This is a genomic window from Pararhodospirillum photometricum DSM 122 (assembly GCF_000284415.1).
Lineage (GTDB): Bacteria > Pseudomonadota > Alphaproteobacteria > Rhodospirillales > Rhodospirillaceae > Pararhodospirillum > Pararhodospirillum photometricum.
In genome coordinates this window covers 3,663,270-3,776,126 of record NC_017059.1, presented here as the reverse complement: position 1 = coordinate 3,776,126, position 112,857 = coordinate 3,663,270, and the positions used below count along the sequence as shown (strand labels likewise).

Below are 112,857 nucleotides of genomic sequence, written 5' to 3'. Positions count from 1 at the left end.
TCTCGGCTTCTTCAAAGCGATCCAAGGTTTCCAGCAGGCGGCCTTGATGATTGAGAAGGGCGGTGCGAGCTTCGACGGGTTGCAGCGCCTGCTCCCAGACGGCGAGTGCGGCGGCGTGCTTGCCTTGACTTTCCAAGACAAGGCCTAGGTTGACCGCCGCCACATGCAAGTCGGGCTTTTCGGCGACGGCATTTTGGTAGGCAAGGGCCGCTTCGTCCAGCGCGCCCCGGGCCGAGAGTTCCACTCCCAGATTGAACCACGCGGCGTAGCGCGGGCCGCGGTCGGGGCTGCTGACCTCCAGCCAAAGGCGGTAAAGGTCGGCGGGGGTCAGGGCACGGGCCTCGTCCCGGCTTACACCCCCCACTTCCATCACGGTGACCAGGGGGGCGTCGGCCAGCAAGGCGCGCAAGGCCTTTTCATCCAGCGCATCCTCCAAGCGCCAATCTCGCCGGTCCAGATACGCGACAAGCGCTTGACCCTCGGAGGAGAGGGTGGCCCGGGGGGGGGTCTCGGACATCGTTGGTTCCTTCTCACGGCAAAGGAGAGGGCTGGGAAAGAGAGGAAATAAAATATGAGGTCCTAGCATCTTTTGTTTTAACGAATCCACAACGCCTTCAGGCGATTGTGAAGAAAGCCTCCGTCAGGGTCTTGGAGCTCTCTCCTGTCTTGTCACCTTCTTGACCACAATGGCGGGCGCTCAAGAGCTGGATCGAGAGAGGTTTCCGCTCAAGTGCGGGAAGGGGGCTATGGGAGCTGCGCCGTTTCGGCTTTCCTTGCCTCCTCTCCTCGTGTTGCTCCCTTTGTGGTGTGTGTCGCTTTTTCCCTGCCGTCGGTTTAGTCTTTTTTTAAACCGGATCCGTAGTCCTAAGAAGTCATTCCTTTGGCCTCCCCCGGAAAGAGGTAGTGTCTGATGAAACAGACCCCGGCCCATGCCGTCGCCAATGCCGAGATCTTGTCCCTGGTTCCCTCGACGGCGCGGTGTGTCGTCGAGGTCGGGTGTATGCTGGGGGCCATGGCGCGCGAGGTGCGCAAGGCCGCGCCGAAGACGCGTTTCGTGGGAATCGACATCGATCCCGACTATGCCGCCCAGGCGGCCGCCTTTTGTACCGAGACCCACGCGGGGGATATCGAGACCTTTACCCCGGCCCAATGGGAGGCGTTGTTTCCCAGCGATTGCTGGATCTTTGGCGACTGCCTGGAGCATTTGCGCGATCCCTGGCGTGTCTTGCGCCGCGTTCGCCGACGCATTGACCCGGACGGGTGTTTGCTGGTGTGCGTGCCCAATGCCCAGCACTGGAGCGTTCAGTGGCGTTTGGCGTCCGGTCAGTTCCGCTACGAAGACCAGGGCTTGATGGATCGTACCCATCTGCGCTGGTTTACGCGCATCACGATGCTGGAGATGTTCGCGGCCACCGGCTGGCAGGTCGAGCAGGGGCTGACCCGGCTGTTGCCGGCGATTGCGCAGCAAGACGCCATCTTGCAGGCGTTGCGGGGCCTTGCGGTCGCCGGGGGCTTTGATCCCGAGGGGGCCGTGAGCGATGCCTTGCCGTTTCAGTATGTCTTCAAGTGTGTCCCGGGGCCGGTGCCCGAGGGGAGGGAGGACGGCGAGAATCCCGCCGCAGAGACGATGAGCCGGCCGGCTTCGACGCCCGTGCCGCGGTCGTCGGCCAAAGCGGAGCGGGTGGCTTTGTATCAGATCGCCTATGCCAAGGAAACGGTGATCGAGCCGGGATACGCTCGCCTCGACAACACGGATAACCCTCGGCCCGACTGGCGTGAATACTGGCCGATCCGGCGTTTTTTGTTGGAGGAAACGCTCGATGAGATGACGTTCTATGGGTTCTTCAGCCCCAAGTTCGGCACCAAGACCCTGCTGTCCCATGATCAGGTCGTGGCTTTCATTGATGCCCAGGCCGCCCAGGCTGATGTGATCTTGTTTTCTCCCCAGCCCGATATGGGGGCCATGTTTCTTAACGTTTTCGAGCAGGCCGAGGTGTTCGATCCCGGGCTGATGGAGGCGTACCAAAGCTTCCTGAATCAACGAGGGGTGGATGTCCCCTTGAGCAGCTTGGTGATGGATGCGCGCCACGTGGTCTTTTCCAATTTCTTTGTGGCACGGCCCGCGTTTTGGCGGGAATGGCTGGCGTTTAATGAGGCCTTGTTTGCGGTGTGTGAAGGGCCTGAGACCCCCTTGCGCACCGCGCTTTGCCAGCCGACCACCTATCCAGGCGAGGTGGAGCGCAAGGTTTTCCTGCAAGAGCGAACCGCTTCCTTGCTTCTCACCATGGATCCGTCCTGGCGGGTCGCTGTTCACGATCCCTTTGGCAAAGCGTGGTCGATGTCGCGGTTTCGCGAACACCCCATGGACGCGGCGATCAGTGACAGCCTCAAGAGGGCCTACCGAGATACCGCTTTCCCGCAGTATCTGGAGGCTTTCTCGACGGTGCGTGAACGCTTTCGCCAAGCCGGTCCGCAGGAGGACGCAGGGGAGGAGAGGGGGCGGCGCTACCGCCATGTTCTGGTCGCCTGCGCTCGGTGGGAGGCTCCTTACATCCGGGAGTGGTTGTCCTATCACCGAGCCCTTGGCTTCGATCACGTCTATCTGTGCTGCAATGATGATGATCCGAGCGCGCTTGTGACCGAAATTAGTCTGAGCCCAACCTTGGTCGATTTTGTGACGGTCCGGCACTTCCCCGAGCGGGGACAGCAACGGGCGATGTATTTGTCCATGATGGACCTAGTCTCCCAGCGGGCGGACTGGGTGATGTTCCTCGATATCGACGAATTTTTGGTTTTACGGGGCGTTAATAACCTGGGAGATTTCTTGGCCCGTTTCCCGGAGACGGTGGATACGGTGTATTTTAACTGGCTCATGTTCGGCAATAGTGGTTTCGTCAGCCGGCCGGCTGGGAGCGTTCTGGAGCAATACACGTGGCGTGCTCAGGGGGTTGATCCTCACACCAAACATATCAGTCGCGTGTCCAGGCTGGATGTTGAGGCCCTGCGGCAAACCCAGAGCGCTTTTTGGCATGGCCTGCCCAACCCGGATTTTGCTCTTCTTTCCAGGGTCAATGTGCTGGGGACCGACTGGGGCGGGTATTGGGACCGTTTTCCCGAGCACGCCCAATCGGAGGTTGATGACAGCGCGCTAGCAGAGTCGTTGATCGCCACCGCCACGGTCCATCATTACGTAATGAAGTCTGAAGAGGACTTTTTGATCAGGGTGCGCCGGAGTGTCGAGGGGCAGTTTGGGGGGCAACTCAAATGGCTGGAGACCTTCCAGCAAGGGGGGCACACAGCGTACCTCGCCAGTCTTCGGCAGGTCGAGGACCCGTATTTGCAGGACTTTGCCCGCTCCCACCCCCTGGAGGTGTCCCAGAAGGGGCCTACAACGGCGGTGATGGCCGAGACCTCGTCGTGGCAGGCCCCCCTGCACCTGGAGTCAAGCTCCGGTCGGGTCACCCATGGCACGCATGGGTCCGGCGGCCGTTATGTGGAACGGGGCGAGCATCTGCTGATTGAGTGGGATGACTGGCCAGCAGAAGTCTTTCAGCGGGACGGCGAGGTGTATCGCAAGCTGGAAACGCTTGGCGCCGGCCCGAATACCCTGAGCCTTGAGCAGCCTGCCTTTGCCCGTCTGGAAGCCTCCCGCGCTCCGCTGGCTTCCGTGTGCTGGGAGGTGAGCGAGGGGACATGGGTGCATGTTCGGCCCGGGACGTCGGATCTGCCCGTGGTCACCTCGGTTTTCTGGGCTCACAGCTATGATCTAGGGCATGATCTGGGCGAGGTGCGGACCGTGGTCGATTTGGGGGCCAACATCGGCGCCTCGGCTCTCTATTTCGCCCAGCGTTATCCCAAGGCGACCCTCGTGGCCGTCGAGCCGGAAGAGAGCAACTTCCTGCTGCTGCAAAAAAACCTGCTGGGCTTGCCTCGGGTCTTCCCGCTGCGCGCCGCCATCTGGTCGCACGATACCGAGTGCGAGGTCGATGTGGAGGAGCAAGGACAGGCGCGGGCCCCGTGGGCTTTTCGCAGCCGCGCGGTGGGGGAAGGCGGGGCGCGGGTTGCCGCGTGGTCGATGCCCACCTTGTTGCGGCACTATGAGATGACCACGGTCGATCTGCTGAAAATCGATGTCGAGGGCGCCGAGGTCGAGTTGTTCTGCGGGTCCCTGGCGTGGTTGGAACAGGTGCGCTGGGTGGTGATTGAAACCCATGAGCGCTTCCGCCCCGGTGCCGAGGAGGCCGTCACTCGGGCCCTCGCGCCAACCCACCAGGAACACGCAAGCGTTGCCGGGAACCGTGTGTTCTCACGACGAGACACCTACCAAGATCTCTGATTCCCAGAGGGGTCTGGGGAGGCAAGCCTCCCCAGCCTTCCTTTTTTCTCTCCCCTTGGCTTACAGTCCCCGAGGACCCTGCACCGCTGGCGGCAGGTCGGCCATCAACGCCCGATAGAGGTCGTCGTAGTCCGGTCGCGCGCCGATCTCCTCCCGGTCGGGATCCAGCGTGACCCCCAGGGCCAACACGGTGTCGAGCCCGGTAAGGTCGGGCACGGGGAGCGGGGCACCGGGCAAGGCCTCGTACAAGGCTTCCAGCCGGCGCACCAAGGCCGTCATGTCAAACAAAACACAGGTCTCGTGGGCGGCGGCCAAGCGTGCGCGCAGGGTCTGTCGGGCCTCGGCGTCCTGCCCCAGCATGATGGCCCGCGCCGTGTAGTCTTCCGGGCTCTTACAAACCAGATCGGGCAGGCCGGCGGCGCGCACGAGGCTGCCGCAAACCCGGGAGGCAAAGGCCCGGCCCGACCACGTCAGCACCGGCACCCCACGCCACAAGGCATCCGAGGCCGTGGTGTGCGCCCCGTAGGGGGCCGTATCGAGGAACAGGTCGGCCAGGGCATAGCGGGCGAGGTGGACCGGGTTGGGGACCCGGGGGGCAAACACCAAGCGGGCGGGATCGATGCCCCGGGCCTGCGCTTCCGCCTGGAGGCGCTCCCGGGTGGTGCGGCCGGGATCAAGCAGCCACAGCACCCCATCGGGCACCGCCGCGAGCACGCTTATCCAGCGCTCGAAGGTAAAGCGGGTGATTTTGTAGGCGGCATTGAAGCAGCAATAGACCACGGCCTCCTCGGGCAGGCCGGCTTCGGCGCGGCTGGGCACGGGGCCGATCTCGCGATGAAGGTCGTTGGGCTGGTAGCAGGGCAGGCGAAGCACCTTCTCCGAGTAGTACTTTTCATGCGACGGCGGAATAATCCAGTCATCGGCGATGATGTAATGGTGAAAGGGGCTGCCGGTGGTGCCCGGATAGCCCAGCCAGTTGATCAGGATCGGCGCGGGCCGGCGGGCGATGATGCCCGGGCGCGCCCCATCGGTATGGCCGTTGAGATCAACCAGGAGGTCGAGGTCGGCGGCGGCAATCTGCCGCGCCGCACTGTCGTCGTCGAGGCCGGTCAGCTCCTGCCAATGCTCGACCGATTGTTGCAGGCGCAGGCGGTGGCCGTCGAGCCCGGCCGGACCGGTGTAAAAAGCGAAAATCTCGAACCGGGTCCGGTCGTGGCCGACAAACACCTCGGGCACCAGCGAGCCCACCGCATGGCCGCGCAGGTCCGCGGACACATAGCCCACCCGTACCCGGCGTGTGCCGTCGTCCGTCGGTCGCGCCGGGCAGGGCAGGGGCGCGATCTCCGGGCGCCAAGGCGTATAGGCGGCGCCGGCCGCCAGCAGCAGCCAGGGGTCGTCCGTGTGGGCGGCCAGGGCCAGGGGGGGCATGCGCCGGCGCAGGGTCGCCGGGGTGTGGGTTTCGACCGGTTCCAGCAAGGGCCAGCAGCATTGGGCTTGTCGGGTGCTGATCCAGTGCTGGCTGATCTCGGGGTCGTGGGACTCCAGGGCCAGGAGGGCGCGCAGGACGGGCTCGGCCTCATCCTCGCGCTGGGCGCGCTCCAGGCTATGGGCGAGATGGCGCAAGGCCAGGGTTTTGAGGTGGAGCGCCTCGGGCGTCAAGGCTCCCAGGCGCTCTAGGACATCATGCCAGCTTGCCATGGCTCCTTCGCTGTCGCCTGTGCGCGACAGGAAAATGCCTCGGTTGACCCGCGCGGCATGAAAGGCCGGGTCGCGCTCCAGAGCCTCGTCGAGGGAGGCAACCGCAGCCCCTAGATCGCCACTGGCAGCCAGGGCGATGGAGAGGTTGAACAACACAGGCCCGCGCTCCGGGGCATCGGGGTGGCTGTCGAGCCAGAGGCGGTAGAGCTGGGCCGCGCGCTGAGGCTGGCCCTGGGCACTCAGGGCGTCGGTGACCTGCAACAAGCCCAGGGCATCAAGCCGCCGGTTGGCCAGGGCATCGATGCCCTCAAGGAAAAGGTCTGTGCTCACGCCGCCTCCGCGTCCTGGTTGGAATGCCGCAAAAGACTCTGGTGTCTTTTGGTCAGTTGGGCAACCATCAGCGTGGCACACGGCGGGGCCCGCAGGGGCGGCCCAAGCGTGGGACCGTTATGGGAATAAGGACTCCTTTGCCATGACCGATGTTTCTGGGGCCGCCACGGGTTCGTTTCAGGCTTTCACGGGGATCTCTGTGCCGGTGGGGCTTGTGGATGTCGGGGCCAACTTTCTCGATGACCCGCCGCCTTATACCCCTGTCCTTGCGGCGGGGGCGGCCTCTTTGGTGGGGTTCGAGCCCAACCCTCGCGCCCTGGCCGATCTCATCGCCCGCCAAGGGCCCGGCGAAACCTACCTGCCGCACGCCATCGGCGATGGTCGGGAGCACACCTTGCGGGTTTGTCGGGCCGAGGGCATGACCTCCTTGCTGGAGCCCGATCCCCGGGTGCTCGGCCTGTTTCATGGCTTTTCGCAGTGGGGCGAGGTCCTGGAGCACCGCCTTGTCCCCACCGTGCGCCTTGACGATGTGCCCGAAATTCGGGTCATGGACTATTTGTCCATGGACATCCAAGGGGCCGAACTGATGGCTCTGCGTCACGCCGAAAAGCGCTTGGCGGAAGCCGTGATGTTGCGCATCGAAGTTGAGTTTCTTCCCTTGTATAAGGGGCAGCCACTCTTTGCGGATATCGACCTTTTCTTGCGCGATCGGGGCTTTGTCCTGCATTGCTTCTCCCCCCTCGTCAAGAGGACCGTGCAGCCCTTGATTGTCAATAACAGTGTGTATGAGGGGCTCAATCAGCTCTTGTGGGCCGACGCCGTGTTTGTGCGTGACTTCACCCGCCCCGAGATCATGACCGACCATCAACTGCTGGCCCTCGCGCGTCTCGCGCATGAAATCCAGGGGTCGTTTGATCTCAGCTTGCACCTGTTGCAGCACTACGATCAGCGGACCACCGCCGATCTGGCCGGGCGGTATCGGGATCGTTTGCTGGGAGAGGAGCAGGCGTGACAACGGTAGGGGGGCGCTTGCCTCGGTGACGCGGAGCTGCCGTCCCGGACCCCGTCCTGGGGCCAACGGCTCGATTATGTCCAGCCGCCAGTCGCTCGGCATGGCCGGAGACGCGGGTCAGCCTTGTGTCGGCTATCAGGCCCGAGCGGTTCTCCATCAGCCCGTGGCCGATAAAACACAGTTTAGCCTCCATGCCCGGTCCCTTGCGGTAGAGCATGGTGGTCGGGATCGGATGCTCTCTGGGTGTCGTTGGAGCGCTTCTCGCCTCGGAAATCAGCCGAGGCGTTGCGACCACCGCCACCATCCTTCGTCTTTCTCAGCCTAGGGCATCAGCTTGGTCCTCCCAAGCCGACGCTATGAACTGTTACCCAGGTCCCTGGTCAGGAGTGTTACCAACCTAGCCGGTCAGCGCCGGGCATCGCCCCGGGCGGGGCCCGGGGGTAGCAGCCTCGCGTCCCGTCCAGACAGCCCTAAGGCAACAACCTTTCTGGAATCAGCCGACGCAAGGCTTGGCGTCCGATCGCCCGAAAGCGGGGGCTGTGGAGGCAATAGCCGCCGACCAAACCGACGAGGCAGCCCAGCACGGTATCGAACAACCGGGCTTCAATCAGCAGCGCAGGCGAGCCGCCCCGCCCCAACTGGGCGGCCTCGACCAGGAGAATGGTCAAGGGGGTAATGAACACCACGGCAAAGGCATAATGGCGCACCACCAGGGTCTCGATGATCAAGGTCAGGCCCATCATGATCAGCGACAGGCTCCAGGGGTCGAGCGGCAGCATCAACAGTCCCCAGGCCAGCGCGAGGCCCAAGGCGGTTCCTACCAGTCGATGGACCTGCCGGTTCCACACGGCCCGCAGGCTGACGCCTTGAATGACCGCCAAGCAACTGACCGGCACCCAGTAGGCGTTGTGGAGTTGGAAAAGCTGGGCGAGGGCCAGTGACACCCCAACAAAGAGGCCGATCACCACCGGATCGAAAACCAGGAAGTCAAAACTTGGCGAGGGGCGCTCCGGGACCGGGCCGGGAGGACGGGTGCGCAGGTCGTAAAGGCTGTAGAAGAAGGCGATGAGGCAGGCGAGCAGGCCGCCCATGCTGACCAAGCCCACAAAGAGGGGGACATCGAGAATCCCCAGGGGCGAATAGGCGCCAATCGACGCGGCCATGATGAAAAACAGCCCCCCCGGCATGCCCAGGCCATAGAAACGGCTGATCATCAACACCAAAATCGCCATGCCGGCCAGCACCGGCATCATCAGCACCGGCACGAAGTGACTGATCACCCCCAGGGTGTAGCAGGCGGTCATGCCGAAAGCGCACACCATCAGCGTGACCATGCGCGAGGCCAGAGGCGTGTTGCTCAAATACAGAAAGATTAAGCCGCCCAGCGAGGACGCCTGCCCATAGTCCATATGCCCGAAATAGGCGCCGGTCAGGAGGGGAAAGCCGGTGGCGGCGGCGGCGGCAATCGGCATGTGCCAGGGCCGGTCGCTGCGAGCCAGCGTGAAGAAATGCTGGGCTTCCCGACGCAGCAGGGCGAGAAGGCCGGAAGGAGGGGCTTGGGGTTCCATGGCGCGGTCCACCACCAACAAGAAAAACCGCCCGGGGCCGAAGCCACCGGGCGGCGATCAAGGTGTCCGAGGCCACATCGCCTTCAAGAAGGCGGGGCGCAACAGACCACCGGAAGGAAGCCTTAGAGGCCCTTCTCGATGAAGCCCTTGAACAGGTACTGGGACAGCGGGCCGCCCAGAACGAACAGGTGAATGATGGTGACGACGGTCACCAGAATGGCGGCAGAGGCGAACAGGGCCTGAGCGGGGTTAACCAGCAGCCAAACTCTCCACATGGCTTTTCTCTCCGAAAAGGTTTATGAACCGACAGAACTGGACCAGAACTTGTGAGCCCCGGAGACTTCCAGGGATCAAGCGAAAGCTCTTAGAACCAGGGCAGGTAGTGGTAGGTGAACACGTGAGCGAACGCGGACAGAACGATCCACGCGCCCAGGCCCTGGGTGTACCAGGAGTGGAACTCCTGAGCTTCCTTCTCGGTCAGACCCGACGGGTAAACCTTCGTGTTGTCAGCCATAATAATCCCTCCAAATAAATCGTGCATGAGCCCGAAATTGGCGCCTTCTCCCCACCAGAGGAGAGAACACCTACCCCTGGACCGCGTCGCTTCTGCACAGAAGACTTCGCTTTGCCTGGGGGCCCGGAGAGAGCTTGTGGCCTCCTCCCCGTCTGCGGCCACACAGTAGCAGTCCTGAGCCGCCTGTCAACGGCCACAATGTGGTTGAATTGTGTTTCCGCTCAAAAAATCTGCTGGACGGGGGCTCGGCCCCGCCGAGAGCGGATCCGGGTAGGAGATGGCGACCCCAGCCCCGGCCTCCAGCCCCTTCTCCCAGACCTGTCCTGCCGCGCTGCGGGGCCCTTTTGTCCGCCCTTGGGACCGAATCGGCGCCCTCCCCTCCTCCCTTGGACCCAGTTTCCCTCGGGTCGCCTCTTCGGCCTGTGACGGCGCGACCTCAACCATCAATAATTCTAACAGTTAGTCGCGTGTCGCGCGCTTTCCCTTCAAGGAAGCTAAATCCACCCGACAAAAATCCTCAATTGACCTGGGATCCCCTGAATAGTTTGATCAGTCCATGGACTAACCGGCTTTTTATCCATCACTCCCGAAAGCCGGTCCCCATGACCTGATCACATAAGGACCCGGCGCATGCCCGCGACGTTTGCCCGTCCCGACCTTTCCGAGCGCCACCCGTGCTTTGCCCCGCCTCGTCATGCCGGGCCGGCGCGGGCCGGCCGCTTGCATCTGCCGGTCAGTCCGGCGTGCAACATCACCTGCACCTTCTGTGCTCGGGGCGTTGACCCAACGGCGGCCCGGCCCGGGGTGGCGCGCCGCCTGCTCCGTCCCCAGGAGGCCCTGACGATCACCGAGCGGGCCCTGCGCCTGTGCCCGGAAATCTCGGTGGTGGGCATCGCTGGTCCGGGGGACACGCTGGCCACCGACCACGCCCTGGACACCTTCCGCCTGATTCACGCGGCGTTTCCGTCGCTGATCCTCTGCCTTTCGACCAATGGCCTGCGCCTGCCCGAGCGGCTCGACGCCCTGGTGGCTACAGGGGTGCAAACCCTCACGGTCACGGTCAACGCAGTGGACCCGGTGCTTCAGGCACGGATCTCCCCGGTGATTGCCTGGCAGGGGCGGCGCGTTGAGGGGCTGGCGGCGGCGGAGATCCTGATTGCCAGCCAACTGGAGGGCATCCGGCGCGCCCATGACCAGGGGGTGAGCGTCAAGGTCAACACGGTGCTCATCCCCGGGCTCAACGACCGGCACGTCGAGGCGATCGCCCAGGCGGTCGCAGCGGCCGGGGCCTCGTTGTTCAACATTATCCCCCTGATCCCCCAGCACGGGTTGGCCGATGTCCCGGCGCCCACCCCGGCCCAGGTGGCTCGGGCCCGCCTGGAGGCCGGCACGCATCTCAGCGTGTTTTCCCACTGCCAACGCTGCCGCGCCGATGCGGCGGGCATTCCCGGCGTCACCGACATCGCCGAGCGCCTCTATGACCGGCGCCTTGACGCCGAGACCTTCTCTCACGGCTAAAAGTCCAAGGAATTGTAAGACCATGGCCAAGGAACTCAAGCAGATCGCCATTTATGGCAAGGGTGGCATCGGCAAGTCCACCACCACCTCCAACATCAGCGCGGCACTAGCCGAGGCGGGCTACCGGGTGATGCAGTTTGGCTGCGATCCCAAGAGCGATTCCACCAACACCTTGCGCGGCGGCACCTACATTCCCTCGGTACTTGATCTGCTGCGGGCCAATGCTCGGGTCGATGCCCACGAGGCGATTTTCGAGGGTTTTGGCGGCATTTACTGCGTCGAGGCCGGTGGCCCAGCCCCGGGGGTGGGCTGCGCCGGGCGGGGGATCATCACCGCCGTCGAGCTGTTGAACCAGCAGAACGTCTTCGAGGAACTGGATCTGGACTACGTGGTCTTCGACGTGCTGGGCGACGTGGTGTGCGGCGGCTTTGCCGTGCCGATCCGCGAGGGCATTGCCCAGCATGTGTTCACCGTGTCGTCCTCGGACTTCATGGCGATCTATGCGGCCAACAACCTGTTCAAGGGCATTCAGAAGTACTCGAACGCGGGCGGCGCGCTGCTGGGCGGGGTGATCGCCAACTCGATCAATACCGACTTCCAGCGCCAGATCATCGACGACTTCGTGGCTCGCACCGAAACCCAGATCGTGCAGTACGTGCCGCGTTCGCTGACCGTCACCCAGTCCGAATTGCAGGGCAAAACCACCATCGAGGCGGCGCCGACCTCGGAGCAGGCCGACATCTACCGCACCTTGGCCCAACGCATTGTCGCCCACACGGAATCGAAGGTCCCCACGCCGCTCGATCCGCAAGAGCTGCGCGACTGGTCGGCCTCGTGGGCCGATACCCTGATTGCCCAGGAAAAGGTCGCCTACCATCCCCACGCCCTGGTCTCCTGAGGACGCCATGAGCATCAATCTGAAAACCCCCGTCGTCGAAAGTCGCGAGCAGCGGCTCGGCACCATCATCGGCTGGGACGGCAAAGCCTCGGACCTGTCGCGGGAATCGGCCTATGCCCGGGGCGACGGCTGCGGCGGCTGCGGCGGCGGTAAGGGCAAAGCCCGGCGGGTATGCGAGCAGCGCAGTCCCTTCAGCCAGGGCTCGGTGTGCTCGGAGCAGATGGTAGAGTGCCAAGCCGGCAACGTGCGGGGCGCGGTGCTGGTCCAGCATTCGCCGCTGGGCTGCGGCGCTGGGCAGGTGATCTACAACTCGATCTTCCGCAACGGCCTCGCGATCCGGGGCTTGCCGGTCGAGAATCTGCACCTCATCACCACCAACCTGCAAGAGCGGGACATGGTCTATGGCGGGGTGGAGAAGCTGGAGCGCACGATCCGCGACGCCTTTGAGCGCCATGCCCCCAAGGCCATTTTCATCGCCACCTCCTGCGCCACGGCGATCATTGGCGACGACATCGAAAGCGTGGCCAGCGCGCTGGAGGACGAGTTTAAGATCCCGGTGATCCCCCTGCACTGCGAGGGCTTCAAGTCCAAACACTGGAGCACCGGCTTCGACGCGACCCAGCACGGCATTGTCCGCCAAATCGTGCGCAAGAACCCGACGCGCAAACAGGAAGATCTGGTCAACGTGATCAACCTGTGGGGCTCGGACATCTTTTCGCCCATGCTGGCCGAGCTGGGCCTGCGGGTGAATTACGTGGTGGACCTCGCCACCGTCGAGGATCTGGCCCAGATGTCGGAAGCGGCGGCCACCGTGGGCTTTTGCTACACGCTCTCCACCTACATGGCGGCGGCGCTGGAGCAGGAGTTCGGGGTTCCCGAGGTCAAGGCGCCCATGCCCTATGGCTTTGCCGGCACCGATGCTTGGCTGCGCGAGATCGCCCGGGTGACGGGACGCGAGGACAAGGCCGAGGCCTACATTGCCCGCGAGCATGCCCGCGTGAAACCCGAACTGGAGCGCTTGCGCGAAAAGTTGAAGGGGGTCAAGGGCTTTGTCTCCACGGGCTCGGCCTATGCCCATGGCTTGATCCAGGTCCTGCGCGAGCTGGGGGTCGAGGTTGATGGCTCGCTGGTCTTCCATCACGACCCGGTCTACGACAGCCAGGATCCGCGCCAGGACTCGCTTGCCCACCTGATCGACAACTACGGCGACGTGACCCACTTCAGCGTCGGCAATCGGCAGCAGTACCAGTTCTATGGTCTCCTCAAGCGGGTGGACCCGGATTTCATCATCATCCGCCACAACGGCTTGGCCCCCTTGGCTTCACGGCTGGGTATTCCCGCCATCCCGTTGGGAGACGAACACATTGCCGTGGGCTACCAGGGCATGATCAACCTGGGCGAGAGCATCCTCGACGTCCTGGCCCACCGCAAATTCCATCACGACATCGCCCGCCACGTCCGCCTGCCCTACAAGGACAGTTGGCTGGCCCGCGATCCCTTTGATCTCGCCCGGGGAGCCTGAGCATGCCTGACTCCGATACCCTGACCCCGGGAGCCCAGCCGGCCCCGGCCGCTGTTTCCCTCGCACCTCCCGTGCCGACCAACTCCATCGAGCAGGTGCGCTCGGTGTGTTCCATTGGGGCGATGCACACGGCCTCGGCCATTCCTCGGGTGATCCCGATCACCCACTGCGGGCCGGGCTGCGCCGACAAGCAGTTCATGAACGTGGCCTTTTACAATGGCTTCCAAGGCGGCGGTTATGGCGGTGGCGCGGTGGCGCCCAGCACCAACATCACCGAGCGCGAGGTGGTGTTTGGCGGCGCCGAGCGGCTGGAAGAGCTGATCGCGGCCAGCCTGGAGGTGCTCGACGCCGATCTGTTCGTGGTGCTGACCGGCTGCATTCCCGATCTGGTGGGCGACGACATCGGCGCCGTGGTCAGCCCCTTCCAAAAGCGCGGCGTGCCCATCGTCTATGCCGAGACCGGAGGTTTTCGCGGCAACAACTTCCTCGGGCACGAGCGCGTCACCAAGGCAATCATCGACCAGTTCGTCGGCGACTATGACCCGGCCCGCGACGGCCCACGCGACCCGCACACCGTTAATGTCTGGTCCCTACTCCCTTATCACAATACCTTCTGGCGCGGCGACCTCACCGAGATCAAGCGGGTGCTCGAAGGGATCGGGCTTCGCGTCAACATCCTGTTTGGCCCCGAATCGGCTGGGGTCGCCGAATGGAAGGCCATCCCCCGGGCCGGCTTCAACTTGGTTTTGTCGCCCTGGCTGGGCCTCGACACGGCCCGCCACCTGGAAGCCCGCTACGACCAGCCCTTTTTGCACCACCCGGTCCTGCCGATCGGCGCGGGCGAGACCGGTACCTTCCTGCGTGCGGTCGCGGCCTTTGCCGGCCTCGACAGCGCGCGGGTTGAAGCGTTCATTGCCGCCGAGGAAAAGACCTACTACCGCTACCTTGAGGATTTCACCGACTTTTATGCCGAATACTGGTGGGGGCTGCCGGCCAAGTTCGCGGTCATCGGCGACAGCACCTATGCGCTCGGTCTGTCCAAGTTCCTGGTCAATCAACTGGGCTTGATCCCGGCCTTGCAGATCGTGACCGAGAACCCGCCCGAGGAGGCGCGAGACACCATCAAGGCCGAGTTCGCCCGCTTGGCCGATGATGTCAGCGCCGAGGTCTTGTTCGAGGAAGATAGCTACATCATCCACCACCACCTCAAGAACACGTCGTTCGGTCACAAGGCGCCCATCATTTTCGGCACGACGTGGGAACGCGACGTCGCCAAACAACTCAAGGGCGCCTTGGTCGAGGTGGGCTTCCCCGCCTCGTATGAAGTGGTGCTCGCCCGCAGCTACGTGGGCTATCGCGGCGCTCTCACCTTGCTCGAAAAAATCTACACAACTACTGTTGGTGCTAGCGCTTGACGGGTAGTTCGGGGTTGCTGCCTCGCGCCACCGAGGCAGATCCCTCCCTTGCGGTCAGCTCATCCAGTTTCCGCCATCGACGTTGAGGGTTTGGGCGACGATGTACTCGGCGTCGTCGGAGGCCAGGAAGACGGCGGCGCCGGGGTAGTCCTCGGGGCGGCCCATGCGGCCATAGGGGACGGCCTCGCCGACGAGGCGTTTCTTTTCGCCGACCGGGCGGTTTTCGTAGCGGGCGAACAGGGCATCGACATGGTCCCACATGGGGGTATCGACCACGCCCGGGGCGATGCCATTCACGCGGATGCCGTAGCGGATCAGGTCGAGGCCAGCGGATTGAGTGAGGCTGAGGACGGCGGCCTTGCTGGCGCAATAGATGCCGACCAAGGCTTCGCCTCGGCGGCCGGCTTGCGAGCTGAAGTTGATGATCCGTCCACCGGTCCCCTGGCGCACCATTTGCTGTGCCGCCGCTTGGAGGGTGAACAGCAGGCCCTCGACGTTGACCGCGAACACCTTGTGATAGCTCTCGCGGGTGATGTCGAGGATGGGGGCGAGGTCGAACACCCCGGCATTGTTCACTAGGATGTCGAGGCGCCCGAAGGTTGCTACGGTTTGGGCGATGGCGGCGTCGATCGAGGCCTGTTGGGTGACGTCGAGGGCCACGCCGATGGCGCCGTGGCCGACGCGGGCGGCGGCGTCGCGCACCGCTTCGGCGTTGATGTCGGCCAACACGACCTTGGCCCCTTCCTCGGTATAGCGCTGGGCGATGGCGAAGCCAATGCCGCGCGCGGATCCCGTGACTAGGGCAACCTTGTCTTTCAGCTTCATGATCTGTCCTCGGAAAAGGGGGCTCACGCCAGGGCGTTGAATCGGTACTCGCAGCGGTGGGTATACCGTTCACCCGGCCGCAGGATCACCGAGGGGAAGTGCGGCTGGTGGATGGAATCGGTAAAGCGATAGGTTTCCAGACAAAAGCCCGCGCCCGGACCGTGCTTTTGTCCCTCAAGGCCGGGGCCTGCTTGAAACAGGGCCGAGCCGGTATAAAGCAGGAGGCCGGGCTGGTCGGTGTGGACCTCCAGTTCCAGGTCCTGCTGGGGAGAGCGGGCCCGGGCCACGGGGCGAACGGTGCCGTCGGCGCCGTCCAAAACAAAATTGATGTCGTAGGGCACCTTGGCGTCGCCGATACGCCGCAGGCGACGAAAGTCATACGGTGTGCCCTCGACAAAGCGGATCTCGCCGGTGGGGATCAGGGTGTCCCGGGCCGGGGTATGGAAGCGGGCCGCGATTTCCAGAAAATGGTCATCGGCGCTGGCGTCGTCGGCCAGAGTGAAATAGGTATGGTTGGTCAGGTTGAGAAGGGTTGGCGCGTCGGCTTCGCCGGTCATTTCAAGGCGCAAGCACGTGCTGTCGCTTAGGTGATAGCGACACGTGACCTCGACCCGCCCGGGGTAGCCCTGGTCGCCGTCTTCGGAGGTCAGGGCCAGCAGCACCGAGCTTTGGTCGGCCTCCACCACCCGCCAGGGGCGGCGGGAAAAGCCCTGGGGGCCGCCGTGCAGGTGGATGCCGCCCGCGCTGTTGGCGGGCAGGGGGGAGGTCTGTCCGTCCAGCACGAAGTGATCGTCTGCGATGCGGTTGGCGCAACGGCCAATGGTCGCGCCGAGGTAGCACGGGTTGTGGCGGTAGGCCTCGATGCTCTGATAGCCCAACACCACGCGCCGCGTCCGGCCGTCGCCCAGCGGTACCACCAGATCGCGCAAGGTGGCGCCGTAGCTGAGAACCAGCGCCTGGGCGCCGGCCGGAGTGGAAAGGCGGATTTCCTGGACTGGATCTCCGCCCAGCACGCCGATCTCGCGACTCTCCATCTTTCATCCCTATTTTATTATGGTTGAGTGTGGGGCGAGCTTTGGTCGGCGGTGTCCCCAACGTCCCTTGTTTCTTCCCCAAGCCCCCCACAGGCGGCGGCGCGCAAAGCCGCGATCTCGCCCAAACTGGACGTGCCTTCCATGGGCCCTTTGCGCGTTACGGCCAAGGCGCCCGCGGCACAGGCCAACCCCAGGGCCTCTTCCGGCGGTAAACCGCGCAACCACGCTGTGACGAAGGTCGCGCCAAAACAATCGCCGGCTCCGGTGGGATCGGTCTCCTGCACGGCAAAGGCCGGATGGTGAAAGCGCTGGCTGGGGGCAAAATACCAAGCCCCTCCGGCGCCTTTTTTTGAGGACGATGGCCTGGCAGCCCCCGGCCAGCACCTCGGCAATGGCCTCGTCTTCGTCGGGGGTCCCGGCCAGCAGGAACAACTCGGCCCCGCTGGGTAGGAAGAGGTCGGTGTGGCGCAAGACTTCTTCCAAGGCCTCACGCATGCCGGGGCTGCCCAGCATCTCCTTGCGCACGTTGGGATCGAAGGAGACGCTGCCGCCTCGGCTCTTGATCCGCTCCAGGGCGTGGCGCACCAGGGCGATCATCTCGGGGGAAAACAGCGAGGAGCCCATCACGTGCAGATGGTCGGCGCTGTCGAGAAGATGGTCCCCGGCCGGGCTGTGGCCGATGTGAGCACAGGCGCTGTGACGGATATTGAAAATGAAATCGCGTTCCCCGTCTGGGCGATAGCGCACGAAGGCGCTGCCGGTGACCGCATCGGGGATGATGGCCACCGCCGAGACATCGGCGCCGTCGCGGGCGAGGCGCTCGCGGTTGAGCAAGCCGAAATCGTCGTCGCCCACCGAACTCAAGATGCCGCAGGGCTGCCCCAAACGGGCGACTTGATCGATGAAGATGGCCGGAGCCCCGGACGCGTAGGGGCCGAGCAGAGATAAAGGCTCGCGAAAGCCGTGCCCCGCTTCGGTGGCCATGATCTCGACGACGATTTCGCCGATCGTGACAATTTTTTTCATGGGGCGCTCTTTCGCTTGCCGCAGGCGCTGCGTCCGGGACTGAGGTCAAGGGCCGGGGAACGCGCTGGTTTTCGCTGCCGACCATGCGCTTTGAGGTATCGAGTGTCAATTAAAAACTTTTCGAGCGAAAAATTGTGGTGAGAGAAAAAACTTCGCCCACGGCGTGCCGACGGCCTTCGCCCGAAGAGCGTGTGGGCGCTATTGCTCATCTCGTGGGCAGAGAGTGCCTCTGGGGCGGGCAGGGGAGCGCCGGTCGCGGCAAGGGGCGGCGGCGGGGGTGGGGGCAGGGAAGGGGCGGTCAGGGTGGGGAAGGTGTGTCGAGAGTGGCGTGTTTATAGTGCGTTGCGGCATTTTTTGAGGCGCCTCTAGCGCTAGGCTCCCCTCCCTTTCAAGGGGAGGGCGAGCCGCTGGCGGGCAAGGACCGCCCTTCTTCCACAGGCAAAAAATAAATTGGTGCGAGTTAAGTTTCTCGTTGACTCGTGACGACGGTCTGACACACTGGACCCACTTGAGGAAACGTCCCATCGACGAAAAAGGTCGCTGCCCGCTCTTTTTAGGAGTGGCTTAAGGCGGTCGATCCGAGGTCGGGGGCGGGGAAGGCGCGCCGGGTGCCGCCTTCCAGCGATCGGCGGCGCGGGTCGGGCCGGTGCCGTCAGGGTCACTCGCAAACGGGGCTGTCCCCCGGGAGGAACGGATGTTTCGTGGATTCTTGACGACGGTACTCAAGGGAGGCGCGGCGCTGGCGGCCTCCACGCTGTTGGTGTGTCAGGTGGCGAACGCGCAGGAGTTCACGGTCGGCTTCTCGAACCGGACCTTGAACGGCCCCTATTTCAGCGCCCTGACCGAGCACGTCAAAACCTTCGCCGAGGCCGAGGGCTGGAAGGTGATCAGCACCGATGCCCGGGCCGACCTCAACAAGCAGATCGCCGACGTCGAGGACATGGTGGCCCGGGGCATCAACGCCCTGATCCTCAACCCCCAAGACCCGGCCGCTGGCATGCGCATTGTCGAGCAGGTGCGGCGCAAGAACATCCCCGTGGTCATCATCGACAGCGATCTGGCCATCGGCGCCGACGTTGTGACCCGCGTCGCCTCCGACAACGCCAAGACCAACCAACTCATCGGGGAATACGCCGCCACCCAGTTTGCCGACACCCCCCTCAAGGTGGCGCTGATCAGTGGCAACCAAGGCAATCTGGTCGGCCACACCCGCTCCAGCAATTTCTTCCTCGGCATCATGGACGGGCAACTGCGGCGCTCGGCCAAGACCAACTTCCAGATCGTGACCCAGGTGTGGGGTGGCTGGGACCAGCAAGGCGGCCTCAAGGCCATGGAAGACGTGCTGGCCGCCCATCCCGAGATCAACGCCGTCTATACCGAAAACGATGACATGGCCTTGGGTGCCGTCCATGCCCTGCGCGCCGCCGGTCGCCTCAAAGACGTTCGGCTGTACAGCTACGACGGCAACAAGAACGCCTACAAGGCCATCATTGATGGTCAGATGCAAGCAACCGGGGAGAATAATCCCAAGTTGATGGCGCAAATGGCGGTCAATCTTCTGAAGGAAGTCAAGGCGGGCAAGACCCAGTTCCCCGACTACTCCTACACCCCACCGCTCATGGTCAACGGCGACAACGCCAAGACGGTCTACGACGAGAAATCTCTGTTCTGATCCGTCCTTGCCGCCGGACCGGCCCCCGTCCGGCGGCTTTTCCTTTCCCTCCCGCCTGGGATGCTCTCGAGGATCGTGCCATGAAAGCCCTGGTTTTTTCCCGTCCGGGCAGCCTCTCGATCGAGGAACTGCCGTGTCCCGAGCCCCACGGGGACGAGCTTTTGATCAAGGTGGCGGCCAGCGGCATCTGTGGCACCGATGTTCATATTTTCCACGGGGGCTTTCCCTGCGCCTTTCCCCTAGTTCCCGGTCACGAATTTGCCGGCGAGGTGGTGGCGGTGGGCCCCGAGTGCGTGCGCTTCCAGCCCGGGGCGCGGGTGGCCGTTGAGCCCAACATTCCGTGCAACAACTGCCCCGAATGCCTGCGCGGCGAGCACCATTATTGTCGGGCGATGCGGGTGCCGGGGGTTAATCTCCCAGGCGGCATGGCCGAATACGTTCTGGTCAACGAGCGCGCCGCGTTTGACATTGGCGCCTTGCCCTGGGAACACGGGGCCCTCGTCGAACCCTTGTCGTGCGTTGTCCACGCCACCGAGCGTCTGGCCCCCCAGTTGGGCGAGCAGGTGCTGGTCATGGGGGCTGGGCCGATCGGCGTGTTGATGGCCCGTCTGATGCGTGCGCGTGGCGTTCGGGCTGTGGATATCCTGGAGCGCGAGCCCGAACGCCGCCGCGCCGCTGCCGCCCTCGGCCTGGGGCGGGTGTTTGGCGATCCGGTCGAGATCAGCGCCAAGACCTATGACGCCTGCGCCGATGCCACCGGCGCCTCGGTCCTGGTGGCCGAGGCCGCGAACCGGCTGGTGCGCCCCGGGGCGGGTGTTGGTGTTTGGGGTGCCGGGGCCGACGGCGACGATCGCTCTCGATCATTTCCGCTTCTATCGCGACGAAATCCAGCTCCTGGCCAGCTTCACCTCGCTCAAGAACAGCCAGCAGGCCATTGACCTGATGGCCTCGGGTGTCGTGGAGGTCGCCGACATCGTCTCGCATCGCATCGCGCTTTCCGAGTGCCCGACCTTCTTGGAGCGGATGAAGGCCGGCGATGGCCGCTTGCGCAAGGTCTGTGTGACCAACTTTGCCGCGTAAGGAGGGCGGACCATGAAAGAGGTGATTGCGGCGCAAGGCCGGGGCGAGGCACAGGGGATTTGCTCCTTGTGCACGGCCCATCCCCTGGTGATCCGGGCCGCCCTGGAGGCCGCGCGCGACGACGACGCCCCAGTCCTGATTGAGGCGACCGCCAATCAGGTGAATCAGTTCGGTGGCTACACCGGCATGACCCCGGCGGCTTTTCGCACGTTTGTCGAAGGTCTGGCCGACGCGGTTGGTTTCCCCCGCCGCCGCGTGCGCCTGGGCGGTGATCACCTGGGGCCCACGGTCTGGCGGTCCCGCCCCGCCGAGGAGGCCCTGGCCCTGTCGCGCGCCCTGGTGGCCGAGGCGGTGGCCGCTGGCTTTACCAAGATCCATCTCGATGCCTCCATGGCCTTGGCCGGGGAATGCGATCCCCTGGATCCGGCTCTGGTCGCCGAGCGCGCCGCCGATCTCGCCGCCGCCGCCGAGGCCGCCACCCGGCCGGGCCAAGAGGTGCTCTATGTCATCGGCACCGAGGTGCCGGTCCCGGGCGGCGAAACCGAGGGCTTGAGCGCGGTGCGCGTCAGTGCCGCCGCTGATGTTGCCGAAACCCTGGATCTGCATCGCTTGGCCTTCGCTCGACGCGGCCTGCACAACGCCTTCGAGCGGGTGGGGGCGGTGGTGGTCCAGCCCGGGGTCGATTTCGATCATACCGGTCTTCTGCCCTACGATCCCGGCAAGACCCGCGATTTGGTGGCCCTGATCCAGGGGCGACCCGGTCTCGTCTACGAGGCCCATTCCACCGATTTTCAGAGCCGCGAGGCCCTGCGGGCCCTGGTTGAGGACCGCTTCGCCATCCTCAAGGTGGGCCCGGCCCTGACCTACGCCCTGCGCGAGGGCCTGTTCGCCCTGGCGGCGATGGAGGACGAGCTTATCCCCATCGAACGCCGCTCCTGCCTGCGCGCCGTCGTGGAGCGCATCATGCTGGAGGAACCCGAGGCCTGGGCCCGCTATTATGCCGGGGCGCCGGGACAGCGTCGCTTGTTGCGGGCCTACAGTCAGTCGGATCGCATCCGCTATTACTGGACCCATCCCGAGGTGGCGGCCGCCGTCGAGCGCTTGCTGGCCAATCTGGCCCAGGTGTCGCCGAGCGAGGGGCTTATCCGGCAATTTGCTGGTTTGGAGCGGGCCCGCCTGGGTCGGACTCCCTTCAGCCCCCAAGCCCTGCTGGCCGACAAAGTGCGCCAAGTCCTGGAAGACTACCGCTTCGCCTGTACCGGCGTGGCGGAAGGCGAGGGAGGATGGCGCCGTGCCGGATGATGGATCGAGCCTGCGCGCGCTGACCAGGACAAGCGAGGGCCAAAGCATGACCTATGCGGTGGAGGTCGAGGGCGTCACCAAGGCTTTTGGCGGGGTACGCGCCCTTCAAAACGCGACACTGCGCGTCGCCCCCGGCACCATTCATGCCCTGGTTGGCGAAAACGGTGCCGGCAAATCGACCTTGATGAACATCCTGGCCGGCATCTTGCGCCGGGATGGAGGGCAGATGCGCCTCTTTGGCAAAACCGTCGATTTTGCCAGCCCCGCCGAGAGCCAGCGCCACGGAATCGCGATCATTCACCAGGAGCTGGCCCTGGCTCCCGACCTCAGCGTGGCCGAAAACATGTTCCTGGGCCAGTTGGGGCGGCTGTTCGTCAACCACCGGACGCTCAACCGCCGCGCTGCCGAGGCCCTGGCCCAGTTCGGGTTCGCCATTGATCCGACCACGCCGGTCGGGGCCTTGAGCGTGGCCTATCAGCAGATCGTCGAGATCACCTCGGCCCTGGTGCTGCACGACTGCAAGATCCTGATCATGGACGAGCCCAGCGCCGTATTGGCCGATCCCGAGATCGAGATCCTTTTTGCCAACCTGCGCCGCCTGCGTCAGCAGGGCGTGACGATTTTGTATATTTCCCATCGGCTGGAAGAGATCTTCCGCATCGCCGATGCCATCACGGTGTTCAAGGACGGCCAAACCGTCACCGACCTCGACCCCCGGACCTGCACCGAGGAAGACATCATCACCACCATGGTCGGCCGCCGCCTGGGCAGCTTGTTTCCGCCCAAACCGGCGCCCCAGGGCGAGGCCGAGGTGATCTTGCGGGTGCGCAACCTGACCCGGGCCCGGGTGCTGCACGATGTCTCCTTGCACCTGCGGCGGGGCGAGATCCTGGGGCTGGCCGGGCTGGTGGGCTCGGGGCGTTCCGAGGTGGCGCGGTGCCTCTTCGGGATTGATCGCTACGACAGCGGCATCATCGAGATCGACGGCACGGCGCGGCGTATTACCCGGCCGGCCGAGGCCATGCGCCAGGGGATCGGCCTCGTGCCCGAGGACCGCAAGCGCCAGGGCGGTATTTTGCCGATGAGCATCAGCGAAAACCTGACGTTGACCAATCTGGGGCAGATCAGCCGCCTTGGTGTTTGTAGCCGGGCCCGGGAAGCCGGGGTGGCCGAGCGCTCGCGCGAGAGTCTGCGCATCCGCCTGGGCTCGCCCCATGACGCCTTGTCGTCCCTGAGCGGCGGCAACCAACAAAAAGTCGTGCTGGCCAAGTGGCTCAATGCCGAGCCCCGGGTGCTGATCCTCGACGAACCGACGCGCGGTGTGGACGTGGGCGCCAAGGCCGAGCTTTACCTGCTCATCAACGATTTGGCCCGGCGGGGCTTCGGAATCCTGGTCATTTCCTCGGAAATGGTCGAGCTGGTCGGCTTGTGCCAGCGGGTCTATGTCATGGCTGAGGGCGAAATTACTGGCGAACTCGCAGGCGACGAAATCCGCGAGGAAGCCATCATGCGTCTCGCCATCCCCAAGCGCAGGAAAACCCCATGACGGCTGTTCAAAAAAATCCTCGGTCCTGCTGCACCGGGTGCTGGGGCAATCGACGCTGTTGTTTTTCATCGTCATGCTCGTGGCCGCCCACTTCCTCTCGGACCGCTTCTTCACCCCGGACAACATCACCAACATTTTGCGCCAGAGCGTGCCACTGGGCATCGTTTCGATTGGCCTGCTGTTCGTGATCCTGACCGCCGGCATTGATTTGGCCGTGGGCTCCCTCATGGCCCTGGTCTCGGTGGTGGTCGCCTTGTGTCTGCCCGGCCTCGGCCTTGTCGGCGCGGTGGTGGTGGCCCTGGCTGTTGGGGTCGGCGCCGGGTTGGTCAGTGGCTCGCTGGTCGCCCTGTTCGGGATCGCACCGTTTATCGCGACCCTGGCCATCATGACCATCGCGCGTGGTCTGGCCCTGATCTTGTCGCGCGGTCAGCCCGTGTTCATCGACAACGAGACCTTCATGGCCGTGGGCAGTTCGGCGCTGCTCGGTATCCCCACCTTGTTTTATGTCCTGGTCGGGGTCACGGTCCTGGCCGCCTTGCTGGCCCGCAAGACCGTTTTTGGCCGGTTGGTGGTCGCCGTTGGCTCCAACGAAGTGGCCACCCGCTTTGCTGGCATCAGCATTGCCCGCATCAAGATCGCGGTCTATGGCCTGTCGGGCTTGACGTGTGCCATCGCCGGCATTTTGTCGGCCACCCGCACCGGGGTCGGCTCGCCCATCCTCGCGCTGGGCTTTGAGCTTGATGCGATCGCCGCTGTCGTGGTTGGGGGCGCTAGTTTGGCCGGGGGGCGGGGCACGGTTCTTAACACCCTGATTGGGGCCCTTATCCTGTCCATCATCTCCAACCTCATGAATTTGATGGATATTCCGGGGTACCACCAACAGGTGGTCAAGGGGGTGATCATTGTTCTGGCCGTGGTGCTGGAAAGTGCCAAGCGGCGGTTGAGTGCGGCTTGAGAGAAGAAGGCTGGGGAGGCGGGGCCTCCCCAGACCCCGCCTTTCCTCAGTCGCCAGAGCGACGTTTCCAAACTGGTTGGAGGGTTTCATGTCTCGTGTTTCCCTGGCCCACCTGTTGCAGGACGCCCGGCGTCGGGACTACGCCGTGCCGGCCTTCAACGCCTGGACCTATCAAGATGCCCTCGCTCTGGTCCGCGCCGCCGAACAGGCCCGCTCGCCCCTGATCATCCAGACCTCGGGCACCTGCATTCGCCATAACGGCCTGAGCTTCTCCTATCAGATGGTGGAAAACGCCACCCGCCAAGCCAGTATTCCGGTTGCCATTCACCTGGATCACGGCCAGGAGCGCCGGCTGATCTTTGATGCCATCCGCCTGGGCTATGATTCCGTGATGTACGATGGCTCCATGCTGCCCATGGACGAAAACATCGAAAACACCCGCCTCGTTAAGGCTGTGGCCGACGAATACGGCGTTTCGGTCGAGGCCGAGATCGGCCATGTGGAAAAGGGCCGGGGGGATCACGAGGTCTTGACCACCCCGGAAGAAGCCCAGCGCTTCCTGGCCGCCACCGGGGTTGATGCCCTGGCCGTCGCCGTGGGCACTCGCCATGGCATGCAAAGCCACGACGCGCCCTTGCACTTCGAGACCCTGGACGCCCTGGGCAGCGCGTTGGACACGCCCTTGGTGCTGCACGGCTCCAGCGGCGTGGCCGACCAGGACCTGCCCCGAGTAGCGCGTTCCTTGGTGTGCAAGATCAACATCGCGACCCGCCTGCGCGATGTTTTCATCCAGGCCTTGGGCGAGGAAGCCGAGGCCTATACCGGCAGTGACCACATCGCCCTGATGATGCGGGCCCACGAAGCCACCATCCGCGAGGCCATGGTGTTGATGGGCCTGATGGGCAGTGCGGGGCGGTGTTAGAGGGGGGAGAAGAAGACTGGGGAGGCGAGGCCTCCCCAGACCCCTCGTTCCCTTTGAGCCTTCTCGGATAGGCAAGGTCCCTCGGTTCGTTCCGCGCACGCCTTGACGCTCCGCTGGGCTGTTGTTTACCTTTCAGGTCCTTGGGGACGCGCCCCGCAACCCCGTGCGGATGCTTCTCTCCAACAGGCGGTAGGGGGAGTGCATGATGCGACGTCGTATTTTGGCCGGATGGTTTGTTCTGGGGGCCTTGGTGGCCGGGTGCGTGCCCCCGCCCGAGCCCCCCGCTTCTGCTGTGGCGACACCAACGGCCGTTGCTCCGCCGCCACCTGTGCCGGCCGTGAGCCCCAAGGCGGTCTGGCATCCCGATCCTCTGCCGTGCCAAACGCCCAGCGGTCCCGTCGAGGCGTGTTTGCGAACCGCCATGGCCGCCGCGCCCCCGGAAGCCCAGACCTTCGCCGCCTCCCAGGGCTGGAAAGGTATGCTCACCTATCTGGGTAACGAGGGCAAGGTGGTGAGCGGTACCCTGACCACCTTCCCCTTGTCCCCCACCTCGGACGTGCCCGTCCTGCTCAATGGCACGCCGTCCCTGATCTCGGTTCCCGAACTTTGGGAAAAGCACATGGTGCCGAGCCTCGCCAAGAAATATCCCAATGGGAACAGCACCTACGTTGCCCCCTTCCTGGTCAAGGCCGAGAAAACCGCCAATGGCGGGCAGCGCTTCATCTATGAAGGCGAGGTCCGCGAGTGCAAGGAGTGCATGGCCAAGGCCCGCCCGCGCCTGCGTCTCGTCTTCGACAAGACCGGCCGTCTCCTTGGTCCCGAGCGCTGAACCCAAACGGGGGTCTGGGGAGGTGCGCCTCCCCAGCCTTCTCTTTTCGATCACCGCCCCGCTTGACGGATCGCCGCCAACGCCTCAGGTGGCGGCGCCTGCTCGATCCGGCGATAGTCCCGGCCATCGGGCGTGCGCCGCATCAGCCGCCAATCCACCAGCCAGCGGCGCAGCAGGGCTGGGTCGCTAAAGGTGTGATGATCCGCCAGCCAGAGGGTCATCTCTTTCTCGGTGAACGAGTGCCCGCGCGGCAGGCGGCTCCACAAGATCCACAGGCACAACACCCGCTGATGTTCCTTGGGGGGCCAGCGCACCAGACGCCCCTCGGCATCAAAGAACCGCCGCAACCGGATCAAGCGCTCGGGAATGATGGCCGGCCCAGGGGCGACCTCGCGGCGTTGGGCATGGGCCCGGAAGTGTTGGAAGTTGCGCCAGCCGGTCGCCCGCGCCAGCATCGTCAGCACCTCAACATGGCCCGGCGTGTGCGGGCAGGCCTGGATTTGCTCCCGCAGCGAGCGGGCCAGTGCGGAAATATCGGAACATTCGAAGGAAAAAACTTCCCTAGACATCGCTTATCCTCGCGGTGCCGGGTCCCAAGGGACTTGTCGGGGGGCGCCTTCTTGCCGACACGGCACAGGATAAGGAGCCGGTCAAAACAACATAAGGCAGGTTTAGCACCCCAACAGGGGAGGCGACGCCTGGGTGAACTGCCGACCGGGGGAGAGGATAGGCCTCTCCCCGGCGGCAGGCAAGAGCGTTACCACAGCAACAACACAAGAATTTGTGGAACCAAGATGCGAAGGCACATCACCAGGGGATACACGGTGGCATAGGCCAGGGCCGGCGCTTCAGACGGGCTCAAGGCGTTGGCAAAGGCCAGGGCCGGTGGGTCGGTCATCGAGCCGGCCAGGAGGCCGCACACGCTTAAGTAGTTTAGCTTTACCACCCATCGGGCGTAAATCCCAACAGCCAGCAAAGGAACCAGCGTGATGATGGCGCCATAGACCATCCAGGTCAGGCCGGGACCATTGATCAAGGTGTCGAGAAACTTGCCCCCCGAGGTCAGGCCCACCACCGAAAGAAACAAGACAATCCCCAACTCGCGCAGCGCTTCGTTCACCGCCGGGGGCATGAACCACACAAACGGGCCAAGATGTCCGATCCGCGACAAGATCAGAGCCACCACCAGCGGCCCTCCCGCCAGACCGAGTTTCATTGGGGCTGGCATCCCCGGCACGAACAACGGCACCGAGCCAAGAATAATCCCCAAAAGCAGGCCCAGGAAAACCGGGACCAACTCGACTTGCTGTAACCGACGCTGCGAGTTGCCAATCATCGTTGCTGCTTGGCTCAGGTCGGCCGGTTTGCCAATGGTGTTGAGGATGTCGCCAAACTCCAGCCGCAATGCCGGGTGAGGCACCAAGTCCACGCCGGCCCGGGTGACGCGGCTGATCACTACTCCATAAAGGTCGGCCAGATTCGCTTGGGCAATGGTTTTCCCCAGGATTTCCTTGCTGGTGACCACCAAGCGCTCCCAGCGCACGTCCGTTCCCTTGGTGGTCAGGGAGGCGTTCTCCACCACCTGGCCGAGGAACAGCCGCATGCGATGGATGTCGGCCCGGGGGCCCACCAGATGGAGAATATCGCCCACGTGGATACGCGTGTCGGGGTGGGGGACTTCAAGGGTTTCGCCGCGTAAGAGTCGCGAGGCCACCACCCCGTCCTCGCCGAACAGGCCAATCTGGCGCAAGTTGGCGCCTTCGAGGTTGGTGTTCTGGATGGCCACATCCAGAGTTTCCAGCACCGCCACCGAGGAACGCCGCTCCTCGTCAAACGCCGCCGCCTCCCGGGGGATCGACAGCCGAAACAGCACCCGCACCAGGATCATCGCAATCAAGATGCCGGCAATACCAAAGGGATAAGCCACCGCATAGCCCAGGCCGATCAAGGTCGTGGCGTCTTGGGGGGCCTGCAAGCCGCTCAAAATTTCCTGAGCAGCGCCCAGCGACGGCGTGTTCGTCACCGCGCCGGAAAAAATCCCAAGGATCGCCGGCAGCGGAACAGCCGTGACCAAGTGGATCGTGACGGCTGTGACGGCGCCCAAAACCACAATCGCCGCCGCCATCAGGTTCAGCCCCAGGCCCTGGCGCCGCAGCGCCGAGAAAAAGCCGGGACCAACCTGCACGCCGATGCAGTACACAAACAAAATCAACCCAAGATCGCGGACAAAGCCGAGCGTTTCGGCGGGATAGCTGATCCCCGCCTGATGCGTGACGTGACCGGCCGCCAAACCGGCAAACAACACGCCCCCAATCCCCAGCCCAATGCCCTTGATCTTGAGCTGGCCCAGGGACAATCCCAGGGCGGCGATAATACTGAGCGTCCCTAAGAGACGGGCTACCTCGGGTAAACCGTGAAAGAGTTCAAGCATGAAGGACCCTCGGAGCAGGCGGGACAAGCATGTCCCCATAAGCGTTGGAACGGGTCCAATGTATCGGAAAGCGTTGAAGAAAGTCTGATGTTTCTTTGAAAATCCCTGGCCACCCAGGGCTGTCGCCCGCCGTGGTGACGCGGGGCTGTCGCGCGCCCCGCGTTTTTCTGATTTGGCGCCAGCCCCGCGTGGCCAGAAGAGACCCTCAGGCCTCCGCCAGATGGTTCGCCGCCGAGAGGACGGCTTTCAGGGCGGCGGCCACGATGTTGGCGTCGATGCCCACGCCGTGACGGATCCGGCCATCGGGGAGGCTGGCGCGCATGAAGGCGACGGCCTGGGCGTCGGATCCCGGGCGCAAGGTGTGTTCCTCGTAGTCATCAATGGTCATGGCCAAGCCGCTGTCCTTGCGGATGGCATCGACCAGGGCTTCGACCGGCCCGCTGCCCCGGCCATCCACCGACTTGACCGCGCCGTTGACCTTGACCGTGGCGGTCAGCAGGCGCTCGCGCGAGCCGGCTTCCGGGAAGGTCTGGTGGTCGATGAAGGCATAGGGCTTGTCGTTGCCGAGGTAGGTGGCCTCGAAGGTTTTCCACATCATGGGCGAGGTGATTTCCTCGCCGGTTTCGTCGGCGATCTTCTGGATGATCTTCGAGAACTCGACCTGCAAGGAGCGGGGCAGGCGGATACCGTAGTCCTGTTCCATGATGTAGGCCACGCCGCCCTTGCCCGACTGGCTGTTGACGCGGATCACGGCCTCGTAGGTGCGGCCCACGTCTTGCGGGTCGATGGGCAGGTAGGGGACTTCCCACAGGGACTGATTGGTCTCGCGCATGACCTTCAGGCCCTTGTTGATGGCGTCTTGATGGCTGCCCGAGAACGCGGTGAACACCAAGTCGCCGGCATAGGGATGACGCGGATGGACCGGCAGGCGGTTGCAGCGCTCCACCACGTCGCGGATGTGGGGGAGGTTGGAGAAGTCGATGCCGGGATCAATGCCCTGGGTGTAGAGGTTGAGGCCCAGGGTCACGAGATCGACGTTGCCCGTACGCTCGCCATTGCCAAACAAGGTTCCCTCGACCCGGTCCGCCCCCGCCATCAAGGCCAGCTCGGCGGCGGCAACCGCCGTGCCCCGGTCGTTGTGCGGGTGCACGCTGATCAACACCCGCTCACGGCCGCGCAAGGTCCGGCCAAACCATTCGATCTGGTCGGCATGGATGTTGGGGGTGGACATTTCCACCGTTGCCGGGAGATTGAGAATCAGCGGGTTGTCTACCGTGGGCTCAAAGACGCCCATCACGGCCTCGCAGACCTCGACCGCATAGTCCATTTCGGTGCCGGTGAAGCTCTCGGGCGAATACTCGAAGCGGACCCGGGTTTCCTTGGGCACCCGCAAGGCTCCTTCGCGCACCATGGTCGCCCCGCGGACCGCCAAGTCAGTGATGCCGGCTCGGTCGAGATTGAAGACGACTCTGCGCTGCAAGGCTGACGTAGAGTTGTACAGATGGACGATGACCGACGGCGCGCCGGCCACGGCCTCGAAGGTCCGGTTGATGAGGTCTTCGCGGGCCTGGGTCAGAACCTGGATGGTCACATCGCTGGGGATCAGGCCGGCGTCGATGAGGTGGCGCAGAAAATCGAAGTCCGTCTGGGACGCGGCCGGAAAGCCCACCTCGATTTCCTTGTATCCCATCGCGCACAGCAACTGGAACATCATGACCTTGCGCTCGATGCCCATGGGCTCGATGAGCGCTTGGTTGCCATCGCGCAGGTCAACGGCGCACCAGATCGGGGCGCGGGTCAGGGGGGTGTTGGGCCAAGTACGGTCGGGAAGGGCAACCGGCGTGAATGCCTGATATTTGCGGGTCGGATCAATCGGCATGGTCATGGCGAACTGACGCTCCTTGGGGCGCGGGCTTGTCGTTGAGAAAACAACAGGAGGCAACGGCGCAGGCAGTGATCCGGCCGTCGGGCCGCCGTCAGGCCCGGCGGCCGCTTCCTAGTCGTTGGTCCGGACAAGCGCGGAAGGGGCCCTGACCCCGGACGACAAAAATCCCCGCGTCGGCAAACACCGGCACGAAGGCGGGAGACAGGACGCTCAGACGGGAGGGGAGAGAGGACATGACACAAAACCCATTCTCGCTGGAAACACGACAAGCGCTTTCCGTCCCCCCAACGGGGACGTTACGACAGTCGTAGGAGAGCGGTGGGGTGGGTCATGGTCATCATGAGGGTAGGGTGCCGGTTGGCACGCTCCGCGTCAAGTTTTTTCCCCAGGGCAAGCGGGGGAGGGGGAGAGTTAAAAAGAAAGGCTGGGGAGGCGTGGCCTCCCCAGACCCCTCGTGTTGTTTGGCGAGACCCGTCAGCGGCGCAGGTCGATTTCCACCCCGGGTTCGCCCGAGAACTCGACCAAGATGTTGGCGTCGGGGACCCAAACCTGACAGGCCAAGCGGTAGGGCGGAGGAATGTCCTCGACCTCGGCCTTGGCCAGAATCTCCTTGCTCAACTTGCCGTTGACCGACAGCGTGATCTTTTCATGCTCGGTCAGGGCCTGGGCCTTGGGGCCATTGGGATCGAGCGCCGTGATCTTGACCAGACACGAACCGCACTGGCCGTCCTGGCACTGGCAGGGAATGGGAATGTCGTTTTTGCGGGCGAGCGCCAGCAAGGTCCCGCGATCGCCCGCCACCGCATAAACCGAAATGTCCTTAGGCAGAATCGGCGAGGAAAAAGTAACCGTGGCCATGATAATCCCCCAGATGATAGGGACCCGCACCCACGGGGTGGCCGTGGGGGTGGTCCTTCGGGTGTGTCGGTTCACCGAGGGGGAGATCGTCCCTGGGTCTTTCGGCCACAGGGACGCGGTGAACGTCTTGAGTTGTTCCAGGCTCCAGGGGGGATGTCAAATGCTAACCCACCGTCTTGGTCACCCAGCCCCTTGAAACAGGAGCCGGTTCCGGGAATATCATCCCCACGCAGAGGCGATCCCTGGATCGGAGCCTTGGTGTTTCCTTGGGCTCTCATCCGCGATAGGCTGCCCCAGGATCTCCTGGAGGCATCGGGCGCGCCGCATCGCCCGGCTCCGTGCGTGCAACGGAGTCCCTTGGCGAGATGCATCGGATGGACCTTCCCGGGGAGACCGGAGCTTTCATGAGCGTTTTCCTGCAAGGGATCGGCCCCCTCTTCCTGATCATGGGGGCATGTGTGTCGCGCGCTCTCGCAGGGAGGGCGGGGTGGTAACGTCGGCCTTTTCCGATCTGGCCGGGGTGGCCGGCGGTTTGTGGGATCCAGCTCCCGAGGGGCGACGGGCCGCCGCTCAGGCGGCCGCCTGCTTCCCCGACAGTGTCCCTTTGCTGGTCGCGCGGTTGCGTGTTGAAACAGACCCCAAGGTCTTCGGCGCCCTGGAAAGTTCGCTGGTGAGTATCGGATCCGATGCCGTGGTGATGGGCGTGGTTCCGTTGTTGCGCGCCTGCGAGCCGGCGGTGCGTATTGTGGGGACCGATATCTTGCGTGTTCTGGGAGAGCGCAGCGAGCCCGTGGCCCGGGCCTTGCTTACCGACATCGACCCTGCCTTACGCATGATCGGCGTTACCATTGTCCGTGGCTTGCCCACCCCCGAGGCGCCCGATTGGCTGCTCGACGTTCTGCGCCGCGACCCGAATCCCACCGTATGCGTCTCCGCCTTGGAGTGTTTGGCCGAGATCGCTCGCCCCGACATGGCCCCGGCAGTGCGCGCCGCCCGCGATCGTTTTTCCGACTCCGAAGAGTTTGCCGCCGGGATTGATCAGGTCTTGCGGGTTATTGATCCCGGGGTGTGGACCGCCAGAGCCCCCTGACGCGCGCAACAGGAGAGAGCATGCCCGAGGTCATTACCGTGGCCAACCGCAAGGGAGGGTCAGGGAAGACCACGACGGCCGTCAATCTTGCCGTCGAATGGGCCATCCGTGGCGCCCGCACCTTACTGGTCGATCTGGATACCCAGGGCCATGCCGGGGTTGCGGTGGGATTTGCGGKGCGCCCCAGCCCGGCGCGCACGGTTCATGCCCTGTTCCTTCCCCGGGCCAAAGGCGCGCCTCTTTCCGTGGAGGCGCGGCCCACCCGCATCGATCGATTGAGTCTGCTGCCCGCCGATCCGTTTTTTGATGTCTCACGGGGAGGGCGAGATCCCACGGTCTTGCGGCGGGCTTTCCGGGGACCGGCATTTACCGCCTATGACCGCATCGTCATTGATGCCCCACCCACCCGCGATATCGTGCTGGCTGCTGGCTTGGTCGCGGCTCATGCCGTGGTGGTGCCGTTTTTGCCCCATCCCTTGTCGCTGGTCAGTCTGCGCCAGTTCGTTCGCTTATTTCACGGTCTGGCGACCGGGTGTGAGCACGATATCAGGACCTTGCTGTTGCTCCCGGTGATGCATGACCCGAGAGTGCGGTTGCATCGCGCCGTGATGGCCGAGGTGGCCGGGTGGTTTGGGCCGAGTCGGTTGTTAAACGGGGTGCATGCCTCAGTCCGTTTGGCCGAGGCCTTCGGCGAGGGGTTGCCAATCCAGCGCTACGCGCCGCGCAGTCGCTCCGCCGCCGAGTTTCAGGTTCTGGCCGACGAACTTGACCAAGCGCTGGGCTTGGGGCCGGGTCCTCCTCCCTTGTCACGCAAGGCCCAAGATCCCGAGGACGACTAAGCCAAAGGCGGCCTCGGCGTGTCTTGGCCCCGCCTTGTGCACAACGAAGTTCTTTTTTTTCAACCTGTCTTGCGTTTGCCGGGGTCATGGGCGATGCTGACTCAAGCCCGGGGGAATAGGGACCCCTGCGCGTCGATCGGGGTGAGTAGGCATGGCTGTCGTAGGGAAATCGAGCATGGCCACGGAACGTCCTCGCCGTACCTTCGCCATTGAACGGACCATGCAGCGGCAGGCGGTGGCCCTGGAATTGGGCGTAGCCCTGCCAGCGCCGCAACAAGGGGCCTCGCGCGCCGCGCCGGCCCCCGACGCCACCGGCCTTATGGCCCAGCTCCTGACCGAGATCAAGGGCCTGCGTAAAGAGGTCGCCGCCTTGCGTGCCGCTCAGTCGGGGGAAGAGGCTGCCGAGTCAGGCATTGATGCCGACGAAGCGCAACTCCTGCGCATTGAAATCGCCGGCATGATCCGCTCCCTCGCCATGGCCAAACGGGAAATCGCCGAAATCAAGCATCCCATGGCCGATGAGGATCGAGTCCAGCGCGCAACCTTTGAGTTGGATGCCATCGTCGGCGCCACCGAACGCGCCACCCACCGCATTCTGGATGCCGCCGAGCGCATCAATATCAATTGCGATAAGGCCTTTAGCTTTCTGGGCGACGACGACGACAAAGTCATGGATGTCGTCAACAACATCGCCACCGAGGTGTTCACCATCATCGAAGCCTGTAACTTCCAGGATATCACGGGCCAGCGCATCTATCGGGTGGTCAAGACTCTGGAGTTTATCGAAGATCGCATTCGCAAGATTATCGAAACCTGGGGCGTCGCGGCCTTCGCCGATCTGCCCTTGCCCAAGGTTGATGTGGTCGTCCACACCACCGATGATCTGGTCGATGGCCCTCAGCTGGAAAACCAGGCCTTGAGTCAGGCGGATATCGATGCGCTCTTTGGCTAACAAAGGGCGGCTGGCGGCTTGGCTGCTGGTGCTCCCCCTCGGCGGCTGTTCCTATTTGAGCACCTTGTATGTTGCTCAGGACGCCTCCAAGCGCCTGCCGTCGGAAACTCAGCGCCAGGAACGCGCCTGTATCCAGGCCCGCTCCAACATGATCGCCGCCCGCGACCCCCTGGAGGCGCGGCGCTGGGAGACCTTGCGGGCCGATCTGGGCTGTGTTGAAGAGGCGGAGCCGCCCGAGGGGCGCTAGCTGGGCTTGGGCCGGTGGGCCTGCCTTCCGGTGGCACGACGGGGGGCGTCGCCCGTTTTGGAACGGCGGGGCTGCTGTCCCGGGGGGCGGGACTCGCGCCTGAGGCTGCTTTTTTCTTGATCATGATGAACTCTGGGGTGAGCGCAGCCTTCGCAAGGGCAGGGCTCTGCCTTCGATCGTCGTTTTTGGGGTTTTTTTAAGGGACCGGGGTATATCTCATCTCCAACAAGGCCATGGGGCGAGTCCTCTGGTGTTCCAGGTTTTCTTTCGTACAATTGCCGGATCTGGAACAGGTTGAACCATACACGGGGAGGTCCAGGGCATGACGGGAAAGCAGGTGTCTTTGGCGCTGGTGGCTGTCGTGCTCGCGGGGTGTGCTAGGGAGGAGACCCCCGAAGAGACCCATGCCACGGAGGAAACGGCGTCGCCTCGGGTCGAGGAAACCGGACCAGGGGTGGCCCTGCCGCTTTATGCCGTGGGGGATACTTATACCTTCGATAACCCGCGCGAGGTCTGGACCGTGTCGGGCTTTGATGACAAGGGCCGGGTGGTCTGGCGCTCGGATCTTGGCGCCGAACGGATCACCGCCTTGGATCCCCTCTTGCCCAGCTTGCGCCAAGCCACCCCGCAAGGCCTGTCCGTAGCCCGGATTGTCCACCGCGAGACCGATTTTTTCCCGCTGCGTCCCGGGGCGCGCACCACGTTTTCCGAGGCGATCGGCCTCAATGAACCCCCCTTCACCCAGTCCTTCAAGTGGACGTGTACGGCCGAGGCCTCTACCAGTCTGGAGGTCCCAGCCGGGCGCTTCGAGGTCTATCCCGTGGCGTGTGATCGGGACGACGGCTTGCGGGTCACCGCCTTTTATGCGCCATCGGTGGGCTATGTGGTGCGGCGCGCCTTGAGCCGACAAGGCCAGACTCTGGAGGAGCGCAGTCTTCTCGCCTTTGCCAACCAAGCCCAGGGCCCTGTCGCGTCCGGGATTGCCCAGGCAACGCTGGCGGCGCCCCAAGCCAAACTCGCTAAGGCTCCGTCGGTGGCTCCCGTCGTTGCGGCAGTGCCCCTCCCGTCTCAGCCCCTCCCGTCTCAGCCCCTCCCGTCTCAGCCCCTCTCGTCTCAGTCCCCCCCGGCAGTTCCCCCCAAGACCACGCTGGTGGCCGGCGCCACGGCGACCCCCAAAGCCTTGCCGGCTCCCGAGGCCCCCAAGCCGGCGGCCGACGCTCCCGCCGACGACCTTGGTTTGCAGCTTGCAGCGTTTCGCACCGAGGCCGGGGCCCGTCGGGGCTGGGGCGAAATGATGGAGCGCCATCCCGATCTCCTCGCGGGATTGAAGCCAGCCATTCGCACCGTCGATCTGCCGGGCAAGGGGGTGTTTTTCCGGGTTTTTGCCCACCCCATCGACCGGAGTCGAGCCCACGACCTTTGCGGGAAAATCGAAGATCTGAAGGTCCACTGTCATATCACGGCCTTGGAGTGAACAAGGCCAAAGGAGAACGAGCATGCGAACCGGTACGGCCGTCCTGGTTCTGGCGGTTGCCTTGCTGGCGGCCGGTTTGGGGGGAGGGGCCTTGTGGTCTTACACGGCCCTGACCCAGCGTGAAATCCGCTTGGCCGAGCTGTCCTTGGAAGTCACGCGGTTACGGGCGGCCCTGGCCTTGCTGGAAGAAGAGCGGCAGAGCTTGGAGGACCGCCTGGGGCCTTTGGAGCTTGAGCGCGACGCCGCCCGGGAAGCCCTGGCCCAACAGCGCAAGATCATGGAGGAAACCATGGTGCCGCGCGAAATCGGGGGCCACGCCGACTTTCCCATCCATCGCGGCATGGCGCAGGCCGGCGACACCCTGGCCTCTTTTGCCGCGCGTGAAGAGACAAGTGTCAGCGTTCTGAAGGCCCTCAATCCCTGGGTCGATGAGAGCAAGCCCTTCGCCGCCTATCAAACCTTGTGGTTGCCCCGGCGGCCTTGACGGTTGCGGGGAACGTGGGGCGCGGCAGCCTCGCGTTCCCCGAGCGACACGTCATAGGCCTAGGCTGAGTTGCCACGCGACCGGGGCGTCTCTTTTTGGTTCCAGCGAGGATAGGGTCACCCCCAGGAGGCGCACGCCCTGGGGGGCGGGAAGAGGGGAGCGAGAAGCTCCAACGCGATGGCCGCCAACTCGGCCGCCTCGCGCACGGGGTGGTCGAGGGTGCGGCTGCGGGTGACTTGGTGAAAATCGGCGTATTTGACCTTGAGCGTCACGGTGCGCCCCGTCAGGCCTTTCGCCTCGCCATGGTGCCAGACTTTGGCCGCCAGATCCCCAATTTCGCGCCGAGCCGGGGCAAGAGAGAAAATGTCCTCGGGAAAGGTATCCTCGGCCCCGATGGATTTGCGCTCCCGGTGGGGTTCAACCGGGCGGTCGTCGATGCCGCGCGAGATTTGATAGTACCATCCTCCCGATTTGCCAAAGTGCGCGCGTAGGAACTCGATGGAGTGGGCCCGCAAGTCCGCACCGGTCAGAATGCCGAGGTGTTCCATCTTCGCGGCCGTTGCCGGGCCGATCCCATGAAACTTCTTCACCGGCAACTGGGCGACAAACTGAGGGCCCCGGGCCGGGGGGATGACCGCTTGCCCGTTGGGCTTGTTCAGATCGCTTGCCATCTTGGCGAGGAACTTGCAGTAACTGATGCCGGCTGAGGCATTCAACCCCGTGACCTCCCGGATACGCTGGCGGATGAGCTGCGCGAGGGTGGTCGCATGAGGAATTCCCCTTTTGTTCTCAGTAACATCCAGATACGCTTCATCCAGGGACAACGGCTCGATCAGATCGGTGTGCTCGGCGAAGATGTCCCGGATTTGGGTGGAGACGGCGCGATAGACATCAAAGCGCGGCCTGACAAAGATCAGAGCCGGGCAGCGCCGTTTGGCCGTGACCGAGGGCATGGCTGAACGGACCCCGTAGGCCCGGGCCTCATAGCTGGCGGCGGCTACCACGCCCCGCGCCGCCGCTCCCCCAACGGCAACCGGCTTGCCTCTTAATTCAGGAGAGTCTCTTTGCTCGACCGAGGCGTAGAATGCATCCATATCGATATGGATGATTTTACGGATCGTGCGCTCTGTCTGAGACTCCCCGACCTCATCCTCAAGGTCCGACATGGCTCCACTTTATTCCGCCGGTGCGGGAGAACCCTCTGGGGCATAATTGTATGGAATTGTTCATGATGTTCAAGAGGGGGCGGGGTGGAGTCTGGAATCGGATGGAGGAAGCTGGAACGCGGGAAAGATAAAAAGAGAAGGCTGGGGAGGCGAGGCCTCCCCAGACCCCTCATTGACACTGCGGCTTCGGACGAGGCGGGGGTCCCCCAGGGAAGGGCGGGGTCTGGGGAGGCCCCGCCTTCCCAGCCTCCCTCGTCACCGCAATGGCCCTGCGGCGAGAAATGAGTCGGCCGCCTCGGAGGCTGACCAATCAGTGAGAACATAAAGTGAATATGGTGGGGGCGCGCAATATTTTTCCATTGTCCGCCCGGCGGGGCAGGTTCCCTTAGGGGAAGGACGGGAGTGGGGGGCTGGGACTGCGTCAAAACCTGCCGCGCCGCACCGGAAAGCTAATATTTTTACGCGAATGTTTGCAAAAAATAACTCTTTGACGATTATCGCCTCGACCAAACAAAAGGCGCCGGGAGGGTATTTTTATTGCGCCCTTCCCTAGAGGCGCGATGGTTCCTTTCCCTAGAGGCCGTTGACACGTAACGATTCTTCTACTTCCCCTTTCCCCAAGGGGAAGGACGCGTTCGTCTCGTGAAATACCGGGAGCCTTGACAGAACAACGCCAGACCGACATTACCGCCCCTCACCGCGCGGCCCGGGAGATGGTCTTCCGGGGCAGGGAGCCGCGCCAAGGATGAGGAAAGATCCCCTATGAGCTCTGTATCGCAAGCCGCCGCGCCCAAGCTGGGCAACCCCGGAGTGGTGGGCCTGGCGGGCTTCGGCCTGACGACTCTGTTGTTGCAGTTCCATAACCTGGGTTGGGCTGGTTTGGGCCCGGTGATCTGGACCGGCTTGATTTTTGGTGGTCTGGCCCAGATGATTGCGGGCCTGCAAGAGCAGAAATGCGGCAATAACTTCGGCTACACCGCCTTTACTTCGTTTGGCGCGTTCTGGATTGCTCTTGTCGGGATTTTCCTGGGCAATAAGTTCGAGATTTTCACCCTGAGCCACACCGATGTGGGCTTCTTCCTGCTGGCCTGGGCTTTGTACACCGCTATTTTGTGGGTGGCGTCGGCGCGGGTTCACATGGCCATGTTCCTGACCTTCACCACGCTTGAGATCGGCTTTGTTTTGCTGGTCTTGGAGAAATTTGGCTTTGGCGAAAGCCTGGGCTGGTGGGCTGGGGTTGATCTCAGCCTCTGCGCCTTGCTGGCGTGGTACATGATGGCCCACATCATCTTCCTCGACCTGTTCGGCCGCGACATCTTGCCGGTGGGCAAGCCGCTGGTCCACTGAGGAACCTGGGGAGGCCGCACCTCCCCAGTCTTTCCTTTTGCGGGCTGTCACGCCACCCCATCCGCGTTCTGTGGATCGGCGCCCCCCCTTGTCGGGAGAACCAAGGACCCCATCTAAGGCTGTAGACCAAAGGCTCAGTGGAGGTCCCGATGTTTTTCCGCCCCCGTCCTCCAACCCCGGCAGAGATCCCCGTCTCCCACCGAGAGCCGCCTCCACCGCCTCCTCCCGTGGCCCCGTTGCTGCGGATCCTCTCCAGTGATGCGGGACTGTCCGGCGTGAGCGAGGCCTCCTTGCGTTTTGGCGAGGACCCCGCTGCCCTTGTTCTGGCCTATGTCTCGCCCCACGTTGATTTCGACACGGTGACCCGGGCTCTCCAGCGTCTGGCGGCACCGGCTCCCGTGGTGGCGATCAGCACGGCGGGCGAGTTGTGTGGCCGGCCTGATGCCCCTCTCTACTGCGCCACGGGGGCCCGATGGTCCGGGGTGGTGGTCCAGGCTTTTTCCCGAGCGCTGTTCGCGCAGGTTTGTGTCCGGGCGGTGGCGCTGCCCAATGAGGACATTCGCTCGGGCACCCCGACCCTGGACCACGAGGCCCGGATCGCGCGTCTTGTGGAAACCCTGAAGGCGGTTCCTCCTCCCTTTCCCCTGGAGTGCCGCTCCACCGTGGCCTTGACCTTCATCGATGGGCTATCGTCGAGCGAAAACTATTTTATGGAGGCGGTGTATCGGTCGGGCCGTTTTCCCTGCCTGTTCATTGGCGGGTCGGCGGGCGGGACGTTTGACTTTCGCCAAACGCGGATTTTCGACGGCACCCGAGGGCTGGAAAACCATGCGGTGGTGATTTTTCTCAAACTGGCCCCGGATAAAAGCTACGGCGTCTTTAAAAGCCAAAATTTCCGCAAATCCGGCCGCTCCTTGGTGGTGGCGGATGCCGACCCGGACCAGCGCCAAGTCCATGGCGCCTTGCATCCCCAGACCGGGGAGATCATCCCGGTCCTCGACGCCCTCGCGCCGTTGCTAGGCACCACGGCGGACAAGGTGGGGGACGCGTTGGGAGGGCGGACGTTTGGCATCGAAATTGAGGGTGAGCTGTTCGTGCGCTCGGTGGCCCGCATTGACCCGGCGACCGGCAGCATGGGCTTTTTCTGCGACGTCAATCCCGGCGATACCCTGCTGCTTCTGGAGCCCACCGACTTTTACGATCAGACGAAAAGCGACCTGGAGGCGTTTCTCCGCGGTCGTCCCGCTCCAGTGGGAGGGATTCTCAACGATTGTATTTTGCGGCGCTTGAATAATAGTACCGATCTTGGACGCCTCGATCGGCTCTTTACCATGCCGGTTGCCGGGTTTTCCACCTTTGGTGAACTGTTCGGGATCAATGTGAACCAGACCTTATCCGCACTGTTCTTTTTCGATCAGCCCTCGGGAAACAGTGTGGACCCATTTCTTGACAGTTTTCCTGTGCACTACGCCCGCTTTTCCGATTATTTTACCAGGGCACGCTTGGCGCGTCAGACGATCTTGAACCAACTCCGCTCCCAGGTGATTCGCCGCCTGATCGACCATTTTTCTGCGGGCGCGGCCTTGCGTGAGCAAATTGAGCGGGCCGTCGCTCAGACCACCCAGGTGCGTCAGACCATCCAGTCCGTGCAGATGGTCATTTCAGACAATGGCAAGATCGACACCAGCGAGGGCGATGCCGATGCCTTGGTGCGGCAGTTTTCCCACCTGGGCGGCTCGGTGGGCGAGCTGCGCGAGATCCTGGCGACCATTGATGGGATTGCCAGCCAGACCAACCTTCTGGCGCTGAACGCCACCATCGAGGCGGCGCGGGCCGGCAGTGTCGGCAAAGGCTTTGCTGTGGTGGCCGGTGAGGTCAAGCATCTGGCCGGGGCCACCAAAACCACCCTGGCCCGCACCCAAACGGCCATCTCGGGGATTGAAACCACCTTGGGGACCTTGGGCGAGGATATCAACACCACCCGGTCGCGCTTCACGCAAGCGCAGGACCGCTTCCAGGGCATGGCCGATGGCTTACAGGAGGTGTATCATCATACCGCCGCCATTGAGGACGTCTTGGCGTCGCTGGCGGCCTTAATCAACAGCCGCACCGTGATTTTGCGCAGCATTGAGCACGATGTGGGCATTCTGACCCGTTTGGGTGGATAGAAGGGAAGGCTGGGAAGGCGAGCCTCCCCAGGTCCCTCAGCCCTTGGAGGAGGTCTTCTCAGGTCTGGCGCACCACGTCGGCCAGTTCCTTCACCACCCGCACGACGAGGCCCTCATCCTCTCCTTCGGCCATCACGCGGATCAGGGGTTCGGTGCCCGACTTGCGGATCAACAGGCGACCGGTCCCGGCCAGGGTCGCTTCCGCCGCCGCCACCGCCTCGCGGACCGAGGCCTGCTCCAGGACGCGGGCCGGATCGCGTCCGGCCACCCGCACGTTTTCCAGGCGCTGGGGCAAGGGGTCGAACAGGCGCAGGACCTCGGAGGCCGGCTTTTGCGTCTCCACCAAGGAGGCCAGAACCTGCAACGCGGCAATCAGGCCGTCGCCGGTGGTTCCATGATCGCTCATCACCACGTGGCCTGACTGCTCGCCGCCCAGGGTGTAGCCGGCCGCGCGCATGCACTCGACCACATGGCGATCGCCGACCTTGGTGCGCACCAGCTTCAGGCCAGCGTCAGCCAAGCACCGCTCCAGGCCTAAGTTGGACATCACGGTCGCCACCACGGTGCCGCCAGCCAAGCAACCCCGGCGCGCCCAGTCCAGGCCAATGCGCGCTAGGACCTGATCGCCGTCCACCACCTCGCCCTTTTCGTTGCACAAGATCACCCGGTCGGCGTCGCCGTCGAGCGCGATGCCCAGGTGGGCTTGTTCGTGGCGCACCGTGGCGGCCATCAGATCGGGATGCAGCGAGCCACAGCCGCGGTTGATGTTGGTGCCATCGGGCGAGACGCCGACGGTGACCACATCGGCGCCCAGTTCCCACAAGATGCGTGGCGCGACCTTGTAGGCGGCACCGTTTGCGCAATCGAGGACGATGCGCAGGCCATCGAGCCGCCGTCCGCGCGGGAAGGTGCCCTTGGCAACCTCAATGTAGCGGCCGGCGCAATCGTCCAGGCGTCGGGCCCGGCCCAGTTCATCGGGGGCAGCGCGATGAGCGTCCAGGCCGTTGGCCACCAGGGCTTCGATGGCGTCTTCCTGGGCGTCGGAGAGCTTGTAGCCATCCGCGCCAAACAGCTTGATGCCATTGTCCTGGAAGGGGTTGTGACTGGCGGTGATCATCACCCCAAGGTCGGCGCGCAAGGAGCGGGTCAGCAGGGCAACCGCCGGGGTGGGCAAGGGGCCCAGCAGCACCACGTCCATGCCCACACTGATGAACCCCGCCGCCAGGGCCGGTTCCAGGAGATAGCCCGACAAGCGGGTGTCCTTGCCGATCACCACCGTGTGGCGGTGGTCGCCGGAGCGCAGCAAGTGGCCGGCGGCCATGCCAATGCGCAGGGCGGTTTCGGCGGTCATCGGCTCCGTGTTCGCGGTACCCCGCACCCCATCGGTTCCAAACAGTTTTGGCACGTTGTGTCCTCGTCGAAGAAGGCTTTGGACTCGGGAACGCCGGGCAGCCCCGCGTCCTTAACAGCGCAGCGCCCCGGCCATCGCCAGGGCCTGCGCCGTTTCCGCTACGTCATGCACACGCACAAGATGGGCCCCCTGGGCCTGAGCGGCCAAGGCAACGGCCAGTGATCCCGGCAGGCGGGCCTTCGGCGCCTCGGCCCCTGTCACCGCGCCAATAAACCGCTTGCGGCTGGCGGCAATCAGCACCGCCGGCCCCAGGCCCAGCAACAGGGGCGTCCAGCGCAAGATGTCGAGATTATGCTCCAGGGCCTTGCCGAACCCCAAGCCCGGATCGACGCACACCAGCGCATCGTCAAGCCCCGCAGCCCGGGCCCGCATCACATGGCCCTCCAGGGCATCGTAAACGTCGAGGGCGGCGTCCGCATAGCAAGGACGGCTCTGCATGGTGCGGGGTTCGCCTTGCATGTGCATGACAATAGTCGGCACGTGCAATTGAGCGGCCAGGGTCAAGGCCTCGGGGTCGGCGAGGGCCGTGATGTCGTTGAAGATGGCTGCCCCCGCCGCCAATGCCGCCGCCATGGTGCGGGGGTGGCGGGTGTCGATGGAGACCACCGCGCCCGCCTCGGCCAAGGCGCGCACCACCGGGACCACTCGGGCGATTTCGGTCTCGGGATCAACGGGCTGGGCGCCGGGGCGGGTGCTTTCGCCCCCCACGTCCAAGATGTCGGCGCCCGCGGCGCGCAGGGCCAGCCCATGGCGCACCGCCGCCTCCGGGCTGGCATGGTCGCCGCCATCGGAGAAGCTGTCCGGGGTGACGTTGACAATCCCCATGACGCGCAGACGGCCGGGCTCCAGGGTCAAGCCGGCAAACGGCGGCCGAGGCCGGCTCAGGCGGTCGAGCAAGGTTTCCAGCGTGGAGCGGGCCGGGGCGCCCTCGGCCTGCGCCCAGGCGTCGAGAGTGTTGAGGTCCACCACCGCGCGGGTCACCTGCTCGGGCGTTTCCGGCCGGCGCAGCATCACAACGACGTGGGTAAAGGCCCGATTTCGGTCGCCGGCCAGGGGGCGGGCCTGTCCCGAGGCGAGGAGGGCGCGGGCGGCCAGTCCCTGGGCGCCGTCCACCGGACACAGGCGCAGCGCCTGGGCCGGGTCCGGGGCATCCTTCCCAAGGAAGAAGCCCCGCCACGAGGGGGCGGGGCTGTCCGGGAGGGGCCGCTTGGCAAAAGCGGCCATGGGCTCAGGCTCCGGGTTGGGGCTGGCTGCCAAACCCGGCCGGGCCGCTGGTCGGCACCGAAGCCCGGCGTCCCCCCGAGCGCGGCGGCTGGGGGGCCGGCTCTTCCGGCCGATTGAGGGGCTCCCCGCGCAGCAGGCGGTTCACCTCTTCGCCCGACAGGGTTTCGTACTCCAGGAGGCCCCGGGTGATGGTTTCCAGGTCCTCGCGATGGGCGGTGAGGATTTCGCGGGCCCGGGTTTCGCCCTCTTCGACGAACAGGCGGATTTCGTCGTCGATCAGGCTGGCGGTCCGGTCGGACACCGACTTGTGCTGCGTCACCGAGTGGCCCAGGAAAACCTCCTCCTGGTTATCGGTGTAGCGCAGCGGGCCCAGCTTATCCGAGAAGCCGAACTCGGTGACCATCCGGCGGGCCATTTCCGTGGCCTGCTTGATGTCGTTGGAGGCGCCGGTCGTGACGTTTTCCGGGCCGTAGACCAGTTCCTCGGCGACGCGACCACCAAAGGCCATGGCGATACGGGCCTTCAGTTCCTTGAGCGAGTAGCCGTAGCGGTCGCGCTCGGGGAGCGACATGGTCACGCCCAAGGCGCGGCCGCGCGGGATGATGGTCACCTTATGCAGGGGATCGTGGCTTTCCTGCTTCAGGGCCACCAGGGCATGGCCGGCCTCGTGGTAGGCGGTCTTTTCCTTTTCTTCCTCGGTCATGACCATGGTGCGGCGCTCGGCGCCCATCAGGACCTTGTCCTTGGCCTCCTCGAACTCGCTCATGGTCACCACGCGCTTGCCCTTGCGGGCGGCCAGCAAGGCGGCCTCGTTCACCAAGTTGGCGAGATCGGCGCCCGAGAAACCGGGGGTGCCCCGGGCAATGACCTTGGGATCCACATCAGGCGCCAGCGGCGTTTTGCGCATGTGAACCTTCAAGATCTTCTCGCGCCCCATGATGTCGGGGTTGGGCACGGTGACCTGACGGTCAAAGCGGCCCGGGCGCAGCAGGGCCGGGTCGAGAACGTCGGGGCGGTTGGTCGCGGCGATGAGGATGACGCCCTCGTTGGCCTCGAAGCCGTCCATCTCGACCAGCAACTGGTTGAGGGTTTGCTCGCGCTCATCGTTGCCACCGCCGAGCCCGGCGCCGCGATGGCGGCCGACCGCGTCGATTTCGTCGATGAAGATCAGGCAGGGCGCATTCTTTTTGCCCTGCTCGAACATGTCGCGCACGCGGCTTGCGCCGACGCCCACGAACATTTCCACAAAATCCGAGCCGGAGATGGTGAAGAAGGGAACGTTGGCTTCGCCGGCAATGGCGCGGGCCAGCAAGGTTTTACCGGTCCCCGGCGGGCCCACCAGGAGCACACCCTTGGGAATCTTGCCGCCCAGGCGCTGGAATTTCTGCGGGTCGCGCAGAAACTCGACCACTTCTTCCAGTTCCTGCTTGGATTCGTCGATGCCCGCCACGTCCTCGAAGGTCACCCGGCCGGTTTTTTCGGTCAGGAGCTTGGCCCGTGATTTGCCAAAGCCCATGGCCTTGCCGCCGCCTGACTGCATCTGGCGCATGAAAAAGACCCAGACGGCAATCAAAAGAAGGAAGGGGAACCAGGAGATCAGCACGCTCCATAAGGTGGGAACGTCGCTTTCCATGGGCTTGGCCGAGATCTGCACCCCGCTTTGGCGCAGGCGCGAGACCAGTTCGGGATCGAAAGGCGCGTAGGTCGAAAAGGCGCTGCCGTTGTTGAGATGACCGCTGATCGATTCGCCCTTGATCACCACATCGCGCACCTCGCGCGTTTCAACGCTGGCCAGGAAGTCCGAATAGGGAATGGTGGACACCGGACCTTGCGGGGCCGAGGTCTGAAACAGGTTGAACAGCACCACCAGAAGAACGGCGATGATGATCCACAGGAGCAGGTTTCTGCTGATGTTCAAGTGATTACCCTTTCGAGCCACACGCTGCGTCCGTCAACAGAGCGGACCGCTGGAGTGGAGGACAGGTCGAGCCCCAGGAGGGCCGCTAGGGGTGAATGTAGGGGGGGCCGATCGCTCCCTCAACCCGCAATCCCACGGGAACCAGCGGGAGTCTGGGCGCCGGTACCATCTTGACCCGTTGCAAGGCCGCCGCAAGGGCCCTTTTGGGGGCGTGATCTTCCCCAACTCCCGCCAGGCATTGCCCCGGGATGGCCAGCACGACCGGTCCCGGGGGCTTGCCTTTCGGCGAATCGGCAAGGCGGGGCAGGCCGGGCGGCGCGGGCAGGGCCACCAGAGCCGGCAGGCAAGCTCTCCCCACCAGCGGAGCGTCCGTCCTGCCATCAAAGGAGAGGGCGGCCGCCGCGCGGGGCCCCAGTGCCACCACGCCCAGCCCCGCATCTTCGGCCTCAATCCGCCAGCGGCCATCCCACCACACGGGACGTCCCGGGGGCAAGGGCGTGACGGTTTGATGGGACCGGCGCCATTCGCGACAAACAACGAGATGGTCGCGCCCCTCGGCCCGATTCCGTACTCCAAGGTACGTTCCCACGTGTTACTCACCCGTGCGCCACTCATCCCGAAGGATGCGTTCGACTTGCATGTGTTAGGCCTGCCGCCAGCGTTCGTCCTGAGCCAGGATCAAACTCTCAAGTTAACCTCGAAAGCCGAGCCTTTTCTCAATCACTTATACTTGGCCATAAGAACTTCAAAGGTATCGAACGAGTCGATATTCTTTTCGTCTTACTCAAGATGAGCGGTTGAGGAAGATCTCTCTTCCGACAGCGCCGGTCCCCCGAGAGCCGCCCGCCCATCTCTTTCGATCGCGTTTTCTTTTACAATGTCAAACAGCACACCGGCGAACCGGCAATATTGACTAACCACTTAGTTTCGACTACCGTCACATCGTCCGATGCTTCGTTCGTCGTCACCAAGGCGGCGGTTTTTACTAGCACCGCCCCACCGTGTCAACCACTTTTTTCAGGGCCGCCACACCGACCCGGTCGGTCAACCCGGAAGGGACAGAACCTACTCCCCACCGCGTTTCAGCGTCAAGCCCTTTTTCCCGGATCCGTTTAGCCGTTGTTCCCAAAGGGAAAAAAGCCGCTGCAAAACCCGGAGAACTCTCCTCCGAAACCCCTCGGCGCCGTTGTCGGTGCGTCGGGAGGGCGGGTTATAAGGACCTCGCTCAGGGAGCGCAAGCCCAAAAATCGAGGGGTCTGGGGAGGCCGCGCCTCCCCAGCCTTGGCTTCCCTGAACCCAACCATTTCGCGCGGGCGAAGCAGACCAAACCCGATGGCTCAATCCATATCAAAGTACCTATCCGCAACCCCTAACGAATGGATTCTTGCCAAGAGAAGGCCGGGGATATAACCATATTTACTGTAATGACAAAACAACCAAAGATCTGTTTATCGGTCGCGATCCTCCTTGCGGCGATGTGGCCCCATCACTGAACGCTTCTGGATGGCCCGTCCCCCCAAGCTCTTTATAGTGAAAGTGAATTCCATGGCCGAGGTTCGTCTTCCTCTGTTCATCGCCCTTGCCACCGGGATCGGAGGGGTCGTCGCCGCAGGTCTCTTTGCTGGCCTAACCACCTTGGGAAACGTCCCTGGCTTGGTTGCGGCAGCCCTGGTTGGCGCGGTGAGCGCCGCGACGACGTTTTTATTTCCTCGGACCTCCTCCCCACCACCTGTTCCAGAAGACTTAGGGAAAGAACACGTTGAGGTCACGAAATCCCTCCCCCCTCCCCCGACCTGGGTGCCGTTTGCCGACCTCATCGCTCAAGATTTGTCGGACGCCCACCAGTTTGCCGAGGCCGTTCGGGAGGATGCGTCGCTCATCATTCAGACAACTGACGATGCTTCCCGAACCATTATCAATAATCTTAAAGATATTGATGCTCGAATAGGCAATCTTTTGCGGTTTATTGATCAGTCAAGCTCGTCGGCTCGCGTTGAGGAGATTGTCGATCAAACCGAACGACGCCTCGCCGATTGTCGAGTTCTTCTTGACGAATTCTCCAAGCGTAAAACTCAGGATGCGGAGGCTGGGCTGGTGCAAAGCAGGAAAGCCCGCGAGCAGACCTCCCACGTTCTTGAGATGATTGACGCGGTGCGCGCGATCGCCCGACGCACCACGATGCTCTCCCTGAACGCCTCCATTGAAGCGGCCCGTGTGGGAGAGGCCGGAAGGGGGTTTGCGGTTGTCGCCGGTGAAGTGCGCCGCTTGGCCGGAGAAGTCCACAGCTTGGGAGGAGAGATGGAGGAGCGTGTTCACTCTCTGGTGTCCACGATCAACACCAGCCTGGACGCCGTGTCGGAGCATCGCACCCGGACCGACGCTCATACGATGAGCCAAGTTTCCGAGGCTTTGGGGGGGCTTGCCTCTAATCTTACAGCTCTTCTTGTTCATCAACGGGAGATCTTGGAAAAAGTTCACCAAGAAAACGAGATCATTGCCCAACCGATACTCTCTACATTGGGGAGTATTCAATTCCAGGATATGGTGCAAAAGACAATGACGCACCTTCTTGAGATGACTCAAGTGATCGACGTCCACTTAGATGATCTTGGCCATACCCTCTTGTCTGAGACTTCTCCTGCTCCCAGCGGCCCGCGCCTGTCCCACAAGCTCGCGCCTCTTCTCGCAAAAGCGCCGGGGGAAGGGTCCTCCCAACATCCCTTGATGCCACAACAGCCCAAGATTGAACTTTTCTAATTGCACCGCAGTACACTCACACTCCCCCTTTGCCTGGAAGCTCTCATGGCACAGATCCTTCTTGTTGATGACGTCCGGCTGGTCCGAGCCACACTGGCCAAGTTTTTGGCCTCGGTGGGCCATGAGGTGGCGCAAACGGATTCTGTCGCAGCCGCACTGAATCATGTTGAGAGCCATCCGGTCCATCTTGTGATCACCGATTTGTGGATGCCAGAGGCGGATGGACGCACCTTGATTCGAACCCTAGCCCAACGCCGCCCTCGCCTCCCCGTCATTGCCATAACCGGCGGCAGCCCCGGCATCACCGAGACCGATAGCCTGGAGGTGGCCCTGGCCGCCGGCGCCGTCTCTGTCCTCATGAAGCCGGTGACACGCCAGGATCTCCTTGGCGCGGTCGATCAAGCGCTTTGCTCCGTTCGCGAGAGCGCCGCGCGTTAAATCCGATCCAGTCAAAGCGGTTCCGGCCGTTCAGGTCTCGCTCTAGCCCTCCTCCCCCGGGTCGGTCGTCCCCGGCCCCGGGGACCTGCCGCTCATGATCAGAGCGCTTTCCGTCTTAGTGCTTCACACCAAAGGGCTTGCGCATGCTGTCATGGCCGTCTCTCTCCCTGCCTCCTGATTCGCATAACCACCAATCCGACGCCTCGGTTTTCCTGCCCGACACACTCAGCGCCTTGATCCTTGTCGGGCGGGGATCGGGGGAAGTCTTGGCATGGGCTGGGAACGCGCTTGCCTTGCTTGGGCGCGATCCTTTGGGGAGTCTGGCCATCGAGGTGATCCCCTGGCCCCTGCTGTCCCCGCTCCAGGCACCGGTGGCCGAAGACCGCCCTTTGCCCCACTGGCGTCGTTTTCGGCATGAGGGACATCTGCTTGATGCGACCCTGACCGCCGATGAGCGCCACCTGTTCGTGCTTCTCGAGCCGGTGCCGGAGCCTCCCGCCTTCGATGATCCTCTCTCTTTGCTCTGGCCGCTGACACAAACTCTGCACCGCGCCCCGTCGCCGGCCGCCTTGGCACGCGCCACCCTTGATGCCGTGGCGGTCCTGAGCGGCTATGACCGTGTGCGCTTGGTCCGCCTCAATCTGGACGGCTCCTCCCCGATGATCCTAGAGGCCGGCCCCCCAGGCCCGGACGCCCTGCCCTTTCCTCCTGAGCTTTTTCCTGGACGCAGCCGCCTGTTATACCTTCCCGATGGCGTCGGGACGTCCCGATGTTTTCACCCGGCGTGCTTTGACCATGTGGACGTCTCGTCGGCGACCGCTCCGGCGGGCTTTTGCCTCTCCCGGAAACCCGAAGCGGGCGCCCTTCTCGCCCTCCCCTTGCTGGAGGGAGATGCGGTTTGGGGACTGGTGATCGCCGAGCATCCCACCCCCCGGCCTCTGCCGGCCCCGGTGCGCCAAAGCCTGGGGATTGTGACCGAACACTGGGGGGGGAGGCCCGGAGCGGACCTTAGCAAGTCAGCAGCGGGCCCGAACAACCCGCGCTCTCGCCACCACCGAAACCTTGGGGCAACTGGCCGGCGGCATCGCCCACGAAGTGAACAACCTGCTGCAACCGATCAGCGGATATGCTGAACTGGGCTTGATGATCACCGAGAGCACCTCGGAGACCCACGACTTCCTGACCGAAATCCAGACCGCCGCCACCCACGCCGCCGAGTTTGTGCGCCAAGTGGAACGCTACGCCCGCCGTCATCGGCCGGTGACCACCTCCCTGGCGATCGGACCGGCGATCGAGGCGGCGCTGGCGCGTCTCCACCGGACGCTGCCGACCCTTGAAATTGATCTGGGGATGGCGCAGGACACCGGCGACGTGGTCGCGGATCGGGAAGGCCTGGAGGATTTGCTGGGAATTTTACTGCGCAATGCCTGGGAGGCCCAAGGGGGGCAAGGATGCGTGCATGTTCACGTGCAGGCAGCGCCTCCTCTTGACCCGGCGCCCTTGTGCCAAAATGCCGGTGCTGGGGTTCCGGCCCTGGACCTCATCGTGCAAGACCACGGCACCGGCATGCCCCCGGAGGTCGCGACCAACGCGTTTGCGCCGTTCTATTCCACCCGGGGAGCGGGGGAAGGACGGGGGCTGGGGCTGGCGATCGCCCAAGGCATTGTCGAGGGGTGGTGTGGCCAGATCTTCTTGACCACCGGTGTAGGCCGGGGGACGGAGGTGCGGGTGCGCCTGCCCCGGATCGGGCCGGGGTGGCACCCCGAAACCCCAGGGGCCTGTCCGCTGGGCCGGCGGGAGGCCTGCTTGCGCCAGGGGGTGCGGTTGAAAGCCCTGGGGGGAGACTGACCCGTAAAGAACGGCAGGCTGGGGAGGCGAGCCTCCCCAGACCCCTTTGTCCCGTGAGGGATCAGGAGGCCAGTTCGCGGGAGCGGTGTTGGGCGGCTAGGATGGCGCGGCGCATCAGGGGGGCGAGGGCATCCTCGGCCATCAGGACGTCCAAGGCGGCGGCGGTGGTGCCGCCGGGGCTCGTCACATTGCGCCGCAAGGTCGCCGGATCGTCGGGCATGGCGTCGAGCAGGGCCCCGGCGCCGGTCACGGTCTGACGGGCCAGCAGGTCGGCCAGATCGCCCGGCAGGCCGGCGGCGCGTCCCGCCTCGGCCAAGGTCTCGACCAGCAAAAAGACATAGGCCGGGCCGCTGCCGGAGACGGCGGTGACGGCGTCGATCAGGGCTTCGTCCTCGACCCAGGCCACGGTGCCCACGGCGCGCATCAAGGCTTCCGCGGCGGCACGGGCCACGTCCGAGACCCGATCATTGGCGACGAGCACGCTCATCCCGCGCCCGATGGCGGCCGGGGTGTTGGGCATGGCGCGGACCACGGCGGCGTTGCCCCCCAACGCCTGATCCAGGCCGGCCAGCGTAGTTCCGGCGGCTACCGAGAGAAACGTGGTGCCCTGGGCAGCCAACGCGGCATAGGCAGGCAGGACGGTTTTGATGGTCTGGGGCTTGACGGCGACGACGCACAGGTCGGGCCGAGGCGTCAGGTGGGCGGCTTCTTCGGGGGTGACGCTGCGCACGCCCTCGGGAACCGAGGTCCCGGCACCGGGATCGACGACGACCACGTTTTCGCGCGCCAAGCCCTGGCCGAGCCAGCCCAGCAGCATGGCGCCGCCCATTTTGCCGCAGCCGACCAGCAGCACGGACAGACCCTTCAGCGGATCGGCCATGATCACGCTTCTCCCACGGTTTCGAGCAAAGCGGCGTCGATGGCCTCCTGGGCCGACTTGCCGCCCCAGATGGCGAACTGGAACGCCGGGTAAAAGCGCTCGCACTCGCCAAGCGCGATGTCCACCAGTTCTTCGACCGCGCCCCGGTTCAGGTCCTGGCCCGAGAGCAAGACGGTATGGCGGAACATGGGAATGCCGGTTTCCGTCCACAGGGCGAAATGCCCCAGCCACAAGCGCTCATTGAGCAGCGCGAGAAGCTCCAGGATTTCGCCGCGCCGGGTGCGAGGGGCGCGCATGTCGAAGGCGCAGGAGAAGTGCAAGGCATCCAGGTCCTCCGACCAAGCGAAGAACAGGCCGTAATCGCACCAGTGGCCGGGGACTTCGACTGCCATTTCCTGATCGCCGCGCCGCTCGAAGGTCCAATCCTTGCAGGCGGCGATGGTTTCGATCATGTCGATGGGGTTGGAGGCGGACGATTCCAGGGACGAGGTCAGGGTGGTCATGTCCGCTGCTCCGTCAAAACGGGAAGAACAACGGCCGGAGCGCACGAGGCGTCCGGCCGGGGGCAAAGGGGCCGGGAGCCTCGCCCGGACAGCCAAGCGGGGCCGGGACAGGCGCCGGAGGGATCAGACGTCGGACGGGGTGGCGTCATCACCGGCCTTGCCGACCTCACTGGCCGGAGCGCTGCGGTGGGCCTGGGCGGCGGCGCCGCGCCGGGGATGGCCCCCGGAGCGCTGGGCGAGTTGGGCTTCCAGCTCGGCGATCCGGGACTCCAGAGCCTCCTGGTGCTCGCGGGCCTCGCGGACCATGGCTTCCACCACCTCGAAATCCTCACGCCGCACGAGGTCCATTTCGGACATCAGGCGCTCGACCCGGCTGCGCACCAAGGTCTCCACTTCGACGCGCAGCCCGCCCAGGGCGCCGGCGGCTCCTCCGGCAAGGCGCGACAGATCGTCAAACAGGCGGTTGCTGGGGGTCATGCCCTCATTTCTCCACATCCTCCGGGATCCGGCTCGATCGGCCGGCGCGGGATCCGGTTCTTCAAGACCGGGAGGGCGCGGGACCAAAGGCCGGCGCCCATCTGTATTATGAGGGCCCGCCCGCGCCGATGCAACCCGCCTTCGGCAGGGCGGCATGGGGGATGGCAAGGACCTCGCCAGCGCGCTATAACCCAGGTCGTTCCCATGGCGCAAGAAGGCTCTGTTCATGATCATCGTCACCGGCGGCGCCGGCTTCATTGGCTCCAACCTCCTGGCCGGCCTGGAGGCACGGGGCCATGGCCCCCTTGTGGTCGTGGATTTTCTGGGCCACGGCGACAAATGGCGCAATATCGCCAAGCGCAGCCTTGCCGATGTGGTGGCGCCTGCGGCCCTCCCGCCGCTTCTTGATCGCCACGCCAGCAATATTACCGCGATTTTTCATATGGGCGCGATTTCGGCGACCACCGAGACCAATGCCGATTTGATTGTCGCGACCAATATCCGCTTGACTCTCGACCTGTGGGACTGGTGCACCTGCCACGAAGTGCCGTTCTTTTATGCCAGCAGCGCCGCAACGTATGGCGACGGGCGAGAAGGGTTCGACGATACCTTCAGCAGTCCGGCGCTGGCGCGTTTGCGGCCACTCAACCCCTATGGCTGGTCCAAGCATATGGTGGACCGCCGCCTGTGCACCCTGGTCGAGGCCGGCCGGCCGACGCCGCCGCGCTGGGCCGGGTTCAAGTTTTTTAACGTCTACGGCCCCAACGAGACGCACAAGGACTCGATGCGCTCGGTCGTGCATCAGATCCACCCCATCGCGCGCCAAGGCGAGGCCTTTGCCTTGTTCAAGTCGCATCACCCCGACTATGCCGATGGCGGGCAGCGACGCGATTTCATTTGGGTCGAGGACATTGTCCAGGTCATGCTGTGGTTCTTGGAAACCCCGGCGCCGAGCGGGCTTTACAACCTGGGCACCGGAACGGCCCGTTCTTTTGCCGATTTGGCGAGCGCGGTGTACCGGGCTCTGGGCCAGGAGCCCCGGATAACCTATCGCGACATGCCCGAGACCTTGCGGCCGCGCTATCAGTATTTTACCGAGGCGCGCATGGACAAGCTGCGCGAGGCCGGGTACCGCCAGCCCTTTACCGCTCTCGAAGAGGGCGTGCGGCGCTATATCCAAGACTATTTGGAGCAAGACGACCCCTTCCGTTGACATCGGACGCGCAGGGCGCAATAACACTCGCTTTCTTCCGAGGGGGCCTGTTTTTCGGGCACCCCGTGCGGAAGCTTTCGCGGTCCCCCGGGGACCCCCTGACGCGAGAACATGATGTCAACCATTCCGGCTTTGATGCCCACCTATGCCCGCGTGGACCTGTCGTTCGACCGGGGCGAAGGCGCTTGGCTCTTCGCTACGGACGGGCGACGATACCTGGATTTCGCGTCAGGCATCGCCGTGACCGCGCTCGGCCACGCCCACCCCGCCTTGGTGGCGGCCCTGACCGAGCAGGCTGGCAAGATCTGGCATACCTCCAACCTGTTTCGCATTCCGGGCCAGGAGCGCTTGGCCGAGCGGCTGGTGGCGGCTTCTTTCGCTGATTCCGTCTTGTTTTGCAACTCCGGTGCCGAGGCGATCGAAGCCAGCTTGAAACTGGCCCGGCGCTATCAGCACGACCGGCTGGGCGGCCCGGTGCGCTGGCGCACCTTGGTGACCCGCAACGCCTTTCATGGCCGGACCCTGGCGACCATTGCCGCCGGCGGCCAGGAAAAGCACACCCACGGTTTCGAGCCCCTGGTCGAGGGCTTCGACCGGGTGCCCTATGGCGACCTGGAGGCAGCCCGCGCCGCTATCACGCCGGCCACCGGGTCCATTCTGGTCGAGCCGATCCAGGGCGAAGGCGGCTTGCATCCGGCCCCGGCCGGCTACTTGGCAGGCCTGCGCGCCCTGGCCGACGAACACGGCTTGGTGTTGATTCTCGACGAGGTGCAGACCGGCATGGGCCGCACCGGCACCTTGTTCGCCCACGAGGCCGACGGCATCATCCCCGACGTGGTGGCCACGGCCAAGGGCCTGGGCGCTGGCTTCCCGCTGGGGGCCTGCCTTGCACGCCTGCCCTATGCCCGGGCCCTGACCGCCGGAACCCACGGCACCACCTTCGGCGGCAACCCGCTTGCCATGGCCGTGGGCAATGCGGTGCTTGATGTCTTGCTGGCCGAGGGGTTCCTGGCGGGCGTGCGCGACACCGCGGCACGGCTGCGCGCGAAATTGGACGAGCTGGTCGCCGCCCATCCCACGGTGTTGGCCGGGGTGCGCGGACGCGGCTTGATGCTGGGTCTTGCCTGTGCCCGGCCCAACACCGACGTGCTGGCCGCCTTGCGCACCGAGGGCCTGCTGGCGGTGCCGGCCGCCGACAACGTCGTGCGCCTGTTGCCGCCGCTCATCATTGGATCCGAAGAGATCGACACCGCCGTTTCGCTCATCGCGCGGGCCGCTGCGCGTCTGGCCGGGGAGACCGCCTGACATGACCCGGATGCCACCCATCCGCCACTTTACTGACCTCGCGGCCCTCGATCGGGCCACCTTGCGCGCGATCCTTGACCATGGCGCGGCCCTCAAGGCCCGTCGGGGCGACCCCGGCGATCGGCGCCTGCTGGTCGGCCGGACCTTGGCCTTGATCTTCGAACGTAATTCAACCCGCACTCGGGTATCCTTCGAGGTGGGCATGCGCGAGCTGGGTGGCGACGTGCTGGTGCTGACCGGCGATGCCCTCCAGTTGAGCCGGGGCGAAACCATGGCGGATACGGCGCGGGTGCTGTCACGCTATGTCGATGCCATCATGCTGCGTACCGACAGCCCGGAAAAGCTCGACGATCTGGCGCGCCATGCCTCGGTGCCGGTGATCAACGGCCTGACCAGCCTGTCCCACCCCTGCCAGATCATGGCCGACCTGATGACGGTCGAGGAACGCCGCGGCTCGCTCGACGGCTTGGTGGCGACCTGGGTCGGCGATGGCAACAACGTCGCGGTCTCGTGGATCAAGGCAGCGACCCATTTCGGCTTCGAGATGCGCCTGGCCTGCCCCGAAGGCTTCGATCCGCCCGCCCAGGTCCTGGCCTGGGCCCAGGCCCAAGGCGCGGCCGTGACCCTGACCCGCGATCCCGAGGCGGCCGTGGCCCAGGCCGATTGCGTCATCACCGACACCTGGATGTCGATGAGCACCAGCGAGGACGAGCGCGAGCGCCGCGCCCGGGTCTTCGCGGCCTATCAGGTGAACCAAGCCCTCATGGACCGGGCCAAGGACAGCGCCTTGTTCTTGCACTGCCTGCCCGCCCACCGCGGCGAGGAGGTCACGAGCGAGGTGATCGACGGGCCCCAGTCCGTCGTCTGGGACGAGGCGGAAAACCGCCTGCACGCCCAGAAGGCCATCTTGGCGTGGTGCTTGTCGTGACCTCGTTTGCCGACAACATGGTGCTGCCGTTCCATCTGGCCTCGGGCGTGTTCCGGGGCCGGCTGGTGCGCTGTGGCCGGGCGGTGGCCGATTGCATCGAGCCCCATGCCTATCCCGCCCCGGTCGCCCGGCTGGTCGCCGAGACCGTCGTCCTGGGCATCGTGCTCGCCTCGGCCCTGAAGTACGAGGGCGTGTTCACCTTGCAAATCCAAGGCGACGGCCCGGTGCGCACCCTGGTCGCCGATGTCACCAGCGCCGGCATGATCCGGGCCGTGGCCCGCTTCGACGAGACCCGCCTTGCCGCCCTGCCTGAGGACGCGTCGCTGGCGGCCTTGGTCGGCCGGGGGCATCTGGCCTTTACCGTGGACCAGGGCGCCCACACCGAGCGCTACCAGGGCATCGTCGGACTGGAAGGCGAGACCCTGGCCGCCTGCGTTCAGACCTATTTCGATGTCTCAGAGCAGGTCGCAACCCGGCTCCTGGTCGCGGTGGCGCCCGCAGACGAATCCCAGCCCTGGCGGGCCAGTGCCTTGTTGCTCCAGCGCATGCCGGCCGAAGCGGGCGGACGCGACGGCGAGGACTGGGACGACGCGTGGCAAACCGCCAGTGTTCTCATGGCCTCGCTGCGCTCCGACGAAATGCTCGACACGACCCTAGATCCCGAGACCTTGCTCCGGCGCCCCTTCCATGGCGCAGACTTGCGTCTGGCGGCGCCGCGCCCGGTGTTCTATGGCTGTCGGTGTTCGCGCCGCAAGGTCGGACGCGCGCTCCTGACCCTGCCCCAGGCGGATCTTGACGATCTGGCCCGGGAAGGAAGCATTGACGTGACCTGTGAGTTTTGCAAAGCAACCTATGCCCTGACGCTTCAGGATCTCGCGGATCTGGCCGACGAGGATCCATCGGGACCAGCCTGAGGGCTTCCCCAACCCTCCTCCCTGGGTGAGTGGTACCATGTCGTTCGCTTCTCTGATCTCCCGTCGCCGGTTCCTCGCTGTCACCGGGGGGGCCGTCGTGGCCCTGGGCGCGGGCGCCTGCACGCCCGCCCCCGCGCCCCGGCGCGCCCCGGACCTGCGCTTCTCCAACCGGCCGCCGCTGGTGTTCCGCGCAAGCCGGGTGGATGTGCGCGAGGACTATCACTCGCCCCTGCGCGCGCCCAATGTGGAACAGGACATGCCCCTGCCGCCCCTGCGCGCGGCGCGGCAGTGGGGCTTTGACCGTCTTCAGGCCGATGGCAGCGCCCGGCGCACCGTGGTGCTGTCGATCCGCGATGCCGCCGTGACCGAAAAGTCCCTGGCCGTGCGCAAGGGGGTTCAAGGCGCGTTCAACACCGATCAGGCCGAACGCTACGATGCCTCCTTGGATGCGGTGGTCGAACTGATCGACAACGCCACCGGGGTCATCACCGCCCAGGCCACGGCCCGGGTGTCGCGCTTCGTCACGGTGCCCGAGGATGCCAGTGTCGTGGACCGGGAAAATGCTTGGGTCACTCTGGTCGAAGGCCTGATGGCCGATTTCGATGGCCGCATGGAGCAGGCGGTGCGGTCGTACATGGCGCCGTATGTTTTGTTGCAGTGAGAAGGAAAGGCTGGGGAGGCGCGGCCTCCCCAGACCCCTCATTCGCTAAAAAGGCTCCCTTGGGGGGCTTTTTTTTTGTGACAAGGGCGGTTTGCGTTACGGGATTACCGCTTTATACTCGTGTTTTCCGCCTCTTGCGAGAAAGCGTTCCCATGACRGCAACCCTTGATGATTTTCATCGGCTCGATCTTCGCATCGGCACCGTGATCGAGGCCCACCCCTTCCCCGAGGCGCGCAAGCCGGCCCTCAAACTGCGGGTCGATTTCGGGCCCGAGATCGGCGTGCGGACCAGTTCGGCCCAGCTCACCCGGCATTACCAGCCCCAAGACCTCGTGGGGCGGCAGGTGCTGGCCGTGGTGAATTTCCCCCCGCGCCAAATCGGCCCGGTGCGCTCGGAGTGCCTGGTCCTGGGCGTGCCCGATCCCGATGGCGAGCCGGTGCTGCTGGCCCCCGACCAACCGGTTCCCAACGGGGGACGGCTTTACTAAGGGACGAGAAAGCGACGGCTTCAGGCTGCGGAGAAAGGCCACCTCCCGAAGTAAGAGATACACGCACAGGTATTTTTTTCGGAGAGATAATCGAAAGGCTCGACTAGCCGCGCCCTCTGAGGTAAATAAGATGGCATTCCCTATGCGGGGTTGTGGTTGATCACCCAGCGTGTGATACCAACGCCGGACAGGGGTCATCCTTCAGCGCGGTCGAGTCACGCTCATGTCGGATCCGGATCTTACGACCATCCATTATGTTGATACCCACGTCGGGCAAAAGATCCGTCAGCGTCGGATTGCCTTGAACATGGACCAGGAGTCACTGGCGCGGCGCGTGGGCGTCTCGTTCCAGCAAATCCAAAAGTATGAACGAGGCACCAACCGGGTCAGCGCCAGCCGTCTTTTTGACATTGCGCGCGCCCTGGGCGTTGAGGTCGGGTTCTTTTTCCGCGACCTGGAAAACGGCGACCCCGGCAAAAACGCGGCCGTCGCCGATACCATGCGCGGCCTTGCCCTCGACACCACGGGCGAGCCCGATCCCATGAAGCACGCCCAGAGCATTGAACTGGCCCGGGCTTTCTGGGCACTGCCCGACGACGGCATGCGCTCCACCTTTGTCTCGTTGCTCAACTCCATGTCCCGCTCGGAAGACTAGAGCCCCAAGACCCGAGGGGCCTGGGGAGGCCGCGCCTCCCCAGCCTTCTCTTTTTGCTTTCGCCCGCCGATGGTTCCGGCCTAGACCCAGAAGAGGCCCCTCTTCTGGAAGAAAGGACCGGCAGTGAAACGGCGGCCCGCGGAGATTCCCCCCCCCACCCCGGACGGCATCACCAACGACTGGCGGGTGCTTCGGCGCCTGTTGCCCCACCTGTGGCCGCGCGATGCCCCGGCCCTGCGGCTGTCCATGCTGCTGGCCAGCGTGCTGTTGATCGCGGCCAAGGTCGCGGCGGTGGTCACGCCGGTTTACTTCAAGGACGCCGTGGATGCCTTATCGGGACCGCTGCCGACGGACCTCGGTCTGTGGGCCGCCGTGCCGGTGGGCTTGATTCTGGCCTATGGCGCGGCGCGAATCGGGGCACAGGCGTTCAACGACTTCCGCGACATGGTGTTTGCCCGGCTGGTGGAGCGAGCGGTGCATGTCGTGGGGGTGCGGACGTTCCGCCACCTGCACACCTTGTCGCTGCGCTTTCACCTGGACCGCCAGACCGGCGGGCTGTCGCGGGCGATCGAACGGGGCACCCGGGGCATCGACGTGATCTTGCGTTTGTTTGCCTTTCGTGCCGGACCGGCGGTGCTTGAGCTGGTGATGGTCTCGGGGGTGCTGTGGTCGCTTTATGATGGGTGGTTTGCCCTGGCGGTCCTGGGGACCATTGGCGTCTACATTGCCTGGACCCTGGGGCTGACCGAATGGCGTTTGTCCTACCGGCGCAAGATGAACAGCTTTGATGCCGATGCCAACACCAAGGCGATCGACAGTCTGCTCAATTACGAAACGGTCAAATATTTCTGCAACGAGGAACACGAGGCCGGGCGCTTTGATACCGCTCTCAAGGCCTATGAGGACGCAGCGGTCCGCTCCCACGCTTCCTTGTCTTTGCTCAATCTCGGACAAGGCGTAATTATTTCCTTGGGGTTGGTGGTCATCATGCTGATGGCTGGGCGCGGCATCGCCCAGGGAACCATGACCGCCGGCGACTTTGTTTTGGTCAATACCTACCTGATCCAGCTTTATACCCCGCTCAACTTCCTGGGCGTGGTCTACCGCGAGATCAAGCAGGCGCTCATTGACATGAACGTGCTGTTTGCTCTGGGCGACACGGTGCCCGAAGTGGCCGACCGGCCAGACGCGCCGGCGCTCGCGGTAACGGGCGGCCATCTGTGCTTTGAGGCGGTATCGTTTGCCTATGGGCCGGATCGGGAGATCCTGAAGGGCATTACCCTGGACGTGCCGCCTGGAACCTCCCTGGCCCTGGTCGGCCCCTCGGGGGCGGGCAAAAGCACCCTGGGGCGCTTGCTGTTTCGCTTTTATGATCCCACGGGGGGCCGGGTGCTGATTGATGGCCAGGACCTGTGCGACGTGACCCAGGCCTCGGTCCGCCGAGCGATTGGCATCGTTCCCCAGGACACGGTGCTGTTCAACGACACCATCGGCTATAACATTGCCTATGGCCGCCCCGGCGCGTCCCAGGCCGAGATTGAGGAGGCGGCGCGGCTGGCGGCCATCCATGAGTTCGTCACGAGCCTCAAGGACGGCTATGCCACCCGGGTGGGTGAGCGGGGGCTCAAACTGTCGGGCGGCGAAAAGCAGCGCGTGGCGATTGCCCGCACCATTCTCAAGGATCCGCCGATCTTGCTGTTCGACGAGGCAACCAGCCAGCTCGACAGCCACACCGAGCGCGACATCCAAGCGGCGCTGCGCCTCGTCTCGCGGGGCCGCACCACGGTGATCATCGCCCATCGCCTGTCCACCGTTGTCGATGCCGACGCCATCGCCGTGATCGACGACGGCCGGGTGATCGAACAAGGCACCCACGCGGCCCTCCTGGCCCAAGACGGCGCCTACGCCGCCTTATGGCGCAAGCAAACCCTGGATCAGTCCGCTTAACAGATCGAGGGGCCTGGGGAGGCCGCGTCTCCCCAGCCTTCCTTGAGCCTCACCTTCCCTAGGGTGATTTTCGCGACAGGAATGTTGCATTCCGGTGCTGAAAGCCTAATGTCCTCGCCATCCCTATCCCGGCTGGAGAAATCCCCCGTGACGACTGTAGCCCCTCGCAAGATTCGCAAGATCCTCGTTGCTAATCGTGGAGAAATCGCCATCCGAGTTTTTCGGGCGGCGAACGAATTGGGTATCCGCACCGTCGCCCTCTATACCGAGGAAGACAAACTCTCGCTGCATCGTTTTAAAGCGGACGAAAGTTATCTTATCGGCATGGGCATGGGCCCGGTGCGGGCCTATTTGTCCATTGAGGAGGTCTTGCGGGTGGCCCGGGCCTCAGGGGCGGATGCGGTGCATCCGGGCTATGGCTTTTTGTCGGAAAATCCCGAGTTTGCCGAGGCCTGCGCGGCGGCCGGCTTGGTGTTCATTGGCCCGCCGCCCTCGGTGATGCGCTCGCTGGGCAACAAGGTCGCGGCGCGACGCATGGCCGAGGCGGCCGGCGTGCCCCTGATGCCGGCCACCGGCCCGCTGCCCGACGATCCGGCCCAGGTCCAGACCCTGGCCGCCGAGATCGGCTATCCGGTGATGCTCAAGGCCTCGTGGGGCGGCGGCGGACGCGGCATGCGCGTTATCACCGGCCCCCACGAACTGGACGCCCAGGTAGCGGCCGGTCGCCGCGAGGCCGAGGCGGCCTTTGGCAACGGCGAGGTCTACCTGGAAAAGCTGGTGCAGCGGGCCCGCCATGTGGAGGTCCAGCTTCTCGGCGACACCCACGGAACCGTGGTGCATTTGTTCGAGCGCGATTGCTCGGTGCAGCGCCGCAACCAAAAGGTTGTTGAACGCGCCCCGGCCCCCTACCTCAACGACGAACGCCGCCAGGAACTATGCGAGGCGGCCCTGCGCTTGGCCCGCGCCGCCGGCTATGTCTGTGCCGGCACCGCCGAGTTCCTGATGGACGTGGACACCGGGGCCTTCTACTTCATCGAGGTCAACCCGCGCATTCAGGTTGAACACACGGTGACGGAAGAGATCACCGGCCTCGATTTGGTCAAGGCGCAGATCCGCGTGCTGGAGGGCGGACGCATTGGCGTGGTCGAGGAAACGGGGATCCCGGCCCAGGAAGACATCCACTTTTCCGGCCACGCTATTCAGTGCCGTGTGACCACCGAAGACCCGGAAGCGAACTTCATCCCGGACTATGGCCGCATCACCGCCTATCGCGGCGCCACCGGCTTTGGCATCCGCCTGGATGGCGGCACCGCCTACTCGGGGGCGGTCATCACCCGCTATTACGATAGCCTGCTGGAAAAGGTGACGGCCTGGGCGCCGACCCCGGCCGAGGCCATCGGGCGCCTCGACCGCGCGTTGCGAGAGTTCCGCATTCGCGGCGTAGCCACCAACTTGGCCTTTGTCGAGAACCTGATCAACCACGAAAAGTTCAAGACGGCCACCTACACCACCCGCTTTATCGACGAAACACCCGAGCTGTTCCATTTCGAGAAGCGGCGCGACCGCGCCACCAAGCTCTTGCGCTTTATTGCCGATGTTTCGGTCAACGGCCACCCCGAGGTCAAGGGGCGCCCCCTGCCCAAGCCGGGCCCCGAGCCGCGCGTGCCGATGATTCTGGCGGAGCCGCCCCGCGACGGCACCCGCACGCTCCTCGACCGCCTGGGTCCCCAGGGCTTTGCCCAGTGGATGCTGGCCCAGCCGCAGGTGCTGGTGACCGATACCACCTTTCGCGACGCCCACCAGTCCTTGCTGGCGACCCGGCTGCGCACCTATGACATGGCGCAGATTGCCGAGGTCTACGCCCAAAATCTGCCCCAGATGTTCAGCCTGGAGTGTTGGGGCGGCGCGACCTTCGACGTCGCCATGCGCTTTTTGCAGGAGTGCCCGTGGGAGCGCCTCGCCCTGTTGCGCCGGCGCGTGCCCAACATCTTGTTCCAAATGCTGCTGCGCGGCGCCAACGGGGTGGGCTACACGGTTTATCCCGACAACGTGGTGCGCGGCTTTGTGCTAAAGGCAGCCGAGGCCGGGGTGGACCTGTTCCGGGTGTTCGACTCCCTGAATTGGGTCGAGAACATGCGGGTGTCCATGGACGCGGTGCTGGAAAGCGGCAAGCTCCTGGAAGCAACGATCTGCTATACTGGCGACCTGCACGACCCGAGCCGCCCCAAGTACGACCTGAAGTACTACGTCGCCATGGCCCGGGAGCTGCAAAAGGCCGGCACCCACATTCTGGGCGTCAAGGACATGGCCGGCCTTGTCAAGCCACGCGCCGCCTATGAGCTGGTCAAAGCGCTCAAGGAAGAAACCGGCCTGCCCCTCCACTTCCACACCCACGACACCAGCGGCCTCTCGGCGGCCAGCGTCTTGGAGGCCATCCGCGGCGGCGCTGACGCGGTAGACGCGGCCATGGACAGCCTCTCGGGCCTGACCAGCCAACCGTGCCTCGGCTCCTTGGTCGAGGCGCTGCGCTTCTCGCCGCAAGACACCGGCCTGGATCCGGCGATCGTGCGCCAGGTCAGTGACTATTGGGAAGCGGTGCGCCGCCACTACACCGCTTTTGAAAGTGACCTGCGCGCCGGCGCCTCGGAAGTGTATCTGCACGAAATGCCCGGCGGCCAGTTCACCAACCTCAAGGAACAGGCCCGCGCCCTCGGTCTCGAAAGCCGCTGGCACGAGGTGGCCCGCGCCTACGCCGAGGTCAACCGCTTGTTTGGCGACATCGTCAAGGTCACGCCCAGTTCCAAGGTGGTGGGCGACATGGCTCTCTATATGGTGGGCGCCGGCCTGACCCCCGAGGACATCGAAAACCCCGAACGCGACATCAGCTTCCCCGAAAGCGTGGTGCAGTTGATGCGCGGCGAGTTGGGCCAGCCGCCCGGGGGCTTCCCGCCCGCGCTCCAAGCCAAGGTGCTCCGGGGCCAACCGGCGATCACCGGACGCCCCGGAGCCAGCGTGCCGGCCGCCGACCTTGTGGCCCTGCGCGCCGAGGCCGAGCGCAAGGCCGAGCGGCCGCTGTCCGACGAGGAGTTCCAGTCCTCCCTGATGTACCCCAAGGTGTTTTTGGACTACGCCAAGCGCCAGGAGGAGTTCGGCCCGGTGGCGGTGCTGCCGACCCCGGTGTTCTTCTACGGCATGAAGCCGCGCCAAGAAGCGATGGTGGACCTGGAGCCGGGCAAGACCCTGGTCATCCGCTGTCAGGCCATTGGCGACGTGGACGAGGAAGGCATGGTCAAGGTCTTCTTCGAGTTGAACGGCCAGCCCCGGGTGATCCGCGTGCCCGACCGCTCGGCGCGGGCCAGCGTGGCGGTGCGGGAAAAGGCCGACCCGACCAACCCGGCCCACGTGCCCGCCCCCATGCCCGGCTTGGTGTCGAGCATCGGCGTATCGGCCGGCCAGAGCGTGCACGCCGGCGAAACCTTGCTGACCATCGAGGCCATGAAAATGGAAACAGCGCTGGCCGCCGATCGCGATGGGATCATCGAGCGGGTCGTTGTATCGGCGGGCGCCGCGGTCGAGGCGAAGGACTTGTTGTTGGTTTACAAGGCCTGAGTGCCCTCGAATACGGCGGGGGAGGCACGGCCTCCCCAGACCCCTCGGGCTGTTTAAGGGAGTTTCGAGTCGGGTTGGAGGGGCCTTTTTTGCCCGATCACCGGTCAGATCAGCGAGTCGAAACGGACACCTTGCCGTAGGGAAATCAAGGATTTCTGACACCCTGGGAGGCGGGAAAGGCTTTTTCTTGAACGCTTGCCAAAATTGGGCCATCTTCTCGCCATCGATTTTCGCCTAGGCTTACCGCGGCTGCCGATCTGGCCGGCTCATGGTCTGACCATTGACGAAGAATTGATGTTCCGTGCATGGGGCGCGGGGCGAACGCCAGACCAGGAGCAGACGCATGTCCACTGGCACCGTGAAGTGGTTCAACATCACCAAGGGCTATGGTTTCATTGAGCCCGACGATGGTTCGAACGACGTGTTCGTGCACATCACGGCCGTGCAGCAGGCCGGCATGGACAGCCTGCGCGAAGGCCAGAAGGTTGCTTTCGAGCTGGAGCGTGGCCGCACCGGCAAGATGGCTGCTGCGGGCCTGAAGGCTCTCTAAGGGATTTTTCCCTGACTCAAAATAAGGGCTTGCGCGTCGGGAGCTTCCTGGCTATAACGCAGCCCACCGGCGATGATCTCTGATCAAAGCGGCGGACGGGGGAGGATTTCCTCCCTCGCATCTGCGTCCCCATCGTCTAGAGGCCTAGGACATCAGCCTTTCACGCTGAAGACACGGGTTCGATTCCCGTTGGGGACGCCATTTTTCTTTCCGGACCTTCCAAGCCGCTCCTGTTAGGGCGGCTTTGGTCGTTTTGGGGGCACGACAAGGCCCCTAAAAAAATGCCGGCTCGTCCATTATTCCTGTTGCCAAGAGCAGAGGCCTCCGATATAAACCGCCTCCTCCGCAGCGAGGAACACTCGAAGCGAAGACGAAGAAAGAAAATCCTCTTCGTTAGACTTGCCAAAAACACTAGGTCCCCATCGTCTAGAGGCCTAGGACATCAGCCTTTCACGCTGAAGACACGGGTTCGATTCCCGTTGGGGACGCCATACAGACGCACAAGCCTCCTTTCTCTGGAAAGGAGGCTTGCGTCGTTTTAGCCCCTCCCCAATCGACCGAGGGGTCGTGGGGAGGCCGCGCCTCCCCAGCCTTGCCTTTCTTCCCCGCCCAGAGACTCACCGCAAAAAGAAGCGAATCGGCACCACCAGCTCGATACGCTCGCCGCCCACCCCAGGCGGGGGCGACGGCAGGGGCTGGGCGCGCTCGGGCAAGGCCAAGCCCTCCTGATCCAACGCCTCGTAACCACTGGAATTTTCCAGGCGAGCCGAGAGCACGGATCCCTGGCGGTCGAGAACAAAACGCACGCTCACCACCCCTTCCTGCCGCCGGCTTTGGGCGCGGCTGGGATAGCGCTTGTGGCGCTCCAGATGGGCCAGCAGCCGCCCTTGCCACTGGGCCAAGGCATTGGCCGACACCACCGGGGCGTTGGGCGCGGCGGCGGCAGCAGCCGGGGCGGGACTGGACGGGGCGGCGCTGGACGGCGCGGCAGAGGCGACAGGCGCGGCTTCCGGGGGAGCCGGCCGGGGATCGACGCGCGTCTCCACGGGCCGGGGCTTGGGCCGCTGAACCTTGGGCTTGGCCGGCACGACGGGCGGCGGCGGCTCAACCACCGGGGGCGCGACGGCCTCGGGGGGCGGCGGCGGCTCGGGCGGCGGGGGCGGCGGCTCGGGGGGGCCGGGGCGCCGCTTCGGCGGCGGGCGGCGCGGCGGCGGGGGCCGGGACCAAGTCGAGCATGAAGGCGGGCGCGGGCGGCGGCAAAGGCTCGGGCGTTTGCTGCCACCCGGGCAGCGCGGCCAGGACGTGGGCGCCGAGGACGACCATCAAACTCACCCCCCACAGGCCGAGGGGCGGCCGTTCGTCGATGCTGGCCACGGCGGTTGTCATGGGGTAGCCCCCCCTTCCAGGGTGACGAGGGCGACCTTGAGGTATCCGGCCCCGCGCAGGGCGTCCATCACCGCGACGAGATCACCATAGTCTACCGTTTTATCGGCGCGCAAAAACACCCGCTGTTCCCGATCGCCCCCGGTGACCGCCTCCAGCGCTGGGGCCAGGGCGTCGCGGGTGACGACGGTGTCACCCACAGCCAGGGTCAGGTCGGCCTGGACGGTGAGATAGAGGGGCTTGTCGGGCTTGGGCTGGGGGGGCGCGGCCGAAGCGGGCAGATCAACCTTGATATCGACCGTGGCCAGGGGCGCCGCCACCATGAAAATAATCAGCAACACCAGCATGACGTCGATAAAGGGCGTCACGTTGATCTCGTGCATTTCCGCGAAATCGGATCCATCGTTCAGCCCGCCGGCCATGCTCAGGCTCCCTCCTTGAGGGGCCTGCCGGCGCGCTCCAGGTCGCGCGACACCAGCCGTTGGAGGTCGGCTGCCAGATCGGCCAGCATGGCGCGATAGCCGCCGATGCCCCGGGCCACCATGTTATAGAGCACCACCGCCGGGATGGCGGCCGCCAGCCCGAGGGCGGTGGCCAGCAACGCCTCGGCGATGCCGGGGGCGACCACCGCCAGATTGGTGGTTTGGGCCCGGCTGATGCCGATAAAGCTGTTCATGATACCCCAGACGGTACCAAACAACCCGACGAAGGGGGCAGTGGCGCCGACCGTGGCGAGCAGCCCGGTCCCCAGGGCGATGCGCCGGCCGGCTGCGGCTTCCAGGCGCGCGAGGCGCGAGGCGATCCGTTCCTGGACGCCACTTCCCGAGGACGACGGGGGGGGCAGGAGCCTGAGTTCCAAGGCGACGGCGTTGACCAAGACGGTTTCCGGCCCCCGGTCGTGGCGCAGGCGCTCCAAGGTGTCGGTGAGCGGGGCACCCGCGGCCAGAACCCGACTGAGCTTGCGGGTTCGGCGCCGGGCCAGCACAAGTTCCACGCCTTTGCCCAACCCGATGGTCCAGGTCAGGACCGAGGCCACGGCCAGCCCGATCATGATGCCCTGCACCAAGGGGTCGGCGTTGTGGAACATGGTCCACGGTGACAGGTCATGGGGCAGCAGCGAGGCATCGATACCGGGCGGAGGCTCGGGAAGGGCGGGAGGGGACGGCACAGCGGTGGGCGAGGGGTCGGTCATCGAGGCGCTCTTTGGCTCGGATTTCTACGGCGACACACCCTGGGGGTGAATGCCCCCGGACTTTTTCAGGGAAGCACCTTCCTCGGGGAAATGCAAGTAAGAGTGAGAAGCGAAATTAGCAAGGCTGGGGAGGCGCGGCCTCCCCAGACCCCTCGGTCAGTTGGTGCTCCGCGTGAAACATGGCCCAGGCAATGAGGGGGCTGGGGAGGCCGCGCCTCCCCAGCCTTCCTCTTCCCGGCATCACGCATGCCATGCCTTCAGCCCGTCTTGGGCCCGCCACAACGCGGCATAGGCCCCCCCCTCTGCAAGCAAGGCGCCATGGGATCCCTGCTCAACGATCCGCCCTTGGTCGAAGACCAGCAAAGTATCGGCAGCAACCACGGTGGACAGGCGGTGCGCGATGACGATCACCGTGCGGTCTTGCACCAAGGCGTCGATGGCGCTTTGCACGACGCGTTCGCTCTCGGTATCGAGGGCGGCGGTCGGCTCGTCGAGGAGTACCAGGGGGGCGTCCTTCAAGATGGCACGCGCGATGCTGAGGCGCTGGCGCTCGCCACCCGACAAACTGCCGCCGATATCGCCCACGGGGGTATGGATGCCCTGGGGCAGGCGATTGATGAAGTCCAGGCAATGGGCGGCCCGCGCCGCGTCAAGAACGGCGGCGTCGTCGGCGTCGGGCCGACCCATGCGGATGTTTTCCAAGATGCTCTCATTAAAGAGATGCACGTCTTGGAACACCACCGAGAGCTGGCGCATCAAGGTCTCGGGGGCCAGGGTGCGGATGTCCTGGCCCTGGAGGGAGATGACCCCGGCTTGCGGATCGGCATGACGCAGCAGCAACCGAGCCACGGTGCTCTTGCCCGATCCCGAAGGCCCGACCAGGGCGGTCAGGGTACGCGGGGCCAACCGGAAGCTCACGTCGCGCAAGGCAGGGGTCTCGGTCCCGGCATAGGTGAAGCTGACGTGTTCAAAGCTCACCGCCGGGGCGTCCGGCACCCGGGGGGCGGCGGGCAAGAGGGGCAAGGACGGCACCGATCGCAGGGCTTCCAGCCGTTCCAGAGCCGCCTCCATCAGGTCGAAGGTCTTGGTCAGCTCGGAAAACAAGGCCAAGGGCTCGCCCAGGCGCATCACGATAATGAGCAAGGCCGCCAGCGCCGAAAGGGCCAAGCTGCCGTTGCTTACCCACAGGACCCCCAGACCCAACACGGCCAGCAAGCCCAGTTCCATCAACCCCGACATCAGGAGGGCCGGCGCCAGGGAGGCCAGCAAGGCCTCGGTCTGAACCCGACGCAAGGCGGCCAAGCTCTCGCGCAGGCGGCCGGCCTGGCGCCCCGTCTGGCTCACGGCGCGCAGCACGGCGAGGCCCTGGGTGTATTCGATGAGATCGGATTCGGTGCGGGCGTGGGCGGCGGCCCCCTCGCGCCGCTCCCGGGCCGAGGCGCGGCGCTGGTGGCGATAGATCGGCACGGCCAGGGGCAAGATCAGCGCCAGCGCCAGCGCCAACCCGGGACTGATAAAGGCCGTGACCCCGATCACCGTCAGCGGCACCCCCACGGTGCGAATCATGACCTGGGACAAGGTGCCCATGGGCACCACGGCTTCGTCGATGTGGCTGCCCAAGGTGGTGCTCACGTCGCCGGTGCGGTGACGGGCCAGGATCTCCATGGGCATGCGCCGCAAACGTTCGCCCAGGTCCAGGCGCAGCGCATGGGTCACGTCGGCAATGGTGCCATCGTATTCAAACGCATGACCGTGCCAGGAAAAGACCAGATCGGCGGCCGCCGCCCCCAGCATAATCGCCAGCCACAGCGCCACGCTCCCCCAGGCGGGCGGCCCGGCCAACAGCGCCTCGAACAACGGAAACAAGCAGCACAAGGCCAGCCCTTGCGCCACGGCGGCCAGACTGAACAAGGCCACGGCCCGGCGATAGCGACGGGCTTCGGGGCCAGCCACCATCAGCAGCCGGCGCCACGTGACCAGAACGCCCGCGATGGCCTCGGGGGCGGAAGAGGACGGAGCGGTCATGCCGAGACTCCAGACGAGGAAAGGCGAAGGGTCCACGCGCGCGCCGCCTCGTGGGTCTGCCACAGGCGGGCGTAAAGGCCGTTGTGCGCCAGCAACTCGGCGTGCCGGCCCTGCTCGCTCAACCGACCTTGGTCGAACACCAGGATCTGGTCGGCATCGCGGATGGTGGACAGGCGATGGGCGATGATCAGCACGGTCCGACCGCGCATCAAGGTGGCCAGGGCCTGAACCAGCAGCGCCTCGTTCTCGGCGTCGGCGAAGGCGGTGGCCTCGTCGAGCACCAGGATGGGGGCGTCGCGCAGCAAGGCGCGGGCAATGGTCAGGCGCTGGCGCTGCCCGCCCGACAGGCGCGCCCCCCGATCGCCCACCGGGGTATCGTAACCTTGGGGCAGGCTTTCGATCAGGTCATGAATCTGCGCAGCCCGGGCGGCGGCCTTCACGTCGTCCAGGCTGGCGTCGGGGCGGCCGAGGCGGATGTTTTCCAGCAGCGTGGTGTTGAACAGGAAGGTTTCCTGGAACACAAACGCCACCTGGGCCATCAGGTCGTCGCTGGCACAGTCGCGCACGTCCACCCCGCCCACGCGGATCTGGCCGGCATCCACGTCCCAAAAGCGCGGGATCAGGCGGGCCAGGGTGCTCTTGCCAGCCCCCGAGGGCCCGACCACGGCGACCACGCTGCCCGGAGCCACGGTAAAACTGACGTCATCAAGGGCCGGGGTGCGGCGCCCAGGATAGGTAAAGCTCACCCGCTCGAACGTGATCGAGGCATCCCGGGGCTTTTGCGGCTGGGTCGGCTCGGGCAGAGGAGAGATCGAGGCGAGATCGTGCACGCGCAAGGCACCGGCCCGGGCCTTGCGAATGAACTCGCTCATCCACATCAAGGGCAGCAAGGCGTCGGCCACCCCGGTACTCAGCATCAAGACCGCCACCAAGCCGGCAAAGCCCAGGCCGCCCAGGGCATAAAGACCCAGCGCCACGAGGGTGACGGCGATCAAGGTGGGCAAGGGACTCAGCGCCAGCAAGGCAATGCGCCCGCTCAGGCCGCTGGCTTGCACCCAGCCCTTGAACACCGTGCGGAAGGTGTCGAGCGCCGTGGTGTAGCGGCCAAACGAGGTGCTGGCGTCATCGAACAAGCGCACCACCGGCATGGCCTGGACAAACTCGATCACCGCCGCCTGGATGGCCTCGCGCGCCCGATCGTAGCGCTCCCGCAAGGTGACGTAGTCCTTCATGGCGAGGCGCATGGCCACCATGCCTCCAGCGAACAGGGCCAGCGCCACCAGAGCCAGCCGCGCGTCGATGACCAGCAGCCACCCCAGGGATACCAGGGGCGCGGCGATGTTGCGCGCCACCAAGGGGGTGCTGTCGGCGACAAAGGCGTGCAGGCTGCGCACATCGCCTTGTACGATCTTGGTCAATGCCCCGGCCCCAGTGGTGATGACGGTGCCAAGCGGCAGCCGCGCCAGATGGTCGGCCAGATCAAGGCGGATCCGCTCTTCCAGATCGAAGGCCGCCAGATGGGAGACGATAAACGACAAGGTGCGCAAGGACAGCCCCCCCAGGATGAGCAGGGCGGCCAGCGCCACCAGGGCACCGCCACTCCAGCCCCCCACCAGCGGCACGTCCGGGGTGCCGCCTTGCAAGGTGTCCAAGGCGGCGGCCAGGGGCAGCACGGCAGTGATGGTGCAGGCCATGCCAAGTGCGGCCATCCCCATGGCGAGGACGATCCGGCCACGCACGCAGGCCATCAGGCTCCACAGGCCGGGACGAGAAGGGATCATTCCAAAGTCTCCGTGATCAGGGGGGAGGACCGGGCCGCCAGCAAAAAGGGCAGCGCGCCGGCAAAGCCAAGGGCCAGCATCAGGCCGACCACGGTGGTGGTGGCCACACCCAGGCTCTCGGCCAACTGGAGCCCCCCCCAGCCCCACAGGGTGGTGAAGAGGTAATAGAGGGCATATTGGCTGGTGAGGCCGGCCCCCGGGGCGTCGGGATCGGCGTGGTCCATCATCAAGGTGTACAAGACGGTCATCTGGGCGCCGTAGACGACGAACATCAACAGCAGCGCGGCCACCAGCCCCGCCTCGACAAAGCCCGGGGTGGTGGCGACCAGCAGAGCCAGCAACAAGAGCCCCTGCCCGGCACTAACCATCGCCAACAGCCGCCGCCGCCCCCAAAGCCGCAGTAAGACCCCGGTGCCGGCTGCTGTTCCCACCCCGACCAGGGGCCCAAGGACGTTCATCACCAACCCAATGCGTTCCAGGCTCCAGCCGGCATCCACCAGCATCGGCGTGACCAGGGCCCAGGCCACGCCGATCCCCAAGCCCGACACCGCCAGCAAAATTCCCCAGCGCAGACCGCCCGGCGGCACCCACAAACGCCAGGACAGGCGGGGCAGGCAGGCGCGGGCATGCCGGGGCTCGCGCCAGAACAAGGCCTGGATCAGACTGACGCTCACCCCGAGCGCGACCAGCAGCAAGGCCCCCGACCAGCCCAGCAGGGGCCATCCCGGCCCCTTTCCCGGCCAGGGCCTCACGGCGGGCAAAGGTGCGGTCCATCCGCTCCCGCGCCTCGTTGAGTTGGTCGAGAGCCCGTCGTTGGCGTTCCGCTGCGGCCCGCGCCTCCTCCATTTCCCGCCGCAGGCGACCTTGAGCCCCTGCGAGGTCGTTGGTGTCCACGCCGGCCGCGCGCAGACGCTCACGCAGTTGCTCCAGTTGGCGGGCGTTTTGCTCGCCCGCCGTGGTCAGCCGGTCCAGGTCGATCTGGGCTCGCTGGTAGTCCCGGCGCATGGCGGCTGTGCCACCGCCGGCCGCTGCCATTGCGCCGCGTAGCCTCTCCAGGTTTTGTCGCGCGGCGTCCAACGCCGTGTTGTTTTCCCGCGTCGCTTCGGCCAAGCGCTCCAGGGCGCCGATATCTCGGCTTGTGCGGTCGAGTGCTCTCACCGTCCCTGTCGCGTCCCGCAAGCGCCCTGCCAGCACTTGCGCAGACCGGCTGGCGGCCGCGAGAGGGCTTGTCATCCGATCGACGGCTTCAAGCCCAATTCTGAGCAACAGGCTTTCGGCCATCGTGCCTCCTAACGTCGGATCTTCGTTTCGGCGTTTTTTTCGGCCACCAGCCACTCGACGGCCAGGGCGTAGACCTCGGCGTAGGTTTCCAGGCTGAGGGCGTCAAATTCGCTCGGAGGGAACGAGCCAGGAAACGCCCTCATCAGCAGCCCCCAGGCTTGAGTCGCGTCGTCAGGGACCGTTACTGAAAAAAACCAACAACCCCGTTCGAGAGCCGAGCGAGGTCGTCCGCCTCCAGCTCCCAAAGCTGGGCTTCGACAACGTGCGGGCTCGCGATGCGGGGGACGATCTTCAAGATCGTGTCCACGTCGAGTTCGATGAGGCCGCTCATTTTCAGGCCTCGCAGGTCACCCGCTTTCGGTTTCCGTAAGGTCAGCTCCTCTAAGAGGGCATCGCCATACGGGAGTGGGACCTTGAATTTCACGGTGACGGTATTGGTATTGGTCATCAGTGTTTCCTTACAGAGACAAGCCGATGGCTTGGTTGACCGTGGCTTGGCGGTCGGTACCGTTGACGCGCTCGATGTTGTTGATGAGGTCGATTTCGATGATATCGCGGCTGTTGCTGCGATACCTGTAGTAGGTCAACGGCATCTCGATTTTCATCTTCGAGCGGTCTCCGGTCTTGACCGACCCCAGCTCTATTTTTTTCCACCGTCCCCGGCCGGCGACCTCGATCGCTTCGACCGCACCCGCGTCGTCATCCGCACGCGCCGCCCCCAAGAAACGGACGCCCAGGCCCGACGCGCCCCACACACCCCAGTTGTTGAGGACCACAAGGTCGAACTGGGCCAGGGTGAACGTCAGCGACAGTTTTTCCAGGCCAAGGTCCAAAGAGACCTCTCCGAGCATGCCGCCACCCCGGTACTCGTCCATTTTGCGGTCGAGGTCTGGTAACTCCAGTTCCTCGGCTACTCCCGCCATGGGGTGGCCATCGACGATCACGTTGAAGTTTTTCAAGACGCGAGGTAGCACGGCACTTCCCCTTTTAAGCAGCCATTTGAGCCGCGAAGTCGATCAAGTAGTCGTCGGTAATTTTCTGTTCAAAGAGCAGGTTTTCCAGCGGTGGCACCGGAGTGTAATCGTAACTGATCAGCAGCTTCCCTGCCTTGAGCTGTTCTTTGGTGTTCTTTGCCGGATCGAACCAAGCTTCTCCCCCGATGAGATAATGACCAGCCACGAGTTCGCGGAGCTTGGCGTTGACACCATCGACGATATCTCGCGCCAAGGTGGGGTGCATCGGCTTGTCAATGGCCCAGAAGTGCGCCTCCGCCATCGTGTCGGCCAAGACCTGGGCCGTCCTGGTGTAACTCTCGAAGGCGAAAAGCGGATCCTCGGAACACGTGCGCGACCCCCAGAAGCGAAATCCTTTGTTGTTGATCAGGGTGGTCACCTCATGGGCGTTGAGGTAACCGGCATCGGTGCTTGGGTCCTGGAGGTCCCAGAAGACGTCTTTTGACAGCCCGGTAACGCCTTGCACCGGCACGTTGGACAGCGTCTTGTGCCATCCCAGCTCCTCGTCGAGCTGGGCCCGCAGACCGAGGGCTCGGGCCGTGGCCCATTCGGTCCGTTCGGCCGACGTGGCCGTGTCCCACGACACAAAGTCGGGCCAGACGATCATTGCTTCCCGATCGCCAAATTTGTTGCGGTACAGCACCGCCTCGTCTTTCGTGGCGCAGCCCCACGCAGAGAGGTAGGTAAAGGCCCGCGTTTGTTTGGCAATGGCGACCAGTTCCGTCGCTACCGGCAGGCTATCGAGCCCGGGGACGCCAAGGATCCGTGGCGTCACGCCATAGGTTGCCTTGGCGGCGGTGAGGGCTTGGAGCCCCGTCTTTCGGCCGGACACCACACCCCCGATAATATTGCTCGTCGTCTCCGCTACCGTCTCCCCCTCTGGGACCCGGACCACCACTATGACGGGCGACCCATGGTCTTTAATCGCATTGAGGACATAGGGCAGCGTACCCGACGTGCCAGCCGCTCCCAGTCCCGCCGTCACGTCGGTGATCAGGGTCGGCCGGTTGAGCGGATAAACCGCCGGGTCTGCGTCACCCCCGGTGACGACCGCGCCGATGACAGCCGTTTCGATCGTCCTGATCGGCCGTGTCCCCGTCGATATTTCCTTGACTCGTACCCCGTGGTGGTAATCGGTCATTGTTCCTGGTTCCACTGGATGGTGGTTAGCTGTTCTGCCGACGTCGCTTGCTCCACGGCAGTTGTGAGTTCGGCGAGGCGTTTTTGGTACGTTGCCCTGGTGGCCACAAAGCAGGCGAGGACCTCGGCGGCCTGATCGGCCGTGTGCTCGACAAACTGCCAAACACCAGCCTCGCGGCACCATAAAGGACCACCTGCAACGGTCGCCTGGACTAAGTTGTTTTGGTCTGTTGACGTGCTCGGGTAATGCCTGTTTGCCGGGGTTTGGAACCCACCCGTAATCTCAGTTTCGCAGGCCCGTTTGAGCTCACCCACGGCCTGCGCCTTAACCATTTGCAAAGACGGACTTGGGGGCGGCACGACAACGGGGGTGCCGTCGTCGCTAGCACTCAGCGTGCCACCTGCTGCGGTCTGCGCTAAAATCTCCTGGTGACGGTCATGTGGTACCTCAATAAGGTCTTCAGGCCATTGACTGGAGTATTTCTCTCTAAGAGATAAAAGGTAAAATGCGTTAAGTGATTTAGAGAATAATATAGTTTCGCTCATTTTGATATTCCTTTATTTTTTAATATCCAAAAGCGAGCCAAGTAGCGTAGTTATCGTAGCTTACTGCATGAAATGCAGAGTGGCCGATTGCAAATGAAGATTTATTGATTTGCGAAACTCCAAGATGAATATTCAACTGATATGTCTGGTTACTCCCCCATGGCTCGACTCTACAATTTGTCACAGTTACGTTCAGAACCGCTGTTGGAAAAGAAAATGGAAAATTAACAATGGTCGTATATGTCATCCCAAGAATCGTAGTTTCATATAGTTTTTGGGTTCCCCATTGAACTATGAGACCATTCGGTAAAGTAGTGTAATTTTTTGTTACAGGTGCAATACCAGAATGCCAAACTATGTGCCCGTCTCTTGTCAGTGAGGCACCGCCATTAATATCAATGACGCCGGTTCCTCTTTGAAGGAGAGAAAGGTCACCGTTGACGCCAGCACCCCTGATTAGACGCGCATCATAGTCGGTCCCCGGAGATGCGTGTAGATCGACGTAACAGACACCGTCCGTCTGTCTTAGACCACCAAACTCGGCACCTTGTCCGCTCGCGTGAATTAACGTCGATCCGATAGAAATATCCCCGGAAAACGGAGCCCCTGTAAGAGCTGCATATACTGATAGATCAGAAGATTGCACATATCCCGCCAAACGTTCTTTTAGTTTTAATGGAGTGATAGCTTTCGAGTCTTCAAATCCAGCAGAAACTTCAGCCTGTGAAGCGAGCTTGATGATGCCGGCTCTTGGTTCTGTCGCCGCGCCAACGTTCCCATCGTGCCAAATGGTGAATCCATTTCTCCGGAAATCAGCAYCCCCGTTTATTTCTATGGCGCCAGTTCCAGACTGTATCAGTGTCAGGTCGCCGTTGACTCCTGCCCCTCTGATGACGCGCACATCATAGTCAGTCCCTGGAGTAGAGTGCAAATCAAGATAGCAAACACCGTCTGATGCTCTTAATGACCCAATCTCAATACCGTGACCCGTTGCATATATTAACGTGGATCCGATAGACACATTTCCAGAAAACATTGCACCTGTTAGCGCAGCGTACCCAGAGAGATCCGCAGGCATTACGTACGATGACAGCCTTTGTTTTAGTTTTAATGGCGTGACAGCTTTCGAATCGTCAACGCCACCGGAAACGTCAGCCTGTGAAGCGAGCTTGATGATGCCGGCTTTTGGTTCTGTGGCCGCGCCAACGTTCCCGTCGTGCCAAATGGTGAATCCATTCCGCCTGAAATCAGAACCTCCAGTTATATCAGTGACGCCGGCTCCTCTTTGAAGGAGAACAAGATCACCGTTGACGCCAGCGCCCCTGATTAGACGCGCGTCGTAGTCAACTCCTGGCGATCCGTGGAAATCGACGTAACTTACACCTTCCGCCGTTCTTAATGCTCCAAGCTCAATGCTATGAGTTGTCGCAGATATTGTATTTTGTCCAACTAACACATCACCAGAAAATGATGCTCCGTTCAGGGAAGCGTATGAATTAAGTAAATTTGGGGTAACAGCTTTTGTTTTATTATTTACTGCGACATCATCGTGGTCAGCTAAAATTACAAATCCACGAGCTTCACTTGTTGCGTCTGGATGCCTATGGCTGGTGTCTTTTACGTGCCCATCAATAGATGTGTCAACGTACAAACGCGTTGCTAGCACAACAGACGGATCTATCGCGATATTTACATTTGAAGCATTAGTGTACTGTAAAATGAGACGCAAATATAAATCGTGCCCCACCCCATCTTCGAGCTTTGCTTTGTAACTTTCGGGCATTTTGGCGATAGCGATCAGTTGCCCGGCCTGGTCGAAGACGCCCGCCTCACGGATCGTCCACCCCCCAACGGTACTCGGTAGCACCGCCTCAATAATCAGCCAGTTGGGGTTTTGAGGGTGAGTTGTCAGCGTATTAACGGGGGCTCTGTAAACCTCTCGACGCAGTGAGCTCTGCCCACCCGTGGGGTTGTAAGCGACGCCCCCTCCATCGCCGACAGCGACGTGCGTCAACACGACAGGGGACTGCAGTGCATGGGACTGGGCCAGCAAACCTGCGCCGCGATCTGTTACAATACAGTAATAATCAGACATTAAAGGGTCCCACTGTCATGATGCTCCAGGTATGCGTTCCGAGAGCTACGTATGGATCTGAAAATTTTTGGACGATATCTTTTGATTCCCACGGATACACTGAGATGTATTCACCAACTGTTGGCGCAAACGCAACTATTGGAGATTTCCCGCTGGCCTGTAGGTATACTTTTAAAGATCCTAGATGGCTCCTGAGGTTTTTTGCTCGATCAATAGCTCTACGTATATTTTCCCACTCTTTGGGGGAGACCCCGCGTGATGTGGTGGCAACCTCAACGTTAAAAGTATATGGTTCTCCACTTCCTTCTGTTTCCCACCACTCAATAATCCGGATGAGATCAAGCTCAAGGGCCGCTAACGCCTTGTGCACGGCCCCCACCGTGCCTTTGCTGCGGTGCACGGCTATTGCCGCGGCGATGACCGACCGTTTTTGACGTCCGGGCCAGTCCTCTGACCAGTCATCAACGGAGAGCGCCCAGGCGAGGTACGGCAACAGGGCCTCTAGGCACATCTCTACGTCCCAAACTGTCCCTATCGGTGTGGGGAGCTCGTCAAAGCGCGCGGCGACAGCAGCCTCCAAGGCTCGTTCGAGAGGCGACGACGCTGGGGGCAGCAGCGAGGTCACCGCGAGACCTCTGCCACCGTGACGGTGACCTCGTCACACCACGCTGCCTGGGCCCATGTCGTGGCGAGGTCTGTCATTTCGTTGTTGATCCGCACCTCTGCGCGCCATACCCCTTCGACGAGTGCGGCAGCCGTGACCCCCGAAACTGTGACGTCTGCGTCAAGGCGGTGGCGGGCGGCAGTATAGGACGCTACGCTCGCCACTGCGGCTTGCCTGACCACCTCGCCTTCCGGGCCGTCCGGGGTGAGCCAGAGATCTACTGAAACGGTATAGTGGAGAACGTTTGCAGCCTGAACGGTGACGCGGTCGGTCAGTGGCCTGACCAAACGGGCTGAGAGCTGCCCCCGCACGAGGTCAACCTCACCCCGCGCAGTGTGCTCTATTTTTACGCGCGTCCCTGTTGGGATACTCCCAGTGCCCACAAGCGAGACCATGCCAGACGCGGCATCGTAGAGGTAATCAACGTTTCGGGCGCAGACAGCACCCTGGTACAGGACCCTGAGCCCGGTTGCACCAGTAGGTGGGTCAACCGCGCCGGCGGGCGCCAAAACTACCTCCTCCTCTCCCAAGATCTCCAGCGCGGCCGGGCCCCCATCGCCGTGGCGCGAGAGCACTGTCACCACCACCTCCCCGGGGACCGGCGACACGGCGGTCACGTCCTTCACGTCAGGACTCGCGGCTCTGGCGTGCCACACGTAAGCGAGAGTCGGCCCGGCCACCGAAAACGCCTCTGGAGCGAGCTGCACGCGGTCGCGAAAAGAGGCGTCCGCCTCGCCTGCGAGACGGCTCATGGGGACGAGGCCCGCAAGGTGGTCGAGGGTGGCGCCTGTCGCAAAGGCGAGGAGAAGCGCACGAGCCGCATCATTGACTCTTGCTCTAAGTGTTAACTCGCGGTACGCCGCCACCTCAAGCAGCTTTACTGCCGGGTCGGACTCTAAGAGGAGGCCGGCCTCTGGCCAGCGCTCTTTAAAATCGGCGATCAGGCTACTTAAGATTCCCTCATAATCGAGCGTCTCAATGACTTCTGGAGGCGGAAGGCGCGTCAAGTCAACACGCGACCACGTTCTGGTCATGAGCCGACTCCCAGGGCGAGCGGCACTTCGGCTTCAAGGGAGCCAGAGGCATAGGACCCAAAGACGCGCAAGACGGCGGACCCGTCCGACCTCGTCGTTACTGTGGCCGCTGTTACGCGCACACGAGGCTCCCATAGGTCTATGGCGTCGGCGGCGGCGGCCACCAATCGCAGGGCTCCGACCTTTGTCCCTGGCGCATCGACCAAGTCAAACAGTCGAGACCCATAGGACCGGCGCATAACCCGAGAGCCGATGGGGGTGGTTAAAATGTCGCAAATACTCTGGCGAATGTCGGCCGCCTCACCTGTCAGTGCCGTGCCACTGGAGCGATCCATCGCGGTCATGCCGCCACCTCGAACCGAGGCTCGCCTTGAGCGACAGTAGAGCCGCAGGCCACGGGGTCCCCGATCCGCCCCAATTGGCGTCCTCCCACAAAGAAGCGGGGGCTGCCCGCAGCCAGAACCGAGGCATGCGTCTGAGGAATGGCCTTGCAGGTGTGTGAGGCCCAGGCATGGCCTTGCAGGTGGACGGGGATCCCCCCGACGGTAAAGCGCGGCTCACCCTCGACCGAGGGACGGGGCGGCCAACAACCATGGCCTGTGCAGACGTGTCCCAGGAGGGTGACGGGCGGCATGTCAGGGCTCCTCGAATGCACGGATTTCAGGAGCATCGAGCCGGACCCGCTCCCCAGCTCGCAGTCTAAGGGTGCCTTCGCATTGCACCGTCAGGTCGCCCGCCGAATACACGATGAGGGTCCGAATCGAGGCGTCATAGCGCACCATAGTTCCATCGTCCCACTGGGTCAGGTCCACGTGGCCGTCGAAGGCGGGGGGAGGCAGGGCCGCCGAGTAGAGTATCTGGGTGATCACAGCGTTCGCCGGGTCGCCGGAGGGGCAAGCCACCAGGACTTGCGTGCCCACTCGCAAGGGACGCCACCGGCGGAAATTGGCGCCGACCTCAGCAGGGTATGGCAACCAACCACTTTGACGCCCTGAGATTGTCACTCGCACACGTGGAGTCGAGTGGTCCACCTCGGAGATCACTCCGAGGCAGACCACATTCTCGAGGCGTCGTTGGAGGTCTGACAGGGCCACGCTCATGGGGTAAGCGTCGTCGCACGGCGGCCCGGTGTCTCCTTTGGTGTGGTTGTAACTGACTAAGTCAACTCACCTGAGAAGTAGTCCAGCAGGCGATGGCGGACCCACTGGACGTCATCCGGCGGCAAACCCAACAACGGCCGGGCGACGTAGGTGATGCGGGGCCCTCGGGGCGACACTCTGTCCGGCCCACCTTCCTGGTGCACTTGCGCGATCCGCGCGTTTCGAGCTCCCCACCCCACGCGCGCTTCATCGGCTGTGCTACGTATCGACATTCGCCGGACTTCCTTCAGCCCGGACATCATCCGACCGATGCGGCGTACCGTACCGCCTAACTCCCGGGCCCGGGGGACCCATGGCGTCCCATCGGGGCCAACCTGTTTTCCCATCCGCTGGCGGTTGCGTCGGCGCAACTCGGTGGCCAAGCTCTTCAGCAGTTTCTTGCGCTCGCTTGGCTGCAGGCGGGCCAGGGATTGCAGCAAAAAACGTTCAATGGCTGTGGGGTCGTCTGTTGTGGTCATGGCAGCCCCGCGACGAGGTGGCTCATGTCGATTGCAAGGGCATCGGGGTCGCCCTCGCTCTCCAAAGTCGTGCCATCGGCCGTTGGTGTCGCCCGCACGGTCTCGGTAACCGGCGCCTCGATTAGCATGTCGGCCGATCGGTGGTCGAGGATATCGGCCTTGAAGGTGACAGCCTCTGGAAGAGCGGCTGGCTCCGCCTCGTGATACCAGCGGGCCACCAGCCAGAGGAGGTCATGAGGCACCCCGACATAGTCCAGAACGACAATCCTGATCGTGTATGACAGGCGGATATGCTCGTTTTGATGGCCCCTGCAAGATATAACTTTGCCGGCTTCGACGAACGTCAAGACCTTATCGGCAGTGAGGCCCAAGGGAGCCGTAAGAAGGGCGTCCCGTAGCTGGGTGACCTTGCGCATTTACTTCCCCTTCTGGCGTCTGGCCCATTCGGCGAGGGTTGCATCATCCAGTGGGGCTGGGTCGGCCATCCGGGCGTGGTAGGTGTCGTCGGCCATCGGCGCCGGATCCGAAGGCGGGGGGCGGGGACGCGCCGCCATGACGGCCTGGACGGTCGCTGGATCCGGGCCTTTGAGTTCCAAGCGGCGTTCGAAATGGCGCGAGGTAAAGTAGAACGCTGCCACCCCGAAGAGGGTTGCTGCGAGCCACTCGGGGACCAAAGCATAGGCCTGCATGGCCAGCGCGAAGCCTGCCGGGTCAATGGGAGCCCAGGCCATCAGCCCCATGACCGCAAACGCCATAAAGGGGCGTGGCAGGCGGTTCAGGCCGTCCACAGCGCTGTCCCACGGGGTGCGCCGGTCACGCGGTGCGGTATATTCCGCTGCGTAGGCGCCGAGCTGCTGGGCTGCTTCGGCATGAAGGTTGGCTTCCAGCAGGTCTTTATTGGGAGCAAAGCGCGCGGCCAGCGCATCGAGCGCTGCCACTCCGCCACCGGTCAACCACTTGAGAAAAAATCCCATCATGCCGGTGTCTCCTCTCGGAAGCTGTCGGTGCGTCGCAACCAGCCCGCCAGGAAACGGCGCTGGGTCGGATCACGACGCACCAGATCGCGGTAAAACGCTTCGCGTCGGTCGCACACGGCATTGATGATCCAGGCCGGAGCCACGAGAGCCAAGGCGCTTTCCGCCGCGCGTCGTGTCTTCGGGCCCATCCGGCCGTCCTCGACCAGAGGGGGGTAAAGACCCGGGCGCAAATCTAAAAAAGCGTTCAGGGTCTGTTGCAGAGCGAGAAGGGGCCGCGCCGCGCCGCTGTTGACCGCCCAGTCCACCAGCACGGGCCACAGCGGCGCCGGCAAGCGGTGAATGCCCGGCTCCTCGAAAAAGTCCCGGCGAAAGAGACGGGCCGCTTCCTCGGGTGTCAAGCGAATGATGTCGTCCCGATCAACGTCGCCGTCTCCATCCAGATCAAGCCCGATCCCTGTCGCATAGCGCAGGGAAATGCCGTGTTTGGTTGCGCCGCCTCGATCGGCCGGGTCCTCGACAAATTCTCCCTCCTGGTCAAGGAGGCCGTTGAGGATCCGCGCGACTATGTCAGCTTGGCTTTTACCCATTGCCCGTCACCTTGGCTTGCAACCCCAACCAAAGAGCGGCAAGAACCCCGGTTGCGATAATAGTCACGGCCGTTCCCAACCCGCGGTCTGCGGCCCGGCGCATCGTCCCGCCGAAGCGCAAGTCGCGGCGAAACTCTTCGACTTGCTTCGGGTCAGACACGTCAACCCCGAGCAGTTCAAAAACTTTGCGCACGGCCCGGTCAGCCGCAGCTTCAGCGGCATCGCGCGCTTGGAGACAGGGCTGGCCGGGCAGAGGGCAGCCCGCAGACGGATCGGCCATGAGTTACTCCCATAGGCGATAGCCGGGGGTGGGCGTCACCACACGCTCCGGCAGAGTGACAGGGGTTCCCAGAGGCAAGCGGTGCCCCAGGGCGGCGAGGCCGGGGTTGGCGTCGAACACGGCCTCAACCAAGCGGGTGTCTCCGTAATGGCGCAGGCAAACGAGATCGACGGTATCGCCCTGCTGGGCATAGAGGGTCGTTGACGGCATCAAACCAGCTCAATCGTCGCCCGGGGTCGGCCCGTTAGCACTGAGAGTGCCTCATGCGCGCGCGCCAGCCAGTCGTCCGCCGTGCTTTCCAGGGCATCCGCCCGAGCGTGTCCCGATTTTGTGCTGTCAAAATCTCGAACTACCTGCAAAAGCTTCGCCCGTGCCAGCGCGTGGACGGCCGTGCGGTACAGGGCAAGAGGGCCGGGTCTGCCATTCAGGAGGGGGCCCGGTACCTCGGCCAGAGAGGAGGCCGTTTGCGTCTGGCGCCAAGACAGGAGAGTGCGGTTGGTCTCGGCCACTGCGGCCGTCACAGTCTCGACCACCTGTTCCAGACGAAAAGTGTCGTCCAGGCCGGTCACCAGCTTAAACGACGACACAGGAATGTCGGGGTACCAGCCGTCGTTGGCGACCACCGCCTCCGTGGCTGGGAGCCCCCCGGAGGGGATAAGGGTGGGGGTCATGGTGCCTCCGTCGAAATAAGGGTGAGACGACACCGCCGCCCCCGGTGCCGGACCTTGGGGGGGGGAAGGGCTCCGCTCAAACCGAGGCGTGAGCGGTGTCGTCTCGGGTCAGCCGTCCTGATCGCAGGAGGTGGCTGCCCCATCGCGAGCTCGTTCCAGGCGAGCAACCTCGGCCTTCACCCCGACCCCTTTATGCAAGGCCAGGGCTCGTTTGAGGTGGGCCAGGGCCTCGGCGGGGGCAGTGTCACGCAGACCCAACCCCATCGCCTTGTGTCCTTTGGCCCTTACCTCGTCAGGCATATCGGCCCTCGCGGTCAGTTCCATGGCCTCGCTCAGGGCTCCCGGGACTGTGAGCTTGTTGTCCAGAGCGGCTTCGGCCAGCTCTTCGACGAGCCAAGTCGGGAAGGAGCGGGCAAAGCGCTCCGGCAGCGCCAAGTCATGGCGCAGGGCATAGCGGGCGATGACCATAGCGCCCTCGTAGTCACCCACGTCGAGCCGCCAAACCATGGTGGTCATCAGGACAGGGTCGGGGCCGCCTGCGTCAGCGGCCAAGCACCCGTCCACATAGGCGGTGTAGTCGGGCAGGACCTCTCGCTTAAACGCGACCTTGCGCTCAAGGGACTGGATGTCCTTGAGGGCGCGGGCATGTAAGGCAAGGGCCTGTTCTATTTTAGCGCGCAAAGAAACGGCTTCGGGCGGGGGGGCCGGCGCCCCGCCTTGCTCGGCCAGGACCCGAGTGTAATGGGCACGGGCAAGACTCATATCACGCCCACMCGCCGGCGCCATCGGGTAGAAAAATTCCGTCAATGAACGCGCAACCTTCGTAGTCCTCGACCACGTAGGCCTCGTTGACCGATTGGAAATCCTCGACCCGGTCCCGCTTGGGGTTGTCGAGGATCGCCCGGCGCCGGGAGCCGGTTTGCCAGTAGATCGACAGATTCTTGGGCGAGGTCAGCAGGATGGAGCGAGCCGGGAAGTAGGGCACGACGATCGCCCGGCACCCGCCCACCATGCGGCCCAGCAGCATGGTGCGCAGGGCCTCGGCTTCCGTGGGCTTGTTGGCGTTGGCTTCGATCAGGCCCAGGTATTTGTCCGACACTAGGGACCGCCCGGTGATGGCGACCACGTCGGGGCTATCCTTATACCAGTCGGCCAACAAGTTCTCGGCCGCGTCGAACACAGCGCCGTCCAGGGACTTGTAATCGCCCCCCTCGCCGATTTTGACTCCGGCCAAACAGCGTTCAGGGGCATCGGTCCGCAATTGATGCAACCAACCGATATTGACATCCTGCAACAGCGGATTGGCCGCAAGGTCGGTCGTGGCCGCCGCTGCGGTCCCGTTCCAGCCGATCATCAACCGGTCGCGGGCGATTTGTCGGGTCACGTGGCTGCGCACCCGAGCCTGAAAATCCGGGAACTTGGCCCAGGCGTCCAAGGTGGCGTAATCGATGAAAGTATCAAAATGGGTCTTGCGGCACACGTAGTCGCGCTTGGTCAGCCCGGTGATCGATCGGGGCGCGCGGTCGCTTGTCGAGGTATCGGTGCGGCCAGCCACGGGGCTATTGACGCCCATTTTCAGCGGTTGCCCCACCTGCTGGGCCACCCCGATGGCGTTGACCTGGCCCAGGAACTCGGCTTGTTCCTGGATCCGGTCCTCAAGGGTTTGCTCGACGGTCGGGCCGACCGAAAACAAGCTCGACGCACTGGCAACCCCATTCAGGGTTGCGATTTGCGCAGCGTAGGCGTCGAAGGCAACACGCGTCGTGGTCAGCATGTCAGCAATCCGTGACGAGAGGGGCACCGGTCACGGTCGGCCGGCCCGAGGAGGTAGCGGGAATTCTCGACATCGCCTCGCGCAAGGCGGTGACGTCGGCGGTAAGCTGGGCGAGGTCGGGGGCGGAGTTCGTCGGGGGCGAAGCCGGTGCCGAGGGGAGGGCAGCCAAGGAGCTGCGCACGGCCACCACCTCGGCGGTCAGTTCCAGCATCGCCGTTTCCAGGGTGGAAAGGCGGACGTCGTCCTTGCGCGATTGGCCGGTCAGCATATCGCGCATCTTGGCCAGCAAGCCCGGCCCGGGGTCGGGGGGGTGGCGATCGGGAGGCAGTCCACTCCCTTCCAGAGCCTCGGAATAGAGATGAGCGCGCTTATCGGCCGGCACCTTGTCCGCTTGCTGGGTCAGCGAGAATTTCAGCATTTCGGTGCCAAGACTCGCCGGGCTGTCGGTCACCGCCAAGCCCATGAGGTAAGGCTTTTTGGTGCCTGCGAAATTCTCGGCCATTTCGATCGACCAATAGACCTTTTGGCGATCCTGGGCCAACTTGAGCAATGCGGGTGTCGCATCGATCTGGGCCAGCAACACCTTCTGGTCGCCGTCGGGTTCGGCTCGAAGCGCGACCACGTCGCCCAGGGCCTGGAACGGTCCATCGGGAAGCAACGACCGCACATGCTCCAGGTTAACTCGCGCCCCGTAGGTGGCGGGGTTGTAGCTTGCGGCCATCGCCTCAATCTGGTCGGGCGTGATCTGTCGGCCGTCGATGGTCTTGCCCGACCGGGCCACCCGGATAAACGCGCTCTTCACGGGATCTCACTCCACCCTGTGTCTTGCTGGGGCCAGACTGCGGGCCGGCCGCGCCCGCGTGCTATCGTCCACCGGTTGGATGGGGGCGATACAACCACTCCCGACATGCGCGCGCGACGGGCTCCCCTCACCGTCGGGGAATGATCCCAGCCCCCGAAGCCACCAAATCTGAGGCCCGGGCCCTGTATTGGCAGGGCTACCCGGTTGCCGACATCGCGCGCCGTCTGGGCGTGCCCTATGGCACGGTTGATAGCTGGAAACGACGCGAGGGCTGGGACGATGACCCGGTGGTCAAGCGGATCGAGGCCGGGATTGACCGGCGCCTGTTAACCCTGATCGCCAAGCCCGACAAAACAGACCAAGACCTGCGGGAAATCGACCACCTGTCTCGCGTGCTGGAACGCACGGCCCGTATCACGCGCTACGAGGCCACGGGGCGCGAAGGAGACCTGAACCCCAAGGTTGCCAACCGTGCCAAGGGCCGGAAGCGCAAGGCCGAAGAAAACAATACCCTGACCGAAGATCAGGTTGAAACCCTGGTCGAGGCGTTCGAGCGAGGGTTATTCGGCTATCAACGGACCTGGTACAAGGCGCGATACTGCTACCGGGTGCGCAATATCCTAAAAAGTCGCCAGATTGGCGCCACGTGGTATTTCGCGCGCGAAGCCCTGATCGACGCCATCACCACCGGTGACAACCAGATTTTCCTGTCGGCGTCGAAGGCACAAGCCCACGTTTTTCGCGATTACATCGTGGCCTTTGTGCGCGAGGTCACGGGCGTGGAACTGCGGGGCACGCCCATCAAGCTCTGGAACGGCGCCACTCTTTACTTTCTGGGCACCAATTCAAAAACCGCTCAGTCCTACCATGGCCACGTGTATTTGGATGAATACGCCTGGATTGGTCGCTTTCTGGAGTTTCGGAAGGTCGCTTCTGGCATGGCGACGCATAAAAATTGGAGAATTACTTACTTTTCCACGCCATCCACCGTCACTCATGACGCGGCCGCTTTCTGGACGGGGSCCGCCTACAACAAGGGCCGTGCCAAGGCGGATCGGGTCGAGATCGACGTGTCGCACCAAGCGCTGAAAGACGGGGCAGAGTGTGCGGATGGTCAATGGCGGCACCTCGTTACGATCGAAGACGCGGCCGCGCAAGGGTGCGACCTGTTCGACATCGACCAGTTGCGCCGCGAGTACAATGACCAGGATTTTGCGAACCTATTCCTTGGCGAATGGGTGGACGACACCGCGTCGTTCTTCTCGCTACGCGAGTTGCAGCGGTGCATGGTTGACGCCCTTGAGGCCTGGGACGACGTGCCCGAGGGACCGGAGCGTCATAGCCTTGGGCCGGTCTGGGTTGGCTATGACCCGTCCAGGTCGCGCGATGATGCGTCAGTGGTTGTCGTTGCTCCTCCCGCCGCTGTTGGGGGCGTCCATCGCGTGATCGAGCGCCTGACTTTCAGCGGGGCCGATTTCGCGGCCCAGGCCAATGCCATCCGCACCCTGGCGGGCCGTTACCGAGTCGAACGTCTGGCCATCGACACCACCGGCATCGGGCAAGGCGTTTTTGAGCTGGTGCGCGCTTGGTGGCCCGGTGCCGTGGCCATCCACTATGACGTGGACACCAAGGTGCGGATGGTCCTCAAGGCCAAGCACCTGATTTCCCACGGTCACCTCGCCTGGGACGCGGGCCAGACCGAGATCGCCTTGGCGTTTTTGTCGATCCGCAAGGTGATGACGCCTTCTGGCCGGCAAGCAACCTTCCAGGCCACCCGCAGCCAGGAAACCGGGCACGCGGATGTGGCCTGGGCCATCATGCACGCCCTCGACGCCGTCCCCTTCACCGGACTGGACGGCAACCCCGAAAGCCAGGGCACCAGCCGCCCCCTCATGGAGATTTTTTAATGTCAAATAGCAAGGCGCCGGGATCGATCTCTGCCTTTACCTTCGGCGACCCTGTGCCGGTGTTGGACCACCGCGAAATTGGCGGATACTTCCACTCGGCCTTCAACGGCTCGTTTTATGAGCCGCCAGTGTCGTTTGACGGCCTAGCCCGGGCCTTGCTGGCCAACCCTCACCATCAATCGGCCGTTGCTCTCAAGGTGCAAAAGCTGGCAGCCGCTTATCGCCCGCACCCCCTGTTGTCGCGCACCGACTGCAAGCGACTGGTTCAGGACTTTGTCGTGTTCGGTAACGCATGGCTAGAACGTATCGACAACGTTTTCGGCAAACCTCTGACCTTGCGCCCGACGCTCGCTAGGTACACCCGGCAACGGCCCGATGGCCGGGCGGTGCTATTGGTTGATGGGGTTGAACATGTGTTTGCACCAGAGGCCACCTTGCACTTGTGCGAGCCCGATGTGTCGCAGGAGGTCTATGGTCGGCCGAGCTACGAGGCTGCCTTGCAGTCCGCGTTTCTCAACGAAGCGGCCACTCTCTTTCGCCGAAAATACTATGTGAACGGCAGTCATGCCGGGTTCATCCTGTACATGACAGACCCGGCGCAGACCCAAGAAGATGTGGACACTCTGCGAGATGCACTGAAAAACGCCAAAGGCCCTGGAAATTTTCGGAACCTGTTTCTTTATTCACCAAACGGTAAAAAGGACGGCCTCCAAGTTATCCCGATCTCCGAGGTCATGGCGAAAGATGAATTTTTAAACATGAAGAACGTTACACGGGATGATTTGTTGGCCGCCCACCGCGTGCCCCCGCAGCTACTGGGGATTGTTCCCAGTAATGCAGGCGGATTTGGCGATATCGAAAAAGCATCACGAGTTTGGGCAGCCCTGGAACTCGGCCCCCTCGGTGAGGCCCTGGCCGACCCGATCAACCGCTGGCTGGGCGAAAAGGTGGTGCTGTTCGAGGGGCTCGTCTCTGGAAGCTAGAGCGCCCTTAGGCGAGACCTAATGCCTTCGACAAAATGAGGGTCTGCATCGGAAAGCCAAGCTTTCCGCCCGGTGGCCAGGGCAGCAACGCCCGTGGAACCGCTGCCCGCGAACGGATCGGCAACTACCCCACTTTCAGGCACCAAGGCTTCAAGTAATGGTGTCAAAACGTCGATCGGCTTTTCCGTGGGGTGGTGACGCCGCGCAGGCGGCACCCTCTTCGCGGGAATTACAGTGCCAATTGTTCGCGGACCTCTCACGGCAGGCCCAGGCTTAGTCAACCAAAGGATCATCTCGTGGCGCGGTCGGATCCGCGTGTTCCCTTGTCCTTGAGACAACTTGTCCCAGACCACAACCCCGCGCCAACGGAGGCCCGCGCTTTCAAGGGCTGGCCCAAGGCCGGGGATCATGCGCCAGTCGCAGAAGACGGCGAGGGATCCTCCAGGAACCACAACTCGCCCAGCCTCTAAGGCCACCTGCCGCAAAAGCGCAATAAGCCCCCAGGTAGTCATGGCATCTCCTCCAAACCATCCCGTCGCTTGCCCTCCAGGTGTCATTCCCTTGGCCTGCTGGCGAGCCGCTTCGGTCATACCGCCGGCGCAGTAGGGCGGGTCCGTCACCACGGCATGGATGCTGTTGGCAGAGAGAGAAGCCAAGGCTGCCAAGGCGTCTGAGCAGGCCACACGGGCCGCTCCATACTCTGTCCAATCGACGGTCATAGCTACCTCAGTACGAAATGGGGTGGGCGGGTTCTCCCATTTGGCGAGGATTTCCGTCTTGGGTGTTGCCGTTGCACGAGCGCTCGGCAACTCGGAAAGAATTGTTTTAATAAAAAATAAAAATAATTTTTATTTAAAATTTAAAAATATATTTTTCTGTTTTTTTTGAAAAAAAGCACTCGCCCCCCCACGCCTCCGGTCTTTTTAGACCTTCATTCTTTGCGTCTCCATGCAGAGAGGATTTTCATCAAAAACAACAACCTGCTCTAGGCAAGAATGGTGCCTATCGTTCTGCGAAATTCTGCATGACTCTGCGCAGAGGGGACGACATCATTCGCTTGACACCCGTCTGATTTTTCCACAATACGCGTAACGCATTGACTAAGAGGCGTCAAATTCAGCATATTTTCCATGCTAATACATTGATAAATATAGAAGAAAATAGTTTTCGTAATCAGTAGGTCGGAGGTTCAAATCCTCTCCACGGCACCAGTTTCCCCCAGGTGATCAGAAGGCCAGGACCATCTCCCCCCGTTGTTTGGCGGGTGGTTGAGAGGGGGGCCGGACAGGCGAGGCCCGTCCCCTGGGGACCGGGCGGGGGAAGCCGCCCGGTCGGTTTTTCAAGTCAATGCAGCAGGCCACGCGGCTTTTCGGGCGGCACCACCCCCGACCAGCGCTGTTCCAGGGCCGTGCGGGCACATGCAATCAGGGTTCCCACATCCCATCCGACCAGCGAGGTTGCCTCGCGTTCCAGGTGGGACAACGCTGTCCACAAATCGCGGATCTCAGCCGGATCGCCCTTGGGCGGCCGCTGCTCTTCTGGCGTGTCCGGGCTCGAAGCCTTGACCGTTCCCTTCATCCCCTTGCCCTCTCCCCACTCGGCCCTGTCGGGAGAGAATCCCCTCCCTGCCCCACGGCGCGCAACGAGCCTGACGCGCGCTGTTTCCTCGATCCTGACCAAACGTCGGCGGCTGTCAACGAGACAGTCAAAATGCTTAAGGTCACGGGCATTCGCGTCCGCTTCCGAGACAATTTTCGACTTTAGAATGACGCAGAGGCCCGGGATTACGACCAGTGCCGGCTCAAGGTGTTAGCCTTGAGGATGTACCGATCTGTCTCCCCACGCCAACGAAGGAAGAGAGAGGGCCGTCGGCGCCGCGCCCCCCCGCCCAACCGGTCCTCCAGGACCGATTTCTCGACTCGAGTCTCTCCCCCCCTGCCCTAAATGGGGCTCGACCCGGTCCGGCCCGTTGGGTACGCTCTTCGAAGGAATAGGCCATAGGTCTGGATATCCGATGCGCGTAAGGTGAAGCTCGTGTCAGCAGACCGAACGAAGAGCAACCTTAGAGAGAAAAACGGCGTGAAAAACGAGGTTTTCGAGGTGATGCCAAGAACCAGGCAGCCCTCACTGCCACCGGGACGGGGGAACACTCCATGAGCATTGGTGTGTCCCATCCAGGGGTGGACGCGGCCCGCCAGGGCAACGAAGAAGCCTTGCGCCAGTGGCTGGCGGCCGGAAACCCGCCAGACACCCCAAGCCCCTCCGGCTGGACCGCCTTACTGGTGGCGGTCGCACGGGGCCACACCGCTTTGGTGGAGAGGCTCCTGGCCCACGGGGCCGACCCAAGCCGACCCCACGCCATAACGCAGGTGTTGCCCGGGCATCTGGCGGCGCGGGCCGGCCATGTCCCGATCCTGGCACGGTTACTCGCCCTGGCTCCGGCCACCCGGGAGGCCCGGATCCCGATCAACGGCCACACCCCCTTACTCCAGGCGGCGGCCTGGGGTCGATTCGACGCCGTGCGCTTTTTGCTGGCCCAGGGCGCCGATCCGGACGTTGTCACCGCCGAGGGTCAGGATCTCTGGACCCTGGCCGCCCCCCACGGCGACCCGGCCTTGGACCCTGGACTGCCGCCCCGCCCGCCCGCCGAGGCACCGCCCCCCATCGCCCCGAAAGAGCCCCTGGCCGCTGCCCTTATCGCCGGCCTGCGCCAGACCGCCCACGATCCGGGGCAAGGACGCGCCGTTCTCGCCGAGGTCACGCGGCTGGTGGTGGAAGAGAAGGCCGACCTCACCGCCCCCAGCGGCCCGCAAGGCCAGCCGCCCCTGGTGATGATCTTGAGCGAGCCCGGCGACGGCGCCGCAGTTGGCGTGTTGCGTCTGGAACTGGCCCGCTTCCTGCTCGCCCAGGGCGCCGATCCCCTCCAGACCGAAGTGGGCCCGACCGGGGCCAACGCCTTGGGCCGCGCCGCCGCCGGCAATGCCCTGGATATCCTCAAACTGTGCGCCGAGCGTCTGGAACCCGCCTCGCTCGCCCTGGGCCTCAATCACAGCGCCCCGGCCGACGGTCGAACCGCCTTGCATGAAACCCTGGAGCGGGCCTTGCGCGCCCAGCCCCTTCCCTTCGAGGGCTGGCTGACCCAGACGCGCTGGCTGGTGGCCGCCGGGGCAGACCCCGACGCCGAGGACGATCTAGGCGTCACGCCGCGCCACCTCGCCCATCGCCTTACCGACCCCGGCGCCCGCTACCGCATGCTCGATGCCCTAGCCGGCCTCCCACGCTAAAAAAAAGACGAGGGGTCTGGGGAGGCAAGCCTCCCCAGCCTTGCCTTCCCATCACTCAAGCGGGGCCGGCGGCAAGGGATGGAAGCGCACCGGCTGGCCCTGGGCCTTGCCCAGCACCTCGTCGTCACGCATCACCAGCCGGCCCCGCACCACGGTCATCTTGGGCCAGCCGCGCACCACAAGATCGTGGAATGGCGTCCAGCCGCACTTGCTGGCGATCCAGTCGTTGGTGATGGTCCGCTCGGCGTTCAAATCAACAATGGTCAGGTCGGCGTCGTAGCCGGCGGCGATCCGCCCCTTGCCGGCGATGTCATACAAGCGGGCCGGGCCGGCGCTGGTCAGATCCACGAAGCGCTCCAAGGTCAACTTGCCCGCGTTGACGTGGTTCAGCAGGATCGGCACCAGAGTTTGCACACCGGGCATGCCCGAGGGGCTGGCCGGGTAGGCTTGGGCCTTTTCCTTGCGGGTATGCGGCGCGTGGTCGGAACCGATCACATCGACGATGCCCTGCTCCAGGGCCGACCACAACGCCTGACGGTGGTGGGCATCGCGGATCGGCGGGTTCATTTGGGCAAAGGTGCCAAGGCCGTCGTAACAAGCCGGGGCGGCCAAGGTCAGGTGCTGGGGCGTCACCTCGACGCTGGCGATGTCGCGGTTGGCCTGGAGCAGGGCCATTTCCTCGGCGGTGGTCACGTGCAGCACGTGCACCTTGCGCCCGGTGGCGCGGGCCAGGGCCAGCAGGCGGCGGGTGGCGCGCAGGGCGGTTTCAGCGTCGCGCCACGTGCTGTGCGCCTCGACTCCGGCGCCGGCCGGGATCTCGGCCTTGCGCTCGCGCAGGCGGGCCTCGTCCTCGCAGTGCACGGCGACTCGCCGGGTGCCGGTGCTCAGGATGCGGCGCAGGACCTCGTCGGAGTCCACCAGCAGCGAGCCGGTGGACGAGCCCATGAACACCTTGACGCCGCAGCAGCCCGGCGCCCGCTCCCACACGCCCAGCGCATCGACATTGTCGGGGGTGGCGCCCAGGAAGAAGGCGTGGTCGCACCACATCCGCCCGCGCGCCCGGGTCAGCTTGTCCTTGAGGGCGGCCAGACTGTCGGTGGGCGGCTGGGTGTTGGGCATCTCGAACACCGCGCACACCCCGCCCAGCACGGCGGCGCGGGAGCCGCTTTCCAAGTCTTCCTTGTGCTCCAGGCCGGGTTCGCGAAAGTGCACCTGGGTATCAATCACGCCCGGCAGCACGTGCAGGCCGCTACAGTCCAGGGTGCGGGCCGCTTGGCCTTTGTCCAGGGGGCCGATATGGGCAATCTGCCCGTTGCGCACGCCGAGATCGACACGCACGGTCCGTCCGGGCAGGACCACCGTCCCGCCTTTCACGATCAGATCAAAGGTGTCGGCCATATGACACCGTTCCTTTCCGCAAGGATCACAACAAGAGCAGGGCGATCGGGTGAGCCGGTCTCCCGGTGGTTTACGGAGGAAGCGAGGCGGTGTCTCAGATTAAATGCGAGAGCCCCTCTTGTCGTGCTTTTACGCTCCGTTGGGGGAGGGCAAGAAAGAACAGGCTGGGGAGGCCGGGCCTCCCCAGGCCCCTCCGTTCCTGAGGGGGCTAGGTGGTCTGGGTGAGGCGTTCAAGGGCCAGGGTAATCAGGCGGGGGGTGAAGAGTCGTGTTTTCCTGGCGGCTGCGCCCCCCAAAAGACCGAGGGGTCTGGGGAGGCCGCGCCTCCCCAGCCTTGCCTTTCTGCTCTCTACCGTCTCTCTTGGCCGGGCCCGGAAAGCCGCTGCCGGTGCAAGGCATACAAGCCGGAGGCCACGATAACCGCGCCTCCCGTCAAGGTCCAGGCATCGGGAATGTCGTGGAAGACCACATAGCCCACGCCGATCGACCAGACGAGCATGAGATAATTATAAGGTTGCAGCACCGAGGCCTGGGTCAAGGTCAGGGCGACCAGGAGCAGCACGTGGGCGGCGATCGACAAGGCGGACATGATTCCGAGCGCCACCCAGTCGGCTCCCGGCAACGGGGTCCACTGGCCGAGGCCGACCACGGTGATGGCCGCCGCCCCGACGCCGGCGGTGTAAAGCTGGGTCGTTGCGGCGCTGTCCACACGACTGAGCGAACGGCTTAGGACATTGAACAAGGCATAGAGCAAGGCGGCCGAGGCGGCGGCAAGGGCGGCCGGCTCGAAGGTGCCGGCTCCCGGGCGCACGACGATGAGCAAGCCGGCAAATGCAACGCCGGTTGCCATCCAGCGGTGCCAGCCCACGTGCTCGCCCAGGATCGGGATGGCCAGCACCATGACTAACAGGGGATAGATGGCGAAGACGGCCTGAACCTCGGCCAGCCCCAGGGAGCGGAAGGCCACGGCCATCAGGGCGATTTCTCCGACCAGCAGCAGTCCGCGCAGGGCCTGAAGCAAGGGGCGCTGGCTGACCAGGGCGCCGCGGATTCCTCCGCCTTGCCTCCCGCCTTGCCAGAGCGCCAGTCCCACGGCGAACACGGCAAAGATCCAGTAGCGGACCATGACGATAAAGCTGACCGGGTAGAGGCTGACCAGATGCTTGGTCAAGGCGTCCTGGACGGCGAAGATCAGGGTGACGCCGATCAGGCATAAAATCCCAAGGCCCGGGCGATCGGTCGAGGGCGGGCGGGAAGACGACGCGGGCAGGGCCATGGACAGGCATCCTCGCAAGGCCAAACGACAGCCTCACAGCTTTACGCCCGCCGTTCTGTCCTGACAACGCCGAGGAGGGGAAACGCATCCTTCACCCCTTCTTTGTGTTTGTCGTGGTAGGATGCGTGAATGAGCGACAGTCTTCAAGATCCGGTGGGCGGTGAGACGGGCGATGCCGGTCCCCCCGGTTGGGGGTTTTTCTGGCGGGGCCGCACGCTTCTCCCCAGTCCGTGACCGTGTTGCCCACCCCGCGCCACCTCGTCGTCCAGGATGCTCGGGGGCATATTCTTGTGGCTTGGCCCTGGCCCGACATCCAGTCTCGCCCTCGGCCTCCCCAGGCCAAGGGGCCGGTGTTGGGGTGCGCGCGTTTTCCTGGTCAGGTTTTGGAGTTGCTTGATCCCCTGATTTCCGCGGATCCCAGGCCTGAGCCTCGTGATGTTGCTCCTTCCTCTTCCCCTTCTCCCTCCTCTTCCCCTTCCCCCTCCCCTTCCCTTTCCCCTCCTCCGCCCCCGCCGCGTCGCAAGCGCCCGCAGCGGTCGCGCCGGGCGCGTCTGCGTGCTCGCTTGGAGGCGTGGCGCCTCGCGTGGCGTGACTGGGTGGCCGGCGAGGGGCCAACCGATCCCTTGCGCCCCGCCGGCTGGCCTCGGCTGCACACCCGTCTTGCGATCCGCTCTGCCACCTTGCCGGTTCTGGGGCCCCGCCTGGGCCTGCTCATCTTTGGGGTTTTGGCCCGTAGTGGGGGGGGTGCTCGTTGGGGTGATGAGTTTGCCCGGCATGGCCGAACGCCTGGAGTCCCTGGTGCCGACCTCGCGGGAGGCCGACTGGGGCGAGGCCCTGGTTGCCCCTTTGGAGGCCGTGGGGGTGTGCACGGGCTTGCCTGGGCGCATTGCCCTTGACCGTTTGGCCCGCCGGCTTGCCGCACCGGCGGCCCTGCCCTGGCCAATGCGCTTACATATGGTCCGTCTGCCCTTGATGCAGCCCTTGGTTTTGCCGGGCGGCCATGTGGTGCTGGGCGAGGCGCTCTTGCGCTCGTTGCGCAGTCCTGATGAGGTGGCTGGCCTTCTGGCTTTGGCCTTGGCCGAAAGCGAGGCCCGCGTTTCCTCTCGGGCGGTGATCCGAACCCAAGGGGCGCGCGCCGTTTTGGGCTTGATGATCGGTCACGTCGAGGCCCGGCCCCTGGGACTGGGCGTTTATTTGCGCGAGCGGGTCGCCGACCCCGCCGCCCGGTTGACCATGGATGCCCGGGCCCTGGCGCTTCTGGGTGCCGCCGGCTTGCGTGAGCGTGGCCTGACCTTATATGTGGAGAATCAGAACGACGCGGCCGAGCTTCCCTTCGCCCGGCCTCCTGGTCTGGCCCCGGTGCTGGCGCCTCTTGCGGTGCCCGAGGCCTCGCCTCCCGAAAGGCTGCGCCGCCTGCGGGTGGCCCCTCGCGGCGGAGATGTGGCGTTGGAGCCCGCGGACTGGACAGCCGTTCGTCTTTTGTGTCAGTAGTCGCCAAGCGGTTTGGGGGCTTTGCCCCGTCTCCCGCTTGGAGCTCACCTTCCCTGGAAGCGCGCCCAGCCCATGACCGGTCAGGCCTTCACCGCCGTCGCCTTGCTGCTTCTTGTGGCCGTCATCGGACTCCTGGCGGGCCTGTGGCGGAGCCGGCGCCGGCTCAAGACCCTGGAAGCCGTCCTGGAGGGCACCCGCGATGGTGTGTTTGAAACCGATCGGTTTGGCCGGGTGGTGTGGGCCAGTCGCCGGGCTTCGGCCATGCTGGGCGTTCGCGAGGGCGTGCATCCTGGTACCATGGTGCGCACCTTGTTCGGCGCTACCGTGACGGCCGTCTTGGAAAAGGACGGCCCCCCGTCCTCCGACCCGGTGCGTGGCACCGCCCATTGTGCCGATGGCGGCTGGTTTCCCGCCACCGTGCACCGGGTGGCGGGGCCGGCCCGGGTGTGGATTTTGCGCGATCTCAGCGACGAGCAGGAACTGGCGCGGCTGCGCGCTGCCGAGGAGCGCTCCAACACGTCCCGGCGGTTCGCCGGCCTTGGGATCTGGGATTGGTCGATCGACAGCGATACCTTGTTTTGGTCCGACGAGATGTTCGGTCTTCTGGGCCTGCGCCCCGGTGAGATGGCGCCCAGCCGGGGGCGCTTTCTGGCCCTGATCCACCCCGAGGACACGGCGCGCGTCAGCGAGAGCGAAGCCGCCTGCCTGGACGGCCGCAAGGCCTACGACGAGGATTACCGCGTGGTCTGGCGCGACGGATCCGTGCGCTGGCTGCGCGAGACGGCCAATCTGGTGCGCGATGATACCGGCCAAGCCGTGCGCATGGTGGGCGTGGTCCGCGACGTGACCCAGGAAAAGGAAGCCGAGAACCGGGTGTTGCGCCTCGCCTTGCACGACCCCTTGACCGGCTTGCCCAATCGCGCCGCCTTCGAGGCTCGGCTCGACCAAGTCATGGTCCGGGCCCGCGAGGACCAGCGCCAAGTGGCCCTGGCCTTCATTGATCTCGACCGCTTCAAGCCGATCAACGACACCTTCGGGCACGCCACCGGCGACCGGGTGCTCACCATCATTTCCCATCGTCTGAGCGAGGCCGTTCGCCCCGACGACATGGTGGCCCGCGTGGGCGGCGACGAGTTCGTGGCCGTGCTGGCCGGATGCGACAATGATGCCCAGGCCCTGACTGTGGCCGGGCGGCTGCTGGAGGCGATCCGCTCGCCTATTATCCTGGATGGCGTCATCCACAAGGTTGGGGCCAGTATCGGGGTGAGCCTGCATCCCAAGTTGGCCGCGACCCGCGAGGCCTTGGTGCACTCCGCCGACCTTGCCATGTACGCCGCCAAGCGTGGCGGCTCGCTGCGCGTGCGCCTGTTCACCCCCGAGCTTGCCGAGGACGACGCCCGCACGGCTTGAGCGGTCTTGGTCCCTCCTTGCCCGGTTCCTTCCCGGTTTGCCCTGGAGCTTTCATGCCCACCTTAGCCTTGTACCGCCTCCTGACCGCTGCCAGCGCACCGGGCATTGATGCTTTTTTGCGCCGCAGACTAGCGCGAGGCAAGGAAGATCCCGTGCGCCTGGGCGAGCGCCAGGGTATCGCCGGGTTGCCCCGTCCCGAGGGCCCCCTGGTTTGGCTGCATGGGGCCAGCCTGGGCGAGGCCGCCGCTTTGTTGCCCCTCATGGCCCGGCTGCGTACCGAGCGGCCCGCCTTGCATCTCCTGCTGACCACCGGCACCGTGTCCTCGGCGCGGGTTCTGGCCGAGCGCCTGCCGGAGGGAGCCGTGCATCAGTTCGTCCCGGTTGATACCCCGGCGGCGGCCCGGCGCTTTCTTGAGCACTGGCGGCCCGACCTGATCTTGTGGAGCGAATCCGACCTGTGGCCCAACCTGCTGGCCGAAGCCGATCGTTTGGGCGTGCCTCGGGTTTTGCTCAATGGCCGGCTGTCGGCGCGCTCCCATCGGGCCTGGGCCCTGGCGCGGCCCTTGGTGACGCGCATGCTGGGGGGCTTTGCCCTGGCCCTGGGCCAGACCGAGGCCGATGCCCAGCGGCTGGCCGACCTGGGAGCGCCCCGGACCGCCCAGCTTGGCAACCTCAAGCAGGCCGCCCCCGCCCCTGAGGTTGACCTCCCGGCGCTGGCCGAGGCTCAGGCTGCCTTAGGGGCGCGGCCCACTTGGCTGTTTGCCTCGACCCACCCGGGCGAGGAAGAGGTGGCGGCCCGCGTACACCGGGCGTTGAAAGCACGCCACCCGGATCTCCTGACTCTGGTTGTGCCACGCCACGCCGAGCGCGCCCCGGCCCTGGCCGAGGCCTTGAGCGCCCAGGGCCTGCGGGTCGGCCGCCGCTCCCAGGGCTGGCCCGCCGCCGATACCGAGATCTGGCTGGGCGACACCATGGGCGAAATGGGACTGTACTTGCGGCTTGCTCCGCTGGTCGTGATGGGCAAAACATTTCCCGAGTCCGGCTCGCGCCTGGGGGGGCAAAACCCCCTGGAGCCGGCGATGCTCGAACGGGCGGTGCTGTGGGGGCCGGGGATGACCAATTTCGCCGAAATCGCCCAGACGATGATCGCGCACGGCGCGGCGCGGGCGGTGGCCGATGCCGATGAGTTGACGCTCGCGCTGGACATCTTCTTGACCCACCCCGAGCAGGCCCGAGCCCAGGCCAGCGCCGCGCGCCGTTGGGCCGAGGGCGAGCGGGCCGTGCTGGACCGGGTGTTGGCCGCCCTTGCCCCCTTCTTGGATCCTCTCGCCCCGCCCCTCCCCTGTCTGGACGAGGTCCCCGGTGCGCACCCCTGACTTTTGGGCGACCGACGCCTTCCCCGCCCGCTTCCTGGAGCCGTTCGGCTTTCTGTATGGCGCGGCCACCCGACGCCGCTTGCGCCGGGGCCGCCCCGTGGACGTTGGCGTGCCCGTCATCTGTGTGGGCAATCTGACCGCTGGCGGCGCCGGCAAGACCCCGGTGGCTCAGGCGGTCATGACCCTGGTGCGGGCTTTGGGGCTGGAGGGCCATTTCCTGTCGCGCGGCCATGGGGGCAGCCTGCGCGGGCCGGTGCGGGTCGATCCCATCCGCCACGGCGCCGACGAGGTGGGCGACGAACCCTTGTTGCTCAGTGATCTGGCGCCGTGCTGGGTGGCCCGCGACCGGGTACAGGGCGCACGGGCCGCCGTGGCCGAGGGGGCCCAGGTCCTGGTGATGGACGATGGCCACCAAAACCCCAGTCTGGTCAAGGCCTTGTCCCTGGTGGTGGTGGACGGCGGCTTTGGCTTTGGCAACCGGCGCCTGATCCCGGCCGGTCCCTTGCGCGAGCCCATTCGCGCCGGCCTCGCCCGCGCCGATGCGGTGATCCGTCTGGGGCCCGACAGCGTGGGGCTGGACCCCTGGATGCCGCCCGGGCTTCCCGTGCTGGGCGCCCACCTGGAACCCGGCCCCTCGGCGGCCCGCCTCGCCGGCCAGCGGGTGGTGGCGTTTGCCGGGATCGGTCGGCCGGCCAAGTTTTTTGCCACCTTGCGGGCTTTGGGCGCCGAGGTGGTGGCCGAGCATCCCTTCGCCGACCACTACCCCTACGCCGAAACCGACATTCAGCCCATCCTTGACGAGGCCTGGACCTTGCAGGCCGTTCCCGTCACCACCGCCAAGGATGCCATGCGCCTGCCTCCCGACCAGCGCCCCCAGGTGGACGTGGTGGGGGTGCGGGTGGCGTTCGAGGATCCGGCGGCGTTTCGCGCCGTGCTGGCCCCGGTTTTGGGCCGGATCCTCGCGCCGTCGCCGCCGCCCCTCCTTTTTCCCGAGTCTTGAGGCGTTGTGATGTCTCCCGAAGCCCTGATCGGGCAAACCCTGGGCGGGCTGGCCAGCGCGTCCTCCTTGTTTCTCGTCGCCGCTGGGCTTTCCATCATCTTCGGCGTCACCCGGGTGGTGAACTTCGCCCACGGGACCTTGTTTTTGCTGGGCGCCTATATCGCCTGGACCCTGGCTGTGCCGCTGGGGCTTGGCTTTTGGCCGGCGCTGCTGCTGGCGCCCGTGGCGGTCGCCGGGATCGGGCTGGTCTTGGAACTGGCCTTGCTGCGGCGGATCTATCAGGCGCCCGAGCTTTTCCAGCTCTTGGCGACCTTTGCCGTGGTCTTGATCGCCGATGACCTGGTGCCGCTTTTGTGGGGCCCTGAGGACCTGCTGGGGCCGCGCGCGCCGGGGCTGGCCGGGGCGGTGCGGATCGGCGGCCTGCGCATTCCCCAATATGACCTGTTCCTGATCGCCCTGGGTCCTGTGGTGCTGGGGCTGGTGTGGTTGGTGTTCACTCGCACCCGTTGGGGCCTGCTGGCTCGCGCCGCCACCGAGGATCGGGTGATGGTGGCGGCGCTGGGCACCGACCAGCGCTGGATCTTCACCGGGGCGTTCACCCTGGGGGCCTTTTTGGCCGGCTTGGGCGGCGCCTTGCTGCTGCCGCGTGAGACCATCCACCACGATCTCGATACTCAGATGATCGTCAGTGCCTTTGTCGTGGTGGTGGTGGGCGGCATGGGCAGCCTGCCCGGGGCCTATCTGGCGGCGCTGCTGCTGGGCCTTGCCAGTGCTTTTGGCACCGCCTTGGTCCCGCAGGGAACCTTGGTGACCATGGGGCTGGTCATGATGCTGGTGCTGGCGCTCAGACCCCAGGGGATTTTGGGGCGGCGCCTGCGGGCCGACACCTTGCCGCCGGCCGGCCCGGGGGCGGTGTTGCGTCCGGCCACGCCGACGCAGCGCCTGGGCTGGGGCGCGCTGATCGCCGTTCTGGCCCTGAGCCCGCTGTGGCTCGGCTCTTACGGCCTGAGCGTGGTCAGCGAGACCGTGATCCTGGCCTTGAGCGCCAGCGCCTTGCATCTGCTGAGTGGGGCCGGGCGGCCTGATCAGCTTTGGTCACGCCGCCTTCGTTGGGTCGTGGGGGCCTATGGGGCGGCGTTGGCGGTGGTCAAGGGTGGGGCCGGGCTGGGGCTGGCGTTGGCGGCCGGGATTGGGGCGGGCGCCCTGGGCGGCCTGGGCGTTGGCTGGTTCGTCACCCGCCTGGGCGGCGTGTATCTGGCCATGCTGACCCTGGCCTTCGCCGAGATCATCCATGGCGTGACCCTTCAGGCCGGCGCGCTGACCGGGGGCGACAACGGTTTGGTCGGGGTCTGGCCACCGGCCTGGATTGCGGCGCCCGGGCCTTTCTTGTGGTTGGTGCTGGCCTTGGTGGTGCCGGCGTTGATCGGCCTGCGGGCCTTCATCTTGGGCGAGGGGGGGCGGCGCTTGCAGAGTGCCCGCGATGCTCCGGCCCGTGCCGCCGCCTGCGGTTTGGGGCTCTCGCGGGTTCAGGCACTGGCCTTTGTGGTGGCCGGCGCGGCGGCCGGATTGGCCGGGGGGCTGCTGGCCTTCCACAAGGGCAGCGTTTTCCCCACCCTGACCGCCGTTCCGGTCAGTGTGGATGCCTTGGTGATGGTTTTGCTGGGCGGAATCCATGCCCTGTCCGGTCCCTTGCTCGGTGCTGCCGCCTATAGCGCGCTGAAAACCGGATTGGCGGCAGGCACCGACTTCTGGCGCTTGGCGGTGGGCGGCGTGTTGGTCGTGCTGGTTCTCGCCTTTCCGGGCGGGCTTGCCTCGATCCTCAGGCGTCCGAGGGCGGCGTCGGCCCCTTCTCCCACCCCCACCCCCACCCCCTCTCCCCTCCCCGTCTCTCCCCCACGCCCGGCGGCCTCGTCCCAGGGGGAGCCCGTGCTGGTGGTCAGTGATTTGGCCCGCTCGTTTGGCGGCGTGGCGGCGGTGGATGGGGTGTCGCTGACGGTCAGGGCCGGGGAGCGGCTGGCGGTGATTGGTCCCAACGGGGCGGGCAAATCGACCTTGTTCGCTCTGATCGCCGGTCAGGAGCGCCCCGACCAGGGCCGGGTGACGCTGCTGGGGCGCGACATTACCGGGGTGCCGGCGTCGCGTCTGGCTCGGGTCGGCCTGGGCCGGACCTTCCAGAGCCCCCGGCCCTTCCTGACCCTGACGGTGGCCGAGGCCTTGCGCACGGCCGCACGCCTCAGTTTGCCCCGGCGCGAGGCCGACGCGCGGGCTGCCTTCTTGTTGGAGCGCTTGGGCCTTGGCGCCCTCGCCTCCCATCCGGGCGGTGGGCTGGCTCAGGGCGAGGTGCGCCGTGTTGATTTGGGGCTGGCTTTGGCCGGGCGGCCTCGGCTGCTCTTGATGGATGAGCCGGTAGCGGGCATGGCCCTGGGCGAACGAGCCGCCTTAATGGACTTGGTGGGGGCGTTGGCCCACGAGGAAGGCTTTGCCGTGCTGTTCACCGAGCACGACATGGCGGTGGTGTTCGGGTTTGCCGACCGGGTGGTGGTGCTGGATCGGGGCCGCGCCTTGGCAGAAGGGTCGCCCGAGGCGGTGCGGGAAAACCCGGCGGTGCGGGCCTGCTATCTAGGGGCCTGACAAAAAGGGAAGGCTGGGGAGGCTGGCCTCCCCAGACCCCTCGTTCCCAGCGGTCTCAGCCCGACGTTGCCAGGAGGCGGGGGCGGGAGTATACCCCCGACCACCCTCTCCTCCTGCTGATTCGTGTCCCGTCTGTATGAGACCTCATGTCACCATTGAGGGGCGAGCTGTCCCCTTGACCTTTCGCACCAGTCCCCGCTCGCGGCGTCTGTCGTTGCGCATTGATTCAACCGGCGATGGCTTGATCGTGGTGGCGCCGCCCCATGTCTCGGCGGCGGTGTTGCACGAGTTTGTGCGCGGCAAGCAGGACTGGGCGGCGCATCAATTGCGGGCCCTGCCGCGCCGGGTGCCGTTTGCCCCGGGGGAAATCATTCCGCTGCACGGCACGGCGCATGTGATCCGCCACCAGCCCGAGGCCCGGCGCGGCGTTTGGGTCGAGGCGGGGGAGATTGGGGTGTCGGGCGCCGCCGAGCATGTGGCGCGTCGGGTGGCCGACTGGCTGCGCGCCCAGGCCCGCGAAACCCTGGCGGAACGCACCGACGCCCACGCCCGGGCGCTGGGGGTCAAAACCAACGGGGTGAGCATTCGCGATACCCGCACCCGCTGGGGCAGTTGTGCCGTCTGTGGCCGCCTTTCGTTTTCCTGGCGCTTGATCCTGGCTCCCCCCGCGGTCATCGATTATGTCGCGGCGCATGAGGTGGCCCATCTCGTCGAATTCAACCATTCTGCCGAGTTCTGGTCCCTGGTGACCCGCTTGGTGGGCCCGTGCGACGCGGCGCGCACATGGCTCAAAGCCGAAGGCCTGACCCTGCACCGCTACGGGTAAGTCTCCTCGGCCTCCGGCAGTCCCCCCAAAACGGCGGGGTCTGGGGAGGCCCCGCCTCCCCAGCCTTCCTTCTCCTTCCGAGGAATATGCCATGCAAGCGCTTGCCGCCGTCCTCCCCGTTTTCCTGACCGTGTTCTTTGCCGAGCTGGGTGACAAAACCCAGTTGGCCACCGTGCTGTTTGCCTCGGGCGGCGAGGTGCGACCGCTTTGGGTGTTTTTCGCGGCATCGGCGGCGTTGGTGCTCTCGACCGCGCTCGCCGTGTTTGTTGGGGTGCTGGCGTCGCGCTATGCGGCGGCCCTGCCCTTGCAACTGATCGCCGGGGTGGGCTTCATCGTGATCGGCGCTTGGACGGTGTATCAGCACTTCGCCGGCACGGCGGCCTGAGGGCGTGCGGCCGTTTTTGGATCCCCGGACGTGGCCGGTGGTCGGTCTTCTGATCGGCCTCGTCGCGCTGGCCCCCTTGTCCACCGATATGTATCTGGCCTCGCTCGCCGACATGGTGCGGGTGTTTGGAACCGACGTGGCGACGGTGCAACTGACCTTGAGCGCCTTTGCCGTGGGCATGGCGCTGGGCATGTTGGTCTATGGACCGCTGTCGGATCGGTTTGGCCGGCGTCCGGTGCTGATCGTCAGTTTGGTGTTTTATAGCGTGGCGTCGGTGGCTTGCGTGCTGGCTCCCGATATCGGCACCTTGATCGGCGCGCGTTTTGTGCAGGCCTTGGGGGCGTGCGGAGGCGGCGTGATCGGGCGGGCCATCGTGCGTGACGTGTGGGGACGCGAGGGCGCGGCGCGCATGCTGTCGCACATGGCCTCGGCCATGGCCCTGGCCCCGGCGCTGGCCCCCATCGTGGGCAGTTATCTGCACGTCAGCCAGGGCTGGCAGGCCAACTTCTGGGTCATGGCCGGGGCTGGCGCCGTGCTGGCCTTGGTCTCGGCCCTGATGCTGCGCGAAACCAACGAGCATCGCTCGCCCAGTGCCACCGACCCCCTGGTTTTACTCGCCAACACCCGCACCCTCCTCGGCGACCGAGGCTTTCTTGCCCATGCCCTGGTCGTGGCCTTCGCCTTTGCCGGCCTGTTCAGCTATTTGTCCGGTGCCAGCTTTGTGATGATTGACGTGCTCGGGGTGGCGCCCGAGAACTTTGGCTATACCTTCTTGGCGGTGGCGTTGACCTATCTGGTGGCTGCCCAGGCCGGGGCCCGCCTGACCCATCGCCTGGGGACCGGCCGCCTGATTGACATTGGTCTGGGTCTTGGGGTCGTCAGTGCCGGGATCGGGGCAGCGCTGGCCTGGGCTGGGATCAGCACCTTGGGCAGCGTGCTGCCGGTGGCCTGCGGCCAGTTCCTGGCCTGTGCCTTGATCATGCCCAACGGGCAGGCCGGCGCCTTGGGGCCCTATCCACGCATCGCCGGAACCGCCAGTTCGCTCATGGGCTTCCTCCAAATGGCGGTGGGGGCCTCGGCGGGGGCGCTGGTCGGCCTGCTGCACGACGGAACGCCCCGCCCCTTGATGAGCGCGTTTGCCGTGAGCGCTCTGCTGGGGTTGGTCGTTTGGCGGAGCTTGCGCCCGCGCGGGTGAGGCGCGGCGGTCTGGGGGAAAAAACGCACCAAGTGCGCCTTCGCGATTGCGAGATCTCCCGGGGAGGGCTATGATGAGGATCATCGTTTTTCTGGATGAGAGAGAGTCCATGCCCGATACCTCCATGAGTCCGTCCGCCTTCAAGCACTGGCGCAAACATCTGGGCCTGTCGCAAAAGGAAGCCGCCGAGGCGCTGGGTCTCAAGCGCCGGGTGGTCCAGTATTACGAGAAGGGGGAGCGCGACGGCGATCCCGTGGCCATTCCCCGCACCGTGCGGTTGGCCTGCTGGGCCCTGCTCAATGGGATCAATGATTACGCCGGCGCCCTGGACGGCGCCACGCCCCGGGCCAAAAAGGCTGATAAGGCCGATAAGGTCCGCAAGGAGGCCAAGCCCGCGAAGGGTGGCAAGGCCGACAAACCCGCTTGCGCCCCCGCCGTCGTCGTTCTGCCGGCCCTTGCGGTGGATCCCCAGCCTTTACCGCCCTCGCCGGGGGTGTGAGGCCAACATTCAATGGACACCCGCCCCCCGACTCCTGATATAAGGGGCTCTCGGTCCGGGACGCGAGCATGGCGGCATCCGGCCGTTCGCGACTCTTCTCTCTTCCGGCGGCCGGGTCCGGGTGATCCGCCCCGCCCCATTCGGGTTCCGCCCATGGCTCGACGCAAGCAGATCTACGAAGGCAAGGCTAAGATTCTGTTCGAAGGCCCCGAGCCAGGTACGTTGGTCCAGTACTTCAAGGATGATGCCACGGCTTTTAACAATAAAAAGCACGGCACCATCACCGGCAAGGGCGTTCTCAACAATCGCATCAGTGAATATCTGATGACGCGCCTCAATGAAATCGGGGTCCCCACCCACTTCGTCCGTCGCTTGAACATGCGCGAACAGTTGGTGCGCGAGGTCGAGATCATTCCCATTGAGGTTGTGATCCGGAATGTCGCCGCCGGCTCGCTCTCGACGAAATTCGGGATTCCCGAGGGAACCCAGCTCCCCCGCTCGATCGTTGAATACTACTACAAGAACGACGAGCTGAACGACCCTATGGTCTCCGAGGAGCACATCACCGCGTTTGGCTGGGCCAGCGTGCAGGAACTGGACGAAATTTTGTCCTTGTCCTTGCGCATCAACGACTATCTCTCTGGTCTGTTCCTGGGCGTGCAGCTTCGTCTCGTCGATTTCAAGCTGGAGTTCGGGCGCTTCTATCATGAGGACGAGGATGTCCAGATCATCCTCGCCGACGAGATCTCGCCCGACAATTGCCGCTTGTGGGACATGACCTCGGGCGAAAAGCTTGACAAGGACCGCTTCCGCCGCGACCTGGGCGGGGTGGCCGAGGCCTATCAGGAAGTCGCCCGTCGGCTCGGCATCCTGCCAGAGGGCGGGCCGCGCGACATCCCCGGCCCGCGCACGATGCAGTAAGTCGGCCGGGCAGTAAGTCGGCCGGGCAGTAAGCAGGTCGGAGCGGGGCAGCGCAAGGCTGGCTCCGCTGTGGTACAATGAACCGGCGCGGTCCCTTGGGGGCCGTGCCGGTTGTCGTCCAGGCGCCGGCGATGGGCCGGCTGGCCTGCGGGACGTTCGCCTCGCGGTCCCGCCGGGGCGCAACGGACCCGATGCATCCTCCAGCGGGCAGGCAGGGATCCGACTCGTGAAAGCCAAGGTCCATATCACCCTCAAGTCCGGTGTGCTCGACCCTCAGGGACGCGCCATCGGGGCCGCGCTGGCACAGCTCGGTTTCACTGGCATCGGCGAGGTCCGCCAGGGCAAGGTGATCGAGATCGATCTCGAGGAAACCGACCGCGCCCGCGCTCGCGAGGCCGTCGAAGCCATGTGCCGGACCCTTCTGGCGAATCCGGTCATCGAGACCTACGCCATCGATCTGTCCTGACGGGGTCCGCCATGCACGTCGCGATCCTTCTTTTTCCCGGCACCAACCGGGAGCGGGACATGGCCCGAGCCTTCACCACGGTGGGCGCGCCTGAACCGACCCTGGTCTGGCACCGCGAGACCACCTTGCCCCCGGGCCTCGATCTGGTCGTGGTTCCCGGCGGCTTCTCTTATGGCGACTATCTGCGCTCGGGCGCCATGGCGGCGCGCAGCCCCATCTTGGAGGCCGTGCGCGGATTCGCCGCCGCCGGCGGGCCGGTTTTGGGGGTGTGCAACGGCTTCCAGATCCTGACCGAGGCGGGCCTGCTGCCCGGGGCCTTGATGCGCAACCGTGATCTGCGCTTCATCTGCCGCACCGTGGGCCTCAAGGTCGGCACCACCGACAGCCTGTTCACCCGGCGCTATGCCGAGGGGCAGGTGCTGGAGATCCCGGTCGCCCACCACGACGGCAACTATAGCGCCGACGAGGAGACCTTGGACCGTCTGGAGGGCGAGGGCCGGGTGGCCTTCCGCTACTGCGACGCCGCGGGCGAGGTCAGCGGAGCGACCAACCCCAATGGCTCGTGCCGCAACATCGCGGGCATCCTCTCGGAGAACCGGCGCGTGCTGGGCATGATGCCGCACCCCGAGAATCTGGTCGAGCCCGCCCTGGGCGGCACCGACGGTCGCGCCCTGTTCGAGTCCTTGCTGGAGGCCCTGTCGTGAGCGCCCCCTCTGACGATCTTCCCTACGCCGATGGCCTCACGGCCCAGGCGGTGGCCGAGCACGGCCTGACCCCCGACGAATACCGCGTGATCCTCGACCTCCTGGGCCGCGCCCCCAATCGGGTGGAGCTGGGCATTTTTTCGGTGATGTGGTCCGAGCACTGCTCGTACAAGTCCTCGAAAAAGTGGCTCAAGACCCTGCCGACCACGGCGCCTTGGGTTATCCAGGGGCCGGGCGAGAACGCTGGCGTCATCGACATCGGCGACGGTCTGGCCGCTGTCTTCAAGATGGAAAGCCACAACCACCCGAGCTTCATCGAGCCCTACCAGGGCGCGGCGACCGGGGTCGGCGGCATCTTGCGCGACGTGTTCACCATGGGCGCGCGGCCGATCGCCAACCTCAATGCCCTGCGCTTCGGCGCCCCCGAGGATCCGCGCACCCGCCATCTGGTGTCGGGCGTGGTGGCCGGCATCGGCGGCTATGGCAACTGCGTCGGCGTGCCGACCGTGGGCGGCGAGGTCAACTTCCACGCCGGCTACAACGGTAACATCCTGGTCAACGCCATGACTGTGGGCGTGGCCCGGGCCGACCGCTTGTTCTATTCGGCCGCCGCCGGCGTCGGTAATCCGGTGGTGTATGTGGGCTCGCGCACCGGGCGCGACGGCATCCACGGCGCCACCATGGCCTCGGCCGAGTTCAATGCCGACTCCGAGGAAAAGCGCCCCACCGTCCAGGTCGGCGACCCGTTCACCGAAAAGCTGCTGATCGAGGCCTGCTTGGAGCTGATGGCGACCGACGCCATCGTCGCCATTCAGGACATGGGGGCGGCCGGTCTGACCTCCTCGTCGTTCGAGATGGCCTCGAAGGGCGGGCTTGGCGTCGCGCTCGACCTCGACAAGGTCCCCATGCGCGAAACCGGCATGACCCCCTATGAACTCATGCTCTCGGAGAGCCAGGAGCGCATGCTCATGGTGCTCAAGCCGGGGCGTGAGGAACTGGCCCGGGCTCTCTTCGAGAAGTGGGAGCTGGACTTCGCCATCATCGGCACCCTGACCGACACCGGCCGCATGGTGCTGCGCTGGCACGGCGAGGTCGTGGGTGATTTGCCCATTGATCCGCTGGCGGCGGCCAGCCCCGAATACGACCGCCCCTGGGAGCCGACCCCGCCCGCCGCGCCCGCCGACCTCACAGGGGCCGACGCCGTGGCCTGGGGCGAGGCCCTGCTCACCCTGGTCGGCGGCCCCGATGGCTGTAGCCGGCGCTGGATCTGGGAGCAGTACGACCATTGGGTGCGCGGCAATACCTTGCAGCGGCCGGGCGGCGATGCCGCCGTGGTCCGCCTGGAGGATGCGCCCGTCCGCTCGCTGGCGCTCACCACCGACGTCACCCCGCGCTATGTCCTGGCCGATCCGGTGATGGGGGGGCGTCAGGCAGTGGCCGAGGCATGGCGCAACCTGACCGCCGTTGGCGCCACGCCGCTCGCCATCACCGACAACATGAACTTCGGCAACCCGGAAAAGCCGCCGGTCATGGGCCAGTTCGTCGGCGCCTGCCAGGGCATCCGCGAGGCGTGCCTCGCCCTCGACTTCCCGGTCGTCTCGGGCAACGTCAGCCTCTACAACGAGACCAACGGTCAAGCCATTCCGCCGACCCCGGCGATTGGCGGCGTTGGGCTGGTGGCCAGCGACAAGGCCCTGTCCTTGGCCTTCCAGGCGGCGGGCGAGACCGTGTTCTTGCTGGGCGCCCCCGACGAGGCCGAAGGCACGTGGCTCGACCGCTCCTTGTTCCTGCGCGACGTGCTGGGCCGCGAGGAAGGCCCGCCGCCGCCCGTTGATCTGGTCATGGAGCGCCGGGTCGGCGATCTGGTGCGCTCCTTGATCCTGGCCGGCGAGATCACCGCCTGCCACGACCTGTCCGATGGCGGCTTGGCTGTTGCCGTGGCCGAGATGGCCTTGGCCGGGGGCGTTGGCGCTTGCCTGACCCTGTCATCGCTGGCGCCTGCTGTGCTGTTTGGGGAGGACCAGAACCGCTATCTGGTCACCGCTACGCCGCGCAAGGCCGCCTTGGTGGCGGCACGGGCGCGGGCGGCTGGCTTGCCGGCTCGGGTTTTGGGCACCACGGGCGGCGATGCCTTGGTGTTCAACGGCGAGGGTGGCCCCACCGTGGCGGCACTGCGCGACGCCCACGAGTCTTGGCTTCCCACTTTTATGGCGGGGGAGAGCGCGGTCTAGGGCCTTTTAAGGAAGGCTGGGGAGGCGAGGCCTCCCCAGACCCCTCCTTTCCCCTCAACGACAACGGAGACGCACCATGGCCATGGATCCGGCGACCATCAAAACCATGCTTCAGGACGCTTTTCCCGACGCCGAGGTAACGGTGGAAGACCTGCGCGGCGACGGGGACCATCTGGGGGCCCTGGTGATCTCCCAGGCCTTCAAGGGCAAGACCCGCGTTCAGCAACACCAGATGGTGTACGAGGCCCTGAAGGGGACGGTGGGCGGTGATCTCCACGCCCTCGCCCTGCAAACCAAGCCGCGCGATTGACGCCTGGGGCACGCCCCCCCATATGCCTCCAACGAAGGGGGGGGCCTGCAAACTGCCTCGCCCCATGACGACGAAGAAAGGCCAAGGAATGAGCGTCCAGGACCGCATCAAGAACGAGGTCGAGGGCACCCCCGTGGTGCTGTTCATGAAGGGCACCCCGGAGGCCCCGCGCTGCGGGTTTTCCTCGGCCGTGGTCGAGGTGCTCAAGCACTTCGGCGTGGCCTATAAGGGCATTGATGTGCTGCAAGACGAAGAGATCCGCCAAGGCGTTAAGGACTACGCCAACTGGCCGACCTTCCCCCAGCTTTACGTGAAGGGCGAATTTGTCGGCGGCTGCGACATCGTGCGCGAAATGGCCGCCGAGGGCGAACTGGAGACTCTGTTCAAGGACAAGGGCATCCCCACCCGCGCCGCCTAGAACCCCTGCAAAACCGAGGGGTCTGGGGAGGCCGCCGCCTCCCCAGCCTTTCCTCCTACGGCCACCACGCCTCCTCCACATGGTGGATCCGCCCCCAGTGCCCCACCGCCACCACATCAAAGCGCACCTGCTGCTCCGGCGGCCCCGGGAACCGACCCAAATACACCAAAGCCGCGCGCTCCAAGCGCCGACGCTGCCGCGCGCTGACCGCCTCTAGAGCCTCGTCCAGGCGGGCCCGGGCCTTTACCTCCACGAACGCCAGCACAGCCCCGCGCCGAGCGATGATATCCACCTCGCCCACGCCCGTCCCCCGCCCCCGGTGCCAGCCGCGCGCCACAATGCGCCAGCCCTTGAGACGCAGCCAAAGGCACGCCCAGGTTTCGGCCCAGCGGCCCCGGGCTCGCGCGTGGCGGCGGCGCTGGAGCGTCACGACGTGCTGTCACCGCCGAGGGCCAGGGCCCGTTGATACAACACGCGCCGGCCAAGCCCGGTCTCCTGCGCCAGCCGCCGCGCCGCGCCGTTGACGCTTTCGCCGGCGTCGAGAAGAGCCTGAAGGCGCTCGTCCAGGTCATCATCGGCCGGGGCAACCGGGGGGGGCGGCGGCCCAATGACCAGCACCACCTCGCCCTTGGGCGGCCCGGCCTCGGCGTAATGGCGGGCCAAGTCGTCGAGGGAGCCCTTGCGGATTTCCTCATGGAGCTTGGTCAGTTCGCGGCACACGGCGGCGTCGCGCGGGCCCAGGGCCTCGGCCAGGGCGGCCAAGGTGCGATCGAGGCGCGACACCCCCTCGAACAACACCAAAGTGGCCGGAAGGGGGGCCAACTCGGCGCAAAAAGCTCGCCAGTTTGCCCGGTTTCGACGGCGGAAAGCCGGCAAAGAAAAACCGATCGGTCGGCAAACCGGCCAGGGCCAGGGCGGTGAGCACCGCCGAGGGACCGGGCGCGGCACTGACCCGGATCCCCGCTTCGTGGCAGGCCCGCACCAGTTTGTACCCCGGATCCGAGACCAGCGGCATGCCGGCGTCGGAGACCAGGGCCACCGCCTCGCCGGCCTGGAGCCGCCCCAGCAGCAGCGGCCGCGCCGCCTCGGCGTTGTGCTCGTGATAGGGCGTGAGGCGGGTGGCAATGCCGAGCCGGTGCAACAAGCCCCCGGTCACCCGGGTGTCCTCGCACGCCACGACGTCGGCGCGCGCCAGGATGTCACGGGCTCGCGCCGTGATGTCGCCCATGTTGCCAATCGGCGTTCCCACCACGTAAAGCCCGGGCGCCAATGGACTTTGCGCGGGGGGATCGGTAGGCTGTCCGTCCAGGTCTCGGTCGGTCACCAAGGGAGGATACCGGTGCAAAGGTTAGTAGAAACCCGCCCGCGAAGCAGGCTGGCGTTAATCGCAGCGGTGGTTCTGAGCCTTGCCGCCTGCTCTGCAAATCGTGAAGCCCCACCCCCGGTCGCGTCAAGCCCCGAACCGCCGCCACCGCAAGCCCAACCGACAGGACGGGTCAAGGCCGAACCCTTGGAGGCCCCCGGGCTGATGGGCCAGCGCAAGACCGATACGGCGCGGGTGGCCTTCCTTGCCCCGTTGACCGGCTCGGCGGCGGAAGTGGGCCAGGCCCTGCTCAACGCCGCCCAGATCGCCGCCATTGAGGTGGGACCGGCCAGCTTTGTGGTGCAGCCCTACGATACCCAGGGCTCGCCGACCGGTGCCGCCCAGGCGGCCCGGCAGGCCCTGGCCCAAGGCGCCGGCATGATCGTGGGGCCGCTGTTCGCCGAGTCGGTGCGGGCCGTGGCGCCGCTGGCCGCCCAGGCCAACGTCCCCGTGGTGGCCTTTYCCACCGACCAGAGCGTGGCCGGCGGCTCGGTCCACCTCATCGGCTTTCTGGTGGGCGAGCAGGTGCGCCGCGTGTTGAGCCACGCCCGGCGCCAGGGGCGCACCACCGTTGCCGCCCTGCTCCCGGCCACGCCCTTGGGGCGCGGGACCGCCGACGCCGTGCGTCAGGCCGCCGGGGCCTTGGGGCTGCGGGTGACGGCGCTCGAAACCTATGACCCGAGCGGCAGCGACGCCGCCGCCGCCGTCACCCGTCTGCGCCAAGGCGGCACCTTCGATACCTTGCTGCTGGCCGACAAGGGGCCGGGGCTGCACGCCGTGACCGCCCGTCTGCCCGAAGCGGGCTACGCCCCGGGTCAAGTCCTGATCCTGGGCCCCATGCGGTGGAGCGAGGATAAGACCCTGGGGCAAGATCCCATGCTGGTGGGGGCGCGCTACCCCGCCCCCGATGAAGCGGCCTTGGAAAACTTCCGCGCCCGCTATCGCGCTGCCTATGGAGCCGCGCCGTCCGATATCGAGATGACCGGCCTGGGCTATGACGCCACGGCGCTGGCCGCCGTGTTGGCGCGTGGGGGCTCGCGGGCCTTCACCTTGGACGCCGTGCGCAATCCGCAGGGCTTCATGGGGGTGGGCGGCCTGTTTCGCTTCCGCGCCGATGGCACGGTGGAGCGGGGCTTGGCCATTCGCGAGGTGTCGCGCACCGGCTCGACCCAGGTAGAGCCGGCGCCCACCTCGTTCTCGAACGCGGTGTTCTAGCGCGCCCCACGAGGAAGGCTGGGGGGCTTGCCTCCCC

110 protein-coding genes, 2 tRNA genes and 3 pseudogenes (1 of these 115 cut by a window edge) are annotated in these 112,857 nt (G+C 64.9%); 58 read left to right on the top strand and 57 right to left on the bottom strand.

Going from position 1 to position 112,857, the window contains the following annotated elements; all coding sequences use genetic code 11:
* Window positions 1-517, bottom strand: partial view of an O-linked N-acetylglucosamine transferase, SPINDLY family protein gene (locus RSPPHO_RS16845; RefSeq protein ID WP_157879293.1) — the beginning only. Its footprint begins 1,352 nt before the window's first position; only the first 517 of its 1,869 coding nucleotides appear in the window; it begins with the start codon at window positions 515-517; its stop codon lies off the left edge, out of view.
* Window positions 518-910: 393 nt separating this feature from the next.
* Between RSPPHO_RS16845 and RSPPHO_RS18435 the strand changes: the two genes are divergently transcribed.
* A complete protein-coding gene (locus RSPPHO_RS18435) occupies window positions 911-4,336 on the top strand; it encodes an FkbM family methyltransferase (RefSeq protein ID WP_014416399.1) in 3,426 nt (1,141 codons plus the stop codon).
* Window positions 4,337-4,396: 60 nt separating this feature from the next.
* On the opposite strand, the gene RSPPHO_RS16830 is transcribed toward RSPPHO_RS18435, so the two are convergent.
* Complete coding sequence (locus RSPPHO_RS16830; protein ID WP_051013971.1) at window positions 4,397-6,364, bottom strand: O-linked N-acetylglucosamine transferase, SPINDLY family protein; 1,968 nt, start codon at window positions 6,362-6,364, stop codon at window positions 4,397-4,399.
* Window positions 6,365-6,506: 142 nt separating this feature from the next.
* Between RSPPHO_RS16830 and RSPPHO_RS16825 the strand changes: the two genes are divergently transcribed.
* Window positions 6,507-7,376 (top strand): FkbM family methyltransferase, encoded by an 870-nt coding sequence (locus tag RSPPHO_RS16825; RefSeq protein ID WP_157879292.1) that lies wholly within the window; start codon window positions 6,507-6,509, stop codon window positions 7,374-7,376.
* Between the two features lie 82 nt (window positions 7,377-7,458).
* Here RSPPHO_RS16825 and RSPPHO_RS19470 read toward each other — a convergent pair.
* The 4 genes and pseudogenes from RSPPHO_RS19470 to RSPPHO_RS19460 form a co-directional block, all read right to left on the bottom strand.
* Window positions 7,459-7,675, bottom strand: a pseudogene (locus RSPPHO_RS19470) (IS5/IS1182 family transposase); the annotation flags it as partial.
* 171 nt (window positions 7,676-7,846) lie between these two features.
* Window positions 7,847-8,944, bottom strand: coding sequence for an FUSC family protein (locus RSPPHO_RS16820; RefSeq protein ID WP_041797798.1), 1,098 nt, complete (start codon window positions 8,942-8,944; stop codon window positions 7,847-7,849).
* 122 nt (window positions 8,945-9,066) lie between these two features.
* On the bottom strand, window positions 9,067-9,219 hold the full coding sequence (gene pufA, locus RSPPHO_RS19465; RefSeq protein ID WP_014416395.1) for a light-harvesting antenna LH1, alpha subunit: 153 nt from the start codon (window positions 9,217-9,219) through the stop codon (window positions 9,067-9,069).
* 89 nt (window positions 9,220-9,308) lie between these two features.
* The gene (locus tag RSPPHO_RS19460; RefSeq protein ID WP_173391159.1) at window positions 9,309-9,458 is read right to left on the bottom strand and encodes a light-harvesting protein; all 150 of its coding nucleotides are present in this window, start codon (window positions 9,456-9,458) and stop codon (window positions 9,309-9,311) included.
* 630 nt (window positions 9,459-10,088) lie between these two features.
* On the opposite strand from RSPPHO_RS19460, the gene RSPPHO_RS16810 reads away from it, so the two are divergent.
* The 4 genes from RSPPHO_RS16810 to RSPPHO_RS16795 are packed head-to-tail and all read left to right on the top strand — an operon-like array spanning window position 10,089 to window position 14,811.
* Entirely contained in the window at window positions 10,089-10,976 is an 888-nt protein-coding gene (locus RSPPHO_RS16810) for a radical SAM protein (protein WP_014416393.1), read from the top strand.
* 22 nt (window positions 10,977-10,998) lie between these two features.
* Window positions 10,999-11,874, top strand: a complete 876-nt coding sequence (nifH, locus tag RSPPHO_RS16805; protein ID WP_041796112.1) for a nitrogenase iron protein — start codon at window positions 10,999-11,001, stop codon at window positions 11,872-11,874.
* 7 nt (window positions 11,875-11,881) lie between these two features.
* Entirely contained in the window at window positions 11,882-13,396 is a 1,515-nt protein-coding gene (locus RSPPHO_RS16800) for a nitrogenase component 1 (protein ID WP_041796109.1), read from the top strand.
* Window positions 13,397-13,398: 2 nt separating this feature from the next.
* Window positions 13,399-14,811 carry a nitrogenase component 1 gene (locus tag RSPPHO_RS16795; RefSeq protein ID WP_014416390.1) on the top strand — a complete coding sequence of 471 codons (1,413 nt, stop codon included), beginning with the start codon at window positions 13,399-13,401 and terminating at the stop codon, window positions 14,809-14,811.
* Between the two features lie 54 nt (window positions 14,812-14,865).
* On the opposite strand, the gene RSPPHO_RS16790 is transcribed toward RSPPHO_RS16795, so the two are convergent.
* From RSPPHO_RS16790 to RSPPHO_RS21625, 4 genes and pseudogenes are all read right to left on the bottom strand, one after another.
* The gene (locus tag RSPPHO_RS16790; RefSeq protein WP_041796106.1) at window positions 14,866-15,636 is read right to left on the bottom strand and encodes an L-iditol 2-dehydrogenase; all 771 of its coding nucleotides are present in this window, start codon (window positions 15,634-15,636) and stop codon (window positions 14,866-14,868) included.
* A 23-nt stretch (window positions 15,637-15,659) separates the two neighbouring features.
* Window positions 15,660-16,670: an aldose epimerase family protein gene (locus RSPPHO_RS16785; RefSeq protein WP_014416388.1), complete on the bottom strand. Its 1,011-nt coding sequence runs from the start codon at window positions 16,668-16,670 to the stop codon at window positions 15,660-15,662.
* Window positions 16,671-16,687: 17 nt separating this feature from the next.
* Window positions 16,688-17,161, bottom strand: coding sequence for a carbohydrate kinase family protein (locus RSPPHO_RS21630; protein WP_277905335.1), 474 nt, complete (start codon window positions 17,159-17,161; stop codon window positions 16,688-16,690).
* Window positions 17,061-17,696: pseudogene (locus RSPPHO_RS21625) on the bottom strand (sugar kinase); the annotation flags it as partial. The gene RSPPHO_RS21630 and the pseudogene RSPPHO_RS21625, both read right to left, overlap by 101 nt.
* Window positions 17,697-18,390: 694 nt before the next feature.
* Here RSPPHO_RS21625 and RSPPHO_RS16775 point away from each other — a divergent pair.
* From RSPPHO_RS16775 to RSPPHO_RS16745, 8 genes are all read left to right on the top strand, one after another.
* On the top strand, window positions 18,391-19,368 hold the full coding sequence (locus RSPPHO_RS16775) for a substrate-binding domain-containing protein (protein ID WP_051013970.1): 978 nt from the start codon (window positions 18,391-18,393) through the stop codon (window positions 19,366-19,368).
* A gap of 80 nt (window positions 19,369-19,448) precedes the next feature.
* A complete protein-coding gene (locus tag RSPPHO_RS16770; RefSeq protein ID WP_014416385.1) occupies window positions 19,449-20,306 on the top strand; it encodes an alcohol dehydrogenase catalytic domain-containing protein in 858 nt (285 codons plus the stop codon).
* 4 nt (window positions 20,307-20,310) lie between these two features.
* Entirely contained in the window at window positions 20,311-20,448 is a 138-nt protein-coding gene (locus RSPPHO_RS20390) for a hypothetical protein (protein WP_162138104.1), read from the top strand.
* A 12-nt stretch (window positions 20,449-20,460) separates the two neighbouring features.
* Window positions 20,461-21,750, top strand: a complete 1,290-nt coding sequence (locus tag RSPPHO_RS16765; RefSeq protein WP_014416383.1) for a class II D-tagatose-bisphosphate aldolase, non-catalytic subunit — start codon at window positions 20,461-20,463, stop codon at window positions 21,748-21,750.
* Window positions 21,740-23,296, top strand: coding sequence for a sugar ABC transporter ATP-binding protein (locus tag RSPPHO_RS16760; RefSeq protein ID WP_081581827.1), 1,557 nt, complete (start codon window positions 21,740-21,742; stop codon window positions 23,294-23,296). The genes RSPPHO_RS16765 and RSPPHO_RS16760 overlap by 11 nt, the downstream gene beginning before the upstream one ends.
* A 58-nt stretch (window positions 23,297-23,354) precedes the next feature.
* The gene (locus RSPPHO_RS16755; protein WP_197535620.1) at window positions 23,355-24,251 is read left to right on the top strand and encodes an ABC transporter permease; all 897 of its coding nucleotides are present in this window, start codon (window positions 23,355-23,357) and stop codon (window positions 24,249-24,251) included.
* Window positions 24,252-24,339: 88 nt separating this feature from the next.
* Complete coding sequence (locus RSPPHO_RS16750) at window positions 24,340-25,173, top strand: class II fructose-bisphosphate aldolase (RefSeq protein WP_041796104.1); 834 nt, start codon at window positions 24,340-24,342, stop codon at window positions 25,171-25,173.
* 202 nt (window positions 25,174-25,375) lie between these two features.
* Window positions 25,376-26,002, top strand: coding sequence for a hypothetical protein (locus RSPPHO_RS16745; RefSeq protein WP_014416379.1), 627 nt, complete (start codon window positions 25,376-25,378; stop codon window positions 26,000-26,002).
* Window positions 26,003-26,052: 50 nt separating this feature from the next.
* Here the strand turns inward: RSPPHO_RS16745 and RSPPHO_RS16740 are convergent, their stop codons facing one another.
* The 4 genes from RSPPHO_RS16740 to RSPPHO_RS16725 form a co-directional block, all read right to left on the bottom strand.
* Window positions 26,053-26,571 carry a DUF2087 domain-containing protein gene (locus tag RSPPHO_RS16740; protein WP_014416378.1) on the bottom strand — a complete coding sequence of 173 codons (519 nt, stop codon included), beginning with the start codon at window positions 26,569-26,571 and terminating at the stop codon, window positions 26,053-26,055.
* A 188-nt stretch (window positions 26,572-26,759) separates the two neighbouring features.
* Window positions 26,760-28,433, bottom strand: a complete 1,674-nt coding sequence (locus RSPPHO_RS16735) for a putative transporter (protein WP_041796100.1) — start codon at window positions 28,431-28,433, stop codon at window positions 26,760-26,762.
* A gap of 205 nt (window positions 28,434-28,638) precedes the next feature.
* Window positions 28,639-30,312: a 2-isopropylmalate synthase gene (gene leuA, locus RSPPHO_RS16730; protein WP_041797794.1), complete on the bottom strand. Its 1,674-nt coding sequence runs from the start codon at window positions 30,310-30,312 to the stop codon at window positions 28,639-28,641.
* Window positions 30,313-30,792: 480 nt separating this feature from the next.
* Window positions 30,793-31,176, bottom strand: a complete 384-nt coding sequence (locus RSPPHO_RS16725; protein WP_041796098.1) for a 2Fe-2S iron-sulfur cluster-binding protein — start codon at window positions 31,174-31,176, stop codon at window positions 30,793-30,795.
* 487 nt (window positions 31,177-31,663) lie between these two features.
* Here RSPPHO_RS16725 and RSPPHO_RS16715 point away from each other — a divergent pair, with 487 nt between their 5' ends.
* The 6 genes from RSPPHO_RS16715 (at window position 31,664) to RSPPHO_RS16690 (ending at window position 36,262) form a co-directional block, all read left to right on the top strand.
* Entirely contained in the window at window positions 31,664-32,266 is a 603-nt protein-coding gene (locus RSPPHO_RS16715; protein ID WP_041796094.1) for a HEAT repeat domain-containing protein, read from the top strand.
* A 20-nt stretch (window positions 32,267-32,286) separates the two neighbouring features.
* Window positions 32,287-33,105, top strand: coding sequence for a ParA family protein (locus tag RSPPHO_RS16710; RefSeq protein WP_051013969.1), 819 nt, complete (start codon window positions 32,287-32,289; stop codon window positions 33,103-33,105).
* Window positions 33,106-33,280: 175 nt separating this feature from the next.
* Complete coding sequence (locus tag RSPPHO_RS16705) at window positions 33,281-34,057, top strand: hypothetical protein (protein ID WP_041796092.1); 777 nt, start codon at window positions 33,281-33,283, stop codon at window positions 34,055-34,057.
* The gene (locus tag RSPPHO_RS16700; RefSeq protein WP_014416371.1) at window positions 34,041-34,304 is read left to right on the top strand and encodes a hypothetical protein; all 264 of its coding nucleotides are present in this window, start codon (window positions 34,041-34,043) and stop codon (window positions 34,302-34,304) included. Before RSPPHO_RS16705 ends, RSPPHO_RS16700 begins: the two co-directional genes overlap by 17 nt.
* A gap of 322 nt (window positions 34,305-34,626) precedes the next feature.
* Complete coding sequence (locus RSPPHO_RS16695; RefSeq protein ID WP_014416370.1) at window positions 34,627-35,778, top strand: SPOR domain-containing protein; 1,152 nt, start codon at window positions 34,627-34,629, stop codon at window positions 35,776-35,778.
* A 22-nt stretch (window positions 35,779-35,800) separates the two neighbouring features.
* On the top strand, window positions 35,801-36,262 hold the full coding sequence (locus RSPPHO_RS16690) for a LysM peptidoglycan-binding domain-containing protein (protein ID WP_014416369.1): 462 nt from the start codon (window positions 35,801-35,803) through the stop codon (window positions 36,260-36,262).
* Window positions 36,263-36,378: 116 nt separating this feature from the next.
* Here the strand turns inward: RSPPHO_RS16690 and dinB are convergent, their stop codons facing one another.
* Window positions 36,379-37,428: a DNA polymerase IV gene (gene dinB, locus RSPPHO_RS16685; protein ID WP_014416368.1), complete on the bottom strand. Its 1,050-nt coding sequence runs from the start codon at window positions 37,426-37,428 to the stop codon at window positions 36,379-36,381.
* A gap of 762 nt (window positions 37,429-38,190) precedes the next feature.
* Here dinB and RSPPHO_RS16680 point away from each other — a divergent pair.
* Together RSPPHO_RS16680 and RSPPHO_RS16675 are read left to right on the top strand one after the other, a co-directional pair.
* Complete coding sequence (locus tag RSPPHO_RS16680; RefSeq protein ID WP_014416367.1) at window positions 38,191-38,775, top strand: acetate uptake transporter; 585 nt, start codon at window positions 38,191-38,193, stop codon at window positions 38,773-38,775.
* Window positions 38,776-38,924: 149 nt separating this feature from the next.
* Window positions 38,925-40,943: a methyl-accepting chemotaxis protein gene (locus RSPPHO_RS16675; RefSeq protein WP_157879289.1), complete on the top strand. Its 2,019-nt coding sequence runs from the start codon at window positions 38,925-38,927 to the stop codon at window positions 40,941-40,943.
* Between the two features lie 58 nt (window positions 40,944-41,001).
* On the opposite strand, the gene glmM is transcribed toward RSPPHO_RS16675, so the two are convergent.
* From glmM to RSPPHO_RS16655, 4 genes are all read right to left on the bottom strand, one after another.
* The gene (gene glmM, locus RSPPHO_RS16670; RefSeq protein ID WP_014416365.1) at window positions 41,002-42,348 is read right to left on the bottom strand and encodes a phosphoglucosamine mutase; all 1,347 of its coding nucleotides are present in this window, start codon (window positions 42,346-42,348) and stop codon (window positions 41,002-41,004) included.
* A 57-nt stretch (window positions 42,349-42,405) separates the two neighbouring features.
* The gene (gene folP, locus RSPPHO_RS16665) at window positions 42,406-43,578 is read right to left on the bottom strand and encodes a dihydropteroate synthase (RefSeq protein WP_157879288.1); all 1,173 of its coding nucleotides are present in this window, start codon (window positions 43,576-43,578) and stop codon (window positions 42,406-42,408) included.
* A gap of 4 nt (window positions 43,579-43,582) precedes the next feature.
* Entirely contained in the window at window positions 43,583-45,496 is a 1,914-nt protein-coding gene (gene ftsH, locus RSPPHO_RS16660) for an ATP-dependent zinc metalloprotease FtsH (protein WP_041796090.1), read from the bottom strand.
* 85 nt (window positions 45,497-45,581) lie between these two features.
* Window positions 45,582-46,085, bottom strand: coding sequence for a hypothetical protein (locus tag RSPPHO_RS16655; protein ID WP_162138071.1), 504 nt, complete (start codon window positions 46,083-46,085; stop codon window positions 45,582-45,584).
* Window positions 46,086-47,041: 956 nt separating this feature from the next.
* Between RSPPHO_RS16655 and RSPPHO_RS16650 the strand changes: the two genes are divergently transcribed.
* The 4 genes from RSPPHO_RS16650 to RSPPHO_RS16635 all read left to right on the top strand — a co-directional run bounded on the left by RSPPHO_RS16650 (window position 47,042) and on the right by RSPPHO_RS16635 (window position 50,539).
* Window positions 47,042-48,253 carry a methyl-accepting chemotaxis protein gene (locus tag RSPPHO_RS16650; protein WP_041796086.1) on the top strand — a complete coding sequence of 404 codons (1,212 nt, stop codon included), beginning with the start codon at window positions 47,042-47,044 and terminating at the stop codon, window positions 48,251-48,253.
* A 45-nt stretch (window positions 48,254-48,298) separates the two neighbouring features.
* On the top strand, window positions 48,299-48,691 hold the full coding sequence (locus RSPPHO_RS16645; protein WP_041796084.1) for a response regulator: 393 nt from the start codon (window positions 48,299-48,301) through the stop codon (window positions 48,689-48,691).
* A 143-nt stretch (window positions 48,692-48,834) separates the two neighbouring features.
* Entirely contained in the window at window positions 48,835-49,824 is a 990-nt protein-coding gene (locus RSPPHO_RS16640) for a GAF domain-containing protein (protein ID WP_041796081.1), read from the top strand.
* Window positions 49,754-50,539, top strand: coding sequence for a sensor histidine kinase (locus RSPPHO_RS16635; RefSeq protein WP_014416359.1), 786 nt, complete (start codon window positions 49,754-49,756; stop codon window positions 50,537-50,539). Before RSPPHO_RS16640 ends, RSPPHO_RS16635 begins: the two co-directional genes overlap by 71 nt.
* A 61-nt stretch (window positions 50,540-50,600) precedes the next feature.
* Here the strand turns inward: RSPPHO_RS16635 and proC are convergent, their stop codons facing one another.
* The 3 genes from proC to RSPPHO_RS16620 form a co-directional block, all read right to left on the bottom strand.
* Window positions 50,601-51,419 (bottom strand): pyrroline-5-carboxylate reductase, encoded by an 819-nt coding sequence (gene proC, locus RSPPHO_RS16630; RefSeq protein WP_041796078.1) that lies wholly within the window; start codon window positions 51,417-51,419, stop codon window positions 50,601-50,603.
* A 2-nt stretch (window positions 51,420-51,421) separates the two neighbouring features.
* Window positions 51,422-51,922, bottom strand: a complete 501-nt coding sequence (locus tag RSPPHO_RS16625; protein WP_041796076.1) for a type III secretion system chaperone family protein — start codon at window positions 51,920-51,922, stop codon at window positions 51,422-51,424.
* A gap of 123 nt (window positions 51,923-52,045) precedes the next feature.
* Window positions 52,046-52,399, bottom strand: a complete 354-nt coding sequence (locus RSPPHO_RS16620; RefSeq protein ID WP_041796074.1) for an accessory factor UbiK family protein — start codon at window positions 52,397-52,399, stop codon at window positions 52,046-52,048.
* A gap of 226 nt (window positions 52,400-52,625) precedes the next feature.
* Between RSPPHO_RS16620 and rfaD the strand changes: the two genes are divergently transcribed.
* From rfaD to RSPPHO_RS16560, 12 genes are all read left to right on the top strand, one after another.
* A complete protein-coding gene (gene rfaD / locus RSPPHO_RS16615; RefSeq protein ID WP_014416355.1) occupies window positions 52,626-53,612 on the top strand; it encodes an ADP-glyceromanno-heptose 6-epimerase in 987 nt (328 codons plus the stop codon).
* Between the two features lie 111 nt (window positions 53,613-53,723).
* Window positions 53,724-54,917, top strand: a complete 1,194-nt coding sequence (locus RSPPHO_RS16610) for an aspartate aminotransferase family protein (protein ID WP_014416353.1) — start codon at window positions 53,724-53,726, stop codon at window positions 54,915-54,917.
* 1 nt (window position 54,918) lies between these two features.
* Complete coding sequence (gene argF, locus RSPPHO_RS16605; RefSeq protein ID WP_041796070.1) at window positions 54,919-55,845, top strand: ornithine carbamoyltransferase; 927 nt, start codon at window positions 54,919-54,921, stop codon at window positions 55,843-55,845.
* A complete protein-coding gene (hslO, locus tag RSPPHO_RS16600; RefSeq protein WP_242390533.1) occupies window positions 55,830-56,759 on the top strand; it encodes an Hsp33 family molecular chaperone HslO in 930 nt (309 codons plus the stop codon). The genes argF and hslO overlap by 16 nt, the downstream gene beginning before the upstream one ends.
* Window positions 56,760-56,796: 37 nt before the next feature.
* Window positions 56,797-57,420 carry a hypothetical protein gene (locus tag RSPPHO_RS16595; RefSeq protein WP_157879287.1) on the top strand — a complete coding sequence of 208 codons (624 nt, stop codon included), beginning with the start codon at window positions 56,797-56,799 and terminating at the stop codon, window positions 57,418-57,420.
* A gap of 152 nt (window positions 57,421-57,572) precedes the next feature.
* The gene (locus RSPPHO_RS16590) at window positions 57,573-57,908 is read left to right on the top strand and encodes a tRNA-binding protein (protein WP_041796068.1); all 336 of its coding nucleotides are present in this window, start codon (window positions 57,573-57,575) and stop codon (window positions 57,906-57,908) included.
* A gap of 223 nt (window positions 57,909-58,131) precedes the next feature.
* A complete protein-coding gene (locus tag RSPPHO_RS16585) occupies window positions 58,132-58,563 on the top strand; it encodes a helix-turn-helix domain-containing protein (RefSeq protein WP_014416348.1) in 432 nt (143 codons plus the stop codon).
* A 123-nt stretch (window positions 58,564-58,686) separates the two neighbouring features.
* Complete coding sequence (locus RSPPHO_RS16580) at window positions 58,687-60,510, top strand: ABCB family ABC transporter ATP-binding protein/permease (RefSeq protein WP_014416347.1); 1,824 nt, start codon at window positions 58,687-58,689, stop codon at window positions 60,508-60,510.
* Window positions 60,511-60,657: 147 nt separating this feature from the next.
* Window positions 60,658-64,119: a pyruvate carboxylase gene (gene pyc, locus RSPPHO_RS16575; RefSeq protein ID WP_041796066.1), complete on the top strand. Its 3,462-nt coding sequence runs from the start codon at window positions 60,658-60,660 to the stop codon at window positions 64,117-64,119.
* 343 nt (window positions 64,120-64,462) lie between these two features.
* Window positions 64,463-64,669, top strand: a complete 207-nt coding sequence (locus RSPPHO_RS16570) for a cold-shock protein (protein WP_041796064.1) — start codon at window positions 64,463-64,465, stop codon at window positions 64,667-64,669.
* 125 nt (window positions 64,670-64,794) lie between these two features.
* A tRNA-Glu gene (locus RSPPHO_RS16565) sits at window positions 64,795-64,870 on the top strand.
* A 214-nt stretch (window positions 64,871-65,084) separates the two neighbouring features.
* Window positions 65,085-65,160 (top strand) — tRNA-Glu (locus RSPPHO_RS16560).
* Between the two features lie 126 nt (window positions 65,161-65,286).
* Here RSPPHO_RS16560 and RSPPHO_RS21390 read toward each other — a convergent pair.
* The 7 genes from RSPPHO_RS21390 to RSPPHO_RS20310 all read right to left on the bottom strand — a co-directional run bounded on the left by RSPPHO_RS21390 (window position 65,287) and on the right by RSPPHO_RS20310 (window position 71,811).
* Window positions 65,287-65,781, bottom strand: coding sequence for an energy transducer TonB family protein (locus RSPPHO_RS21390; protein WP_014416344.1), 495 nt, complete (start codon window positions 65,779-65,781; stop codon window positions 65,287-65,289).
* Complete coding sequence (locus RSPPHO_RS21385) at window positions 65,774-66,055, bottom strand: hypothetical protein (protein WP_014416343.1); 282 nt, start codon at window positions 66,053-66,055, stop codon at window positions 65,774-65,776. Before RSPPHO_RS21385 ends, RSPPHO_RS21390 begins: the two co-directional genes overlap by 8 nt.
* The gene (exbD, locus tag RSPPHO_RS16545) at window positions 66,052-66,474 is read right to left on the bottom strand and encodes a TonB system transport protein ExbD (protein WP_014416342.1); all 423 of its coding nucleotides are present in this window, start codon (window positions 66,472-66,474) and stop codon (window positions 66,052-66,054) included. Before exbD ends, RSPPHO_RS21385 begins: the two co-directional genes overlap by 4 nt.
* Window positions 66,475-66,476: 2 nt before the next feature.
* Window positions 66,477-67,244 (bottom strand): tonB-system energizer ExbB, encoded by a 768-nt coding sequence (exbB, locus tag RSPPHO_RS16540; RefSeq protein WP_014416341.1) that lies wholly within the window; start codon window positions 67,242-67,244, stop codon window positions 66,477-66,479.
* A gap of 240 nt (window positions 67,245-67,484) precedes the next feature.
* On the bottom strand, window positions 67,485-69,269 hold the full coding sequence (locus RSPPHO_RS16535) for an ABC transporter ATP-binding protein (protein WP_041796062.1): 1,785 nt from the start codon (window positions 69,267-69,269) through the stop codon (window positions 67,485-67,487).
* Window positions 69,266-71,050 (bottom strand): ABC transporter ATP-binding protein, encoded by a 1,785-nt coding sequence (locus tag RSPPHO_RS16530; protein ID WP_041796060.1) that lies wholly within the window; start codon window positions 71,048-71,050, stop codon window positions 69,266-69,268. The genes RSPPHO_RS16535 and RSPPHO_RS16530 overlap by 4 nt, the downstream gene beginning before the upstream one ends.
* Window positions 71,047-71,811 carry an MFS transporter gene (locus RSPPHO_RS20310; protein ID WP_051013968.1) on the bottom strand — a complete coding sequence of 255 codons (765 nt, stop codon included), beginning with the start codon at window positions 71,809-71,811 and terminating at the stop codon, window positions 71,047-71,049. The genes RSPPHO_RS16530 and RSPPHO_RS20310 overlap by 4 nt, the downstream gene beginning before the upstream one ends.
* A 160-nt stretch (window positions 71,812-71,971) precedes the next feature.
* On the opposite strand from RSPPHO_RS20310, the gene RSPPHO_RS21620 reads away from it, so the two are divergent.
* Window positions 71,972-72,097: a hypothetical protein gene (locus tag RSPPHO_RS21620; protein ID WP_277905242.1), complete on the top strand. Its 126-nt coding sequence runs from the start codon at window positions 71,972-71,974 to the stop codon at window positions 72,095-72,097.
* Between the two features lie 242 nt (window positions 72,098-72,339).
* On the opposite strand, the gene RSPPHO_RS21615 is transcribed toward RSPPHO_RS21620, so the two are convergent.
* The 21 genes from RSPPHO_RS21615 to RSPPHO_RS16425 form a co-directional block, all read right to left on the bottom strand.
* Window positions 72,340-72,474 (bottom strand): hypothetical protein, encoded by a 135-nt coding sequence (locus tag RSPPHO_RS21615; RefSeq protein WP_014416336.1) that lies wholly within the window; start codon window positions 72,472-72,474, stop codon window positions 72,340-72,342.
* A 38-nt stretch (window positions 72,475-72,512) separates the two neighbouring features.
* Complete coding sequence (locus tag RSPPHO_RS16515) at window positions 72,513-72,779, bottom strand: phage tail assembly protein (protein WP_014416335.1); 267 nt, start codon at window positions 72,777-72,779, stop codon at window positions 72,513-72,515.
* A 10-nt stretch (window positions 72,780-72,789) separates the two neighbouring features.
* Window positions 72,790-73,305, bottom strand: a complete 516-nt coding sequence (locus RSPPHO_RS16510) for a phage major tail tube protein (protein ID WP_014416334.1) — start codon at window positions 73,303-73,305, stop codon at window positions 72,790-72,792.
* Window positions 73,306-73,318: 13 nt separating this feature from the next.
* Window positions 73,319-74,485, bottom strand: a complete 1,167-nt coding sequence (locus tag RSPPHO_RS16505) for a phage tail sheath protein (protein WP_041796056.1) — start codon at window positions 74,483-74,485, stop codon at window positions 73,319-73,321.
* Entirely contained in the window at window positions 74,482-75,030 is a 549-nt protein-coding gene (locus RSPPHO_RS18240; RefSeq protein WP_051013967.1) for a DUF4376 domain-containing protein, read from the bottom strand. Before RSPPHO_RS18240 ends, RSPPHO_RS16505 begins: the two co-directional genes overlap by 4 nt.
* 19 nt (window positions 75,031-75,049) lie before the next feature.
* Window positions 75,050-77,125 carry a phage tail protein gene (locus RSPPHO_RS19450; protein WP_081581823.1) on the bottom strand — a complete coding sequence of 692 codons (2,076 nt, stop codon included), beginning with the start codon at window positions 77,123-77,125 and terminating at the stop codon, window positions 75,050-75,052.
* The gene (locus RSPPHO_RS19445; RefSeq protein ID WP_081581822.1) at window positions 77,118-77,750 is read right to left on the bottom strand and encodes a phage tail protein I; all 633 of its coding nucleotides are present in this window, start codon (window positions 77,748-77,750) and stop codon (window positions 77,118-77,120) included. The genes RSPPHO_RS19450 and RSPPHO_RS19445 overlap by 8 nt, the downstream gene beginning before the upstream one ends.
* Window positions 77,747-78,823 (bottom strand): baseplate assembly protein, encoded by a 1,077-nt coding sequence (locus RSPPHO_RS18235; RefSeq protein WP_051013966.1) that lies wholly within the window; start codon window positions 78,821-78,823, stop codon window positions 77,747-77,749. The genes RSPPHO_RS19445 and RSPPHO_RS18235 overlap by 4 nt, the downstream gene beginning before the upstream one ends.
* Entirely contained in the window at window positions 78,820-79,167 is a 348-nt protein-coding gene (locus RSPPHO_RS16485) for a GPW/gp25 family protein (RefSeq protein ID WP_041796054.1), read from the bottom strand. Before RSPPHO_RS16485 ends, RSPPHO_RS18235 begins: the two co-directional genes overlap by 4 nt.
* Window positions 79,164-79,457, bottom strand: a complete 294-nt coding sequence (locus RSPPHO_RS16480) for a PAAR domain-containing protein (protein ID WP_041796052.1) — start codon at window positions 79,455-79,457, stop codon at window positions 79,164-79,166. The genes RSPPHO_RS16485 and RSPPHO_RS16480 overlap by 4 nt, the downstream gene beginning before the upstream one ends.
* A gap of 1 nt (window position 79,458) precedes the next feature.
* Window positions 79,459-79,923 (bottom strand): phage baseplate assembly protein V, encoded by a 465-nt coding sequence (locus RSPPHO_RS18230; protein ID WP_051013965.1) that lies wholly within the window; start codon window positions 79,921-79,923, stop codon window positions 79,459-79,461.
* Window positions 79,924-79,979: 56 nt separating this feature from the next.
* Entirely contained in the window at window positions 79,980-80,441 is a 462-nt protein-coding gene (locus tag RSPPHO_RS16470; protein WP_041796050.1) for a phage virion morphogenesis protein, read from the bottom strand.
* Window positions 80,438-80,857: a phage tail protein gene (locus RSPPHO_RS16465; protein ID WP_014416332.1), complete on the bottom strand. Its 420-nt coding sequence runs from the start codon at window positions 80,855-80,857 to the stop codon at window positions 80,438-80,440. The genes RSPPHO_RS16470 and RSPPHO_RS16465 overlap by 4 nt, the downstream gene beginning before the upstream one ends.
* Window positions 80,858-81,418 carry a 3TM-type holin gene (locus tag RSPPHO_RS16460; protein ID WP_041796048.1) on the bottom strand — a complete coding sequence of 187 codons (561 nt, stop codon included), beginning with the start codon at window positions 81,416-81,418 and terminating at the stop codon, window positions 80,858-80,860.
* A complete protein-coding gene (locus RSPPHO_RS16455; protein WP_014416331.1) occupies window positions 81,415-82,005 on the bottom strand; it encodes a glycoside hydrolase family 108 protein in 591 nt (196 codons plus the stop codon). Before RSPPHO_RS16455 ends, RSPPHO_RS16460 begins: the two co-directional genes overlap by 4 nt.
* Entirely contained in the window at window positions 81,998-82,285 is a 288-nt protein-coding gene (locus RSPPHO_RS16450; protein WP_051013964.1) for a hypothetical protein, read from the bottom strand. The genes RSPPHO_RS16455 and RSPPHO_RS16450 overlap by 8 nt, the downstream gene beginning before the upstream one ends.
* 3 nt (window positions 82,286-82,288) lie before the next feature.
* Window positions 82,289-82,495 carry a tail protein X gene (locus RSPPHO_RS16445; RefSeq protein WP_041796046.1) on the bottom strand — a complete coding sequence of 69 codons (207 nt, stop codon included), beginning with the start codon at window positions 82,493-82,495 and terminating at the stop codon, window positions 82,289-82,291.
* The gene (locus RSPPHO_RS16440; RefSeq protein WP_041796044.1) at window positions 82,495-82,956 is read right to left on the bottom strand and encodes a head completion/stabilization protein; all 462 of its coding nucleotides are present in this window, start codon (window positions 82,954-82,956) and stop codon (window positions 82,495-82,497) included. The genes RSPPHO_RS16445 and RSPPHO_RS16440 overlap by 1 nt, the downstream gene beginning before the upstream one ends.
* 108 nt (window positions 82,957-83,064) lie before the next feature.
* Window positions 83,065-83,718: a phage terminase small subunit gene (gene gpM, locus RSPPHO_RS16435; RefSeq protein ID WP_041797774.1), complete on the bottom strand. Its 654-nt coding sequence runs from the start codon at window positions 83,716-83,718 to the stop codon at window positions 83,065-83,067.
* Window position 83,719: 1 nt separating this feature from the next.
* Complete coding sequence (locus RSPPHO_RS16430) at window positions 83,720-84,730, bottom strand: phage major capsid protein, P2 family (RefSeq protein WP_041796042.1); 1,011 nt, start codon at window positions 84,728-84,730, stop codon at window positions 83,720-83,722.
* 1 nt (window position 84,731) lies between these two features.
* On the bottom strand, window positions 84,732-85,532 hold the full coding sequence (locus tag RSPPHO_RS16425; protein ID WP_014416325.1) for a GPO family capsid scaffolding protein: 801 nt from the start codon (window positions 85,530-85,532) through the stop codon (window positions 84,732-84,734).
* Between the two features lie 140 nt (window positions 85,533-85,672).
* Between RSPPHO_RS16425 and RSPPHO_RS16420 the strand changes: the two genes are divergently transcribed.
* Complete coding sequence (locus RSPPHO_RS16420; RefSeq protein WP_041796040.1) at window positions 85,673-87,439, top strand: terminase large subunit domain-containing protein; 1,767 nt, start codon at window positions 85,673-85,675, stop codon at window positions 87,437-87,439.
* On the top strand, window positions 87,439-88,422 hold the full coding sequence (locus RSPPHO_RS16415; RefSeq protein WP_014416323.1) for a phage portal protein: 984 nt from the start codon (window positions 87,439-87,441) through the stop codon (window positions 88,420-88,422). The genes RSPPHO_RS16420 and RSPPHO_RS16415 overlap by 1 nt, the downstream gene beginning before the upstream one ends.
* Here the strand turns inward: RSPPHO_RS16415 and RSPPHO_RS22100 are convergent.
* Both RSPPHO_RS22100 and RSPPHO_RS16410 read right to left on the bottom strand, forming a co-directional pair.
* Complete coding sequence (locus RSPPHO_RS22100; RefSeq protein WP_081581821.1) at window positions 88,419-89,141, bottom strand: DNA-methyltransferase; 723 nt, start codon at window positions 89,139-89,141, stop codon at window positions 88,419-88,421. The genes RSPPHO_RS16415 and RSPPHO_RS22100 overlap by 4 nt on opposite strands.
* A 625-nt stretch (window positions 89,142-89,766) precedes the next feature.
* Complete coding sequence (locus tag RSPPHO_RS16410; RefSeq protein ID WP_014416322.1) at window positions 89,767-90,000, bottom strand: hypothetical protein; 234 nt, start codon at window positions 89,998-90,000, stop codon at window positions 89,767-89,769.
* 575 nt (window positions 90,001-90,575) lie between these two features.
* Between RSPPHO_RS16410 and RSPPHO_RS18225 the strand changes: the two genes are divergently transcribed.
* The gene (locus tag RSPPHO_RS18225; RefSeq protein WP_014416321.1) at window positions 90,576-91,706 is read left to right on the top strand and encodes an ankyrin repeat domain-containing protein; all 1,131 of its coding nucleotides are present in this window, start codon (window positions 90,576-90,578) and stop codon (window positions 91,704-91,706) included.
* Between the two features lie 51 nt (window positions 91,707-91,757).
* On the opposite strand, the gene RSPPHO_RS16400 is transcribed toward RSPPHO_RS18225, so the two are convergent.
* Both RSPPHO_RS16400 and RSPPHO_RS16395 read right to left on the bottom strand, forming a co-directional pair.
* Window positions 91,758-93,104 (bottom strand): dihydroorotase, encoded by a 1,347-nt coding sequence (locus tag RSPPHO_RS16400; RefSeq protein ID WP_014416320.1) that lies wholly within the window; start codon window positions 93,102-93,104, stop codon window positions 91,758-91,760.
* A 348-nt stretch (window positions 93,105-93,452) separates the two neighbouring features.
* Window positions 93,453-94,379: a DMT family transporter gene (locus tag RSPPHO_RS16395; RefSeq protein ID WP_051013962.1), complete on the bottom strand. Its 927-nt coding sequence runs from the start codon at window positions 94,377-94,379 to the stop codon at window positions 93,453-93,455.
* 759 nt (window positions 94,380-95,138) lie between these two features.
* Between RSPPHO_RS16395 and RSPPHO_RS16385 the strand changes: the two genes are divergently transcribed.
* The 15 genes from RSPPHO_RS16385 to grxD all read left to right on the top strand — a co-directional run bounded on the left by RSPPHO_RS16385 (window position 95,139) and on the right by grxD (window position 110,242).
* Window positions 95,139-95,870 (top strand): M48 family metalloprotease, encoded by a 732-nt coding sequence (locus tag RSPPHO_RS16385; protein WP_157879286.1) that lies wholly within the window; start codon window positions 95,139-95,141, stop codon window positions 95,868-95,870.
* A 72-nt stretch (window positions 95,871-95,942) separates the two neighbouring features.
* Window positions 95,943-97,280: a diguanylate cyclase domain-containing protein gene (locus RSPPHO_RS16380; protein ID WP_051013960.1), complete on the top strand. Its 1,338-nt coding sequence runs from the start codon at window positions 95,943-95,945 to the stop codon at window positions 97,278-97,280.
* 53 nt (window positions 97,281-97,333) lie between these two features.
* Window positions 97,334-98,656 (top strand): 3-deoxy-D-manno-octulosonic acid transferase, encoded by a 1,323-nt coding sequence (locus RSPPHO_RS16375; protein ID WP_041796034.1) that lies wholly within the window; start codon window positions 97,334-97,336, stop codon window positions 98,654-98,656.
* Window positions 98,643-99,656, top strand: a complete 1,014-nt coding sequence (gene lpxK / locus RSPPHO_RS16370; RefSeq protein WP_041796032.1) for a tetraacyldisaccharide 4'-kinase — start codon at window positions 98,643-98,645, stop codon at window positions 99,654-99,656. The genes RSPPHO_RS16375 and lpxK overlap by 14 nt, the downstream gene beginning before the upstream one ends.
* 9 nt (window positions 99,657-99,665) lie before the next feature.
* Complete coding sequence (locus RSPPHO_RS16365; RefSeq protein ID WP_069187560.1) at window positions 99,666-102,287, top strand: ABC transporter permease subunit; 2,622 nt, start codon at window positions 99,666-99,668, stop codon at window positions 102,285-102,287.
* A 175-nt stretch (window positions 102,288-102,462) separates the two neighbouring features.
* Window positions 102,463-103,113 carry a M48 family metallopeptidase gene (locus RSPPHO_RS16360; protein ID WP_242390532.1) on the top strand — a complete coding sequence of 217 codons (651 nt, stop codon included), beginning with the start codon at window positions 102,463-102,465 and terminating at the stop codon, window positions 103,111-103,113.
* Between the two features lie 91 nt (window positions 103,114-103,204).
* Window positions 103,205-103,498 carry a TMEM165/GDT1 family protein gene (locus RSPPHO_RS16355; RefSeq protein WP_014416312.1) on the top strand — a complete coding sequence of 98 codons (294 nt, stop codon included), beginning with the start codon at window positions 103,205-103,207 and terminating at the stop codon, window positions 103,496-103,498.
* 4 nt (window positions 103,499-103,502) lie between these two features.
* Complete coding sequence (locus RSPPHO_RS16350) at window positions 103,503-104,693, top strand: multidrug effflux MFS transporter (RefSeq protein WP_014416311.1); 1,191 nt, start codon at window positions 103,503-103,505, stop codon at window positions 104,691-104,693.
* Window positions 104,694-104,802: 109 nt separating this feature from the next.
* Window positions 104,803-105,192, top strand: a complete 390-nt coding sequence (locus tag RSPPHO_RS19435) for a helix-turn-helix domain-containing protein (protein ID WP_242390531.1) — start codon at window positions 104,803-104,805, stop codon at window positions 105,190-105,192.
* A 153-nt stretch (window positions 105,193-105,345) separates the two neighbouring features.
* Complete coding sequence (purC, locus tag RSPPHO_RS16340) at window positions 105,346-106,113, top strand: phosphoribosylaminoimidazolesuccinocarboxamide synthase (protein WP_041796030.1); 768 nt, start codon at window positions 105,346-105,348, stop codon at window positions 106,111-106,113.
* A gap of 226 nt (window positions 106,114-106,339) precedes the next feature.
* Complete coding sequence (purS, locus tag RSPPHO_RS16335; protein ID WP_014416308.1) at window positions 106,340-106,579, top strand: phosphoribosylformylglycinamidine synthase subunit PurS; 240 nt, start codon at window positions 106,340-106,342, stop codon at window positions 106,577-106,579.
* A gap of 11 nt (window positions 106,580-106,590) precedes the next feature.
* A complete protein-coding gene (gene purQ, locus RSPPHO_RS16330) occupies window positions 106,591-107,283 on the top strand; it encodes a phosphoribosylformylglycinamidine synthase subunit PurQ (RefSeq protein ID WP_041796028.1) in 693 nt (230 codons plus the stop codon).
* Entirely contained in the window at window positions 107,280-109,514 is a 2,235-nt protein-coding gene (gene purL, locus RSPPHO_RS16325; RefSeq protein WP_041796026.1) for a phosphoribosylformylglycinamidine synthase subunit PurL, read from the top strand. The genes purQ and purL overlap by 4 nt, the downstream gene beginning before the upstream one ends.
* A 76-nt stretch (window positions 109,515-109,590) precedes the next feature.
* A complete protein-coding gene (locus RSPPHO_RS16320) occupies window positions 109,591-109,824 on the top strand; it encodes a BolA family protein (protein ID WP_014416305.1) in 234 nt (77 codons plus the stop codon).
* Between the two features lie 88 nt (window positions 109,825-109,912).
* A complete protein-coding gene (gene grxD, locus RSPPHO_RS16315; protein WP_041796024.1) occupies window positions 109,913-110,242 on the top strand; it encodes a Grx4 family monothiol glutaredoxin in 330 nt (109 codons plus the stop codon).
* A 55-nt stretch (window positions 110,243-110,297) separates the two neighbouring features.
* Here the strand turns inward: grxD and RSPPHO_RS16310 are convergent, their stop codons facing one another.
* The 3 genes and pseudogenes from RSPPHO_RS16310 to RSPPHO_RS21800 all read right to left on the bottom strand — a co-directional run.
* Window positions 110,298-110,672 (bottom strand): YraN family protein, encoded by a 375-nt coding sequence (locus RSPPHO_RS16310; RefSeq protein ID WP_014416303.1) that lies wholly within the window; start codon window positions 110,670-110,672, stop codon window positions 110,298-110,300.
* A complete protein-coding gene (locus RSPPHO_RS21375; protein WP_014416302.1) occupies window positions 110,669-111,190 on the bottom strand; it encodes an SAM-dependent methyltransferase in 522 nt (173 codons plus the stop codon). The genes RSPPHO_RS16310 and RSPPHO_RS21375 overlap by 4 nt, the downstream gene beginning before the upstream one ends.
* Window positions 111,132-111,470 (bottom strand): annotated as a pseudogene (locus tag RSPPHO_RS21800) (SAM-dependent methyltransferase); the annotation flags it as partial. The pseudogene RSPPHO_RS21800 and the gene RSPPHO_RS21375, both read right to left, overlap by 59 nt.
* 111 nt (window positions 111,471-111,581) lie before the next feature.
* Between RSPPHO_RS21800 and RSPPHO_RS16300 the strand changes: the two are divergent.
* On the top strand, window positions 111,582-112,820 hold the full coding sequence (locus RSPPHO_RS16300; protein WP_051013959.1) for a penicillin-binding protein activator: 1,239 nt from the start codon (window positions 111,582-111,584) through the stop codon (window positions 112,818-112,820).
* The last annotated feature ends 37 nt before the right edge of the window (window positions 112,821-112,857 follow it).

Coding starts and splice junctions, on each gene's coding strand:
- RSPPHO_RS18435 (WP_014416399.1), top strand. CDS start 911: ATGAAACAGACCCCGGCCCATGCCGTCGCCAATGCCGAGATCTTGTCC.
- RSPPHO_RS16825 (WP_157879292.1), top strand. CDS start 6,507: ATGACCGATGTTTCTGGGGCCGCCACGGGTTCGTTTCAGGCTTTCACG.
- RSPPHO_RS16820 (WP_041797798.1), bottom strand. CDS start 8,944: ATGGAACCCCAAGCCCCTCCTTCCGGCCTTCTCGCCCTGCTGCGTCGG.
- pufA (WP_014416395.1), bottom strand. CDS start 9,219: ATGTGGAGAGTTTGGCTGCTGGTTAACCCCGCTCAGGCCCTGTTCGCC.
- RSPPHO_RS19460 (WP_173391159.1), bottom strand. CDS start 9,458: ATGGCTGACAACACGAAGGTTTACCCGTCGGGTCTGACCGAGAAGGAA.
- RSPPHO_RS16810 (WP_014416393.1), top strand. CDS start 10,089: ATGCCCGCGACGTTTGCCCGTCCCGACCTTTCCGAGCGCCACCCGTGC.
- nifH (WP_041796112.1), top strand. CDS start 10,999: ATGGCCAAGGAACTCAAGCAGATCGCCATTTATGGCAAGGGTGGCATC.
- RSPPHO_RS16800 (WP_041796109.1), top strand. CDS start 11,882: ATGAGCATCAATCTGAAAACCCCCGTCGTCGAAAGTCGCGAGCAGCGG.
- RSPPHO_RS16795 (WP_014416390.1), top strand. CDS start 13,399: ATGCCTGACTCCGATACCCTGACCCCGGGAGCCCAGCCGGCCCCGGCC.
- RSPPHO_RS16790 (WP_041796106.1), bottom strand. CDS start 15,636: ATGAAGCTGAAAGACAAGGTTGCCCTAGTCACGGGATCCGCGCGCGGC.
- RSPPHO_RS16785 (WP_014416388.1), bottom strand. CDS start 16,670: ATGGAGAGTCGCGAGATCGGCGTGCTGGGCGGAGATCCAGTCCAGGAA.
- RSPPHO_RS16775 (WP_051013970.1), top strand. CDS start 18,391: ATGTTTCGTGGATTCTTGACGACGGTACTCAAGGGAGGCGCGGCGCTG.
- RSPPHO_RS16770 (WP_014416385.1), top strand. CDS start 19,449: ATGAAAGCCCTGGTTTTTTCCCGTCCGGGCAGCCTCTCGATCGAGGAA.
- RSPPHO_RS20390 (WP_162138104.1), top strand. CDS start 20,311: ATGGCCTCGGGTGTCGTGGAGGTCGCCGACATCGTCTCGCATCGCATC.
- RSPPHO_RS16765 (WP_014416383.1), top strand. CDS start 20,461: ATGAAAGAGGTGATTGCGGCGCAAGGCCGGGGCGAGGCACAGGGGATT.
- RSPPHO_RS16750 (WP_041796104.1), top strand. CDS start 24,340: ATGTCTCGTGTTTCCCTGGCCCACCTGTTGCAGGACGCCCGGCGTCGG.
- RSPPHO_RS16745 (WP_014416379.1), top strand. CDS start 25,376: ATGATGCGACGTCGTATTTTGGCCGGATGGTTTGTTCTGGGGGCCTTG.
- RSPPHO_RS16740 (WP_014416378.1), bottom strand. CDS start 26,571: ATGTCTAGGGAAGTTTTTTCCTTCGAATGTTCCGATATTTCCGCACTG.
- RSPPHO_RS16735 (WP_041796100.1), bottom strand. CDS start 28,433: ATGCTTGAACTCTTTCACGGTTTACCCGAGGTAGCCCGTCTCTTAGGG.
- leuA (WP_041797794.1), bottom strand. CDS start 30,312: ATGCCGATTGATCCGACCCGCAAATATCAGGCATTCACGCCGGTTGCC.
- RSPPHO_RS16725 (WP_041796098.1), bottom strand. CDS start 31,176: ATGGCCACGGTTACTTTTTCCTCGCCGATTCTGCCTAAGGACATTTCG.
- RSPPHO_RS16705 (WP_041796092.1), top strand. CDS start 33,281: ATGGCCACGGAACGTCCTCGCCGTACCTTCGCCATTGAACGGACCATG.
- RSPPHO_RS16700 (WP_014416371.1), top strand. CDS start 34,041: ATGCGCTCTTTGGCTAACAAAGGGCGGCTGGCGGCTTGGCTGCTGGTG.
- RSPPHO_RS16695 (WP_014416370.1), top strand. CDS start 34,627: ATGACGGGAAAGCAGGTGTCTTTGGCGCTGGTGGCTGTCGTGCTCGCG.
- RSPPHO_RS16690 (WP_014416369.1), top strand. CDS start 35,801: ATGCGAACCGGTACGGCCGTCCTGGTTCTGGCGGTTGCCTTGCTGGCG.
- dinB (WP_014416368.1), bottom strand. CDS start 37,428: ATGTCGGACCTTGAGGATGAGGTCGGGGAGTCTCAGACAGAGCGCACG.
- RSPPHO_RS16680 (WP_014416367.1), top strand. CDS start 38,191: ATGAGCTCTGTATCGCAAGCCGCCGCGCCCAAGCTGGGCAACCCCGGA.
- RSPPHO_RS16675 (WP_157879289.1), top strand. CDS start 38,925: ATGTTTTTCCGCCCCCGTCCTCCAACCCCGGCAGAGATCCCCGTCTCC.
- folP (WP_157879288.1), bottom strand. CDS start 43,578: ATGGCCGCTTTTGCCAAGCGGCCCCTCCCGGACAGCCCCGCCCCCTCG.
- RSPPHO_RS16650 (WP_041796086.1), top strand. CDS start 47,042: ATGGCCGAGGTTCGTCTTCCTCTGTTCATCGCCCTTGCCACCGGGATC.
- RSPPHO_RS16645 (WP_041796084.1), top strand. CDS start 48,299: ATGGCACAGATCCTTCTTGTTGATGACGTCCGGCTGGTCCGAGCCACA.
- RSPPHO_RS16640 (WP_041796081.1), top strand. CDS start 48,835: ATGCTGTCATGGCCGTCTCTCTCCCTGCCTCCTGATTCGCATAACCAC.
- proC (WP_041796078.1), bottom strand. CDS start 51,419: ATGGCCGATCCGCTGAAGGGTCTGTCCGTGCTGCTGGTCGGCTGCGGC.
- RSPPHO_RS16625 (WP_041796076.1), bottom strand. CDS start 51,922: ATGACCACCCTGACCTCGTCCCTGGAATCGTCCGCCTCCAACCCCATC.
- RSPPHO_RS16620 (WP_041796074.1), bottom strand. CDS start 52,399: ATGACCCCCAGCAACCGCCTGTTTGACGATCTGTCGCGCCTTGCCGGA.
- rfaD (WP_014416355.1), top strand. CDS start 52,626: ATGATCATCGTCACCGGCGGCGCCGGCTTCATTGGCTCCAACCTCCTG.
- RSPPHO_RS16610 (WP_014416353.1), top strand. CDS start 53,724: ATGATGTCAACCATTCCGGCTTTGATGCCCACCTATGCCCGCGTGGAC.
- argF (WP_041796070.1), top strand. CDS start 54,919: ATGACCCGGATGCCACCCATCCGCCACTTTACTGACCTCGCGGCCCTC.
- RSPPHO_RS16595 (WP_157879287.1), top strand. CDS start 56,797: ATGTCGTTCGCTTCTCTGATCTCCCGTCGCCGGTTCCTCGCTGTCACC.
- RSPPHO_RS16585 (WP_014416348.1), top strand. CDS start 58,132: ATGTCGGATCCGGATCTTACGACCATCCATTATGTTGATACCCACGTC.
- RSPPHO_RS16570 (WP_041796064.1), top strand. CDS start 64,463: ATGTCCACTGGCACCGTGAAGTGGTTCAACATCACCAAGGGCTATGGT.
- RSPPHO_RS21385 (WP_014416343.1), bottom strand. CDS start 66,055: ATGACAACCGCCGTGGCCAGCATCGACGAACGGCCGCCCCTCGGCCTG.
- exbD (WP_014416342.1), bottom strand. CDS start 66,474: ATGGCCGGCGGGCTGAACGATGGATCCGATTTCGCGGAAATGCACGAG.
- exbB (WP_014416341.1), bottom strand. CDS start 67,244: ATGACCGACCCCTCGCCCACCGCTGTGCCGTCCCCTCCCGCCCTTCCC.
- RSPPHO_RS16535 (WP_041796062.1), bottom strand. CDS start 69,269: ATGACCGCTCCGTCCTCTTCCGCCCCCGAGGCCATCGCGGGCGTTCTG.
- RSPPHO_RS16530 (WP_041796060.1), bottom strand. CDS start 71,050: ATGATCCCTTCTCGTCCCGGCCTGTGGAGCCTGATGGCCTGCGTGCGT.
- RSPPHO_RS21615 (WP_014416336.1), bottom strand. CDS start 72,474: ATGAGGGCGTTTCCTGGCTCGTTCCCTCCGAGCGAATTTGACGCCCTC.
- RSPPHO_RS16515 (WP_014416335.1), bottom strand. CDS start 72,779: ATGACCAATACCAATACCGTCACCGTGAAATTCAAGGTCCCACTCCCG.
- RSPPHO_RS16505 (WP_041796056.1), bottom strand. CDS start 74,485: ATGACCGATTACCACCACGGGGTACGAGTCAAGGAAATATCGACGGGG.
- RSPPHO_RS18240 (WP_051013967.1), bottom strand. CDS start 75,030: ATGAGCGAAACTATATTATTCTCTAAATCACTTAACGCATTTTACCTT.
- RSPPHO_RS18235 (WP_051013966.1), bottom strand. CDS start 78,823: ATGACCAGAACGTGGTCGCGTGTTGACTTGACGCGCCTTCCGCCTCCA.
- RSPPHO_RS16485 (WP_041796054.1), bottom strand. CDS start 79,167: ATGACCGCGATGGATCGCTCCAGTGGCACGGCACTGACAGGTGAGGCG.
- RSPPHO_RS16480 (WP_041796052.1), bottom strand. CDS start 79,457: ATGCCGCCCGTCACCCTCCTGGGACACGTCTGCACAGGCCATGGTTGT.
- RSPPHO_RS18230 (WP_051013965.1), bottom strand. CDS start 79,923: ATGAGCGTGGCCCTGTCAGACCTCCAACGACGCCTCGAGAATGTGGTC.
- RSPPHO_RS16470 (WP_041796050.1), bottom strand. CDS start 80,441: ATGACCACAACAGACGACCCCACAGCCATTGAACGTTTTTTGCTGCAA.
- RSPPHO_RS16465 (WP_014416332.1), bottom strand. CDS start 80,857: ATGCGCAAGGTCACCCAGCTACGGGACGCCCTTCTTACGGCTCCCTTG.
- RSPPHO_RS16460 (WP_041796048.1), bottom strand. CDS start 81,418: ATGATGGGATTTTTTCTCAAGTGGTTGACCGGTGGCGGAGTGGCAGCG.
- RSPPHO_RS16455 (WP_014416331.1), bottom strand. CDS start 82,005: ATGGGTAAAAGCCAAGCTGACATAGTCGCGCGGATCCTCAACGGCCTC.
- RSPPHO_RS16450 (WP_051013964.1), bottom strand. CDS start 82,285: ATGGCCGATCCGTCTGCGGGCTGCCCTCTGCCCGGCCAGCCCTGTCTC.
- RSPPHO_RS16445 (WP_041796046.1), bottom strand. CDS start 82,495: ATGCCGTCAACGACCCTCTATGCCCAGCAGGGCGATACCGTCGATCTC.
- RSPPHO_RS16440 (WP_041796044.1), bottom strand. CDS start 82,956: ATGACCCCCACCCTTATCCCCTCCGGGGGGCTCCCAGCCACGGAGGCG.
- gpM (WP_041797774.1), bottom strand. CDS start 83,718: ATGAGTCTTGCCCGTGCCCATTACACTCGGGTCCTGGCCGAGCAAGGC.
- RSPPHO_RS16415 (WP_014416323.1), top strand. CDS start 87,439: ATGTCAAATAGCAAGGCGCCGGGATCGATCTCTGCCTTTACCTTCGGC.
- RSPPHO_RS22100 (WP_081581821.1), bottom strand. CDS start 89,141: ATGACCGTCGATTGGACAGAGTATGGAGCGGCCCGTGTGGCCTGCTCA.
- RSPPHO_RS16410 (WP_014416322.1), bottom strand. CDS start 90,000: ATGAAGGGAACGGTCAAGGCTTCGAGCCCGGACACGCCAGAAGAGCAG.
- RSPPHO_RS18225 (WP_014416321.1), top strand. CDS start 90,576: ATGAGCATTGGTGTGTCCCATCCAGGGGTGGACGCGGCCCGCCAGGGC.
- RSPPHO_RS16400 (WP_014416320.1), bottom strand. CDS start 93,104: ATGGCCGACACCTTTGATCTGATCGTGAAAGGCGGGACGGTGGTCCTG.
- RSPPHO_RS16395 (WP_051013962.1), bottom strand. CDS start 94,379: ATGGCCCTGCCCGCGTCGTCTTCCCGCCCGCCCTCGACCGATCGCCCG.
- RSPPHO_RS16385 (WP_157879286.1), top strand. CDS start 95,139: ATGAGTTTGCCCGGCATGGCCGAACGCCTGGAGTCCCTGGTGCCGACC.
- RSPPHO_RS16380 (WP_051013960.1), top strand. CDS start 95,943: ATGACCGGTCAGGCCTTCACCGCCGTCGCCTTGCTGCTTCTTGTGGCC.
- RSPPHO_RS16375 (WP_041796034.1), top strand. CDS start 97,334: ATGCCCACCTTAGCCTTGTACCGCCTCCTGACCGCTGCCAGCGCACCG.
- RSPPHO_RS16365 (WP_069187560.1), top strand. CDS start 99,666: ATGTCTCCCGAAGCCCTGATCGGGCAAACCCTGGGCGGGCTGGCCAGC.
- RSPPHO_RS16355 (WP_014416312.1), top strand. CDS start 103,205: ATGCAAGCGCTTGCCGCCGTCCTCCCCGTTTTCCTGACCGTGTTCTTT.
- RSPPHO_RS19435 (WP_242390531.1), top strand. CDS start 104,803: ATGCCCGATACCTCCATGAGTCCGTCCGCCTTCAAGCACTGGCGCAAA.
- purC (WP_041796030.1), top strand. CDS start 105,346: ATGGCTCGACGCAAGCAGATCTACGAAGGCAAGGCTAAGATTCTGTTC.
- purQ (WP_041796028.1), top strand. CDS start 106,591: ATGCACGTCGCGATCCTTCTTTTTCCCGGCACCAACCGGGAGCGGGAC.
- RSPPHO_RS16320 (WP_014416305.1), top strand. CDS start 109,591: ATGGCCATGGATCCGGCGACCATCAAAACCATGCTTCAGGACGCTTTT.
- grxD (WP_041796024.1), top strand. CDS start 109,913: ATGAGCGTCCAGGACCGCATCAAGAACGAGGTCGAGGGCACCCCCGTG.